Source organism: Streptomyces sp. NPDC101227 (genome assembly GCF_044767545.1).
In the GTDB taxonomy this organism is placed as follows: domain Bacteria; phylum Actinomycetota; class Actinomycetes; order Streptomycetales; family Streptomycetaceae; genus Streptomyces.
This window is the reverse complement of record NZ_JBIWOD010000020.1, coordinates 77,819-164,564: the sequence shown is the minus strand read 5'-3', so window position 1 is coordinate 164,564 and position 86,746 is coordinate 77,819. Positions and strand designations below refer to the sequence as shown.

Genomic DNA, 86,746 nt, shown 5'->3' with positions numbered 1-86,746 from the left:
GGGAGAGTAGGACGCCGCCGAACAATCTTTGTGGGAAGCCCCGCACCTTATGGTGCGGGGCTTTTCCGCGTTTACGGGGTCGGTACGCTCGAGGCGTCGAAAAGGGACTCCTGAAGTTGGGCTCAAGGGTTTAGAAGGCACCTGGTGGGGCGCGATCAATAGGGCTCTGATGAGGGTGACGAAGGCCCGCGTTTGCCTTCAGGGGTTCCCACCAGTCGCGGTGTGCGCGGTACCAGGCCACGGTGTCCGCCAGCCCGTCCTCCAGACGTACCTCGGCCGTGTAGCCCAGTTCTTCCGCGGCTTTGCGGCAGTCGAGGGAGTAGCGCAGATCATGGCCCTTGCGGTCGGGTACGTGCCGGACCATGTCCCATCCTGTGCCGGTCGCCTCGAGCAGCAGGCCGGTCAGTTGCTCGTTGGTCAGCTCGGTGCCGCCGCCGAGGTGGTAGACGTGGCCGGGCCGTCCCTTGCGCAGTGCCAGATCGAGGCCGCGGCAGTGGTCGGAGACGTGCAGCCAGTCCCGCACGTTGCGTCCGTCGCCGTAGACGGGGACCTGCTTGCCGTCCAGCAGGTTGGTGACGAAGAGCGGGATCACCTTTTCCGGGAACTGGTAGCGGCCGTAGTTGTTGGAACAGCGGGTCACCACGACGTCCATGCCGTGGGTGCGGTGAAAGGCCAGGGCGAGCAGGTCGGAGCCGGCCTTGGAGGCGGCGTAGGGCGAGTTGGGGGCGAGCGGGCTGTCCTCGGTCCAGGAGCCGGCGGGGATCGAGCCGTAGACCTCGTCGGTCGAGACGTGGACGAAGCGGCCGATGCGGTGGCGGTGGGCCGCGTCCAGCAGCGTCTGCGTGCCGAGCACATTGGTCTGGATGAACGGGCGCGCTCCCGCGATGGATCTGTCGACATGGGATTCGGCCGCGAAATGCACCACGGCGTCATGGCCGGGCATGACCTCGTCGACCTGGTCCGCGTCGCAGATGTCGCCGTGGACGAAGGTGAATTGGGGGTGCTCGGATACCGGGGAGAGGTTGGCCAGGACCCCGGCGTAAGTGAGGCTGTCCAGGACGGTGATTCGGATGCCGTGGTGCACCGGGTGCCGGGACAGCAGGAGAGATCTGACGAATTCCGAGCCGATGAACCCGGCGCCGCCGGTCACGAGGAGCCGCATGCTCTCGGACTCTAGCCCGACGCGCCCCGACGCGCCCCGGTGCGTAGTCGTCAAACGGAGGCGGAGGCGAGCAAAAGACAGCGCAGAGCGCTACTGGCAGGAAGCCTCACGCAGGGCCGGGTCGGCGCTCCAGACGCCGGCGAGTTCGGACAGTGAGATGCCGAGTACCTCGCTGAGCCGGACGATGGTCCCGAATGCGGGCGTCGGCAGCCGGCCGGTTTCGATCTTGCGGAGGGTTTCCGGTGACATGCCCGCCGCCAGGGAGACCTCTACGGGGCTGCGCCCGGCTCGGGCGTTGCGTAGTGCGGCCCCGAGGCGTCGGCCCGCCTCGATCTGTTCGGGGGCGAGCGGCTGGCGGACCATGCGGCCATGGTATGGCCACAGTTTTCCGGCGGCAACCACTTCAGCTCTGGTATAAATATACCAATTACCGTGCCTGGGGAATCGAGGATCGCAGTGATCGAGCTCAAGTCTCAGCGTGAAATCGAGCGCATGAGCGTGACCGGACAGTTCGTCGGCCAGGTGCTGGCGGAGCTCGGAGACCTCGCTGCGGTCGGGGTCGACCTGATGGACCTGGAGCATCACGCCCGCCGCCGGATCAAGGAGCGCGGTGCGGAGTCCTGCTACTGGGACTACACGCCCTCGTTCGGCAACGGCCCCTTCCGTAACGTGGTGTGCCTCTCGGTCAATGACGCCGTGCTGCACGGCCTGCCGCACAGCTACAAGCTGCGCGACGGGGACCTGCTGAGCATGGATATGGCGGTGGGCATCGACGGCTGGGTCGCGGACTCGGCCTACTCCGTCATCGTCGGCACCCCGGCCGAGGAGGACCGGCGGCTGATCGAGTCCACCGAGGTCGCGCTGGAGGCCGCGATCAAGGTCGCGCAGCCGGGCAACCGGCTCGGGGACGTCTCCGCGGCCATCGGCGCGGTCGCCGCCGACTACGGCTACCCGGTCAACCTGGAGTTCGGCGGTCACGGTCTCGGCCGCACCATGCACGAGGACCCGCACGTCCCCAACGACGGCCGGGGCGGCCGTGGCCTGAAGCTGCGTCCCGGCCTGACGATCGCGATCGAGCCGTGGTTCGCCCGTAGCACCGACAAGATCGTCTTCGACCCGGACGGCTGGACCATCCGCTCGGCCGACGGCTCGCGTACCGCCCACTCCGAGCACACGGTCGCCATCACCGAGGACGGCCCCCTCGTGCTCACCCGGCGTCCCGGACACGAAGAAGAACCGGAAGACCGGGAGAAGGCGCCCACGGCTGCACACTGACGAGGTCGTACGGCCCGCCGGGCGGCGGGGTGCGGCCGGGAGGCCGGGTCTGCTTCCGATGAGCTGAGGGCGTACGGCACGGACGGGTACCGGCCGCACGCTGCGCTCCCCTTGAGTACAGTCTCCCGGAGGAGGTGGCAGCAGCGGTGACGACGAGACGGCAGGTACGAGCGGGCGGGGCCATGGCGCACCTCCTGCTGGTCGTCCTGCTCGCGCTCGGTGTCTTCGTCATGCACACCGTCGGTCACCCCGATGGGACCGCCGGCTCCGGAGGGCACGCCGCCGCGCACCACGCAGCCGGTACGGTCGCGATGTCTCCGTCCTCTGAAGTCGGCAAGGGCCAGGCGCCGCTCGCCCACTCCGGGGATTCCGCCGACTCCTCGTCGCATTACGGACCGGGGCCCGGCAGCGGCACGAACATGGCCTCGCTGTGTATGGCCGTGCTCGGCACCTGGGCCCTCGCGATGCTGTTGCGGGCGGCGCTGGCCCGGCACACCGGATCGCCGGCGGACCTCCTGGCGAAGGCCGTCGTCATGCTGCGGCCCGACCCTCCGCCACGCGGACCCGATCTCACCCGGTTGTCAGTCCTGCGGATATAGGCCGAACCGTCCTCGCGGCCGCGCACTGCGCGCTGCCCGCGAAGCCGCGTACGCGCAACACATCCGCACCACCGACAACACGAGGTATATCGACATGAGTTCCATCAAGCGTGCCGTCCGACGTCCCCTGAACCGCCGCAGGGTGGCCGTGGGCATCATCGCTTCGGGCGCCCTGCTGCTTGCCGGGTGCGGCAGCAACGACGACATGGACGGGAAGCACCACCAGGGCAAGGCCTCGCCGACCGCGTCCAAGGAGGCCGGCGCGCGGCCCGCTCCGGGGGCGTTCAACGCCTCGGACGTCACCTTCGCGCAGAGCATGATCCCGCACCACCAGCAGGCCGTGGAGATGGCCGAACTGGCCGACGGCCGCGCCTCGGACGCGCGGATCAAGACGCTGGCGGCCGCGATCGAGAAGGCCCAGGACCCCGAGATCAAGACCATGCGGTCGTGGCTCAAGGCGTGGGGCAAGCCGGAGTCGCCCTCGCACAGCATGCCCGGTATGCACCACGGATCGGGCGGCACGGACAAGACGGACGGCATGGCCGGGATGATGACCGAGAAGGACATGACGGAGCTCAAGGCGGCCAAGGGCAAGGCCTTCGACAAGAAGTTCGCGCAGATGATGATCGGCCACCACAACGGCGCGATCACCATGGCCAAGGACGAGCGGAAGAACGGCCGCAACGCGACCGCGAAAAAGCTCGCCGGCAACGTCATCACGCATCAGGCCGCCGAGGTCGACGAGATGAACAAGATCCTCGACCGGTTCTGATCCCCGGTCTCCCGCGCGCGGCTTCAGCTGCGCGCACCGTTGCGGGCCTGTTCCCCACAGGCCCGCAACGGCCCGCCGCCGCGCCGCCGCGAGACCTACCCGTCAGCGGTCCACGGCACGGACCCGCCCGCGGGCCCGTGCCGTGGAAGCCGTGTGTTGCCAGGCGGCGTACAGGGCCGACAGGCCGAGCGCCACGGGGGAGAGGGCGGCAGGTTGGACGCCGGCGCTGATGAGCACGATGCCCGTCGCCAGGACGGCCAGGAATGCGGCGAGATCGATTCGCCGGGGAGCGCTGTTCACTACGATGCCTCTCTTGTCATGCCTCATGTGAGGGTGACTCCAGACTCGGACGGAGCGGGCCCGTTGCGGGAGTGGGCACAGTTGCCGCCTCCCCGCAACACCCGGGGGGTGTGAGACATGGGAAGCCTTGAGCCGCTCGGCAGCGATCTTCCGTACGAGGCCGGTGAGCTGGCGGCGGCGCTACGGAGCCTGTTCGGCGCGCTGGAGGTCAGCGTGCGGCGGTACGGGGCGCGCCGGCACCGGGATGCGGGTTCCATCTCCCGCTTCCTGAACGGAACCCGCATCCCCGTCTGGGAGTTCGTCGCGGACCTGCTGACCGATGTGGCCGAGCAGCGGGGGACCGCCGCCACCCCCGACATGGTGGAACATCTGCGGGGGCTGCACCGCCGCGCGCTGGCCGCCGGCGGCTTCCCGGCGCATCGTGTGCAGCTGCTGGAGGCGCAACTGGCGGACGCCGACCGCAGCGCGCGGCGCTCCGTGGTCCGCGAACGGGCCATCGAGGACGCGTTGCTCGACACGCAACACCGCGTCGCCGGCCTCGAACTGCAGCTGCGCCAGCTGGAGTCGGCGGAGGTACGGGACCCGTTCGGTGCCTCGCTGGTGCCGGGGATCCACGAGGACCCGCTGGATTCCCTCGACGCGCTGCGCAAGGAGCGCGACGAGCTGCGTTACCAGGTGGCGGACCTCAGCGAGGAACTGAAGGACGCACACGCGCGCCGGATCCGCGCCGAGCGGCGGTGCAACGAGCTGGAGCGGCAGCTCGTGATGGCGGAACAAGGGGCCCGCGCCGACGTCGAATCGCAGGACCGGCAGGAGGAACGGCGGGAGGCCGGGCGGGAAGAGCGCGTGCGGACGGCCCGGATGGAGGCGCTGGAGGAGGAGCTGCGGCGGTTACGTTCGCGCGTGGCGAGCCTGGATCACAAGGACGTGCCGGCCGAGCCCGTCACCACCGGCCTGCCGGGGCCCGCCGGGCCGCCCGCGGATGCCGCCGGCGGCCGTACCGGAGGCGCCCCCCGGATCTCCGCCCGCCCCCGTCGGCCCGGTCCGGTGGCGAAGACCGCGCCCGACCACGCCTACCGGTTCGAGAACTTCGCCGCGGAGGCGTCCAACCGCTTCGCCCACGATGTCGCCGTAGCCGTCGCCGAAGCGCCCGCTCAGGACTACAACCCGCTCCTCATCCACGGCGCCCCGGGGCTCGGCAAGACGCATCTGCTCCACGCGATCGGCCACTACGCCTGCACGCTCTACCCGGAGACCAGGTCCCAGTACGTGGGCTGCCGGCAGCTCGTCGCGTTCCTGCGCTCGGAACGGCCGGGCTCGGCGTTCGGCGCGTTCCACCGGCGGTTCGGGACCGTCGACATCCTGCTGGTCGACGACGTCCGGTGGCCGGCGGAGAGCGGTGCCTCCCAGGACCTCCTCGCGGAAGTACTGGCGGAGCTGCTGACCGCCGACAAGCAGATCGTCCTCGCTTCGGGCCCTTCCCTCGCACGGATGCCGCACCTGGAAGGGGGGCTGCGTGACTGCCTGGAGCGTGGCCTGGACATCGGTGTGGAAGTTCCCAGCGCCCGGGCCCGCCTTGCGATTCTCCGGAAGAAGACGGAGAAGGAGCGGCTCGATGTCCCCATGGACGTACTGGAGATGATCGCCGCGCGCGTGGGCCGGAACATCCGGGAGCTCGAAGGCGCCCTCGTCAGGGTGACCGCCTTCGCGAACCTCAACCGGAGCCCGGTCGACACCGGCCTCACCAAAATCGTCCTCGACTCCCTGCAGCCGGGCGGGGGATCGGACATCACCGGGGAGGCCGTCATACGGAAGACCGGAGACTACTTCGGGCTGTCCGTCGAGGATCTGCGGAGCACCGAGCGTTCGCGGGTGCTGGTCACCGCCAGACAGATCGCCATGTACTTGTGCCGCGAGCTGACGGGCTACTCCGTACCCACCATCGCCGCGCTGCTCGGTGGCAGGGATCCCGGCGCGGTGCTCCACGCGGACCGGAAGATCCGGGCCCTGATGAGCGAGCGCCGCTCCATTTACAACCAGGTCACCGAACTGACCAACGGCATTCTCTTTCCCTGATGCCGGCCCCGTGGCCGCCCGCCGCCCCCGCCGCCGGGCGGGCGGCCACGGCACCGCCCTATGCCGTACGGCGGATGAGGTCGGCCGCCTTCTCCGCGATCACCATCGCCGCGGGGTTCGTGTTGACGGAGACGATCGTGGGCATGACCGATGCGTCCGCCACCCGCAGGCCTTCCAGGCCGTGCACGGTCAGGTCCGGGGCGACCACGGCGTCGGGGCCGGTCCCCATCGCGCAGCTGCCCACGGGATGGAAGTACGAGCCGGTGGCGGCCGCCAGGAAGCGGCGCAGTCCCGCTTCGTCGGTGACGTCGGCCCCGGGGAGCACCTCGCGCGCACGCCACCGTGCGAAGGGGCCCGTCGCGGCGATGTCCCGCGCCACCTCGATGCCGTGGAGCATGCGCCGGACATCCGACTCCACACCGAGGTAGTTCGGGTCGATCAGCGGCGGCGTGTCGGGGTCGGCGTCCGCGAGGCGCACCGTGCCCCGGCTCTGTGGCACGGTCGCCACGCCGAAGGTGAAGCCGTGCGGCGGGCCCTGCACCGTCGGCGGGAGGTAGGGGATGTGAATGAACATCAGCTGCATGTCGGGACCGGACAGGGCGGCGTCGCTGCGCCAGAGCAACGACGTCTCCGCGTGGTTGGTACGCCCCGGTGGGACCGGACGGCTCGCCTCGTAGACGACCGGACACAGCGGGTGGTCGTGCAGATTGCGGCCGACGCCGGGCAGGTCGTGGTGGACCTCCACACCGGCCCGACGCAGCTCGTCCGCGGGGCCGACGCCCGAGAGCAGCAGCAGCCGCGGCGAATCCACGGCACCGGAGCTGACGATCACTTCGGCGTGCGCTCGGGCGGTGACGGTCTGCCCGGCCCGCCGGAACTCCACCCCCGTGCACCGGTTGCCGTCGAAGAGCAGGCGGCGGGCGCGGGAGTCGGTCGAGACGGTGAGGTTCGGACGTCCGGCGCGGACGGGGTGCAGATACGCCCTCGCGGTGCTCTGCCGGCTGCCGTCGGCGATGCTCAGGTCGTGCCAGCCGGCGCCCTCCTGGGTGGCGCCGTTGAAATCGTCGGTCAACGGATGGCCCGCCGCCACGGCCGCATCGAGGAAGACCCCCGACAGCGGGTTGGCGTCCTCGGCCCGCACCGGCGCCGGCCGCATCGGGCCGCCGTCGCCGCGGAACTTCGGGTCCCGGCCCGTGACGGTCTCCAGCCGCCGGAAGTAGGGCAGGAGCGCGTCGTACCCCCACCCGGCGCACCCGGACGCCGCCCAGCGGTCGTAGTCGTTGCGGTGCCCGCGCAGGAACACCATCGCGTTGGTCGCGCTGCACCCGCCCAGCGTCCGCCCGCGCGGGAACGGAAGCGCCGGCGCGTCGATACCGGACTGCGGCACCGCGGTGTAGCCGTGGTCGGCCTCGGTGCCCCGTATCGTGGGCCATGCGGGCGGCGCGGCGAGCTCCGGCCGGGTGTCCTCCGGGCCCGCCTCGAGCAGCAGCACCGTCGTCCCGGCGTCCTCCGACAGCCGCGCGGCCAGTACGCAGCCGGCCGATCCTGCCCCGACGACGATGTAGTCGAATTCCTGCGCAGGCATGGTGTCCTTCCCCTGCCGGTGCCCCCGTCGACGGCCTTGCGGCGCCGGCGATCACCGGATGCTGACGCCGGTCGGATCCGTCCGGCGGCGGTGGTCACTCCGCTGTGATCGATTCTGACGGGGTGTGGCGGGGCCGGAGGCGTAACGCGGAATACGGTGCGAGGGGAGGGGCGGTCCGACGGCCGTGACCGCGTTCCGCAAACGGCCCGGCCGGTGCCCGTCCGCCCCTCCCGCCCGTCAGTGCAGACCCTGCGTCAGCGCGACCGAGTCGGGCACCGCGACCTCCTCGGGTGCGCTCAGCGGCATGATGCCCAGGATCTGCTGGACGACGTACTGCGCCGACATCATGGCGCCCTCCTGCCAGCCGGGCAGCGGGGAGATCTGGTCACCGGTGACGTAGAACGCGTCCGAGCCCTCGGGCTGGAGCAGTTGCTTGTAGGCCTTCATGTGCTCCTTGTCCTTCGGCTTCCAGGCAGCCCAGCCACCCAGCTGGTAGGGCACCTTGTGCCAGGCGATGGAGACGCCCTTGTCGTCGGGGACGACATCGTTGTTCTTGAACTCGGGGTGCAGCTCGATGGCGCCTTCGCGGGCCAGCTTCAGGCGCTTCTTCGGAGTCAGGTCCCCCAGGACACCGGCCTCCTTCTGGAAGTTGTAGGCGCCGGTCAGGGTTCCCTTGTCGGAGAAGTAGTCGTTGGACGGGTACCACAACTGGGTGATGTTGTGGCCGGTCCAGCTGATGCCGCCGTAGATCCCCTCGGTCTCGTAGGTGCGGTCGAGGTCGCCTTCCCAGAAGCGCTGGTTCGCCTGCCAGCCGACCTTGCAGGTCTTCTCGAATTTCACGGTGTCAATCGCCTGGCAGAAGGCGTCCGAGAAGTTGGTGCGCTGGACGCCGAGGAGCACCGGGAAGGGGATGTTGCTGACGCAGTACCGGGCCTCCGCGGAGTAGTCGTTGCCACCTTTGCGGTAGCTGACCTCGACTCCGGCACCGTCGCCCTCGGCGATCTCGATGCCGGTGACCTCGGCGCCCAGCACGAAGGTCGCGCCGGCCCGCTTGGCCTCGCGGGCCAGCGCCTTGACGATGTGGTCCATGCCGCCGACCGGCTGGAACATCGTGTCCTGCCAGAGGTAGTCGACCGGCTGGTAGAAGCGGGCCTTCCAGAAGCCCGAGTTCACCAGGTCCTCGAAGGACAGCGGCGGGGCCGGTACGGGGAACTCCCCGATCTCGGGCGTGTTCAGATAGCCCGAGCGGGTGGAGCCGCGGTATTTGCCGTTCGTGTCCAGGGCGCCGAACACCCGGAGCAGATCGCGCAGTTCACCGGTGAAGGTGTCCTGGCTGACCAGGGTCTCGGCGAGCTTCTCCGCCAGATAGCCGCGGGTGTCGTTCGCCACCCGGCGCTTGGGCCAGGTCACCGGGGCATGGGGCGGCCGGACGAGGTTCGCCGTGGTCTCCATGACGTACGGCTCCAGCTCCACGCCGAAGTCCCGGCAGTACTTGAGCACCCGCCGGTGGTGGTACGGGATCCGGCCGGGCCCGAGGTTGAGGTACAGCCCGTCGTCGAAGGCGCAGGTGTGCGTGAGCTCGGGCTTGCCGTCCTTGTCGAGCTCGTAGAGCTCGTCGCCCCGGCGAGCGGTGCGGTTGCGGCCGCCGACGCGGTGCTGCGCCTCCAGGACGGTGACCTGGTAGCCGAGGCTGCTGAGCTCGTACGCGGCGGTCAGGCCCGCGACGCCGGCGCCCAGGACCAGTACCTTCGCGCCCTCGCACGGGATTCCGCCGGAGGCCATGGCGCCGGTCCATCCGGTGGCCTGGGGCCCGGCCAGACCGCTCATGGCGTGCCGGAGCGCCTTCGCCGAGTCGCCGACGGGAGCGCTCACCGGCGCTGACTTCTTTCCGTTCGGGGTCATCCCGCTGTTCCTTCCGATGAGGCGCCGGCGAGCGGCGGGCAGTTCTCGTCGATCTTGTACTGGAGCGCCTGGGGATAGTCGTGCCGCTCCAGCCGCACCCGTACGACGACGGGCCCCTGATTGATCGCGTCGGTGGGTTCGGCGATCCGCTTCAGCAGGGTGGCGAGGTCGTCGTGCTTGCGGACGGCGGTCCCGTACATCGGGTGCTTCTCGGAGCCGAAGACCGCCGCGAGCTTGTCGTACTGCCAGGGGTGCAGCTCGTTGTAGAAGTCGGCGCCGTCGGAGTCGGGGACGTCGTCCTTGTAGTAGCAGGGGTGGACGAGCATCTGCTCGATGCCGTAGAAGCCCGCGTTGTCCAGGACGAACACCACAGGGCGCAGCCCGTGCCGGACGTGCGTGGACATCTCCTGGCAGGTCTCCTGGAACGAGCCGTCGCCGACGAAGACCATGGGGCGCTTGCGGGCGTTGTCACGGCCCAGCGCCACCCCGGTGGCCGCGCCCACCGAGTAGCCGATGGACAGCCAGCTGTTCTGCGCCACGTACGAGGCGCGCTCCGGCATCCGCAGATTCATCGAGCCGATCAGTGCGAACGCGGCGTCGCTGATCACCGTGAACGGGGTGCTGCGCGCCCCGGGCCCGCCGGTGGCCTGCGTCTCCAGGAAGGCGCTGATGTGCCGGAAGAAGCTGTCGTACGTCACGTTCTCCGGGTAGGGGCCGCCGGTCAGGGACGTCAGGTAGGCGGCGGTGCTGTCGGGGACGTCGAGGCCCGCCTTGTGCGCGTCGGCGAAGTAGTCGGCGGCGAAGGCGCCTGACCCGAAGTCCGTGAGCAGGGCCTTGCGCAGCGCGGGGATGAATTCGGCGAGCCGTACGTCAGGGAAGTACGAGGCGCCGACATGCACCCCCTCATGGGCGGCGACCGCCCAGTCGGCGCCGATCGACCGCTTGCCGCCGAGGTTCTTCGACGTCGCCCACGAGCCCAGACCGATGCGGCAGCCGGCGTTGTGGAAGACCTTGGCCACGTCCGGATGGCTGGCCTTGCCGTTGTAGACGCCGGAGAAGCCGCGAATGTCCTCGGAGACGACGGACTTGGCCCCGACGGTGGTGCAGAACGGGATGCCGGTGTCGCGGACCAGCTGCTCGAACTCCGCGGCGAGGTTGAACCGGTCGATCTCCTCACCGGCCCACAGGATCGGGTTGTTGTCGTGGTCCCGCACCAGCTTCACGCACGCCGCGACCGCCGCCTCCAGCATGCGCTCGCTCTGCGGGGTGAGCGGCCGCTCCCGTCGTGTCAGCCGCCCGCGCGGCGCGGGGCAGCGGGCCTCCCAGACGTCCTCCATCACCTCCAGATAGACCGGCCGGCGGTGGGAGAGGCACGCGGTGAGGGCGGCGTCGATCTGGCCGGGGGCCAGGCCCGGGTTGGAGAGGGCCTGGGCGTCCACCGTCACCTGGCGGTAGACGTCCAGGTTGCTCTCGGGGCGCTGGGACATATGCGAGGTGAGCAGGCCGATCGCCCGCTGGTTCAGCCACTGCTCGTACGTGGGGGCGGCGTTGATCGCGATCAGCGGTACGTACTCGGTGAAGGCGCCGCCGATCGCGTTGAGCAGATTGAACGCGCCCACGCCGTAGGTGACCGCGACCGCGCCGATGCCCTGCTCCCCGAGCGCGATCTCGGCATCGGCGACCTTCACCCGGGCGTAGCCGTCCGCGGCCTGTCCGGCGCCGCCCTCGGTCGGGGTGCCCACCCAGCGGACCTTGGTCTTCTCGTGCAGTGTCGACAGGAACGGGCCGAGGTGGTTGCCCGGGACGCCGAACAGATGGGTGATGCCGAGCTGTTCCAGCCGGATGGCCAGGTACTCGGCCACCGTGCAGGTCTGTGTGGTGGTCATGACGTCAGTGCTCCCTCTCGCGATTCGTCGGACGGTGCGCCCCGGCGCGTACGCGGCGCCCCGGCCATCGCCTCGGCGGCGTTCTCGGCCGCGGCGGGGGCCTCATGGACGGCGATGGCGGCGCGTACGGCCGTCTCCACCGCGCCCTCGATCCAGGCGTGTTTCAGCGACACATGCTCACCGGCGAAGTGAACCGGCCCCTCGGCCCGGACCACGTCGAGGTGGAAGCTGGTCATCTGGTGCGGGGTGTAGACCGCCGCCTCGCCGCAGGCGTACGGGTCGCGCAGCCAGCTCTGGGTCTGGCCCGCACCGGTGTAGAAGACCTCGATGCGGCGGCCGTGCACCGACTGGAGATTGATCAGCGCATAGCCGTAGCGCTCGTGGTCCTCGAAGGAGTCCCAGCGCGCGGCGTCGTCCGACCAGGAGTAGCCGGCCAGCACGACGCCTCCCTTGCTCCCGGGGACGGGGTGCGAGGGGAAGTACATGAAGCGGTTGGCGTTGTCGGTGGTGGAGCCGCCGCCGTAGGCGTGGGTGGCCGGGCGGACGCCGCCGCACAGCGAGGAGTTGCGGAGGTAGTCCACCTGCTTCTGGTTGATCCGCTTCTCGTCGACGCTCGGGTGGGCGCCGAGCAGCCCGGTGGGCAGGTCCCGCACGCCCTGCGGGACGGCGATCGCGGCTTCGGCCTGGTCCTCGCCCCACTGCTGGTAGTACTCGTACAGACCCGGTTCGATGGCGTCGAGCTCCCGCTTCCAGTCCGCCTCGGTGAATTCCCACCAGCGGCGCGAGAACTCCAGCAGCACCTTGGTGGCCTGGTCGTAGTGCGTCTCGATGACGGCGCGGCGCTTCTTGTACGAGAACGGCGGCGTCACGGCGGTGAAGCGCAGGCTGGAGAACGGGATGGTGATGATCGCCAGGTCACCGGTCCACGTCTCCGGTTCGCTGTACGGGGCGTCCTCGGGCACGGTCTGGATCGCGACCGCGGGCCCGCCCGGCCCGGCGAGCCCGCCGTGCGAGCCGTCGCGGCCCGGGTCGTAGTACTCCAGCCGGACCATGCGCTGACCCATGACGATCTGGTCGCGCAGGTCCTTGGCGAGCGCCTCCGGAAGCTTGCGGCTGCCGCCCTCGATCTCCCAGTACGTGGCGGACGGGTCGATGTCGCTGCGGCCCAGGAAGCTGTGGAAGAACGCGAGGTGCAGCCGCGAGGTCATGTTCTCGATCGTGCCGATGGCCTCGATGGCCTCATCGCTGAATCCGGCGTACTCGCGCAGGAAGCGGCCCATCGAGTAGCCGTCGAAGTCGCGGATGACGTCGGCCCAGCCGTTCACCCACTCCTTGAAGGGCTTGGGGACCCGGGTCCCGTCGCTCTGGAGCACGGAGTAGTAGTCGCGCACCGGTTCCAGCGCCTGGTTGACCATCTCGGAGACGGTCAGCCGCGATTCGCAGCCGGTCAGATGGAAGCCCTCGTTGATCCCGGACGGGTCCTTGGCGTACTGGGCGCGCCGGACCTGCTTCCGGTTGGTGCGGATCCAGGTCTGGTTGCGCTTGGCCGGCTCCTTGAAGTCGGGGCTGGGCTCGCCGTTCGTCCATACCGCGCCGTCCTTGAACGACCGGTAGACCACGGGTGGCACCCGCGCCTCCTGGTTGCCCGTGTCCGGGTCGATGTCGACGTTGAAGAACAGCCGTCGCTTCAGGCCGAGTTGGTCGATCAGTGCCAGCGTCAGCGGATGGAAACTGGGCAGCCGCATGGCACCGGCCTCCGCGTACTGCGCGGGATCGGTGAACGGCGGCTGCTGGCCCTTCTTGGCGTGGAAGGTCTTGATCCGGCCGCCGACCCGGTTGGCGTTGGCCTCCAGGATCGTCACATCGTGCCCGGCGCGGGTCAGCAGCGAGCCGGCGACCAGGCCCGCGATGCCCGCCCCGACGATCAGTACGCGCTTGGGTGCGGCGGGCGGCTGCAGCCCGTTGTCGATCAGTACGTCGAGATAGCGCAGCTTGAGGTCCTCATTGTCCGGCTCGGGGCCGATCAACAGGAGCTCGCGGGCGAGTTGCTGATAGGCCCTTGTATGGGCGCGCTCGACGCCGTTGGTCCGTGTGCGGTTGCTGTCGTTGTCCACGGCGCCTCAGCCCTTCCCGTGCAGCGAGGTGTGCGCGGCGAGCCGCCGCAGAGTGGTGAGGGAGGGCGTGAAGGCGTAGACCGCACCGGTGGTCCGGATGAAGCTGTCCATCGACACCGTGCCCTCGCCCTGGTTGTTGGCCAGCACGATGCGGGCGTCGGGGCTGCCGTCGCTGGTGGTGCCCGACACTTTGTCGATGCCGTTGGGGGCCTTCTTGTCCCCGGGGACGAAGCCGGGGTTGTTCGACCAGAGCTTCTGCACGAACTCGAACTGGTCCTCGAGAGAGGTGCCGTAGCACACGAACATCAGGCCGCGGTCCTTGTCGGGGGTCCCCGGTGTGTACGCGGGACCGTAGGGAATGCCGCGGCGCATGATGCGGTGCTTCTGGGTCGGCTCGAAGGCGCGCGGGTGCGTTCTGCGGATGTGCGCGGCGCAGGGGGTGTGGTGTCCCAGCGGGTCCTTCGTGTAGGTGAAGTCGTTGGCGCCGGAGCCGACGCCGGTCACCGGGTTGTCGCCCGGGTCGAGCGGCGTGCCGTCCTTCTTGCGGCCGACCAGACACGCGCCCAGCACGGCGGGGCCGATGCCCTTCGGCACGAACTTCTCCGCCTCGCGCGCCACCGCCTCGTTCCAGCCCCCGACGTCCTGCCGCAGCCGCCGCACCACCTGGAGCGAGCCGTTGTCCAGCCACCCGGGCCGGTCCGCCGGCGGGTCCCCGCTCTCGCTCCTGTGGCCGAAGACGAATTCGCCGGGCTCGACCAGACGGGATCCCGGGCGGTTCTCGCGAAAACCGGGATTGTCGCGGTCACCGCGGTGGAATTCCTTCACACCGGGCTGCGAGATGCCGTCCTTGTACCCGAAGTGCTCATGCCCTTTCAGTTCTCCCTGCAGAGTGCGGCCATCGTCCTGGTGAACCACCGTGATGCCATGCGCCGAATCCGCCGCGGCGATGTTGTCGAGCTTCTCGCGCAGCGCGTCCCGGGTGTCCGCGGCCACGATCAATACCGCGTGTACGGCGTTCTTGTCCGAACCGAAAATCCAGTGGGCGGGGGCGCTGTCACCCTCGTCGCCGAGCTCCGCCGCCATGCCCGCCGCGCCCTTGACGAACGAGGTGAACGGTGCCAGGTCCTGCCTGACCCGGTCGGGTTCGCGGGCGACCTGGAGCAGGCCGTCATAGGTGAGGGACACCGCGACCCAGGTGGCGGTGAGGGACGGATCCTGGCCGTAGGCCCGGCGGGAAAGGGAGAACTCCTCGTTGAAGTCCTCGACCGTGGCGGTCACCGAGACCGTGTTGAGCATGACGGACAGCCAGCCGCGGCCACCGGCGCCCTTGTCGTCGGGAAAACGCACATAGCGAAATGCCATGTGGTCCTTGTTGAAAGCGGCCAGGATATTGCCCTGGATTTCCCGGGATCTGCGCAATGGCGGTACGGGCATCTGCTCGATGTCCGGCACGGCAGCAGGCCGTACGGAAGTAGTGGTCACTGTTCTCCCTGTCTGGGGGCTGCGCGCAGGCGAATTCCGCTGCGCCGCACGCCGACTGATGAGGAAAAAGACACAAGGGCACACCAAAGGCAGCCGGTGTGCGGCTTGCGCTGTCAGCCGAACAGGGAATCGGGCCGCCCGCATATGCACCGGCGCCAACTGGAGCACGCGGCCTACTCGAAGCGGTGAGCCCCCGCCGGGTGTGCCGCGTGGCGTTCACGCGGGGCCGGGCGGTGCGGGGCCGGTGGGGTGGGGCGGGGCCCGAGGGAGAAGTGTCAGGAGGTGGCGCGGCGCCGGTTTCCGGCCCCGCCGCCCCGCCTCACGGAATCAGCTGCTCCGTCCACAGCGTCTTGCTCCCGGAGCTGGTGTAGCGGGTACCCCAGCGGTGCGTCATGGCGCCGACGAGCTGGAGCCCGCGGCCGCCCTCGTCCATCAGGGCCGCGTGGCGCACACGCGGAGCGGACTGGCTGCCGTCGTAGACCTCGCAGGTCAGGGTGGTGCCGCGGATCAGGCGGAGGCCGACGGGGCCGGTGGCGTGACGGACGGTGTTGCCGACCAGTTCGCTGACGATGAGCTCGGTGGTCATGATGAGGTCCGCCAGGCCCCACTCGGTCAGCTGACCGCGGATCAGTTTGCGGGCGGTGCCCGCCGAGGACGGCTCGAAGGGCAGATCCCAGGAGGCGACGTCGCCGGGCGGCAGGCGGCGCGCCCGCGCGGCCAGGACGGCGGCGTCGTCCGCGGGGCACCCGGCATGACCGGGCAGCGCCTGTGTAACGGTGTCACAGAGGCGTTCCAGCCATGCGACCTCGTCACCGCGCCCCGGCGCGGGCGCACCGGCCCGCTCCCGGACGGCCGCCCCGAGGACGCCGGAGAGCGTGTCCGGTCCCGAGACCGGGGCCGCGCCGTCCGCGCCCATCGGTCCACCGGTGTAGAACACCAGCAAGCTGCCCTCCGGCAGCGTGATCCGGGTGCTCCGGTACGGCATCTGGGCCGTGCCCAGCGGCGGGCCCACCGGGACGTCGGCGAAGCAGGGCCGCCCGCCGGGGTGGACGACGGCCGGCGGCGGGTGCCCCGCGCTGGCGAGCGTGCATACGCCCGTGGTGGGGTCGTAGACCGCGTACAGACAGGTCACGTACTGGTCGTCGCCGAGCCCGCCCGCGACGTCGTTGAGGTGGGCGAGCATCTCCTCCGGCGGATGGTCCAGCGTGGAGAGCGTCGATACGGCGGTGCGCAGCCGGCTCATGGTGATGGCCTCGCGCAGTCCGTGCCCCCGCACCTCACCGATCACCAGGGCGACCCGCTCCGCGGATAGCGGGATGGTGTCGTACCAGTCGCCGCCGACCTCGCTGTGGTCACCGGCCGGGCGGTAGCGGGCCGCGGCACTCAGCGCCGGGAGGTCCGGGAGCACGGAGGGCAGCAGATGCTGCTGCAGCCGGCGGGCCCGGTTGTGCTCGCTGTCGTACAGCCGCGCCCGTTCCAGCGCCTGGGCCACCAGCCCGCTCAGCGCGATCAGCAGGCCGCCGTTGTCGCCGCTGAACGGGTGCGGACGGTCGAAAGACAGGAGGCAGCTGCCGACCTGGTGGCCGCTGGCGGTCAGCGGCAGCACCGCCCAGGCGAGGGCACCGCCGCACCGGGCGAGCTCGGCCAGGCCCGGGTAGCGCAGGGCGAACTCCTGCGCGGAGTGGAGGAAGCGGGGTGAGCGGTCGGCGAGCAGCTCGCTGGTTTCCTGCCGGCGCAGCCGGTCCAGGAGGTCGTCCGGATAGCCCACCGCACCCACCAGACGCAGCCGGTCGTCGGTCATGGCGTGCACCAGGACGCCGCCGGCACCGAACGGCGCCAGGATCTGCGCCGCCACCGCATCGACCACGTCCTGGGTCGTCAGCGCCTGGGCCAGCGCCTCGGTCAACGCGCCGATCCGGCGGGCCCGTTCGGCGGCGGCCCGCTCGGCGTCCACCTCCGCGGTCACGTCCGCCACATAGACCACGAGGTACGGCTCCACGACCACCAGCCGCAGCCGCTGCCAGCTCTCTCCGACCTGAATGACGGCCGTCACCGGACGGTCGCCGCGTACCGCTTCCTCGAAGTGTTCCTCGAGCCCGCTCTCCTTCAGGGACGGCACCGCCTCCCACGGCGCCCGCCCGACCAGCTCCACCGGCGCCGACCCCAGCAGTTCGGCCTGGGCATTGGCGTACAGCACCCGCCAGTCCGCGGGGTCCACGATCAAGAAGGCGTCCGGCATATGGCCCAGGACGCGGGTGACCACCTGCTCGGTCATCCGGGTGGCGGTGGTGTCCCACCCGGTGCCGGTCATTCGCAGCGGCGTGCCGTCCGGAGCGTAGGTGGTGTGCCCGCGCAGCTCGACCCAGCCGATCCGGCCGTCGAGCGAGCGCACCCGGTACTCCACCGAGTACACCTCGTGCTCGGCGATCGCGTGCTCGATCGCCGAGAGCACCCCGGGCAGGTCGTCGGGGTGCACCCGCTGCATCCAGGTCTCGATCCGGCTGTCCCACTCGTACAGTCCGGCGACACCGGCAACGGTCTCCAACGCGGCCTCGTCCAGCAGCAGTTCACCGCTGATCAGGTCCCATTCCCAGGTGGCGACCCGCACCCCCGCCATGGCCTCCCGCAGCCGCGAGCCGGAACCGGACCACCAGGGGAGCAGCCGGGTGCTGGGCGCCCCCGTCCGGGCGAGCGCTTCCCCGGTCGTCCCCGCCAGCCGCGACAGCAGCGGCAGCCGGTCCGCCGCGGGGGCCTCGACGCCGAACAGCGACAGCACCCCGACCGGGCCGTCCGCCCCGGGCAGCGGCAGCGCCAGTACGCCCGCCGCCCCGATCCCCGGCAGTACCTCGGGCACGTCCCCCGTGGCGGGGCCGTCATCCGGTTCCGCCGCGACCCATACGGCGGACCTCTCGCGGACCGCACGGGCCGGCGCACCCCGCCCGTCCACCCTGAGGGATTCCCAGGGCCGCGCCACGTCCAGCGGCAGCCCGCCCAGCGCCGCCAGTTTCAGCTCCCCGGTCGCGGGCCCGCCCAGATGCGCCACGCCCGCCAGTCCGCCCGCCGCGGAAAGCGCTTGCTGGAGCGCGAGCCGCAGCAGTTCCACCTCGTCCAGGTTGCCCGTCGTAATGGCCGCTTCGAGAAGTGCGAGCCGGGCGCCGTCCGCTCCGACAAAACGCGGTTCATCATGGCGGCACCCATCCATTGCTTCGCCTCTCGGAGGACGGTTTGGAACGGCACGAATCAGTCCGTCGGCCCATCGGTCCATACGTCCGCAGGCCCGCGGGTCCGCCGCTGATCCCTTCGGACCTACAGGGGAGTTCGAGCAGGATAAACGCGAGGCGGGCGCACTGGCCAACGCCTGGTGAAACGTTTCGGGAGGCCGAGCCCCGGAGCCGGTGCGCCGACCCCGCAGCAGGCCGGGGAGACCGCCGAGCCGGCGAAAGAAATCGGCCGGAAATCGGCCGGAAGAAAAGGAATCAGACGAGGGTCCGATCGCCGGGTCAGGGAATGCGCTTCGGGAAATCCGCACGAATTCGCGTATTCCTGGGAATCCGCGGACCCGGTCGCCATGCACGGCCGGCGCCACCTGTACGGCGCCGTGGTGCCCGGCTGCTGTACCCGACGGCCGCGACCACCAGGGCGCAGCCGCCGACCTGGCTGAGCGTCGGGCGTTCGCCGATGGCGACGCCGAGCCCGAACGCCATCACCGGCTGAAGCAGCAACAGCGCGGCGCCGACGTTCGGCGCCAGCCGGGGCAGCGCGCTGGTGATCAGCAGCCAGGCCAGCACCTGCCCCACGAACGCCAAAGTGATCAGCCACCCCCAGGCGGGCGGGCTCAGGGTGAGGTCGATGCCGGTCCACAGGCCGCCCATCACCGCGGCGGTGGCGGCGGCCGCGGCGGTCGAGACACACACCGGTGAGGCCGTGTGCCCCCGTCCGCCGCCGAGCCGCATCAGGAACAGGTAGCCCGCGTACGTCACGCCCGCCGCGGTCCCGAACACGACACCGGCGACCGGATGACTGCCCGGCTGCGGGTGCCCGATCGCGCCGCTCGCCAGCGCGACACCGGTCACCATGAGCGGGGCCATCAGCGCAAAGCGCCGGGACGGCCTGGTCCCCGACACCAGCCACGCCAGCAGTGGGAAGCACACCACCTGGATGTTCAGCAGCACCGTGGAGACCGACGCGCCGACATTGACGACGGCGGCGCCCCAGAACACCATGTCCACGCCGAGCAGCACCCCGGCGCCGATGTCCATCAGCTGATGGCGCAGCGGCCGGACGCCCGCCCGGCGTGCTTCCCGCAGCGCGAGCGGTACGAGCGCGAACAGGGCCAGGGCGCAGCGCAGAAACGCCGCCGTGCCCGCGTTCGTACCGGACAGCTTCATGAGTACGGCGGACGCCGAGATGCAGGCGGATCCGGTGATGGCCCACACCACCGGACCGCCCGCTCCGCGATCCCGCCGGCCGGTGTGCGTCACGTCCGGTGCGGAGCGCGGCTTCCCCTCCGGCGACTTCTCCTCCCACGTCATGAGATCCACTGTGCCGGGCCGAACCCGGAATAAAAAGCGACGATTCAACGGCGGTACCCGGTAGCGTTCTTCACGTGTTCAGTGTCGACAGGCTCCGCGCCCTCGCCGCCGTAGCCGCCCACGGTTCGATCGCACAGGCCGCGCGAGGCCTGCACATGACCCCCTCCGGTGTCTCGCAGCAACTGGCCAAACTCGAGCGGGAAGCGGGGCATCCGCTCCTGGAACCGCACGGTCGCAGCGTCCGCCTCACCCATGCCGGCCGGATCCTGGCCGCCCATGCCGACCGGCTCCTCGCCCAGCTCGCCGCCGCCCGGGCCGACCTGGCCGACCTGGATGACGAGGTGCTGGGCCCGCTCCGCATCGGCGGCGTGGGCAGCGCGGTGCGCAGCCTGCTGCCCGACGCCCTGGCCGCCCTCACCGCCGAACACCCCCGGCTCACCCCGACCGTCGTCGACGGAGAGGCCGTCGACCTGCTGCCCCGGCTGCTGAACGGCGAACTCGACCTGCTGCTCATCGAGAGCTGGGCCAACCGCCCGCTCGCCGTCCCCGAGGGCGTCACCCTGCGCACCCTGGTGAGCGAGGAAGTCCATGTCGCCGTGTCCGAGCACCATCCGCTCGGCGACCGCGAGAGCGTTGACCTCGCCGACCTCAACGACACGGTCTGGGCCTGCTGCCCGCCGGGCACCGAGCCCTATGAGGCCCTGGTCCAGGCCCTGCGCGCCCGCGGTGTCGAACCCGACATCCGCTACTCCGTGGCGGAACACCTCACCCAACTCGCCCTGGTTGCCGGCAATCTCGCCGCATCCCTCATCCCCGCGATGTCCCGCCGTCCCGCCCCGCCCGGCGTACGCTTCCTGTCCGCCCGCCCACCCCTGCGCCGCGACATCCGCGCCGCCTGGCTCACCCTCAGCCAGAGCCGGCCGGTACGGGCGTGTCTGGCGGCCATCGAGGCTTGAGCCGAGCCAACGGGGCGTTGCAGACTACGAGTTCAGTTGTCGATACGGGGGTGGAGCGATGGAGCCGATGCTGGACAGTGCGGGAACGGCGCTGGTCGGCCTGATGGTGACCGAGGCCTGGACGCAGGCCCGGAACGGCGTGGTCGCCTTGTGGCGACGGCTGCGGCCCGCGGACGCCGACGCCGTCGAACGCGACCTGGACGAGGCCCGCGGTGAACTGGTCGAGGCACGGGAAGAGGGCGAGGCCGGGGCGCAGACGGAGCGGGAACTGGCCGGTGAGTGGCAGCGGCGCCTGCTGCGGGTGCTGCGCGACGACCCGGCCGCGGCCGAAGAGCTCCAGCAGCTCTTGGACGCGGCGCGCGGCACGCTGCCGCCGGAAAGCGCGCCGGGCGGCGTGCAGTTGCAGGCCCGCGCCGAGGGCAGCGCCCGGATCTACCAGGCGGGGCGGGACATGCGGGTGCAGGGTTGACGGACGAGGAGGAGCCCCGGGCCTCCTTCCGGGCCGATGCGCAGGACACGGCCCGCGTCTACCAGGCCGCCCGCGATCTGCACATCACCTATCTGCCGGATTCCGGCGCGCCGGGCCCGGCGGCGCGGCTGTCCCTGCTCCATCTGCTGGCGTGCTGCGCCGACGCCCCGTTCCCGGTGTCCGTCCTGTCCCCCGAGGCCGTCGCCGCCGTCCGGATGCCGGAACTCCCCGAGGAGCGGGTGACCGCCGAGCTGCGCGCACTGCCGCACGTCCCGGGCGAGGTCCCTTGCGTACGGGCCGGCCCGGAGGCGCTCGCCGCGGCCGCCCGGGAACTGACCGACGACCGGCGCACCCGGCTGTCCGCGTACGCCGCGGCCCTGCTGGACCACGCCCTGCTGCGGACGACGGACGGGCCGGTGCCGGACCTGCTCGCCCCGCATGTGATGACGCTGCTCTGGCGCTCCGCCGAAGATCCGGTGCGGGCCGCCGCCCGCCGGGTGCGGGACGGGTACGAAAGCCGTGGGCGGTACGCGGATGCGCTGCCGTTCGCCGTACGGATCGCGGAGCCGGCCACCGGGGCGGCGATCGCCGACGGCCTGGCGCTGGGCCGGATCCGGATCGGCTGCGGCGACTTCGGCGAGGCGGCGGCCGTGCTGCGCCCGGTGCTCGCGCGGGCGGAGCGGGAGGCGGAGGGGTGCAAGGTGCCGCTGACCGGGCGCACCGGCCCGTCCCTCGCCCAGCTCCTCCGCGACGACCCCGCGGGCCCGTTCACCGCGGGACTCTCCTCGGCGGACTGTCAGGCGCTCGCGGACGTCGCCGACGTCCAGCACGCCCTGGCGGAGGCCCTGTACGGACTGCACCGTTACGCGGAGTGCGAGCGGCTGCTGTTCTCGGCCGGGGGGCTGCGCTGGCGGGTGCTGGGGGCGCTGCACCCGGCGTATCTGCTGGCTCAGCTGCACCGGGGCCGCGCGCTGGGGCGGCAGCGGCTGTGGCACGAGGCGATCGGCCTGGTCCAGGACGTCCGCAGCTACCAGGACCGGGCAGACTGCGGACCGGCCCGACCGCGGGACGACGCCCTGCTCCGCCTCGCGCATGCGCAGGTGATGACCGCGGCCGTCCGCTCGCTGCGCGAGGAGGGCGCGGGCCGGTCGCGGCGCGTCGGGGTGTTCCCGGCGCCGGTGGTGCGCTTCCTGGACCGTACGGTGGGTACGAACCCCCGCCCGGAGAAGGTGACGGCGGACGAGGCGCTGGCACTGGCCCAGGAAGCGGTACGCGCCTGCGAAGGCGCCTTCGGTCCCGGACATCCGCACACCCGCGCCGCGCGAGAACTCCTCGAGGGGCCGCGGCCCTGAGGCGGGGCCGTACGAGGGCGGGCGCCGAGGCGGGGCCGTGCGAGGCGGCACGCAGTAGGGGGTGGCGCCGGCGCTCAGGCGGCGGGCATCCGCTGCCGTGACCCCGCGCGGCCGTCGTCGCGCGCCCGCCTCAGCTCGCCGTTGGGCGGGTGGGTGGGCTCCGGCACCCGGTCGCGGATGTCGAAGCTGTCACCGAGGCCGACCGTCCCCAGGATCCGCAGGAAGCGGGGGTCGGTGATCACCAGGGAGAGCCGGCCGCCGGCTTCGCGGACCCGGCGCCGGGCGTGGCACAGGACGCCGATGCCGCTGCAGTCCAGGAAACTCAGCCGTCCCAGGTCGAGCACCAGGTCCGGGCTCGGGCCCGCGGTCAGCGGATCGAGGTACTTGATGGTCGGCGCGGCGCTGAGAAAGTCCAGTTCACCGCGGAGCTGTACGAGGACGGGCGAGCCCGTCCGGCGCCGCCCCGCGCCGTCCACCGGCTGCCTCGGCATCGCCCTCACCTCGATCTCGTCCTCACCGCGTCCTCGCCCCGTCCGTACGTCCGGGGCTCCGAGGCCGTTGTCTCGTCTGTCTCATCCAAGGCACGGGCCGCGTCACGGAAGGAGTGCCGGTAGGGCCAGGGCGGCAGGGGTCGTTCGGCCCCACCTGGGGGGCCGAACGGACGGGAGCGCGGCGCTCGGGCTCCTGCCGGTACGCCCGGGTCGCCGAGGACGGCGCGGGCGCGCGGCGCGCAGGGCGGCGAACGGCGCCGGCGACCGGTCGCGGCGGGTGCTCCGTTCGACCGTTCACAAGCCCGTCTCCCGGCGCCCCCACTGCGCATCGCCCTCCGCCCACTCCCGCTCCCACAGCGCGTAGCGGCGGCGAGTGAGCAGCGCCCCGCCGGCCCGCTCGGCGGCGAGCAGCAGCAGGCAGGTGCCGCCCGCCGCCACGGTGCCGACCGCGACGCTCTCGACCATGGCCTCCCCGCCCGTGACCGGGTCCCGTAGCAGCGCGCCACGCCCGTCGAGCCAGGCCGTGGTCCGGTCGCCGGCCCGCAGGCCCGCGGGCACCGTGGTCTCTCCCGTGCGGGAGGTGCCGTCGGCGGCGGTCCAGCGCACCGTCGCATGCACCCGGCCGCCGACACCGCCCGTGGGATCCGCCCCGATGACGACTGGCGGACTCTCGGTCACCACGGCCGCCACCCCGTGCCGGTCCTGGCTCTGCCGTTCCGCGGCACCGGCCACCGCGTTCGCCGCGGCCACCCCTGCGGCCGGGGCCGCGACCGCCATCAGCAGCGCGGTGGCGATCACCAGCCAGGCCTCCGCCACATCACAGCCGCGCCGCAGCGGGCCGCGCCTCAGCCGCGACAGCATCGCCGTCGTCCGCAGCGGCATCGTGCACCACCGCCTTCCGCCTGTGTACCGACGGTCGCACGTCTCACGGGCCGGGCTAAGGGGCCGAACGGCCCTGCCGGGAGTGCGGCGGGCGTCCACCGCGCGAGGGCGTCCGCCGTACGCGGGCGACTGCCCGTTCGGCCCTGGTGTGCCCGACGGGTGCGGGCGACGATGGGAGTGACGCCGTACGCGGCCGGGAGCGCTGCCGACGGCGGTGTGGAGGGAACGATGAGCGAGGCACCCGAATTCTCACCGCAGCGGCCGATCCGCGCCTTTCTGCTCGACGATCATGAAGTGGTACGGCGCGGGGTGCGCGACCTGCTCGACGCGGAACCCGACATCGAGGTGGTCGGTGACGCCGGTACCGCCGGTCATGCGCTGGCCCGGGGCCCGGCGCTCCGCCCGGATGTCGCGGTGCTCGATGTGCGGCTGCCGGACGGGGACGGGATCACGGTGTGCCGGGAGCTGCGCTCGCGGATGCCGGACCTGGCGTGTCTGATGCTGACCTCGTTCGACGACGACGATGCCCTGCTGGACGCGATCATGGCCGGGGCCTCGGGGTACGTCCTGAAGGAGATCAAGGGCGCGGACCTGGTGGCGGCCGTACGGATCGTCGCGTCCGGCCGTTCGATGCTGGACCCGGCGACCACCGCGCGGCTGATGAACAACCTGCGCGGCGCGGACGCCGATGCCGAGCCCGGAGAAGATGCGCTGTCCGCGCTCTCGCCCCGCGAGCGGCAGATCCTCGGCCTGGTCGGTGAAGGGCTGACGAATCGACAAATCGGCCGGCGGCTCTACCTGTCGGAGAAGACGGTGAAGAACCACATCTCCCGGCTGCTGGCCAAGCTCGGCGTCGAACGCCGGATCCAGGCGGCCATGATCGCCACCCGGGCGGCGCCGCCGCACGACTGAGCCCGGCGCGGCTTTCCAGGAGTCCCCGGGCGGGCCCTCGGGGCCCTCACCCCGACGGCAGCGGCACCCGCCACACCAGCCAGGTGCCGCCCCGCTCCGCCGCCTCGACCGTCAGCGTCCCGCCCAGGCTCTCGGCCCGGCAGGCGAGATTGCTCAGCCCGCCGCGGTGGCCGACGTCCCGGGCGATGCCCGCCCCGTCATCGGCAACGGTCAGGGTCAGCTGGGCGCCGCGCACGATCAGCGAGACATCCGCCGAGCGGGCGTGCGCATGCCGGGCGACATTGCTCAGCGCCTCCGCGAGCACCGCCACCACATGCTCCGCGACGGGCGCGGGCACATCCGTGTCGATCAGCCCCGCCATATGGAGGGAGGGGGTGAAGCCCAGTGCACGGGCCGCCTGTTCCACGGTCGTGACGGCCCGCACCCGCAGCCCGTGCCCGGCCCGCCCCAGATCGTGGGCGCGCAGACCGAAAATGGTGGACCGGATGATCTTGATCGTCTCGTCGAGGTCGTCCACCGCGCGCAGCAGCCGCTCCGTCGCCTCCGGGCTGTCCACGAACCGCACCGCGCTCTGCAGCGTCATCCCGGTGGCGAACAGCCGCTGGATGGCCAGATCGTGCAGATCGCGGGCGATGCGGTCGCGGTCCTCGAAGAGGGCGAGCTGTTCGGCGGTCGCGCGTTGCCCGGCCAGCTCCATCGCCAGCGCCGCCTGTCCGGCGAAGGCCAGCAACGGCGAGGTCTCCGCCTCCGTGAACGTCTCGCGCCGGTGGACCCTGGCCAGCAGCAGCACCCCGCGCACCCGCTCCCCGGCGATCATTGGGACCGCGACGGCCGGGCCCAGCCCCGCCCAGCGCGGCGGACCCGTCGTGATCCTCGGGTCGTGCTCGACATCGAGGCTGATCAGCGGCCTGCCGGCGTCGAGGGCCGCGCCGACGAACGATCCCTTACGAGGCAGCACCAGCCCCTGATGCGCCTCGGCGTCGACGCCGGTCGCCAGCACCACCCGCAGCGAGCCCTCCTCGCCGGGCAGCGCGAGCACGCCGAGATCCGCGGCGAGGATGTCCCGCGCATGACCGACGATCAGCCGCAGCACCTGAGCCTCGTCCGCCCCGGACAGCAGGCTCGCGACGATCTCGCCGTGGACCTCCAGCCACCGCTGCCGGGAGCGGGCCTCCCCGTACAGCCGGGCGTTCTCGATGGCCACCCCCGCCGCCACCGCGAACGTCGACAGCATCGTCTCGTCCTCGGCGTCGAACCCGCCGCCGCCCCGCTTCTCGGTCAGATAGAGATTGCCGAACACCTTGTCGCCCACCCTGATGGGGACGCCGAGGAACGAGTGCATCGGCGGGTGGTGGGGCGGGAATCCGTACGACGACGGGTGGTCGGACAGCTCCGCGAGCCGCAGCGGCCGGGGGTGCCGGATCAGCTCACCCAGGATGCCGTGCCCGGCCGGCAGCGCCCCGATGGCCCGCTGCTGCTCCACGGTGACCCCCACGGGCAGGAACTGAGCGAACCGGGTGTCCTCGCCGACCACGCCCAGGGCGCCGTACTCGGCGTCCACGACGACGACGGCGGCCTCGACGATGCGGTGCAGCACCTGCGGCAGATCCAGCCCGCGCGCCACCGACAGCACGGCCTCGAGCAGCAGATTGGCCGAGGCCCCGGGCCCGCTGAGCACGGCGTCCAGGCGTTCCCGCAGCCCCGCCGACAGCCCGTCCAGCCGTCGCCGACGGCTGCCGCCGCCCTTCGCTCCGTGGTCGCCGCCCACGTACCGCACCTTCCCCGCGGCCCGCGCCGCCCGCCCCCGGTGGCGGTCGCCCCGCGGCCGCCGCGCTCCGCCCCGCGACCGCCACCGCCGCACGCCCTCGCGTTCGTCAGGCCCTCGCGCCCGTCACGCCCACGCGTTCCGCGCCTCTCCTCGTCGGCCCTCAGGCCATCTCGTTCATCCAGCCGTACGCGGCCCGCGGCGCGCGCTCGGGGGGCCCCGCGCCGGCGCTCGCCATGTCGTTGTCGGCCACCCGCATCAGCTTCGAGCCCAGGTCGTGCATCGCCCGCCCGGCCGCCAGCTCGTCCCCGATCACCGGTACGTCCACGTCCTGGGGGTTGCAGCGGGCCAGGCCGTACCCGGAGAGCGCGATGGTGCCGGTGTCCAGCTCCACCCGCGCCTTGGTCGTCCCGTCCTCCTCGGAGAGGTACAGATGAATGTCCCACTCCGCAGTCGTAGCCATGCTCTGCCTCCGCTTCCTCCGCCCGGCCCGGTCGGGCCCGTCGGCCGTCACTCGTGCGGCACCACCGCCACCGCACACGGCGCGTGATGCACGGCCGCCTGCACGACATGGCCGATGCGCGTCGCCAGCATCCGGCGCTTGTGCCGGCGCCCGACGATCAGCAGCCCGGCTTCCGTGGCGGCGTGCAGGAGCGCCGGCGCCGGACTCTCCAGCTCCACCCGGGCGTCCACCCGCACGTCCGGGAACTTCTCCCGCCAGGGCCGCAGCGCCTCGGCCAGCTCCTGCCGCGCATCCGCGGCCGTCTGCTCCGCGGCATACGGCTCCACACCACCGCCACGGTTGTACGCGTGCGCCGGCAGATGCTGACCGTGTACGGCGCGCAGCGTCACGCCCCGGGCCGCGGCGCTGTGGAAGGCGAACGTGAGCAGCGCCTCGCAGGGCTCGTGCAGACTCAGCCCGACCACCACATCGCCGTCGCGCCCGGTCGCCGACCCGTGGAGGGCCCGTACGAGGACCACCGGGGTCTCGGTGTGCGCCACCATCTGGAGCCCGACCTCGCCCAGCACATAGCGGGAGAGGGGGCCCAGGTCGCGCGAGCCGAGAACCACCACGTCCGACTCCCCGGCGGCCTCCTTCAGCGCCGCCAACGGGTCCCCGGTCATCAGGACCTCGTCCACCGCCAGATCCGGCTCCTGCGCCCGTACGGCCTCCCGCGCCTCGTTCATGATCCGGTGCGGCCAGTAGTTCTGATCCCGCTCGTCAGGGGGTGGGGAGGTCTTCTCCGGCGCCAGCAGCACCCACGCGTGCAGCAGCCGCAGCCGGGCGTTCCGCAGCCGCGCCTCGTGCGCCGCCCACCGCGCGGCGGCCAGCGATTCGGGCGTACCGTCCAGGCCGACGGTCACGACGTCCTTCATGGCTTCGCTCCGTTCCACACCCTCTACCTTCCTCCGCGCCCCGGACCTGGGCCACTCATCGCCCCGGCCGGGGCGGGGGCGGGGGCGCGGTCACCGGTGGAGCACCGACGAAAGTGACCGCGGCGCGGGGCCGCGGTCACTTTGGCGAGAGGGAGTGCGAGAGGGCGGGATACGGGGAGGGTCAGGCGCCCGGCGGCACCCGCGACGGGCGGCCGGAGCCGCGGGTCAGGGTGTAGCCCCCGATTCCGGCCAGGGCCGCGAGCAGCCCGCCGACGGCCGTCCAGACCCAGCGGTCGGACCACCAGCCGGAGGACCAGCCGCCGTCCGGCCCGGCCGCTGCCGTCGGCTGGTCCGGCGACGCGCTCGCCTCATCCGTGGCCGTCTCCTCGTCCTGCGGCGTCGCGTCGTCCTGCGCTGTCGCGTCCGCTTGCGGTGTCGCGGCGCCCGCTCCCGGTACGAGCGGCGCGGCGAGGGAGCCGTCAACGGCCTGTGCGCCGCCGGCCTCGGCCGTATCGGTGCGGACCTCTGCGTGCACCGGCAGCCCGAGGTCCGCCTGCGGCAGATCCACGACCGTCAGCCGCACGTAGTAGCTCCCCGGCAGCGGGTCGTTCGCCCAGGGCTCCGCCCAGCCGCGGACCGTACGCAGCGCGCAGGACAGCTCGACGGAGTCCGCGTCCTGCGCCGCCGCCTTGGTCTGCGCCCCGTACCGGCACGCCTGGCGGCGCCGCAGCCCGTCGTACACATCGAGCTGCCAGGTGGCGGAGCCGTGCCGGGCGGCGGCCTTGGGCAGCGTCACCTTGGCCGTGACCGTGGCGCGCTGCCCCTGGTCCACCGGGACCACCCAGTACAGGTAGTCACCGGTGGACGCGCTCGCCGTCGCCCGCTGGCCGGGCTTGATCGCGGTCGCGGTACGGAACGACGTACCGGCCTCGGTCGGCCCCTCGGCACCGGACCTCGCGTCGGAACCCGTGCTGGAACTGGGCGAAGGGCTGTCCGCCGCGGCCCAGCCCGCCGCACCGAACAGCGCGGCGCCCGCCACCACACACGACGTCAGCGCGCGCCGGGTCAGCACACCTACTCCTATGGCACGCATCAGTTGGTCCTCCAGACGGAAATGCGCCAGCGCGAGATCCAGCCCCACAGCAGCCCGGCGACCAGACCGGTCAGCACCAGCGCGCCCAGCAGCCACCACCCGCGTCCCAGGCCGAAGGCGGCCGGGTCCGCGGCGTCATGCGGCGCGTCCACCAGGTCGACGGTCAGCTCGACGGGCAGGCCGGGCGTCGTCTTGACCGAGGCCGGTGCCGAGAAGGAGTTGCTGACCTGCAGACACACCGTCTCCGCCGCCGGCTCGTCCGCCCCGTCGGAGGCGTCGGCCGACGCCTTCGGATACCGCAGCCCGGACGAGATCACATCGGTCCGCCCGCTGCCGGCTTCCGACCCGCGCACGATTTCCCGGCCATGGACCGTCGAGGCCCGCAGCAGGACCCCGTAGTCGTTGTTGACCGCGCGGTCCGCGGCGACGCTCACCGACGCCCGCAGCTCCTGACCCGGCCGGACATCCACCCGGTACCAGCGGTGCTCGGCGAACTTCTCCCGGTCGCTGTAGAGACCGGGGGTCAGCTTCGGCGCACCCTCGCACTGCTGCGCGCCTTTGGTGGCCACCGGAGTGACGACCGGATGGGCCGCTCTGTCCACCAACTGATGGACGCGGTTGCGCAGTTCACTGGTGTGCTGCACCGAGGTGTAGGTCCCGCCGGTGGCCTCGGCGATGCACGTGAGCTGCTTACGGGTCTTGGCGTCCGGCAGCAGGCCGAGCGTGTCGACGGTGAGGTGGATGCCCTGCGAGGCGATGTCACGCGCCACTTCGCAGGGGTCGAGCGGGGCGCAGGTGTCCTCGCCGTCCGTGATCAGGACGATCCTGCGGGTCGCGTCGCCGCCCTTGAGGTCAGCGGCCGCACCCTGCAGAGCCGGCCCGATCGGCGTCCAGCCGGTGGGGGCGAGCGTCGCCACCGCCGTCTTGGCCTCGGTCCGGTCGAGCGGGCCGACCGGGTAGAGCTGCGTGGTGTCCTTGCAGCCGCGCTTGCGGTCCTCCCCGGGGTAGTTGGCGCCGAGGGTACGGATGCCGAGCTGCACCTCGTGCGGCACCGCGTCCAGCACCTCGTTGAACGCCTGCTTCGCCGCGGACATCCGCGACTGTCCGTCGATATCGCGGGCCCGCATCGAGCCGCTGACGTCGAGTACCAACTCGACCTTGGGGGAGGGCTTCGCATCGGGCTCGTCCGCAATTGCGGATCCGGGAAGAAGCCCGACGGCCAAGGCGGCGAGCAGCCCGCACATCCCGGCCGCCAGCCGTTTTCTTATGATCATCGCCGGATCGTATTGAGGATTCGCCCCGGCGCCAAAACGGCCTGTTTGCGGGCTTCTCGAAGGCGCGGGCCTGCACTGCCCGCACCGCCCTCACTCCCTCTGATGGGCGGCACGGGCCGCGTCCACAAAGTCTTCCAACGCTTTCCAGAAAGGACTGAAAGCGGCATCGAAGGCATCGGGGCTGTCACGGTCCCCGTCAAGCCCGGCCTTGACGGCCGCAAAGAAAGGACCTGTCGTTTTTTGCAGAGCGAGCGCTGCGTCGGCGGCCCTGGGCGGGCCTTCCAGTTCGACGACGCGTGCGCAGCGGCGGATCTTCACGTACTCGGCGACCTCGCGATCGTGCAGCGCCGCAAGGGCGGCGGCACGGTCACCGGAGTCCGCGAGGCGGAGGGTGGTGGATATTTCCCAGTACAACTCGCCCATGAGGTGGGTCTGTTCGATCAGGTCCAGGTAGGCCGCGCGCCGGCTCTCGCGGAGCCGTTCGGCGCGCTGTGCGCCCGCGGCGATCTCCGCCTGTATCCGGGCGGCCTGGGTACTGCCGCGGCTGGCGACCCAACTGGCGAGCACCGCGGTGCCGCCGGTCAGCGCCGCGATCGCCAGAGTCCATACCGTGCTGTCGCCCACGCGGCGTCACAATACCCAGGCCCCGACGAGGCACCTTGCGGAGGTGCCGCTATGAGGGGAACTGGCCCGGCGGCACCTCGCTCGTAGTCGCATTGCCGCCGATCACCTTGTTCAGCGTGAAACTCAGCACGGTGTACTGCGTGCCGCCGGCGACCCGGACCGTCCGGAAGTCCGCCGTGTCGTCGAACTTCTGGAAACTGCACTCGCGGGTAAAGGACCGCTTCCCGCCGTCCCAGTCCTCGCCGGTAGTGAAATACACCGTGTAAGACCCGCTGTTGACGCTCTGTACGGTCGCATTGTCGCCACCGCGGACATACACCGAGAACGCCGTCCGCTCGCCCCGGGTCAGCGTCACCACGGCGTCGGTACCGGTGCCGTTGTTGATGGTCAGCCGCCCCAGGCCGCCGCGGCTGCCGTCGCGGACGAAGGCGCCGTTGCCGAGCCGGCGGTGCTTGGCCTTCTCGGTACGCGGCAGCCGCACCGTGGCGTCGTAGCCGAGAGCGGTGAGCGCGCGCCCGGCCTCCTTGACGTCCCCGGGGCTCGCGGCCGTACCCAGTTGGACACGCGGCGAGGTGGCGCACCGCCCGCCGTCACCGTGAGCGCTCCGCAGATCCCGCCCCAGCCCCCTTAGCGCGGAGGCCAGTTGACTGTTCCCCGCGCCGGCGTTGTCCGGCGTCCGTGCGCCCTCCAACGCCTCGGCGGACGCATCCGCCTTGTCGGCCGCCTCCTCCAGCGCCTTGTTCAGCGCGCCGCCTTCCCGCGCCCGGTCGACCGCGCGCAGGGCGCCGGTGAGCGGGCCGAGGGCGGCGGTCAGCGTACGGCGGTAGGCGGCGGGATCGACGCTCGGCGTGGGGCTCGCGGACGGCGGCGTCCCGGCTGACGGGCTCGCCGACCCACCCGCCGCATCATCCGTTCCCCCGCCCGCCGAACACCCCGCCAACGGCAGCGCCAGCACCAACCCGACAGCGAGCCCGACGGCCCGCCGCGCCAACCGCCGCCCGATGACGCCACCTGAGCCCGCACCCGCGCCCGCATCCGTGGACCTGGACGTGGATGCGGACGTGCACGTGGACCTGGACCTGGACATGGACCTGGAACCCACCATGCTTCCCCCGTTCCCCCGGCTCGCGCATTCCCCCGTATCCCGGCGATCACCGGGACAAGCCGACCACCAGGCTTCTCCGCCCGCTGAGGGCTGTCAAGGGAGCGCAAGCCGAACGCTTCCGCTCACGCCCCCCGACCGCGTACCTCACACCACATCCGCAAGTTCTTGCTGCAATCGCCGCTTCGGCCGCGCACCCACCAGCGACCTCACCGGCTCGCCCGCACGGAAGACCATCAGCGTCGGCATCGACAGCACGCCGTAGGCGCTCTGCGTCACCGGATTGCTGTCCACATCGAGCTCAACGATCCTGAGCCGCCCCGCTTCCTCCCGGGCAAGCTCCGCCAGCACCGGCGAGATCATCCGGCAGGGCGCGCACCAACTCGCCGTGAAGTCGACCAGGACGGGCAGTTCGGAGCGCAGCACCTCCTCCTCGAACGTCTCGTCCGTTACGGAGAGCACGGCGGCGTCATGCGTCTGCGACATCAGTTCTCCTCGTGTGTGGGTGTGGCTGTGGTGGTAGGCGTGGACGCGGCTGTGGACGCGGCCGGCCGGCCGAAGGACGACAGCTCACACAGCGGTTCCGGCGCAGGCCCGGGCCCGGACCTCGGGTTGCCCCGCGCCTCCGCCTCCGCGTGCCCCAGCTGCCGCCGCACCGATTCCCGTACGTCCTGAAGTTCCTCGATGCAGCGGTCGAGTTCGGCGAGCTTGCGGCGATAGACATCGATCGAGGCGGGACACGCATCGCCCGTCGGGTGCCCGGCCTGGAGGCACTCCACGAACGGGCGGGTCTCCTCCAGCTCGAATCCCAGGTCCTGCAACACCTTGATCTGCCGCAGCACGCGCAGATCGTCCTCGCCGTAGTCGCGATAGCCGTTGCCGTCACGCCCGGCGGTGAGCAGGCCACGCGACTCGTAGTAGCGCAATGCGCGCGCCGTGGTCCCCGCGCGCTGCGCCAGATCACCGATCCGCATCTGCGAGCCCCTTCTGCATCAGTCGGTCCTTGACCGGTCTCGATGGACGGTAGACCTTGACCTTGACGTCAAGGCCAGCGCCTCGGCAGGTCGCCATGGCGGTACCGCACGGCTCCGCGTTGACAGACCACGGCCCGGTGGCTGTAATGCCTGCGTGGCACGTCACGCCGACCAAAGAGAACTGGGCCGGTCGGTAGTGGGGCGACCACCATTCATCGAGGGGCCAAGCCATGAGTTCATACTCCGCACCCCGCATCTGAGCACCCGCTGCTGAGCATCTGCACCTGACGCGAGCGCGTCCGCGCGTCGCCCCTCCCCCTTGGCGTCACCGCGTCATGCCGTGCCGTGCCGTGCCATGCCCTGACGAGCGATGGTTCGCTCCGTCCCCCGGCAACGCCCGGTTCCGGGCGGGGCCGTACGCGCCACTGCGCGCCGCGCACCACGCCGCAATCTTCCTGTCTGGAGAACCGATCCCGTATGACCAACTCCCAGCCCTTCAACCAGTGGGTAATCGACGAGTTCCGCGCCAATGCGGGACGGGTCGGTGGCCCCTTCGAGGGCGGTGACCTGCTCCTGCTGACCACCACCGGCGCGAAGTCGGGAAGGGAACACACCGTCCCTCTCGCCTACTTCCGCGAGGGCGATCTGCTGCTGCTCATCGCCTCCGCCGCCGGAGCGCCCCAACACCCCGCCTGGTACCACAACTTGCTTGCCCAGCCCATGGTGCGGGTGGAGGTCGGCACCGAGGCGTTCGAGGCGATCGCGGCCCCCGCCGAGGGCACCCGGCGGGACCGGCTCTTCGGACAGGTGGTGCAAGCGGCCCCCGGGTACGCCGACTACCAGAGCCGTACGACCCGAACCCTGCCGGTCGTGACGCTCCAGCGCGCGGCAGCGCCGTCGCCGACCCCGCCTGCGGCCGCACCGAACCGCACCGGATGATGCAGGGGTTGCGGGAACTCCTCGACCACGAGAAGGAACCGCAGTCATATCCACATCCACATCCACACCCACATCCAAAGAAGCAGACGCAGAAGCAGACGCGGATGCCACTACACAGCTACACCCCACGGAAAGGTTGCACTGTCTTATGCAAGGCCTTATGCGAGTCAAGGACTTCGACCACCTGGTGCTCAATGTTCACGACGTCGAGCGATCGCTGGCGTTCTACTGCGGCCCCCTCGGACTGGAGCCGGTCCGGGTGGACGAGTGGCGGGCCGGTGATGTGTCGTTCCCGTCGGTGCGGGTGAGACCGGAGACGATCATCGATCTGGTCGAACGGCCTCGCGGCGAGTCCAATGTGGACCACATCTGTCTGGTCGTTGATCCGCTGGATTGGCAGGAGGTCATCGACTCGGGCGCGTTCACCGTGCTGGAAGGACCGGTCACCCGGTACGGCGCGCGCGGCGATGCGCAGTCCATCTACGTAGCGGATCCGGACGGCAACACGGTGGAGCTGCGCTGGTACCCGGAGGACGCCGGGCAGTAGCACGGCGGAGGAAGCCGGTGGGGTGGGGCCGGACCCGCCCCACCGGAACCCGTTCCATCACAAGAGCGGATGAACAGGCACACAGAAACTCGACCCCCGATCTGCCAAGGCTGTCCGCGCGGGCCGGGAGCCATGGTGCAGGATGGAGCCGGGATGTGACGCCCCGTGTGTCGCGCCCACCGAGCTTTGTATGTTTATCGGTAGAATTCGCGCGATGCAGATACCTTTTCAGATGCCGTCCCAGATGCCGATTCAGATTCCGTCTCAGATGGCGATGCGGATCCCGCAGAGAGCCAGCGACCCTGTGAGTGAGGTGATTCGGTGAACGGTCCCGATGCCACCGACGAGCAGTGGGAGGGGCTCGCCGAGGTCGTCCCGCTCCGAGGCAGCGGTGAATGGCCGTCCTGGCCCGATCACCGCGCCCTCCCCGAGGACGATCCGGCGGAGGAGAAGCGACGGTTCATGGTCATCCGCGTCCAGACCTTCGCGGACGCACGCGAGGTGGCCGAGTACCTCATGGCGCAGATCCCCGTTCTGCTGGACCTCAGCGGCGCCGACACCGATGTCGCCAAGCGCATCCTGGACTTCTCCAGCGGGGTCGTTTTCGGCCTCGGCAGTGGGATGCACCGCGTCGACACCAATGTCTTCCTCCTCGCGCCGATCGGTACCGAGGTTGCCGAACCGGCCGCCGGTGCTGTCCCCCGTTCGTAGGAAGAGCTGTTGGGCGTAACGGTTCTCCGTGCGGGCCGCTGCATAGCGTCCCCATATGAATACTGACAGTGCGCGGCCGACGGTCACCGAATTGCGGCTTTCCGCCTTCAAGAACCATCGTGGCGTCACCCTTCCGATCGGCCCGGTGACCCTGCTGAGCGGCGAGAGCGGCAGCGGCAAGTCCAGCGCGCTGCAGGCGTACGAGATCCTCTCCCGGCTCGGCAGCGGAGAGCCGCTGGCGCGCGCGGTGGGGACGGTGGCGGGCGGTGCGGCGGCGTGCATTCCGGCGGGCGCGCGCCCCGACGAACAGGGGCGGCGCGGCTTCCGCATCGGCTGCACGGTCGACGGTCCGGCCGGCCCGGTCAATCTCGATCTCGCCGTACAGGCGGAGCCCGAACTCCGCATCGTCGGCGAACGGCTGACCGGCGGCGGCGAGACGCTGCTCACCACGGCGCTCATCGACCCGGCCCGCCACGCCGTGCAGGCGGCCTGGCACACGGCGGGCTCGACACCGGTGACCCGCGCGCCGCTGCCCGATGACCGGCTGGGGACCTCTCTCCTCCCGCTGCGCGTGGCCGGCAAGACCGCGGGCCAGCAGCTCGTCCTGGCCGCGGCGGAGCAGGTCGTGGTCGCGTTGCGGTCGGCCTTCGCGTGCGATCCCCGGCCGGAGGCCATGCGGGAGACGGGGCGAGGCGCGGCACCCGTGGCCGATGTGGCCACGACGGCGGTGGGTGCGGGGAGCGGGAGCGCGCGTGCCCGGGGGCGGGCGGGGGGCCGGGGCGTCGCGGCAGGCAGCTGGGGCCGGGACGGGGACGGGGGGCCGGACGAGGGGCGGCTGCGGTCGTCGTGCGAGAACCTCCCGGCGGTGCTGGAACGGACCAGCCGCGAGTGCAGGCGACGGCATGCGCTCCTGGTGGCGGCGGTACGGGATGCCTGCGCGGGTCCGGTGGACGGGCTCCACGCGGTCCCGCGAGAGGCGATCGCGGGCGGTGCGGACGGCGGGGTGAGAGCGGCGGCCGGGGCCGGGGGTGCCGGGGACCGGTCGGCCGTGGGTGGGGCGGCAGCGGGTTCGTGGGGCGGCGGACGGCCGGAGCGGGGCGCGGCCGGCGCAGTGGCGACACGGCCGGCTCCGGATCCGGGTGCGTCGCGGCCGGCACCCGCGCCTGCGGGGGTGCGGGCCCTGGTCGACCGGGGTGCGCTGGGAATGATGCCGGTCGAGCAGCTCGGCGATGGGGAGCTGAGATTTCTCGCGCTGGCGCTGGTCCTGCTCACCGGGCCCGGGGTGCTGGCGATGGATCCGGTGGGGGAGATCCCGTCGGCCCAGCAGCAGCTGACCGTGATGGCGGACGGGCTGGACCGCTGCATGGACCACCGGCAGGCGCGCGAGCTGATGTCGCTGGCCGTGCGGATGGCCGAGCGCGGGCACGTACGGCTGCTGGGGACGGTAGGGGACCCGTCGGTCGCCGAGGGGCTGCCCGGTGTGCGGGTGCTACACCTAGGGGTATGAGTGACGATCTTCATGCCCTGCAGCGACGGCTGGCCGAATTCGCGGCCGCCCGGGACTGGCAGCAGTACCACACGCCCAAGAACCTGGCGGCGGCGCTCAGCGTCGAGGCCGCCGAACTCGTCGAGATCTTCCAGTGGTTGACGCCGGAGGAGTCGACTGCGGTGATGTCCGACCCCAAGGCGGCCGGCCGGGTCGAGGACGAGGTCGCGGATGTGCTGGCGTATTTGTTGCAGTTCTGTGAGGCGCTGGGGATCGATGCGCTGACGGCGCTCGCCGCGAAGATCGAACGCAATGAGTCGCGCTTCCCGCCGGTCCGCCCGGCGGGGCCGGACGGGCCACGGGGGAGCGAGGGCCGGGTGGGAGAGGAGTAGGGGGCGCGAGCGGAGCGAGGGGGAGTAAGGGGGCGAGGGGGAGCGAGGGGGTCATCCTTTTGCCCTTCTTGCTCCCCCTCTTGCTTCCCGCCCGCTTCCCTTCTGCTTCCGTCTGCGTGCCGGGGCGCGATCGACGAGAATCGCGTTGATCCGTGTGACAGGAGTGTCGTCGAAGATTCAAGTGCCTTGTGATGGCAGGGTTGTTGGCGATGGCAGGGTGGCCTGAGGGGGAGGAGCGGGGCCGGGCGCGCATTTCGTCACTCTTTGGAGTCATCGATCTTTCCACAGCGCCTTGCTTGTCCACAGATTTGCGAAATCCTCTGGCTTTTTTGGGTGTTCACCCTCACTCTGGGTAGTGGAAACAGTGCGGGGTGAAGGCGAGTGATGGGTGATGAGGAAGGGAGGGGGCGCGGATGGACGCGGTGCGGATCATCGCGGCCAGCCGGCGCGGGCTGGCGCGGGCGAGCACGGTCCAGGACGTGGTGGTCGAGGCGTGGCAATCGCAGGCATTGGCGGAAGCGATAGGCAGCCATCTCGCGATAGTGGGGCCTTATGAAGTGCGCTCCAGAGCCCAGGGGTTGGGTGACGCGGGCGGGCAGTTCAGCGGGGGACTGCTGTGCCAGGCGCCGGCCACCGACGGGCTGCGGGCAGCCCAGCTGTCCGAAGTACGCGATGTCAAGGCCGCTTTGACGGGCCTGTGCCAACTACTGCAAGAGGTCTGCGAGGCACTGGTGAGCGTGGTGTGCTCGGCGGACGAGGAGGGGATGTACTGGACCTGTGTCGAGGCCATGGACACGGCCGATGAGTCGAGAGACCACGTAGCCGGAATACTGGAAAAACTAGAGGCGCGCGAACGCAACCTCGCCTGACGGGCGACGGGCCCGCCCCGGATCGCGACGGCGCGGTATGCCACCCGGCAGCGGCATGCCGATTGTTGCCGACCCGTCCCGCCCGTACCTGACTTCTACGCCCCTGCCCACGCCCTGCCCACGCCCAAGCCCATGCGCACGCCCAAGCCCATGCGCACGCCCTTGCCCGAGGTGGCCTCCGCCCGCCTCCGCTGCCGTCACCCCGGCCGCCACGGCCACCGCCCGGCCGATCCGGCCTTCTGCGGCCAACGCCCCGCGACCACGCACGGCTCCGTCACCACCGCCGCCGACGGCCCCGTGCCGGCCGGAGGTGACCCGACCTGGTGCATCGACCCGCCCTGACGGTTGGCCCGCCGTCGAGCGTGCAGGATGGAGGTATGGACCTACGAATCTTCACGGAACCCCAGCAGGGCGCTTCCTACGACACTCTTCTTACGGTCGCCAAAGCCACCGAAGACCTCGGCTTTGATGCGTTCTTCCGGTCCGATCACTATCTGCGGATGGGCAACGCCGACGGGCTGCCCGGCCCGACGGACGCCTGGATCACGCTGGCCGGCCTGGCCCGCGAGACCCGGCGCATCCGCCTCGGGACCCTGATGACGGCGGGCACCTTCCGGCTCCCCGGTGTGCTGGCCATTCAGGTGGCGCAGGTCGACCAGATGTCCGGCGGCCGGGTCGAGCTCGGCCTCGGTGCGGGGTGGTTCGAGGAGGAGCACAGGGCGTACGGAATCCCCTTCCCCAAGGAGAAGTTCGCGCGCCTGGAAGAGCAGTTGGCGATCATCACCGGCCTGTGGGCCACCGAGGAAGGAAAGGAGTTCACCTACCGCGGCAAGCATTTCCAGCTCGAGAAGTCGCCCGCGCTGCCCAAGCCCGCCCAGGGCAAGGTGCCGGTGCTGGTCGGCGGGCACGGCGCGACGCGTACGCCGCGGCTGGCGGCGCAGTACGCCGACGAGTTCAACATTCCCTTCGCCTCGCTCGAAGACAGTGAGCGCCAGTTCGGACGGGTGCGGGCGGCCGCCGAAGCCGCCGGGCGGAGGGGCGATGACCTGGTGTACTCCAACGCCCTTGTGGCCTGCGTCGGCAAGGACGACGCCGAGGTGGCGCGGCGAGCCGCGGCCATCGGACGGGAGGTGGATGAACTGAAGGCCAACGGCCTCGCGGGCTCGCCCGCCGAGGTCGTCGACAAGATCGGTCGGTACGCCGCCCTCGGCGCCTCCCGGATCTATCTGCAGATGCTGGACCTCGACGATCTGGATCACCTGGAGTTGATCTCCGCCAAGGTGCAGTCGCAGCTGAGCTGACACCGGACTCCGGGCGCGGTCGTCGCGGGCGGGCACTGCCGGAAAACGGGTGGGAGATCGCGGCCCGTGAAGCGATACTCGGATATGTGTTCCTGACGATAACGACCACCGGCAGCGCCGACCGTCCCGCGACCGACCTCGGATACCTGCTGCACAAGCATCCCGACAACGCCCAGCAGTTCTCGACGGCGTACGGAGTCGCACATGTCCTCTACCCCGAGGCCGACGAGCATCGGTGCACGGCAGCCCTGCTGCTGGAGGTCGATCCCGTCGCCCTGGTCCGCCGGGGACAGGGGAAGGGCCGTGGTGGCGCTCCGGATTCGGCGCTCGGGCAGTACGTCAACGACCGTCCGTACGCGGCATCCTCGCTGCTGGCAGTGGCGCTGCGCAGCGTCTTCGCCAGCGCGATGAAGGGGCAGTGCAAGGCGCGGCCGGAGCTGCCGGGGCGGGCGATGCCGCTGCGGATAGAGGTGCCGGTGCTGCCGGCGCGGGGCGGGGCGGAGCTGGTGGGCAAGCTCTTCGAACCGCTGGGCTGGTCGGTGGTTGCGGAACCGCTGCCGTTGGACGAGACGTTCCCGGAGTGGGGCGACTCGCGCTATGTACGGCTCGTCCTGGAGGGGGAGCGCAGGCTCGACGAGGCGCTGCGGCATCTGTATGTACTGCTTCCGGTCCTGGACGACGCCAAGCATTACTGGGTCGCGCCCGATGAGGTCGACAAGCTGCTGAGGGCCGGCGAGGGCTGGCTGGAGGACCATCCGGAGCAGCGGGTGATCGTCGGCCGCTATCTCGCGCGGCGCTGGGCGTTGACGCGCCAGGCCATCGAGCGGCTGGCGCTGGAGCGGCTCGCCGAGGCGGATGACGTCGACGGCGAGGAGATCGACAACGCCGTGGACGAGGAGGTGGACACCGAGCAGAAGCCGGTACCGCTCGCCGTGCAGCGACGGGAGGCGATCCTGGCGGAGCTGCGTGCGGCCAAGGCGGCGCGGGTGCTCGATCTGGGCTGCGGACAGGGGCAGTTGGTCGGTGCGCTGCTCAAGGAGCGACAGTTCACCGAGATCGTCGGGGTGGATGTGTCGATGCGGGCGCTGCACGAGGCACGGCGCCGGCTGCGGCTGGACCGGATGTCCGAGCGGCAGTCGGAACGCGTACGGCTCGTACAGGGTTCGCTGGCGTACACCGACAGCAGGCTCCAGGGATATGACGCGGCGGTGCTGAGCGAGGTCGTCGAGCATGTGGATCCGGCGAGGCTGCCGGCGCTGGAGTACGCGGTGTTCGGGTCGGCCAGGCCGCGGACGGTCGTGGTGACGACGCCGAACGTCGAGTACAACGTGCGTTGGGAGTCGCTGCCGGCCGGGCACGTGCGCCATGCGGACCACCGTTTCGAATGGACGCGGGAGGAGTTCCGGCGGTGGGCCCAGGAGGTCGGCGCGCGGCACGGCTATGCGGTGACCTTCGGCCCGGTGGGCCCGGAGGACCCCGAGGTCGGGCCGCCCACCCAGCTCGCCCGCTTCCGCCTGGCCGGGGACGACAGCGCTGGTCAGGGGAGCGATGCTGGTCGCGGGAGCGACGGTGGCGGCGCCCACAGTGGCGGCAGCAAGGAAACCGGCAGCAAGGAAACCGGCAGCAAGGAAACCGGTGGCAAGGAAACCGGCAGCAGGGAAAGCGGTAGCAGGTCGATGAGGGGAAAGGAGGCCGCGGCATGACGGACGCCGACCGTACGGAGTACGAGGACGAGAAGCAGCACCAGCACCAGCGCGAGGACCAGCAGGGGAGCGGGGGCGAGCGGGAGAGCGCGCGCCGGCCGCGGCCGTCGGCCGAGCGGCCGCGGCGCACGCTCGCCGTGCCCGACCTCTCGCTCGTGGTGCTGATCGGTGCCACCGGCTCCGGTAAGTCGACCTTCGCCGCCCGGCACTTCAAGCCGACCGAGGTCATCTCCTCCGACTTCTGCCGCGGCCTGGTCAGCGACGACGAGAATGACCAGAGCGCCAGCCGCGACGCCTTCGACGTGCTGCACTTCATCGCGGGCAAGCGGCTGGCGGCCGGCCGGCTGACCGTCGTCGATGCCACCAATGTGCAGTCCGAGGCCCGCGCCCAGCTGGTACGGCTGGCGCGCGAGCACGACGTACTGCCGGTGGCGATCGTGCTCGACGTACCCGAGCAGGTCTGCGCCGCACGCAATGCGGAGCGCGCCGACCGGGCCGGGCTGCCGCGCCGGGTCATCCAGCGTCACCAGCGAGAACTGCGGCGCTCGCTGCGGCACTTGGAGCGCGAAGGCTTCCGCAAGGTGCACATCCTGCGCGGCCAGGAGGAGGTCGAGGCCGCGGAGATCGTCACCGAGCGGCGGTTCAACGACCTGCGCCATCTCACCGGACCGTTCGACATCATCGGCGACATCCACGGCTGCCGCTCCGAGCTGGAGAGCCTGCTCGGCCGGCTGGGCTACGTCCTGGAGCGCGACGCACTCGGCCGGGCCGTGGACGCCGTGCACCCGGAGGGCCGTACGGCCGTCTTCGTCGGTGACCTCGTCGACCGCGGGCCGGACAGCCCCGGTGTGCTGCGCCTGGTGATGGGCATGACCGGGGCCGGCCACGCCCTGTGCGTGCCCGGGAACCACGAGAACAAGCTCGGCCGTTACCTCAAGGGGCGCAACGTCCAGCACACCCATGGGCTCGCCGAGACGATCGAGCAGCTGGAGAAGGAGGACGACACCTTCCGCGCCGAGGTGGCGGACTTCATCCAGGGGCTGGTCAGCCACTACGTCCTGGACGGCGGCGGGCTGGTGGTGTGCCACGCCGGGCTGCCGGAGAAGTACCACGGCCGGACATCGGGCCGGGTGCGGTCGTTCGCGCTGTACGGCGACACGACCGGCGAGACCGACGAGTTCGGCCTGCCCGTGCGCTACCCGTGGGCCGAGGAGTACCGGGGCCGCGCCGCCGTCGTCTACGGCCACACGCCCACCCCGCGTGCCAATTGGCTCAACAACACCATCTGCCTCGACACCGGCTGCGTCTTCGGCGGCACCATGACCGCGCTGCGCTGGCCGGAGCGCGAGCTGGTGGACGTACCGGCGGAGAAGGTCTGGTACGAGCCGGCCAAGCCGCTGGCCACGGAAGCCCCCGGCGGCACGGACGGCCGTCCGCTGGACCTCAACGACGTGGCCGGACGGCGCATCGTCGAGACCCGCTACATGGGACGGCTCGCGGTCAAGGAGGAGAACGCCGCGGCCGCGCTGGAGGTGATGAGCCGCTTCGCGATCGATCCCCGGCTGCTGCCGTACCTGCCGCCGACGATGGCGCCCTGCGCCACGTCCAAGGCCGAGACCGGCGGCGAAACCGCAGGTGAGGGCTATTTGGAGCATCCGGCCGAGGCGTTTGCCGCCTACCGCGCGGACGGTGTGCGCGAGGTCGTGTGCGAGGAGAAGCACATGGGCTCCCGCGCGATGGTCCTGGTCTGCCGCGACGAGGCAGCGGCGCGCGAGTTCCCCCCTGGCCTCAAAGGCATGGGAGGTACCCCCATCGGCGTGCCGGAGGGCGTCTCGGGCGCGCTCTACACCCGTACGGGACGGCCGTTCTTCGACGACCCGGAGACGACCGAACGCATTCTGCGGCGGGTCCGCGAGTGCGCGGAGCGGGCCGGGCTGTGGGGTGAGCTGGAGACGGACTGGCTGCTGCTGGACGCCGAGTTGATGCCGTGGTCCCTCAAGGCGACCGGTCTGCTGCGCAAGCAGTACGCGGCCGTCGGCGCGGCGTCCGGCGCGGTGTTCCCGGGCGCGCTCGGGGCGCTGGAGGCGGCGGCCGCGCGGGGCGTCGATGTGGCGACGCTGCTCGGCAGGCAGCGGGACCGGGCCTCGGACGCCGCCGCGTTCACGGAGGCCTACCGGCGCTACTGCTGGCGCGTCGGCGCGGAACGGCCCACCGGGACCGACGAGCTGGCGGGCATCCGGCTCGCCCCGTTCCAGATCCTCGCCGTACAGGGCCGCAGCCTGGCCGGGCTCGCGCACACCGACCAGCTCGCGATGATCGACCGGCTCATCGAGGCGGAGGCGGACGTGGTGGCGGGGCCGCGAACGGCGGCCGCGCCCGCGGAGCGGGACGGCGGTGCCACGGCACTGCTCGCCCCGACCCGCCGGCTCGTCGTCGACACCGAGGACGAGGCATCGGTTGCGGCCGGTATCGCCTGGTGGCTGGATCTCACCGCGGACGGCGGCGAGGGCATGGTGGTCAAGCCGCTGCAGGCGCTGATACGCGGCGCGGACGGCCGGCTCATCCAGCCGGGCATCAAGTGCCGCGGCCGCGAGTACCTGCGGATCATCTACGGGCCGGAGTACACCCGCCCGGAGAATCTGCGGCGCCTGCGGGTCCGCCATCTCGGCCACAAGCGCTCGCTCGCCCTGCGCGAGTATGCGCTCGGCCTGGAGGCGCTCGACCGGATGGCGGACGGCGAACCGCTGTGGCGCGTACACGAGGCGGTGTTCGCGGTGCTCGCGCTGGAGTCCGAGCCGGTGGACCCCCGGCTGTAGCGAGGGAGCCCCGGGGGCCCGTCCGCCTCGCGCCCCCGGGGCCACCCGGGCACCCGCCGCGCCCCGGTACCACCCGGTCCACGGCGAGCTCGGCGGTCTCGAGCAACCCTCGTACACGGGCGAGGTGTTGGGAACGAGGCCGCCGCTCGGGGTCGCCGCCCCGCCGCTCGGGGCCGCCGCCCCGCCGGCCGGTGCGACCCCACAACATCGGCCGAGATGTCCCGACAAGGTTCGTACTCGCCTCCGAGCGGCCAAGATGGGGAGATGGGATTCCATGTCGACTCCGAGGCCGGGCGACTGCGCCGGGTCATTCTGCATCGCCCCGATCTGGAGCTGAAGCGGCTCACGCCCTCGAACAAGGACGCCTTGCTCTTCGACGACGTGCTCTGGGTGCGCCGGGCGCGGGCCGAGCACGACGGGTTCGCGGATGTGCTCCGCGACCGGGGCGTGGACGTGCACCTCTTCGGGGATCTGCTGGCCGACAGCCTGCGCATCCCCGAGGCGCGGAAGCTGGTCCTGGACCGGGTCTTCGACGAGAAGGAGTACGGGCCGCTGGCCACCGATCACCTCCGGGCGGCGTTCGAGGAGCTGCCGGTGTCCGAGCTCGTCGAGGCGCTGGTGGGCGGCATGACCAAGCGGGAGTTCCTGGAACGGCACCCCGAGCCGATCTCCGTCCGCTTCCACGTCATGGAGATGGACGACTTCCTGCTCGACCCGCTGCCCAACCACCTCTTCACCCGCGACACGTCCGCCTGGATCTACGACGGCGTCTCGATCAACTCCATGCGCTGGCCCGCCCGGCAGCGCGAGACCGTGCACTACGAGGCGATCTACCGTCACCATCCGCTCTTCCGCGGCGAGGACTTCCACGTCTGGTCCGAGGGCCAGGCCGACTACCCCTCGACGATCGAGGGCGGCGACGTCCTGGTGCTGGGCAGCGGGGCGGTGCTCATCGGGATGAGCGAGCGGACCACGCCGCAGGCCGTGGAGCTGCTGGCGCGCGGGCTGTTCGCGGCGGGTTCGGCGCGCACGATCGTGGCGCTGGACATGCCCAAGCGCCGGGCCTTCATGCATCTGGACACCGTCATGACCATGATCGACGGGGACACCTTCACGCAGTACGCGGGGCTGGGGATGCTCCGCTCGTACACCATCGAGGCCGGTTCGGGCGAGCGGGACCTCAAGGTCACCGACCATCCGCCGGAGCATATGCACCGCGCGATAGCGGCCGCCCTGGGCCTGGACGACATTCGTGTGCTGACGCCGACCCAGGACGTGCACTCCGCGCAGCGCGAGCAGTGGGACGACGGATGCAATGTGCTGGCGGTGGAGCCGGGCGTGGTCGTGGCGTACGAGCGGAACGTCACCACGAACACCTTCCTGCGCAAGCGCGGCATCGAGGTGATCACGATCCCCGGGAGTGAGCTGGGCAGGGGACGGGGCGGGCCGCGGTGCATGAGCTGCCCCGTGACGCGGGACGCTGTACCGGGAATGGCCTGACGCGCCGGCCTGACGCGGCCGGTGACCGGTCCCGGAGCGGCGCGAGGGCAACGTATAGGGATACGTAGGCTCGTATACACTTCCAGGGTCTGAGTCCGTACCCCCGATTGCCGCGAACCAGGAGTCCACCATGGCGATAGACCTCACGGGCCGCCACTTCCTCAAGGAGCTGGACTTCAGCGCCGAGGAATTCCGCCGTCTCATCGACCTCGCGGCCGAACTCAAGGCGGCCAAGCGCGCCGGGACCGAGATCGCCCGTCTGAAGGGCCGCAACATCGCCCTGATCTTCGAGAAGACCTCGACCAGGACCCGCTGCTCCTTCGAGGTCGCGGCCGCCGACCAGGGCGCCTCGACCACCTACCTCGACCCCTCGGGTTCGCAGATCGGGCACAAGGAGTCGGTCAAGGACACCGCGCGCGTGCTGGGCCGGATGTTCGACGGCATCGAGTTCCGTGGCAGCCGGCAGGCGGACGTCGAGGAGCTCGCCGCGCACGCCGGGGTGCCCGTCTTCAACGGGCTGACCGACGACTGGCACCCCACCCAGATGCTCGCCGACGTGCTGACCATGGTCGAGCACGGCGGGGGCCGCCCCCTGGAGGAGACCGCCTTCGCCTACCTCGGCGACGCCCGCAACAACATGGGCAACTCCTACCTGGTCACCGGTGCCCTGCTCGGCATGGACGTACGGATCGTGGCGCCGAAGCGGCTGTGGCCCGAGGAGACGGTGATCGACCGGGCCCGCGCGCTGGCCGACGGGAGCGGCGCCCGCATCACCCTCACCGAGGACGTGGCGGAGGGCGTGCGCGGCGCGGACTTCGTCGCCACCGACGTCTGGGTCTCGATGGGGGAGCCCAAGGAGGTCTGGGACGAGCGGATCGCGCTGCTCGCCCCATACGCCGTCACCATGGACGTGCTGCGCGCCACCGGGAAGCCGGAGGTGAAGTTCCTGCACTGTCTGCCCGCCTACCACGACCTGGGCACGGCTCTCGGCCGGGACATCCACGAGCGGCACGGGCTGGACTCGCTGGAGGTCACCGACGAGGTCTTCGAGTCCGCGCACTCCGTCGTCTTCGACGAGGCCGAGAACCGGATGCACACGATCAAGGCGGTGCTGGTCGCGACGCTGGGGCGGTAGCCGGCGCCGGGTGCCGCGCGGCGGGCGACAGCGAACGGCACACCGCCCGCGTTGCATAGCCATACGCCGCAGAGGGCGATCATGCGGACGAAACGGCTACCATCGAGCGGCTCACGGGGTTCGGACCCACCGGTCCGGACCCCGAGCTGCGTGGCCCACCCCCGCCGCGCGCACCGCACCACCAGAGATGAGATCCACCCCCCATGAGCGGACTGCGCATCAAGTCCCCCGACCTCCTCGTCGCCGAATCCGGCGCGGACCTCGAAGGCAACGGCCTCAGGCGCAGCATGGGGCTCTTCCAGCTCGTGTGCTTCGGCATCGGCGCCATCGTCGGCACCGGCATCTTCGTCGGCCTCTCCGACACGGTCGCCGAGGCGGGGCCCGCCGTCATCGTCTCCTTCGTGCTCGCCGCCGTCACCTGCGTCTTCACCGCCTTCTCCTTCGCGGAGCTGGGCGGCGCGATACCGGTTTCGGGCAGCTCGTACTCCTACGCCTACGCCACCCTCGGCGAGCGCACCGCCTTCCTCGTCGGCTGGTGCCTGCTGCTGGAATACGGCATCTCGGTGTCGGCCGTCGCCGTCGGCTGGGGCCAGTATCTGAACGAACTGCTGGGCAGCCTGACCGGCTGGCAGCTGCCCGCCGCGCTCGCCGGCCCGCCCGGTGACGGCGGCATCGTCAACATCCCGGCCGTCGTCGTGATCCTGCTCGCCGCCCTCCTCCTCGTCCGCGGCATCCGGGAGAGCGCCCGCGCGACCGCCGCGATGGCCGTGCTCAAGCTCGCGGTCCTGGTGCTGTTCTGCGCCATCGGCTTCAGCGCCTTCCGGGCAGGTCACCTCGCGCCCTTCGCCCCGCAGAGCGTCGCCGGGATCACCTCCGGTGCCTCCCTCGCGTTCTTCTCGTACATCGGCTTCGACGCGATCACGACGGCCGGTGAAGAGGTCAAGAACCCGCGGCGCAACATCCCCGTCGCGATCCTCATCTGCATCGGCGTGGTCACCGTCCTGTACTGCCTGGTCGCGGTCGCCGCCATCGGCGCGCTCTCCTCCGACCAGGTGGCCGATCAGCCCGCCGCGCTGTCGTTGATCGTCAACCGCGTCACCCACTCCGCGCTCGGCGGCGGCGTGATCGCCTTCGGCGCGGTCGTCGCCATCGCCTCCGTCGTCCTCGCCGTGATGTACGGCCAGACCCGCATCCTGATGTCGATGTCGCGCGACGGCCTGATCCCGCGGATCTTCGAGCGGGTCTCGCCCCGGACCTCCACCCCGGTCGCCAACACCTGGATCGTCGCGATCGTCTTCGCGGTCCCGGCGGCGGTGGTCCCGCTGGACGTGGTGATGAACCTGACCACCATCGGGACGCTGGCCGTCATGGCGGTGGTCAACGTCAGCGTGATGGTGCTCCGCCGCACCCGCCGCGATCTGCCGCGCCGCTTCCGGGTGCCGCTCTTCCCGGTCAGCCCGCTGCTCGGGATCGGCTTCTGCCTCTATCTGATCTACGGGACCGGCCCGGCGACCTGGCTGCAGTTCGCCGCGTTCCTGGTCGTCGGCGCGCTGGTTTACGCCTGCTACGGGCGGCGGCGGTCGCGGCTGGCGTCGGCGGGGCCGGTGGCGGCCGGCGAGGGTGCGGCGGCCCCGGCTCCCGCCATGGCTACGCGAGAAGGGTGAACCAGACGGCCTTGCCGTGCGGCGTCGGGCGGCAGCCGGCGGCCGAGCTGAGCGACTGGACCAGCGTCAGGCCGCGGCCGCTCTCGCCCTCGCCGAGGGACCGGCCGAGGTCGTTGCCGCAGCCCGCGTCGTTGCCCGGGCCGTTGCCCGCGGCGCTCTCTTCGCGGACGGTTTCACCGCACCGGCCCGCGCACGACGCCGCTTCCCTGTCGTGCACCTCCACCTGGCAGCCGGTCGCCACTCGCTCCACCACCAGGTGAAGGGGGCCGGTGCACGGGGTGTGCCGGACGGCGTTGGTGACCAGCTCGGCGGCCAGCAGCTCGGCGGTGCCGCCGTCCGCGCCGGCCCGTAGATCCAGCAGAGCCGTACGGACCAGCGCGCGGGCCAGGGAGACGGCGGCCGGGGCGTGCGGCAGCGCGATCCGCCAGACAGGGGTGTGGGGCGGTTCCGGCATGTCCAGCATGGCGCTTCCGTTCGCAAGAGCCCGATGGGATGTCTTCACGGTAGAAAGCGCCCAGGGCGCGTGGGCAGGGCCGGGCGGCCGGGATCGATGGGACCTGAGTCCCATGGCGGACGGGACTTTGGTCCCTACGCGGCGATCACCTCGGGCACGGCGGCAACGCGGGTTCGCCCCGCCCGCGGTACACGATGCCCCCTCACCCCCGCCCACCGGCTACCGGCCAACGCCCGTCGCTCTATCGCGTTCTCGTGACGGCGGTAATGAACCGGTGATAGCTTCAAAGGGCAGCACCCCGGCGCATCCCGGCCCAGCCGACCGCGTTCCACCGCACTCCATCGCGCTCCACCGCACGCACCAGCCGTCCGGCCGAAGGGGGCAGGCAGTTCGATGAGTCCGTTCGCAGGATCCGCCCACCCAACCAGCGCCTGGGAACACATCCGTGTGACCAGGAACGACGGGGTCGCCACCGTCACCCTCGCGCGCCCCGAGAAGCTCAACGCCCTCACCTTCGAGGCCTATGCGGATCTGCGGGATCTGCTGGCGGAGCTGTCCCGGGAGCGTTCCGTACGTGCTCTCGTCCTCGGCGGGGAGGGGCGCGGGTTCTGCTCCGGCGGGGACGTCGACGAGATCATCGGCGCCACCCTGACGATGGACACCGGGCAGCTGCTGGACTTCAACCGGATGACCGGGCAGGTCGTACGGGCGCTGCGGGAAGCCCCGTTCCCGGTGATCGCGGCGGTGCACGGCGTCGCGGCGGGCGCCGGTGCGGTGCTCGCGCTGGCCGCCGACTTCCGCGTCGCCGACCCCTCCGCCCGCTTCGCGTTCCTCTTCACCAAGGTCGGGCTCTCCGGCGGTGACATGGGCGCGGCCTATCTGCTGCCCCGCGTCATCGGCCTCGGTCATGCCACCCGGCTGCTGATGCTCGGCGACGCCGTACGGGCACCGGAGGCCGAACGCCTCGGCCTGATCAGCGAGTTGGCCGACGAGGGGCAGGCCGATACGGCCGCCGCCGCGCTCGCCCGGCGGCTCGCCGAAGGACCCGCGCTCGCCCACGCCCAGACCAAGGCGCTGCTGACCGCCGAACTCGACATGCCGCTGGCCGCCGCCGTCGAAATGGACGCCGCCACCCAGGCGCTGCTGATGAACGGCGCCGACTACGCCGAATTCCACGCCGCCTTCACCGAGAAGCGGTCGCCCAAGTGGCAGGGGAAATAGCCATGCGGGTCGCCGTCATCGGCGGCGGGCCCGGCGGGCTCTACGCCGCCGCCCTCCTCAAGCGACTCGACCCCACCCGCGAGATCACCGTCTGGGAGCGCAACGCCCCCGACGACACCTTCGGCTTCGGCGTCGTCCTCTCCGACGAGACCCTCGGCGGCATCGAGCACGCCGACCCGGAGGTCTACCGCGCGCTCCAGGCGGAGTTCGTCCGCTGGGACGACATCGACATCGTGCACCGGGGCCGCACCCTGACCTCCGGCGGGCACGGCTTCGCGGCGCTCGGCCGTCGCCGGCTGCTGGCCGTACTGCACCGGCGCTGCCGCGACCTCGGCATCGACCTGCGCTTTTGCACCGAGGCGCCGCCCGCCGCCGAGCTCGCCCGCAGCCACGACCTGGTGATCGCCGCCGACGGTGTGCACAGCGCCACCCGCACCGCGGGCGCCGAGGCCTTCCGCCCGCAGCTGACCACCCACCGCTGCCGCTACATCTGGCTCGCCGCCGACTTCGCCCTCGACGCCTTCCGCTTCGAGATCGCCGAGACCGAGCACGGCGTCGCCCAGCTGCACGCCTACCCCTATGCGCGGCCCGACGGGCCGGGTGGCCCGTCCGGCGCGAGCACGGTCATCGTCGAGATGCGCGAAGAGGTCTGGCGGGCCGCCGGACTCGACCGGGCCGACGAGAACCAGTCCGCCGCATGGTGCGCCAAGGCCTTCGCCGACGCCCTGCGCGGTGGCACCCTGCGCTCCAACAACTCCAGTTGGATCGCCTTCCGTACGGTCGTCAACGACCGCTGGTACCACGGCAATACGGTCCTGCTCGGCGACGCCGCGCACACCGCGCACTTCTCCATCGGTTCCGGCACCAAGCTCGCCGTCGAGGATGCCCTCGCGCTGGCCGCCTGCCTGCGGGAGCAGCCGGACACCGCAAGCGCCCTGGCCGCGTACGAACAAGAGCGCCGCCCCGTCGTCGCCTCCACCCAGCGCGCCGCCCGCGCCAGCCTCGCCTGGTTCGAGGAGCTGGCCACCTACCTCGACCAGCCGCCGCACCAGTTCGCCTTCAACCTCCTCACCCGCAGCCGCCGCGTCACCCACGACAACCTGCGGCTGCGCGACCGGCGCTTCACCCGGGCCGTCGAGCGCGAAGCCGGCTGCCCGGACGACACCCCGCCGATGTTCACGCCCTTCCGGCTGCGCGGCCTCACCCTGCGCAACCGCGTGGTCGTCTCCCCGATGGACATGTATTCCTCGCACGACGGCGTCCCCGGCGACTTCCACCTCGTCCACCTGGGCGCCCGGGCCCTCGGCGGCGCGGGCCTGGTCATGACCGAGATGGTGTGCGTCAGCGAACAGGGCCGCATCACACCGGGCTGCGCCGGCCTCTACACCCCGCAGCAGGCCGCCGCCTGGCGCCGCATCACCGACTTCGTGCACGAGCAGTCGCCCGGCACCGCGGTCGGCGTCCAGCTCGGCCACGCCGGCCGCAAGGGCTCCACCAAGCTGATGTGGCACGGCATCGACGAACCGCTCGACGAGGGCAACTGGCCCCTCGTCGCCGCCTCCCCCCTCCCGTACAAGCCCGGCAGCCAGCGCCCCCAGGAGCTGACCCCACGCGAACTCGCCTCTCTTCGCGAACAGTTCGCCGCCGCCGCGCAGCGCGCCGCCCGCAGTGGCTTCGACCTCCTGGAGCTCCACTGCGCCCACGGATATCTGCTGTCCGGATTCCTCTCCCCGTTGACGAACGAACGGACGGACGCCTACGGAGGCTCCCTGGCCGGCCGCCTCCGCTTCCCCCTGGAAGTCTTCGACGCGGTCCGGGAGGCCTGGCCCGACGACAGGCCGATGACGGTCCGGATCTCCGCCACCGACTGGTCCGACGGCGGCACCACCGCCGAGGACGCGGTGGCGATGGCGGCGGCCTTCGCCGAGCACGGCGCCGACGCGATCGATGTCTCCACGGGGCAGGTCGTGTCCGATGAGCGCCCCGACTTCGGCCGCTCGTACCAGACGCCGTTCGCCGACCGCATCCGCAACGCCCTCGGCATACCGGTCATCGCGGTCGGCGCCATCTCCTCCTGGGACGACGTCAACTCCCTCGTACTGGCCGGACGCACGGACCTGTGCGCACTCGCCAGACCGCATCTGTACGACCCGCACTGGACCCTGCACGCCGCCGCGGAGCAGGGCTACGCGGGCCCCGGCGCCCCCTGGCCGCCGCCCTACCAGGCGGGCAGCCGCACCCCGCCCACCGGGCGCACCGACGCCCCCAAGCCCCGCCTCACCCTGCGTTAACGGGCGGACTCGGGGCTGCACAGCGGGGCGCCGCCGGACGACCGGACGGCGACCTGCACGCTGCGCCCGTGCGGATCCAGATGACTGAGCGCGCCGGGCGAGGCGAGCCCCGGCAACGTGTGCTTCCACAGGGCCGTGACGCGTTCCGGCAGATCGGCGCGGTCGGTCGCGGCCCGCGAGAACAGCTGCACGCCCATATAGGCGGCGACGAAGAACTCCGCCGCCCGGTCCGGCACCACGCTGTGCAGCAGCTCACCGTTGCCGCGTGCCTCGGTGAATATCGTCGCGATGATCTCCGTCCACGCCCGGTAGGGCATCAGCGGGTCCTCGCTGAAAGTCGTCTCGACCGCGATCCGTGTCCCGGCCTGCAACAGCGCATCGCTGCGCAGCGCGAGCGCCACCCGGTGGGTGAAGTCGATGGCGTCCTGCAGCCGGGACTCGCTCACCTGCGGGAGAAAGGGCCGGCTCTGCTCCGTGACGACCGCGCGGGCCAGCGCGTCCTTGGAGGTGAAGTGGAAGTAGAGGGCCCCTTTGGTGACCCCGGCCCGCTGGATGATCTCGGCCATGGTGGCCGCCTGGTACCCATGTGCGCCGATGACGTGGGCCGCCGCTTCGAGGACAGCGCGCCGGGTGCGCACCGCGCGTTCCTGCTTGGCCACTGATCATCCTCCGTATGCTCTCTTGGAGTTGTGGTGTCTGAGCAGGATCCGTCGCCCCGGGCCGCCCAGGCTCTTTCCGCATGATAAGGAAGCCAACCATGCGGTATCGGACCGCGACGCCGTCCGGCGGAGTGATCTGGCGCCGATCCCCCACGAGTGCTAGGAGCTGGCCGATGTCCCTGAACGCCGTACCCGCAACGCATCGGGAGGTGCGGCTCGCCGCCCATGTCCACGGCGAACTGACACCGGAACATTTCACCCTCGCCGAGGCGCCGGTGCCGCGGCCGACGGCCGGACAGGTCCTGGTACGCACCCGCCTGATGGCGGTGACCGCGGCGATGCGGACCCAGATGACCGGTGCCGAGCTGCCGATGCGCTCGTTCGAGCCCGGCCAGGCGCTGTGGGGGTCCGCGGTCGGCGAGATCGTGGCGGCACCCGACGGCGGTTTCACCCCCGGTGAACTGGTTCATCACCCATACGGATGGCGGGAGTTCGCGGTCGCCGACGAGTCCGTGGTACGGCGCATCGACCCGGACGCGCTGCCGACCCCCGCCGCGCATCTGTCACAGGGCGCCACCGCCTGGGGCGCGCTGCGCCGGGCCGCCGAGGTCCGCCCGGGGGACACCGTGTTCATCACCGGCGCGGCGGGCGGCGTCGGCAGCCTGGCCGGCCAGATCGCGCGACGGCTGGGGGCCGGCCGGATCGTCGGCAGCACCAGTTCCGAACGCAAGGCGCTGCGGCTGCGCGCCGAGCTCGGCTACGACGACACCGTCGTGCGCGGCGCCGGGCCGATCGAACCGCAGCTGCGCCGGGCCGCACCGGACGGCATCGACGTACTGCTGGACACCGTGGCCGGCGAACAGCTGACCGCGGCGCTCGCGGTGGCCCGCCCCGACGCCCGCTTCGCGCTGGTCGGCTCGCTCTCCACCCAGCTGGCCGGGGACGGCTCGCCGGCCTCCCCGGTCGCTCTGGACGCGGCGCAGATCATCATGCGCCGGGTGACCGTGCGCGGCTTCTCGCGGTACGCCCACCCGGACCTCGCGCAGGAGTGGACCCGGGAATTCGGCCGGGGCCTGCGGGACGGCTCGCTGGTCTTCCCGCATTCCCTGCTACGGGGCATCGAGCAGGCGCCGCGCGCGCTGTGTGAGCTCACCCAGGGGCGTCACACCGGATCCGTGCTGATTGAGCTGTGAGACCGGGCCGGGCCGTGACGCCTGAGCGAGGCGTCACCCCGGACGGCTGCGGCGGAGCCGGGGCGGCCGCGGGGCGCGGGGCCCCGGCCGCCCCGCCGCCGAACGGCGCGGCCGACAGCCGGTCCCACATGCCGACGATGGCCGCCTCGTCCCACCAGGCGCGGTCCTCCCCGCCCAGGTGCAGCAGGCCCGCCACGACCGTCGTCAACAGCCGGGCCGTGCGCTGCGGTTCGCCGTCGGCCTCCTCCGCGGTGTCCCCCTCGTCGCCCCGGTAGGCCGCCCCGTACGACCCGTTGGCCAACGCCTTGTCGAGGAAGAGCGTGTACCACCGGTGCTCCAGGGCGTGGATGTCGAGCCCCGGGACGGTGTCCGTCCGCAGCCGCAGCCCGGCGCGCAGCACGGGGTCGGACTGCACCCGCTCGAACAGCGCGAGGGCGAAGTCCCGTACGGCGGGGACGAGTGGCTGTGGGGAGCGGGCGAGGGCGCTCTCGACCTCCTGCAGGGCGGCGAGCGCGCTGTCATGGACCGCGAGCGTCAGATCGTCCTTGGACGTGAAGTGGAAGTAGAGCGCGCCCTTGCTCAGGCGGGCGCGCCGGCTGACTTCGACCATGCCCGCGGCGGGCACTCCCTTCTCCAGGAAAGTCTCTGCGGCCGAGCGGATGAGCGCCTGGCGGCTCTGGATGGCGCGATGCTGCGTGGGCACGGTGTCCGTCCCGTCTCTAGTGCGGCTGCGAGCTCCATGTAGTCTACAAAAAAACCGACCATGCGGTTCTATACCTTCGAGGGATTTGGCCGGAAGTACCTGCCGCGGCGTGAAGATGACGCCGGCCCTCCGACCCGGTCCGGGGCCGCCCGCCCGTTGCCGTATGGCTGACAGTCTGGGGGTTCGGGTGTGACGCTGTCGACCCCGAAGTCGTGACAGAGGCACATTGACAAACAGCGCGGACGGTTTTTAAATCTCCTGAGGCGATAAACGGGCGATCCGCTTCCGTTGAGCCGCCTCGACTGTCATGTACCGCCCTGGGACAGCGGTGCGTCATGGCGAGACCGCATCAGCCCATCCATCGTCGACCGCAGGCCGTCCGAACGACCGCGCCAGCACGTCACCGAGCCACTGCATCCACCGGAACCCGGAAAGGTCTCAGTCATGCGAGTATCAACGGAACTCCGCGAACGTCCCGTAAGAGGAATGCGGAGCACCGCCGGCGGCGAGACGATCAGGGCCGCGGTCTTCGATCTCGACGGGACGCTCGCCAACACGCTCCCCGCGATCAGCAAGCTGCTGGTCAAGGTGGCCGCGGAGCAGGGTTGTTCGGTCACCGCGCGGCAGGCGGCCACCGCCATCGGCAAGCCTCCGGGCCCCGCCTTCGGCCGGCTGCTGGGAAAGCCCGAGGACGACGGCCGGGTGCAGGCCGCCATCAACCGCTACCGCGAGCTGTTCTCGTACGAGGTCCTCTGCCAGGGCCCGCAGCTGCTCTTCCCCGGTGTGACGGCGGGGCTGTCCGCGCTGCGCGCACACGGCGTCGAACTCGCGGTCGCCACGTCCAAGACCACCCGCAGCGCCGAGGCGCTGCTCGACGTCATGGGCATCCGTGACCTGGTCGGCCCGGTGATCGGCCAGGACATGGTCCGCCGCGGCAAGCCGCACCCGGAGATGGTGCTGCGGGCGGCCGGCCGGCTGGGGGTCGCGGCCTGGGAGAGCGCGTATGTGGGGGACACCGTCGGGGACATGCGGATGGCGGTCACCGCGCGCATGGAGCCGGTCGCGGTGACGTACGGCGTCGGGAAGTTCGGCGAGCTGGCCGGGGTCGCCGGCACCCGGATGTGCAGCTCCTTCAAGGACGTGGTCTCCGTGATCGCCGCCGCCCGGCCGCGCTCGGCCGCCGCGATGGCGGGACCGCCGCGGCGCCGCTGACGCCCGCGCCTCAGGCAGTCACCTCCCGCGCGTAACGGGCCCCCGCCGACCGGAGTTTGGTGTGCAGCCGGCCGAACACCTCGGCCGCGCGCCCGCCCGGCCAGCCCTGCGGCAGGAGCGGCGAGGGCAGCCCGGGATCCGCGTACGGCAGCCGGCGCCAGGCGTCCAGCGCCAGCAGATAGTCGTGGTACGCCGCCTCCGGAGGCACCACACGCCGCCGCGACCACCGCCGTAGCACCGGCTCATGAACGTCCAGGAAGGCGCGGTGCTGCGCGGCGATGGCGTCCAGGTCCCACCACCGGGCCGCCGCCCGCGCGGTCGGCTCGAAGCCCGCGTGCGTACCCGTGAACAGATCGACGTACGAGGCGAGTTGCAGCCGCTCCAGAGTGTGCCGGGTCTCGTCATACAGGTGCGCGGGCGCGATCCAGACGCCGGGCGCCGCGGTCCCGAAGCCGAGCCGGGCCAGCCGGGAACGCAGCAGATGGCGCTTGTGCCGCTCTTCCTCGGGCACCGAGAACACGGCCAGCACCCAGCCGTCGGACAGCCGCGCCGCGGGCCGCCCGTAGATCCGCCGGTCGCCGTCCTCCAGCAACTGGTGGGCGGCGACCGACAGGCCGTACGCCGCCGCCCCGGAGGCCGTACGGTCCGCGACGAGCAGGCCGCGGCGCTTGAGCCGGGAGACGGCGGAGCGCACGGACGGCGGATCCACGCCGAGCACCCCCAGCAGCCGGATCAGTGCGGCGACCGGAACCGGTCCTGCGGTGCCGCCGGAGTCGCCGGGCCCGTCGCGCCCGTAGGCGCCGTAGAACGTGACGATCAAGGACCGTGGGGTGCGCTGCGCTTGCTGGTCGCTCACCGGATCACTCTAGATCGACTCCGCGCAGCCGGAAGCGCTGGAGCTTGCCCGTGGGGGTGCGCGGCAGCGCGCTGTGGAAGACGATCTCGCGCGGGCATTTGTACGGCGCTATACGGGACTTGGTGAAGGCGCGCAGCGCCGCGACGGTGTCCTTGCCCTCAGGCACGCCGGCCCGCAGCACCACATGCGCGACGACCACCGCCCCCCGGTCCCCGTCGGGCCGGCCGACCACGGCCGCCTCCGTCACGTCCGGGTGCCGCAGCAGCGCCTCCTCCACCTCCGGCCCCGCGATGTTGTACCCGGCCGAGATGATCATGTCGTCCGCGCGGGCGACATAGCGGAAGTAGCCGTCCGGCTCCCGGATGTAGGTGTCCCCGGTCAGGTTCCAGCCGTCGTGCACGTACTCGGTCTGCCGGGCGTCGGCGAGATAGCGGCACCCGGTCGGGCCGCGGACCGCCAGCAGCCCCGGTTCGCCGTCCGGCACCGGCGTGCCGTCCGCGCCCACCACCCGCGCCTCGAAGCCCGGCACCGGCAGCCCGGTGGTGCCCGGCCGGATCGCGTCATCGGCGGCGGAGATGAAGATGTGCAGCAGCTCCGTGGCCCCGATGCCGTTGATGATCCGCAGGCCCGTCGCCTCGTACCAGGACTGCCAGGTCGCGGCGGGCAGATTCTCGCCGGCCGCCACACAGCGGCGCAGGGCCGAGACGTCGTACGCGGCGAGCTTGGGCAGCATCGCCCGATAGGCGGTGGGCGCGGTGAACAGCACCGAGATCCGGTGTTCCGCGATATCGGCGAGCAGCCGCTCCGGCCCGCCCCAGTCCGCCAGGTACGCCGACGCGCCGGCCCGCAGCGGGAAGACGACCAGGCCGCCCAGGCCGAAGGTGAAGCCGAGCGGCGGGCTGCCGGCGAAGATGTCCTCCGGGTCCGGCCGCAGCACCTGCGCGGAGAAGGTGTCGGCGATCGCCAGCACATCCCGGTGGAAGTGCATACAGCCCTTGGGGCGGCCGGTGGTGCCCGAGGTGAAGGCGATCAGCGCGACATCGTCGGCGGCGGTCGCGACGGCCTCGTACGGTCCGGATCCGGGCTTGGCGCGTCGCTGCAGGTCATCGGTGCCCTCCCCGCCGTACGTCGTGATCACCAGCTCCGGGACCTCCGCCCTGACCAGGTCGTCCACGGAGCGGATATCGCACAGGGCATACCGCACCTGCGCCAGCCGGCAGATCGTGGCGAGCTCGTCGGGACGCTGGGCGGCCAGTACGGTCACCGCCACCGCGCCCGCCTTCATCACCGCCAGCCAGCAGGCGGCCAGCCACGGCGTGGTCGGGCCGCGCAGCAGGATGCGATTGCCCGGCACCACGCCCAACTGTCCGGTCAGGACATGCGCGATCGCATCGACCTGCTCCCGCAGCTGACCGTAGGTCCACACCACCCCGCCCGCATCGCGCACCGCGGGCCGGTCGGGGCCCAGCCGCTCGACGGTGGCGTCCAGCAGCTCGGCGCCGCAGTTCAGCCGGTCGGGATAGCCCAGGTCGGTGAGGCGCGGCCACTGCTCGCGGGGCGGCAGCCGGTCGCGCGCGAAGGTGTCGGCGTGGGCCGAGGACCGTAGCTCCATGGCGGATGCGCCCCCTGGCGACATGGCGGCCGGCGAGCGACCGGGGAGGAATGGGGGACTGTGGAGGCTGTGGTGCGGAACCGGGCGGAGCCCCGGTCATGGACGGCTGAGACAGCGCTCGGGATTGCTCGGAGCGCTTGGGGTGCTCGGAGTGCTCAGGCGGTACTCAGGCGGTATTCAGGACTGTTCGCGCTGGTCGGGAACTGATCGCGGTGCGCAGGAGCGTTCGGGCGGTGCTCGGAAGGTGCGGTGAGCGGCGTTCGGGGCCTGCCGTACGGACCCTTCGTCAGCGTAACGTGTTCGTGACGGCAGTCAACAGATCGCGATACGCGGGGCGAGGGGAAGGCGCCGCGGCATCGAGGGGCCGCCGCAGGACCGCTACCGCTACCAGGGAGCCGCCGCGTGACCGCATTCGCGCTGGGACCGGACGAACAGCAATGGTGCGCCGAGTTGCGGGCGATGACGGCCGAAAGGCTGCGCCCGCTGGCGGAGAAGGGCGAACAGGGCCGGATCAACCGCCCGTTGGTCTCCGCTCTCGGCGAACTCGGCCTGCTGCGCCGCCTGTTCCCCGGCGACGGCGCCCTGCGCGCCCTGGACCTGTGCCTGCTGCGGGAGTCCCTCGCCCAGGAGTGCACGGAGGCCGAGACGGCGCTCGCGCTCCAGGGGCTGGGCACCTACCCCGTCGTGCAGTCCGGGAGCGAGGCCCAGCGCGCCCGGTGGCTGCCCGAGGTGACCGCGGGGCGGGCGGTCGCGGCCTTCGCGCTGAGCGAGCCGGGCGCGGGCTCGGACGCCGCCGCGCTGTCCCTGGCCGCCGAACCGGACGGGCCGGACGGCTGGCGGCTGACCGGCGAGAAGTGCTGGATCTCCAACGCCCCCGAGGCCGACTTCGCCACCGTCTTCGCCCGCACCGGCGGCGCCGCGGGCGCCCGCGGCATCACCGCCTTCCTCGTCCCCGCCGGCCGGCCGGGGCTGACCGGCGAGCCCCTGGACATGCTCAGCCCGCACCCCATCGGCACGCTGGTCTTCGACGGTGTGCCCGTGACCGGGGCGGATGTGCTGGGCGAGGTCGGCGGCGGATTCGGCGTCGCGATGGCCACCCTGAACCTCTTCCGGCCGAGCGTGGGCGCCTTCGCGGTCGGCATGGCACAGGCCGCACTGGACGCGGCGCTGACGCACGCGGGCGCGCGGACGGCGTTCGGCGGCCCGCTGCGGGATCTCCAGTCCGTCGGCCACCAGCTCGCCGAGATGGCCACCCGCGTCGAGTCCGCGCGGCTCCTCGTGTACGCGGCGGCCTCGGCGTACGACACCGCGGCCCCCGACATCGCCCGCCGCTCGGCCATGGCCAAACTCCTGGCGACCGAGACCGCCCAGTACGTCGTCGACGCGGCCGTCCAGATCCACGGTGCGCGCGCCCTGCGCCGCGGCCATCTCCTCGAGCACCTCTACCGTGAGGTCCGTGCCCCGCGCATCTACGAGGGTGCCACCGAGGTACAACGCTCCATCATCGCCAAGGAGCTGTACCGCACCAGGGCCTGAACACCGGCCGACGGGCGATTGTCAGTGCCAGATGTCAGGCTGGATATCAGGCCGGGTTTCAGGCTGGGCAGCACGTGACGGCACAGCCTGGAACACCGCGGCACGCGCATCGCGGACGGCACGCGGTGGAATGGGATTGCGAAGGGAAGGCCCGCCATGATCACCACTGACTTCGTCCCCGGCTCCCCGTGCTGGCTCGATCTGGGCGCCCCCGCCGTCGACGCCGCGGCGGCCTTCTACGGCGCCGTATTCGACTGGCAGGCCGCGCCCTACGGCGAGGACGCGGGCGGGTACACCCTCTTCCGCCTCGACGGCAAGGTCGTCGGCGCGGTGGGCCCCCTGACCGAGGCAGGCGCCCGCTCCTCATGGACCATTTATTTCAACACCCCGGACGCGGAAGCCACGATCGCGTCCGCCGAGCGGGCCGGCGGCGCGGTCCGTACGCCACCGGCCGAGGTCGGCGACACCGAGGGCCGCTTCGCCCAGCTCACCGACCCGCAGGGCGCGTACTTCGCCATCTGGCAGCCCGGCAGATATCCGGGCCTCGAGCTGACGGACGAACCGGGCAGCCTCGGCTGGATCGAGCTCTACACCTCCGACTCGGCCGCCGCGCAGGCCTTTTACCAGGAGATATTCGGCTGGACCACCCAGGACATACCGCTCCCCGGTGGCGGCGGCACCTACACGCTGATCGCCCCGGAGGGCGGCGGCGAGGAGCGGATGCACGGCGGCATCATGGGCGTCCCCGCGGATCTCCTCAAGGGTGGCGGAAGGCCTTACTGGCACCCGGTGTTCGGCTCCTCGGACTGCGATGCCACCGTCGCCCTGGTGACGAGCAACGGCGGCGCCGTCTCCATGGGCCCGGAAACCGCCGAGGGCGTCGGCCGGCTGGCCGTGTGCACCGACCCGGCGGGTGCGGAGTTCGTGGTCCTGACCCCCGAGGCGGCCGCGGCCTGAGGATCCCGGACGAGATCGTCCGGCGCGGTCACCGCGCTCTCCGTCAGCCCTTCTCCGGCTCGTAGGCGTCCCGTTCACCGGGTGGAGTCCGGCCCGGATACGCCCGCTCGTACGGCTCCGCCCCCGGAGGTGGTCTGGACCTCCGTGGGGGGATTCCCGGGCGGCGGCGTGACATTTCCGGATGTCTGTTGATCATCCGGTAAGTGTTTGTTGATTGGCTTCAACGACTCTGCGGCAGTCAGTGAACGGGGGCGAGACGAGGAACTCGAGTGCTCGAAAAACGCGTCACGGTGACCGTGCACGCCTCTGACCCGCTCAGCCGGGCCGGAGTCGTCAGCCATTTACAACACCAGCCTTCCGTCGAGATCGTCCAGGACCAGGGCGGTGCGACGGCCACGGAGCGGGCTGCAGGAGGAAGGGGGCAGGACGGAGGGGAGACGGTCGGGGCGGTGGCCGTCACGCTCGTCGACCGGTTCGACGAGCTCGCCGCGGCCGAGCTGCGGCGCCTCATACGCGGGGGCGATCAGCGGGTGGTGCTGATCGCCCGGGATCTGCGCGAGCCGGAGCTGATGACCGTCGTGGAGTACGGCGTACGGGCCATACTCTGGCGCCATCAGGCCACCCCGCAGCGGCTGTTGCGGGCGGTGCAGAGCGCGGCGCGCGGCGAGGGCCATCTGCCGCCTGACCTGATCAGCAGGCTGCTCACACAGGTGGGGCAGCTCCGGAGGTCCGCGATGGCCTCCACCTCGGTCGCGCCGGCGCCGACGATCGGCATGGCGCCGCGCGAGGTCGATGTGCTGCGGCTCATCGCCGAGGGGCTGGACACCAGGCAGATATCCGAGAAGCTCGCCTACTCCGAACGCACCGTCAAGAACGTTCTGCACGCCCTGATGACGCGGCTGCAACTGCACAATCGGGCGCACGCCGTCGCTTACGCACTGCGCGAGGGATACATCTGATGCGTTCCGGAGCAGATGCGGCAACAGGGAAGACAACGGGCGTCGCGGGCCGGCGCACCAGGGGTGGGGAGCGGTCATGATTCATGAGGTCGACGAGGCATTGCGGCGTGTGCTGCGCGGCGGGGCCCTGCCGGAGGGCGCGGGGGAGGTCGCCTTCGACGCACCGAACCGCGACTGGGCGGCGCGGCGCAACACCCCCACGCTCAACGCCTATCTCTACGACATACGCGAGAACGTGGCCCGCCGCGAGCGCGGGGCGATCGCGGAGCGGGACGCGACCGGCGTGGTGGTGCGCAGACGTCAGCCGCCGCGCTGGTTCCGGCTGTCCTACCTGGTCACGGCGTGGACCAGCCGCCCGGAGGACGAGCACCGGCTGCTGTCGGCCGCGCTGGGCGTGCTGCTCGCGCGCGAGACCCTGCCGCCGTCCGCGCTGACGGACGCACTCCGGGCGCTGGAGGCGAGCATCCCGCTCACGGTCGCGGTGCCACCGGCCGAGTCGCGCTCGATCGCCGACATCTGGTCCGCGCTCGGCGGCGAACTCAAACCGTCCCTGGACGTGGTGATCACCGTGCCCTTCCCGGTCACGCCCTCGTACGAGGTGGCGCCACCGGTCACCAAGGGCGCCGCGGTGCTCGTCCGGGACGCCGACGGCCCGCCGGACGACTCCCGGCTCCGCATGCTCCGGTCCGCTCCGGACGCTCCGTCGTCCGCGACGGACCCTCGTGAGGAGGAGCGGTGAGCGGCACGACGGTGAGTGGGGGTACGGCGGTGGCCGAGGACGCGAACGGTGCGCTGCTCGGGCGGTTGGCGGGGCTGCGCGAGCGGGTGGCGGAACTCGTCGAGCGGCGCAGCGCCGGCGATCCCACGGCCTCGGACCCGTTGCGCGGGCTGTATGTGACCCCGGAAACGGCCCGACGGCTGGCCGCGCAGCCGCCGGCGGTCGGCACGGATGAGGTGCGGGAGGACGAGGAGTGTGCGGGGGAGGGGGTGGTGGACGGGGGGCCGGTTGACCGGTCCCGGGCGCTCGCCCGGCGGTTCGGGCTGTCCGCCTTGGACCTGGGGATCCTGCTGGCCGCGCTCGCGCCCGATGTGGACCGGCGCTTCGAGCCGCTCTACGGCTACCTCAACGACGATGTCGGACGCCGTCGCGCCACCGTCACCCTGGCGCTGGACCTCGCGGGCACCGGCCCGTACGAGCCCGCGGCGCGCGCCCGGTTCCATCCCGCCGCGCCGCTGCTGTCCGGTGGGCTGCTCGTCGTCGAGGACGAGGACCGGCCGCTGCCCGGCCGCGCGCTCCGGGTGCCGGAGCGGGTGGTGGCCCATCTGCTGGGGGACGACGGTCTTGATCCGGAACTGTGGGACGGCGGAGTCGAATTGCTGCCGCCGGGGGAGAGGGCCGGGGAGCGCACGGGCGGCGACAGCGAAGAACGGGCGTTCTTCGGGCGGCTGGCCGCCCTCGCGGGGGAGCGGCCGGTCGCCGTGCATCTGCGGGAGCGCCGGCCCGGTGCCGCCGCCGGGCCGGTGACCGACGTGCTGCGGGGCGCCGGCCTGCCCGTCCTGCGGTACCGGCCGGACGGTCGCCAGGACGACGGAGCGGGCCCGGCGGGCGCGCTGTTGCGGGAGGCGCGGCTGCGGGGGGCGGCGATCGTCGTGGGGCCGCTGCCGGAGCGGCCCGAAGGGCTCGTACGGGAGCTGGCGGGCCGGGACGTGCCGGTGGTGTTCTTCGGGGGTGAGCCGTACGACCCGGGGTGGGCGCCGGACGCGGGGCTGCTCGCGCTGGACGCGCCGGACGGCGGGGTGGCGGCGGCCGAGGTGTGGGGTACCGAACTCGGCGCCCTGGACGGTGACTTCGATCTCGGCGCTGCCGTGGCGCCGTACCGCCTGGCTGCCGGGCAGATCCGCCGGGCGGCCCGTGCGGCCACCGCCCTCGCCGCCTTCGACGGGACGCCGCTGACCGCCGCCCATGTCCAGCGCAGCGCGCGCCAGCAGTCCGCCCCGCTGCTGGACCGGCACGCCCGGCGCGTCCGGCCCGCCGTCGGCTTCGACGGCCTCGTTCTGCCACCCGAACCGCTGACCCTGCTGCACGAGCTGGTGCAGCGTGCCCGGCACCGGGAGAAGGTGCTCGGCGAGTGGCGGCTGCGTACCGGCGGCGGGCGCGGCAGGGGCGTGGTCGCCCTGTTCGCCGGGGAGTCCGGCACCGGAAAGACGCTCTCCGCCGAGGTCGTGGCCGGTGAACTGGGCCTGGATCTCTCTGTGGTGGAACTGTCCGCCGTGGTCGACAAATACATCGGGGAGACGGAGAAGAACCTGGAACGGATCTTCTCCGAGGCGGACCGCACGGACGCCCTGCTGCTCTTCGACGAGGCCGACGCCGTCTTCGGCAAGCGCTCGGAGGTCAAGAGCTCACACGACCGCTACGCGAACCTGGAGAGCGCGTATCTCCTGCAGCGGCTGGAGTCGTTCGACGGCATCGCCGTCCTCACCACCAATCTGCGGGCCAACATCGACGACGCGTTCACCCGGCGGCTGGACCTGGTGGTCGACTTCCCGTTCCCGGACGCCGAGCAGCGGATCGCGCTGTGGCGTTCCTGTCTGACGGCCACGCCCTGTGCGGACGATCTCGGACTGGACGTCTGCGCCAAGGAGTTCGAGCTGTCCGGCGGGGCGATCCGGTCGGCCGCGGTGACCGCCGGCTATCTCGCCGCGGGCCGTGGCGAGCCGGTGTCGGCCGAGGACGTACGGGCCGGAGCCCGGCGCGAGTACCGCAAGATGGGGCGGCTGGTGCCGGACGCGTCGCCCTTGTGGGACTGAAACTCCTGGTGCGGCCCGGGGCCGGCCGATTCTCTTCGACCGGCCCCGGTCGGCCTCACGGCCCTTCGGCGATCTTCCAGTCCTGCGCGTCGTTGGGCCCGTCGGAGCACTGCCAGGACAGCGCGCCCTTGTCGTTCTGCGTGTCGGTCAGGCATTCCTGATTGCGCATGTTGACGATGCGGGTGCGGCCGTCCTCCGCGTCCACCAGCCGCCACTTCTGCTGAGGCGGCAGCCGGCCCGACTTGAGCTGTTCAGGGTCGGCCTTCCAGAGCTCGACCTCGTTGGTGTTCTCCTTCAGCTGGACAACGCTGCCCGGGGCACTGCCCGACTCCAGGGCGACCGTGTTGTCCTCGGGGTAGTGGTGGATGATCCACCACTGGTTGCGGCCGAACTGGTCATCCGTCCACTGGGCGCTCTGGCCGATCTGCGTACCGTCCACCTGGCTGCCCCCGTTGGCCTGGAGGTACCAGCCACCGTTGGCGTTGGACCGGATGGTCTGCTCCTTCGGGCCCTCGTCCTTGGAGGGATCCGGTGCGGGCTCCTCGGGCTTCTCCTCCGGGGCCTTGGACGGCGGTGGCGGCGGTGGCGAGGGCGGCTTCGGCTGGTTCTCCGGGAGTTTGCGGGGCACGCCGGCCTTCTCCCGTGCGCTGGTGGCCACCGTGGGCTGGGCCGTGAACCACAGCGCCACGAAGGCCAGCGCCGCGGCGACCAGCAGCGAGCACACCGCCATCGCCCACCGCGGCAGCACGGACGGCTGGATGTACGTGCCCCGCAGCTCGGTCGGGTCCGGCACTCCGGCGCGCAGCGCGGAGACGGTGAAGGGGTGCTTGTTGGTGCCCCCCACCCAACTGATCGCGGCAGGACGGATCTGGAGTCGCGCGAAGGCGGCGCGGCCCGGGGCGACCTGGACCGAACCCGGCTCGGCCTCGACGGTGAGGGCGTCGCCGTTCTCCCGGCCGGAGAGCGAGACCGTCAGCGGCTGGTTGCCGAGGTTGTCGACGGCGACCGCCGCCTTGGCCCGCCATCTGCCGCGTACGGCCAGCGGGACCAGCTCACACCGGAGTTCGGTGAACGGCCCGACCGTGACCTGCCCCTCGACCACATCGCGGATCTCGGGGTGCTCGGCCGGCTCGACGCGGATGCCGAAGGGCGTCGGCCCGGCCACGGCGTCCGGTGTCCGCGGGGGCGCGAAGGTGACCTGCGCGGTGCCCTCGGCCCCGGGGTACAGCCGCAGTACGTCCGGCTCCACCCGCGTCCAACCCGCGGCGTCGCCGGCCGGCCGCAGCCGGTACTCCTCAACGGTGTCGCCCGTGTTGCGGATGCGCAGCCGTAAGGTCGCGGCGGCACCCGGGTCGACGGTGACGGCGGCCGGTTCCAGTGAAGTCCACATACTCACCCGGGCAGTCAACCTTTCCGGGGGCCGCGGGACAGTGTCCGCAAGGGCAGAGCGGGGGCAGACCCGGGTGTACCGACGGCCCCGGGTGAGCGGACGGGTGTCCACGGCACGGCGGGGGCATCGGTGCCGTCGTCGTGGCGGGCCGTGCGGGGGCCTCGCCGCCGTTGCCGAAGCAGTCGTTGCGCGAGCGGGTCCGTACGGGGACCGGCCCGGGGTCCCGCACGGGGTTCCGTACCGGGGCCGCTGCCGGGACGACGGGCCCCGCCGGGCGGCCGGGGCGGGCCGGTGCCCGCCGGGCCCACCACGGCGCCGCCCGGGCCCCGTAGCTGCCGGACGACGTCCGTCGCTCCGGCCGGGCCGAGCCGTTCCGGTACCGCCTGCGCCAATCCCCGGCAGAAGGCGTCGTCCCCCTCCCGTTCGATGGCGAGGGCCCGCTCGGCGCACTCCGGCGCCGCCCGCTCCCGGTCGCCCACGGCCGGCTCGCGGTACGCGAGCCGGGACCGGGTCAGCGCCTCCCGACGCAGGACCCGCGCCAGGTGGTACTGCCGCTGCGCCTGCCGCAACCGCACCGCCGCCTGCCGCGGACGGCCGTCCCGCAGCGGGGCACCGCCGGTCCGATACCGGACCGGTGCGAGCGCGCCGTCACGCCCCGGCTCCCGCGCCCGGAACGGCGCCGCATCGATGAGCGCATCGGCCCCGGGGGACCGGTCCGGCGCGACGTACGCGCGTGCCGTGGGGGAGGGGAACCGGATCACCTCGGCCCGGTCGCCCCGGGCGCCGCATCCGTCCCGCGCCGCCTCCGGCAGGGGCAGCGCCGCCGCCTTCCGGCTCATGGCCACGAGCACCGCGCCCCGTTCATGGGCGGCCTCGGCGCTGACCAGCGGGTCACCGGACGACTCGGCCGGCCGCAGGCCCTCCCCGAGCGCGCACTCCGCCCGCCGCTGAACGCCGGTGCCGTAGTGCGGCGCTCCCAGCAGCCGCAGGGCGCGCGCCGTGGCCACGCCGTCGCCGTGCCTCCGGGCGGCGGTCAGCGCGCGCCGGACGAGCGGTTCGAGGTCGCGGTGGCGCGCCGTGCCGCTGAGCACATGGGACCAGGCGGTGAGGAGGTCCACGGCGGAACTCATCAGGCCGGGGGTGGTGTCCAACGACCGCTCCACGGCTGCGTACAGCCGCGTGTGCGCGAGGGTCAGCCACTCGTGCGCCGCGTCGGCGTCGGCGAGCGCGCGGCCGGGGGAGTCCGGTTGCCGCAGCAGCTCCGGCATGGTGCTGGACGGCCTGGTCAGCCGCACCGTCGTCAGGACCGTGGCCAGCACATAGTCGAGGAACCTGCGCTGTGCCGCGGCGCGCTCCCGCGGGCTGTCGTGCCGCTCGCCCAGCAGCCGCGCGAAGATCCCGACCAGATCGTGGAAGCGGTACCGGTCGTCGCCGTGCAGCTCCACGAGCCCCGCGTCGACCAGCTCCTCGACCGCGGCCTCCGCCTCGTCGTCGGTGGTGTCGAGCAGCGCCGCCGCGGCGCCCCGGCAGAACGTCGGCATACTGCACAGGGCAAAGGCCCGGAAGGCGTGCGCCAGGCCGGGCCCGAGCGCCTCGTACCCGACCCGGAAGGTCGCCTCCACGCCCAGGTCGCCCATGCGGAGTTCGTCCAGCCGCCGCCGCTCATCGCTCAGCCGGGCCACGAGATCGGCCATCGCCCGGCCCGGCCGGGCCGCCAGACGGGCCGCGACGATCCGCACGGCGAGCGGCAGCCCGCCGCAGGCGGAGACCAGCCGGCGCGCGGCATCCGGATCGCCGGCCACCCGTCGCGCCCCCACGATCGCCGAGAGCAGCGCCAGCGCCTCCGCTTCGTCCATCACCTCCACATCGACACGGCGGGCACCGGGCAGCGCGAGCGTGCGCGCCCGGCTGGTGACCAGCACCGCGCACCCGGGCGCCCCGGGCAGCAGCGGCCGCACCTGCGCGCCGTCGCGGGCGTTGTCGAGGACGACGAGCACCCGGCGGCCCGCGAGCAGCGAGCGGTACAGGGCCGCCTTCTGCTCCAGCCCGTCCGGTACGGCGCCCGCCGTCACGCCGAGGGCACGCAGGAAGTGCGTCAGCGCGGTGCCGCTGTCGGCCGGTGTCCGGTCCGTGCCCTGGAGGTCGACGTACAGCTGCCCGTCGGGGAAGTGGGGCCGGACGGCGTGCGCGACATGCACCGCAAGCGTCGTCTTGCCGGCCCCGCCGAGCCCGCTGAGGGTGGCCGCCACCGGGGCCTGTCCGCCCGCCGCCCCGCGCAGGGCGTCCTCCAGCTGGGCGACGGCCTGCGTACGCCCCACGAAATCCGCGATATCGGGCGGCAGTTGGGACGGTATGTGCGGGGGTGGGGCGGTGAGCGGGCGGCGACGGGCAGGGGGTGCGGCCTCGGAGACGGGGCCGGGGCCGCGGCCGGGTCGAGCGGCAGCGGAGCCCGCCGATCCGGCTGATTCTGTCGACCCGGCCGCACCTTCCCGTAATTCCTCGTACCGCGCGCGGAGTTCGGGGCCCGGCTCGGCGCCGAGCTCGGCGAGGAGGGTGCGGCGGGCGGCCGCGTACACCGCGCGGGCCTCCGCCTGCCGGCCCTCGCGGTGCAGGGCCAGCATCAGCAGGGCCTGGGCGCGTTCGCGCAGCGGATGCTCGGCGGCGAAGGCGCGCAGTCCGGCGATCGACCCGGCCGTCGAGGCGGGGCGCCGGCCCGACTCCACGACGCACGCGAAGAGCTCCTCCTGGGCGGTGACACACAGTTCGGTGAGCCGGTCGCGCTGCCGCTGCGCGTACGGTCCGGGAAGCCCGGCCAGCGCCATGCCCTCCGGGAGCGCCAGTGCGCTCCTCAGCTGCTCGTACGCCCCCGTGAGGTCGCCCGCCGACCGCAACCGGCGGGCGGTGACCAGGCGTTCCTCGAATCCGGCCGAATCCAGCGCCCCGCCGGCCACCCGCAGCGCGTACCCGTCGCCCGCCGACACCAACAGGCGCGCGGGCTGCCGGGGCCCCCGGTCGGGCTCCAACAGACCGCGCAACCGCGAGACGTACGTACGCAACGTGCCCACCGCCCGCGGCGGCGGCCGCTCGCCCCACAGCGCGTCCACCAACTGCGGTACCGGGACCGGCCGGCCTTCGTGCAGGAGCAGCACCGCCAGCATGGCGCGCTGCTGCGGCGGGCCGAGGTCCAGGGCCCGGTCCCCCCGCCAGGCCCGCACCGGGCCGAGCACCTGGAACCGCACATCCCTGCCCTCCGCGTCCGCTGCGTCCTGCGGATCGACCGCGTCGCCGCGCACTGTCTGCTCGCTCCCCTTGCCCGTAACGCCCTGCGAGACCGCCCTTTTGGACCCGCACACATGTGCTGGCTACCCCAAACGGTAACCGAGTGCACTGACACCGACTTCCCAGGACTAACGCGAAAACGTCCGATATTGACCCACTATTTGCTCCCGCTTTCGCCCCCGCAGCCGGGCCGCCCACCGGTGCATCACCGACGCCCACCGTTGTCCGGAAGGGCAACCGCCCTGCCCCTTCGGTTCCCCTTACGCCTCTGGGCGCGGCCCCGCTCCGGCCGAAAATCGGCAGCAGGCCCAGCACGAACGAACGGGCAACGGACCAACGGGCCGGCGGACCGAGGGCCCCTCGGGTCCCTGGGCCGACGCCCGCCAGAACGGAGCCAACGTGCACGCACACGAACGGCGGACCACGCGCGAGGAACCGGCGTCACGCGCCCCGGCCCGCGGACCCGAGCACACCCGCACCGCCGCGTCGGCACTCTCCGACCGGCGACCGGACGCGCTGCGCGCCCTCCAGCGGACAGCAGGCAACGCCGGGGTCGCCCGTGCGCTGGGCCGGGACCAGGGGAGCGCGCGGGACGTACAGCGGTACGCGGCGGGGGAAGCCGCCCTGGGCTTCGACAAGGTCTCCGCCAACGGCCGCATCGCGGTCCGGGGCCGCTACGAGGCGTACGCCGACGCCGACATGATCACGGCCGCCGCGCGCGCCCTCGACGCCCGGAGCCAGGTGGCGATCACCTTGGAGCGCGGGGCCGCGGTGCAGGCGGGGGAGCGCACCCTGCACCGGGTGCTGCCCGTCTACAAGGACGAGGCCAGGGCCGAGGCCGCGGTACGAGCCGCGGGCCGGGACCCCGAGGGCACCGGTCACGAGCCGGTACGCGGGGACAGCGCGGCGCGGCGCGAGGACAAGCGCGCCGCCTACCAGCGCTCGCTGACCGAACCCCGGGAAGTCCGGCGGCTCATCGCCCTCACCCGCCGCATCGTGACGGCCCGCCAGGCACGGGACGAGCCCGCGCGCGGCGTCGTCTCCGGGCTGCGGGCCGAGGCCATGACACTGGCGATGGCCACGATGGGCGGAGGCTGGGTCGCCGCGCGGTTCCCGTATCCCGAACGCGCCGGCCGGGACGGCCTGACGGACCTCGCCGTCCTCATGCCGGGCCTGACCGCCAACGTCCTCTCCGGGCTCCCCGCCGTCGAGTCCCAGGAGAGCCGGGTGCACGAACTGCTCATCACGCTCCCCAACGACTGCCAGGGGGCGGCGGCGCAGCTCATCGGCAGGCCGGCGGACGGCGGCCTCAGCGTGCGGCGCGAGGCGCCCGCGGTGGGCGAGAACCACTTCATCGACCTGACCGGAGCGGCCGCGGACGGCTGGGCGAACCACTTCGCCGCCGTCATCCTCCGGGACGGCGACGACACCCTGACGTACGAGACCGCCGCCGACCGCGCGAGCGCACTGCAGCACGGCAAGTCCCTCGGTTACTTCGCGCTGTACGGCCGGGCCGGGAGCGAGCAGTCCTTCGACAGCGTCATCCGCGCCCAGAACCTCGACTACGCGGCGCGTGCGACTGCTCCCGCATGACCGAAGGGGCAGCGCTCTCTGCCCCCGGCGGCGCCCGTTCGTCTCTACAGCCGGACCGGCCGGTCCGCCAGGGTCGAGAGCGTAGGAACGGCATGACTGACCAGCGGTGATCGGCACCGACCCGTAACGGTCAGCAGTGGTGAAGGGGATGGGGGACCGACATGCGGGCTCAGGACCGGCAGCCGGGCTCCGGACGCGAGCGCTCGGGGGCGGCGCCCGCCGCGCGTACGACGGCCTCGCCCGCACCCGAAGCGGCCCGCCGGACGGTGGCGACCGGGGAGGCGGGGCGCCTCACCCCGGAGGCCGCCGCCGCTCTTCAACGGACCGCGGGCAACACGGCCGTCTCGGCCGCCCTGGCCGCCCAGGAGCAGCACCGGCACGGCGCGGGCTGCGGACACACCGCGCCCCCCGCCGTGCAGCGCTCCCCCGTCCAGGACGTACTGCGCACACCCGGCCGCCCCCTGGACGACTCGGTACGGGCCGACATGGAATCCCGGCTCGGCGCCGACTTCTCCGACGTACGCGTCCATACCGATGCCACGGCCCATGAATCGGCCGAGTCGGTCAACGCCCATGCCTACACGTCCGGTTCGCACATCGTCTTCCAGCGCGGACGGTACGACGGCTCCTCGGCGGCCGGCCGCCACATGCTCGCCCATGAGCTGACCCATGTCATCCAGCAGCGCAACGGGCCGGTCGCGGGGACGGACCGGGGCGACGGGACGCGGGTGAGCGATCCGTCGGACCGGTTCGAGCGGGAGGCGGAGGCGACCGCGGCGCGGGTGCTCTCCGGCGGCGGCTCGCACGACGAGCTCACACCGCACCCCGAGGCGCACGACCACTCCGGCGCCGGCCCCGCGGTGCAGCGGAGCTCCGGTCCCGCGCCGATGGAGCTGGACGGCGCATCCGGCGCCACGGACATGGACATGGGCATGGACGTCGACACGAACACGCGCATGGACGTGGACGTGGACGTGAACACCGGCTCCCCGGCAAGGGCCGACAAGGCCGAGGTCGCGAAGATCAAGGCGTCGCTGCTGAAGCGCTTCGACGCCAAGGCGAACTCCCTGTCCGAGCTGGGACGGCACCTGAGCGCGAGAGTCCACAGCGCACGCCGGGAGCTGCGCCCGCGCAAGCTCTCCGAGACCGACTGGAACACCATCCGGGACCTCTACTTCGAAGACCCGCGGCCGCAGGAGGGCGACAGCTACCGATGGGCCGATGCCGACTGGCCGCAGGTCCGGGCCGAGGTCGAGGCCATTTATGAGCACCTGAGCACCAAGCCCGGATTCGCCGACGGCGGCGGTCTGATGGTCAAGCGCAGCGACCGGCAGTGGCTCCTGCACAAGCCCGAACTCGGACCCGGGCAACAGCAGGAGATCTCCGAGGAGTTGCGCACGGCCGGCCACTACGCCTCCCCGGAGGTCAAGCCCCTTCCCGGCTCGGCCACCCCCCGCGCGGTGGCGCTGGCCGACGGCACGGAACTCAAGAAGGGCACGACATACGCCTTTGACTCGCCCGGCGGCACCGGTCACCGCGTCATCACGTACGCGAAGGACATGCCGGAGATGGAAGAGCTGGTGCTTCCGCCCTCCGTGATGGACCGCGAGAGCAAGCCCGCGCAGGGCTCGCTGGGCCGGTTCCCGGGGACGGAGAAAAGCGTCGGCCCCATTACGGTCGACAAGAAGCTGCTCGACAAGTGGGGCGGCGGTGAACGGAGCGGCTGGAAGCCCGATCAGAACGCGGCGATGAGTGGTACCTCCGCAAAAAACGCCGCCATTGCCAGTGGCATGAGCGAAGGCGGCACCTGGCAGTGGCTGCACCTGCTGGCTTTCACGTTCGGCGGACACGACGGTAAGCAGCCCAATGTTCCCCGTAACCTCGCCGCGGGGCTGGCGGCCGCCAACGGTCATCACCTCGTCCTGGAAAACCTGGTCAAGAAGATGATTCTGGACGGCGGAATCGGCCAGGTGGTGATCAAGGCCAAGGCGCGCATGGTGCCGGACAGTTATCACGTCTGCTCTGCCATCGACTACGTCCTGGAATGGGAAAAGGACGGCAGACACCATGCCGACACCTTCCACATCGACGCCCTCAATCCGCAGAAGTCCATGGGCGGTCAGCTCGAACTGCTCTACAAGCTTTATGTGCTCCACCATCCGTGACCGGCCCGCGGCCCACCGCGCCGGGTGCCCCTCAGCGCATCTGGCGCAACGACACGCCCATGACACCCGGCGCAGTGGACGCCTGGTAATACCCCGTTCCACCTGAGGAGAGAAGACCGTGCCCACCTATTTGTCCCCCGGCGTCTACGTCGAGGAAGTCGCCAGCGGTTCACGCCCCATCGAAGGTGTCGGCACCTCCGTCGCGGCCTTTGTCGGCCTGGCGCCCACCGGCCCGCTCAACGAACCGACCCTGGTGACGAACTGGTCCCAGTACGTGGCGTCTTTCGGGGAGTTCACGGACGGGTATTACCTGGCGCATTCCGTGTACGGGTTCTTCAACAACGGCGGCACGGCGGCATACGTCGTACGCGTGGGCGGGGCCGCGGACGGTCCGCAGCCTTCGGCACCCTCGGAAGCGACGCCCAGGGAGCTGACCACCGGGGAGCCGGTGTCGTTGGGGACCTTCAAGGTCGCGGCGATCGCGGCCGGTTCCACCCACGGCGGTGCGCTCACCGTCGAGGTGCAGGACGCCGAGGGTGAGGGCGCCGCCGACCGCTTCAAGCTCGTGGTCAAGGACGGCGACAAGGTCGTCGAGAGCTTTGACGTCAGCGCGAAGAAGAGCGCGCGCAACTACGTCGTCGCGCAGGTCAAGCAGCGGTCCAAGGCGATCGTCGTCGAGGAGACCGTCGCGGCCGCACAGCTGGCGAAGCCGGACGCCCAGAGCGTCACCCTCTCCCCGCCCGCCCCGGCGCCCGCCGCCCCCGCCGGGAACGGCGCCGTCGAGCGGCTGGACCCCCGCCGGTTCATCGGCGACTCCGCCGACCGTACGGGCTTCGGCGGCCTGGAGGCGCTCGACGAGGTCAACATGGTCGCCGTACCGGACCTGATGGCCGCCTACCAGCAGGGCCTGATCGACCTGGAGCACGTCAAGGCCGTGCAGCTGGGGCTGGTCGCGCACTGCGAGCTGATGGGCGACCGGATGGCCGTCCTCGACCCGCCGCCCTCGCTGAACGCCCGTGACATCCGTAAGTGGCGCCAGGAGGTCGCCGGTTACGACTCCCGGTACGCCGCGCTCTACTACCCCTGGATCAAGGTCTTCGACCCGGCCTCCGGCCAGTCGCGCACCGTGCCGCCGTCCGGCCACATGGCCGGCATATGGGCGCGCAACGACTCCGAGCGGGGTGTCCACAAGGCCCCGGCCAATGAAATCGTGCGGGGCGCGGTCGATCTGGAACTGCAGATCACCCGCGGCGAGCAGGACCTGCTCAACCCGGTCGGTGTGAACTGCATCCGGGCATTCCCCGGACGCGGAATCCGGGTATGGGGCGCGCGGACCATGGCCTCTGACCCCGCGTGGCGCTACCTGAATGTCCGGCGCTACTTCAACTACCTGGAGGAGTCGATTCTCATCGGCACCCAGTGGGTGGTGTTCGAGCCGAACGACGAGGCGCTGTGGGCCCGTATCCGGCGCAATATCTCGGCTTTCCTGGTCAATGAATGGCGCTCGGGAGCGCTGTTCGGACAGCGGCCCGAGGACGCTTTCTATGTGAAGTGCGACGCGGAGACCAACCCCGTCGAGTCCGTCGACCTGGGACGCGTCGTATGCGAGATCGGCATCGCACCGGTCAAGCCCGCCGAGTTCGTGGTCTTCCGGCTGGCGCAGTTCTCGGGCGGTGGCGGAGAGCTGGAGGAGTAGCAGCCGTATACGGGTCGTAGCCCCGTCCCCTTCCTTTCTTTCTCCCGTCACCTTTTCTTCCCTCAACAGGAGTGAACCACCTTGTCCCTTCAGCCCGGTGATGCCCTCACCTCACACAATTTCGGCCTGCAGATCGACGGCGTGATGGTCGAATATCTGCAGGAGGTCAGTGGTCTGACCATGGAGCAGGACGTCATCGAATACCAGCAGGTCTCGGCGGACGGAAAGCCCGTCGTGAAGAAGATGCCCGGCACGAAGAAGGCCGGCGAGTGCACGGTGACCCGTGGTATGACGCAGAGCGGCGCGTTCAGCGAGTGGATCAACAAGTCCATTGCGGGCGATATGGGTTCGGCCCGTAAGAACGCCACCATCATGATGATGGACTACCAGAACAACCCGGTGAAGCGTTACAACATGCGCAATGCCTGGTGCAGCAAGGTGGAGACCAGCGGGGTCAAGGCGGGCGATGCGGCCGCGCTGACCGAACAGGTCACCATCGTCTTCGAAGAGCTGGTCATCGAATAATGCGGCGCGACGGCCCGGCGGGGACACAACAGCAACGCGAGCCTTTGCGCACGGAGTTCGAGTTCGAGCTGCCGCGCGGCTTTGTGGACGAGTCCGGGACCGTCCACCGCAATGGCGCCATGCGTCTGGCGACGGCACGGGACGAACTGATTCCGCTGCGGGATGTGCGCGTACGCGAGAACCCGGCCTATCTGTCGGTCGTGCTGCTCGGCCGGGTCATCACCCGGCTCGGCACGCTCGGGTCCGTGCACGACGGCACGGTGGAGAACATGTTCGCCTCCGACCTGGCCTTTCTGCAGGACTTCTACCGGCAGATCAACGCCGAGGGACACACCCGTGCCGCCGTGGCCTGCCCGCACTGCGAGGAGTCCTTCGAGGTGGAGCTGGCCGGGAGCCGCCTGGGGGAATCGTGACGTACGCGGCCGGTCGCATCGAGGAGGAAGTCGCCTATCTGGCCTACCACTTCCACTGGGGGATGGACGAGATTCTCGACCTCGAACACGCCGACCGGCGCGCGTACGTGGCGCAGAGTGCGGCCCTGGTGGAACGGGCCGAAGGGAAGCAGTGACGGGGGATGGGCTTGTTCAAGTGGCGGCGGGGGCCTCGGAGTGCGCGGGGCGCGCAGGGGCCTGAGGGCGGGGCGGCGGTGGACGCCCGTGCCGGGAGCGAGGGGAAAGGTGAGGGCGGCGGCTGGTCGGCGGTGCCGCCCGTCCAGAGGATTCTCGGGGCGCCCCGCACCGTCTCGGAGGCCGGTTTCGCCTCGTCGCTGAGCGCGCATCGCGATCCTTCCTTCGGGGGTGACCTGGGGCATGACGTACGTGCCTCGGCACCCGGCGGGATGCTGCGCGGCGTCCTCACCCCCATTCCGGCAACCGGCGCGGGCAGCCCGGCCCGCCTCGATCTGCCGCTGCTGCGACTGCCGGTCGCGGGGCGGGGGAACGACGAGGCTGAGGGCGACGAGCCTGGCGGGGCCGATGGGGTCGGCATGGCCGGTGGTGCGAGTGGGGCTAGTAGGGCCGGTGGGACCAGCCACGGGGCGGTGGGACCGGGACCGGTCCGGCCGTCGGCCGTGCAGCGGCTGGTGTCCGCGCCCACTGCCGTGCGGCGGGAGCCGCGACGCCCCGCGCTGATGTCGGCGCCACGGGTGGCCGCCGTACCGCCGCGCCGGCTGACGCCGCTCGGCCCGACGCCGACCGGCCCCGCGTCGGCGGGCGGGTCCGGGGCAGGCCGGTCCGGGGCAGGCGTCACTCCGGGCGTGACGGGCGATGCGGCCCGGACGCCGGGGTCGCCCATGTCTGGCGCGCCCGCACCTGGCTCGCCCCTGCCTGGTTTGCCCACGCCGGGCTTGCCCACGCCTGGCTTTTCGAGGCCGGGCTCCTCGGCGCCGGACTCCTCGGCGCCGAGCGTCGCCGAGCCGACGGCCCCGGCCGACGCTCGGCCCACAGCCGTCCCGGGCCCGACTCCCCTGCCGGGACCCGGGACACCCGCCGCGACTCCCATGAACGCGGCGGCGACGCCGGCCCCCGTCCCTGTACGTCCCGAAACCCCCGTGCGGGAAGTGCAGCGACGGGCGGCCGTGCGCCGGGTACGGCGGCCCGCCCCCGAACCGGCGGCGGAGGCGAGCACGCCCGCGCCGAAGCCGCCCGCGGCCACGCCTCCGCCGGCTGCCCCGGTGGCCCCTTCCGATCCGCCGAGTGCACCTGCCGCGGCAGCTGCACCGTCGACTCCCGCCATGCCGAACGGTGCCCCCACTGCGGCCCCCGGAGACGCACCCGGAGCCGGAGTCGACGCCGTCGCGAGCGGTCCTGGGCGCGGCACGGATCCCGTAGCCGCCCCGCCGAGCAAGCCGCGCGGTGGACCTTCGTCTACGTCGCCCGCCGCGCCGACGGCACCGTCCACGTCCACGCCCACGTCGTCCCGGTCCACGCCCCCGCCCCCGCCCACGCCTGCCCCCGCCGTCACGCCGAGCGCGCACGAGTCCCGACCGGACCGCCCCCGAGCGGACCACCCCGTGCAGCGATCGGCGTCAACCCGGCGCCACACCACGGGACTTGGTGCTCCGCTGCCCTCCTCCGGCAGTCCCGGAGAGCCGGAGGCCACCGCGTCGCGGACGGCGTCACGGCCAGGGGCAGCGCCCCTGGGCAACGTCACCACCCCCGCAGCCACCACCCCCGCAGCCGCAACCCCGACCGACTCCGGCAGCGGTCCGTCATCCGTGACGCCGGAGGAACGCCGTCGAGTGGCGCAGCGGTCGGCCGGGACCGATGCGTCCTCGTCCTCGTCCTCGTCCTCGTCCTCGGGCCCGGCGCGAGGTGCCGAAGCGAGCACCGCGGCGACGGCGCGAGCCGGCCGGCGACGCCCGTTGATCGGCGCACCGTTCGTTCCCGCTGAGCCGTCGGGAGGTGCGGCGGCGCCGACGCCCGTCCAGCGCGCGAGCACGCCGCCGGTTCCGCCGCTGCGCGACGACGCCTTCCCGCCCCGTCCCTCAGGAGCCGACGCCGCCCGCGAGCAGCCGGCGGCCATGCCCATGCCCCCGTCCATGCCCACGCCCGCTCCTGCTCCGGCGTCCCCGAGCGGAGCCCCTGCGCAGGCCGTGCCGGTACCCGTACCCGTACCTGCGGACAACACGACCGTCCAACGGGTCGCGCCCGCCCGCTACCAGCCGCCCCACCGCCAAGGTCAGCCGGATCCGGTCCCGACAGCCACCGCCCGTCCCCAGGCGCCTCGTCGGCCTACCGCGTCGGCAGCCGGTGAACCGCTCCGAGGATCCGCAAAGCCGCTCACCGTTACCCAGCCCCAGCCCCAGCCCTCTCCCCTTCAGGACTCTCCGCGCTCCACCACACCACCATCGGAAGCCCCCGGCCGCACCGCCGTCCAGCGCACCCCTACACGTACCGCCCCACGACCCGCATACGTAACGACGGGCACCCCACCGCAGCAGGCGCCGACCGGTGCCGAGGCGCCGCGAACCTCCCTACCGACGCGCGAAGCGGCGACCGGGAACGGCGCCGCGCCCGCTGCCCCAGCCCCCTCGCCGGGCGTACGACGTGCCCCTCTCGCAACGGCTCGGGCGCTCGCCGCGCGCGAGCCTGCTCACCGAAGTGCCGGGCACGCCGGATCGGGCGGGCATGCCGGATACGGCGCGGCACCGGCACCGGTGCCGGGACCGGGGCCGAGGCCCGGGCACGGAACCGGGCACGGAACCGGGCCTGGAGCTTGGCCTGGAGCTGGGCCTGGAACTGGGCCTCGGCCCACGCCCGTCGTGCCGCTGCGCGCGCCGAGCACGAGCGCGCCGGTTCGGCCCGGGGGACCGGCGCCGCAGCCGCCTGCTCACCGGCCAACGGTCCAGCGGACCTCGGCTGCCTCCCCTTCCCCGGCCCCGGTTCCGCCCAGGGTCCCGGCCCCCCACGGGCAGCCGCGCATCGCCGTCCCACCGGCGTCACCGGTCGTGCCCCTGGCCATGCCCGCGCCCGTACCCACCCTCACCCCGCCGGTGATGCGGCCGGTCGTCCCGTCTCCCACGTCCCGTCCCGTGCAACGCACCAGCGCCGCCCCGACAGGTGCCGCGGCAGGCACCCCCACAGGCATCTCGGCCCACACCCCGGCAAGCCCGTCGGCACCGGCCGCCACACCTGCCCAGCGCACCGCATCCCCAGCCCGCTCCACCACCCCCACCACCGCTCCCACGCCCCCCTCAACGCCGGCCACTGCCACGCCCACCCCATCCACCCGCCCCACTCCGTCCCGGACGTCCACCCCTGCATCACCCCCGTCATCACCCGCCGCCTCACCCCCCACTTCCGCCCCGCCGCCCGCACCTCCCTCCGCGCGATCCACCCCCGCCGAGCTCGACGAGCTCGCCCGGCGCCTCGTGGCACCGCTGTCGCGGCTGCTGCGGGCGGAGTTGCGCAGTGACCGCGAACGCGTCGGCCGACTGCGGGACCGCGGCCGCTGACCGAACACAACTGACCCAACAGAGCTGACCGAACACAGCGCACCCACCCACCCACCCGCCCGAACCACCACCGCACACCCCACCACCCCCTCAGCCCCCAAGAGAGAACGGCCATGCCCGCGCCCCAGGACCCCGGATCCACCGTCTTCTTCAAGTTGTCCATCGACGGCCAGGACCTCGGCCTGTTCAACGGCTGTGACGGGCTGGCCTCCGAGGTGGAGGTGGAGCAGCGGCAGGAGGGCGGCAACAACGGATTCGTCTGGCAGCTGCCCACCCGCGTGACGTACTCGACGATCCGTCTCACCCGGCCCCTCACCGCCGACACCTCCCGGGTGGCGGCCTGGATCTCCTCCATCGCCACCGGTATCCGCAGGCCCACCGCACAGATCGCCGCCCTGCGCGCGGACGGTTCGATCGTCGCGCAGTGGGGTCTGGTCGAGGTGCTGCCCGTGCGCTGGCAGGGGCCGAGTCTGGACCCGGCCAGCCCGGCCGTGGCGACCGAGACGCTGGAGATCGCGCACCACGGGTTCACCGACGCGGGAGGTGCCTGAGGTGGCCGCGCCGACGGGCGGGAAGGCGGGCGCGAGCCTCGTACGGGCCGCGCTCGCGATCCATCAGCCCCCCACCGACCTCGGCGGCTCCATCGGCGGCCGCATCGGTGAGGTGGAGTTCCAGTTCAATCCGACCCAGTTGCAGCTCGGGCGGGAGGCGGAGTGGCACACCCAGGCCGCGGTCGCCTATACGCGCGGCGCGCCGCCGAAGTTCACCGGTGCCCGGCCCGCCACGCTCCAGCTGGAGGTGTTCCTGGACGCCTCCGGCACCCCGAACGCCGGGAAGGTGCAAAAGCAGGTGGAACTCCTGCTCTCCTGCTGCGAGGTGACACCCCAGAGCGTCAACTCCAAGCGCCCTTCGCCGCCTTGGGTCCGCTTCTCCTGGGGGGCGTTCAACACCGTTCAGTTCGTCGCGTACGTGACGAGCGTCAGCGCCACGTACACCCTCTTCAACCCCACCGGGGAGCCGATCCGCGCCCTCTGCGCCCTGTCCCTCACCGAGGTGGCGATGCCCACCAAGGGGCAGAACCCCACCTCCGGCGCGCTCTCCGCCCGCCGCATCCACCGCACGGTCGCGGGTGACTCGCTCGCCTCGCTGGCCTGGCGGGAGTACGGGGACGCGACCCGCTGGCGGCTGATCGCGGAGGCGAACGAGATCGACGATCCGATGCGGCTGCGGCCGGGCACCGAGCTGTTGCTGCCCGCCGCCGACGAAGGCCCGCCCGAGGGCCGTCCCGAAGGCCCCTCCGCGCAGAGCCCCTCCGGTCATCCCACCATCCAGGAGGCCAACCGATGAGCGAGAAGACGTACACCAGCGTCCTGCATGTGGAGATCGGCGGCGCGGTGCTGCCCGACCGGCTGGCCGCCCTCCTCACCGAGGGCTGGGTGGACGCCAGCGTCAACGTCCCTTCCGCTTTTCAGCTCACCTTCGCCGACCGCGGCTCGGACATCCTCCAGACCTTCCCGCAGATGAAGATCGGTGCCAAGGCGGTGCTGTCACCGTTCACCGACGGGCAGCGCGGTACGCCCATGCTGACCGGCGAGATCACCGCTCTCGAAGTGGACGCGGACGCGAGCGGCAAGTCCCTGGTCGTCCGGGGCTACGACCCGGGGCACCGGCTGCTGCGCAACCGCCGGGTCGCGGGCTACCCCAATATGACCGCGAGCGACATCGTGCGCCGCCTCGCCGGCCTCAACAGGCTCACCCTCGGCACGGTGGAGGCCACCCGCACCGTCTACGAGCTGGCCACCCAGCCCAATATCACCGACTGGGACTTCCTGCTCCGCCTCGCCCAGGAGAACGACGTCCACCTCTCCTTCGACCCGCAGGGCAAGCTGCGGTTCGGCAGGCTCGCCCCGGCTTCCTCCGCGCCCGCGGACACCACGCCGGCCGCACAGAGCCCGTACGTCCTGGAGTTCGGCCACAACGCGCTGCACAGCCGGATCGCCGTCACCGCCGCCGGGCAGGTCGCCAAGGCGGGTGCGCGCGGCTGGAACATGCGCGCCAAGCGCGCCCTGTCCGCCGAGTCCCCGGCCACGACAAGCAAGGACATCGTCGCCGACATCGCGCCCGGCGCGCTCAGCAAGCCCTTCGGCGCCTCCGAACTGACCGCCACCGACACCCCGTTCACCACCCAGGCCCAGGTCACCCATGCCGCCCGCGCCCTCGCCGACGACGTGGCGGGCTCCTTCGCGGAGCTGGAGGTGGCGGTCACCGGGAATCCGCAGCTGACGCCGGGCCGGCCGGTCGCGCTCAAGGGCGCCGGCTTCCCCTTCGAGGGGAAGTACACCGCGACCGGCGTACGCCATGTCTTCGAGTCCGGACGGCAGTTCACCACCTGGCTGACCGTCTCGGGCCGGCAGTTCCGGTCGCTGTACGGGCTCGCGTCCGGCGGCGTGGGCGCGGCGCCGCCCATGCCGGGCGTCGCCATGGCGCTGGTCAGCAACGCCAAGGACCCGCTGAAGCTGGGCCGGGTCAGGCTGCGCTTCCCCTGGCTCTCGGACACCTACGAGAGCGACTGGTGCCGGGTCGCGCAGCTGGGCGGCGTACGGGGCGGCGGACTGATCCTGCCGGAGGTCGGCGACGAGGTGCTGTGCGCCTTCGACCGGGGCTCGCTGGAGCATCCCTACGTACTCGCCGGGCTCTACAACGGCATCGACAAGCCGACCCCGGAGCCGGACGGTCTGCCCGCGGTGGACCCGACCAGCGGCCGGATCAACTGGCGCTCCATCGCCTCGCGCAGCGGCCACACCGTCGAGCTCGTCGACGCCAAGTCCCGGATGAAGAGCGGCATCAGGCTGCAAACGGGCAACGGCAAGCTCACCGTCCACATGGACGAGACGCGCACCCAGGTCACCATCCGCAGCGACGGCTCCGTCTCCATCACCGGGACCCGGAACGTGAGCATCAAGGCGGGCGGCAACCTGTCGCTGACCGCGGGCGGCTCGCTGACGATGAGCGCCGGCGGGGCGGTCGACATCAAGGCGGGCGCGAAGTTCGGCGTCATGGCGGGCGCCGTCGCGGACATCAACGCGACCGGCGCCATCAGCCTCAAGTCGGCCGGCGCGGTGGCCGTCAACTCGGTCGGCGCGGTCTCCGTCAGCGCGGTCGGCGCGGTAGCCGTCAACGCGGGCGCCGCCGCGGCCATCAACTCGCCGGCCACGGTCACGCTTAACGCACCGGCCGTCCTGCGCAACGGCATTCCGTTCTAGGGGGCTTGAGGAAGTGGACAGACATGCACCTCAAGGGGGTCACCGGACATGAGTGAACAGTTCGTCGGCGCGGGCTGGACCTTTCCGCTGCGTACGGACGCGGGCGGCGGCATCGCGCTGGCCCGCCGCGAACGCGAGATCGAGGAGTCGATCAGGCTGGTGCTCGCCACCGCGCCCGGCGAGCGGCCGATGCGCCCGGAGTTCGGCTGCGCCGTGCACGACATGGTCTTCGCGCCGGTCAACGAGGCGACGGCCGGCCGCATCCGTTACGAGGTGCGGTCCTCGCTCGACCGCTGGGAGCCGCGCATCGAGGTCCAGGACGTCGAGGTGAGCCCGGCGCCCGACGACCCGTCCGTGCTGTTCATCGACGTGCGCTACAGCGTGCGCGGCACCAACAACCCGCGCAGCCTCGTCTTCCCCTTCTACGTGATCCCCTCCACGGAATCACCGTCCACCGAAAGCGAAGCCTGATGGCCCTGCCCGCACCCCACCTCGACGACCGCCGCTTCCAGCAGTTCGTCGACGACGCCAAGCGCTATATCCAGCAGCGCTGCCCCGAGTGGACCGACCACAACGTCTCGGACCCGGGCGTGACCCTCATCGAGGCCGTCGCGCACATGGCCGACCAGATCGTCTACCGCCTCAACCGGGTGCCGGAAAAGAACCATCTGGCCTTCCTCGACCTGCTCGGCGTCACCCTCTTCCCGCCCTCCGCCGCCCGTGCCGATGTCACCTTCTGGCTCTCCGCCCCGCAGCCCGAGCCCGTCGTGCTGCCCGCCGGGACGGAGGTGGCCACCGGCCGTACCGAGACCGAGGAGGCGGTGTCCTTCGCCACCGAGGAGGACCTGACGGTCGTGCCCTGCGAACTGACCGCCGTGCTGCGGCAGGAGGCCGGGACCGCCCCCGAGGACCGCAGTCAGGACGTCTTCGGCGGTCGCGACGTGGCCGTCTTCGCGGCCGCCCCGCAGCCGGGCGACACCCTGCTGTTCGGGCTGTCGGCGGCGGTGCCGCGGTGCGCGGCCGTACTGCGGCTGGACAGCCGGGTGGACGGGGTCGGCGTCGACCCGCGTCAGCCGCCGCTGCGCTGGGAGGCATGGACGGCCGACGGATGGGTGGAGTGCGACACTGAGGAGGACTCCACCGGTGGCCTCAACCGGCCCGGCGAGGTCGTGCTGCACGTCCCCACCGGGCACCTCGTCTCGCGCGTCGGCCGGATCGACGCAGCCTGGCTGCGCTGCCGGGTCGTCGAGGCCGCACCCGGCCAGCCGTTCTACAGCGCCTCACCGACGGTACGGTCCGCATCCGCGTTCACCATCGGCGGCACGACCACGGTCGCGCACGCCGAGGTGGTGCGGGACGAGCCGCTCGGCGAGTCCTCGGGCGTGCCCGCCCAGCGGCTGCGCCTGGCGCAGGCACCCGTCGTCGCGGACCGTCCGCCGCTGCTGCTGGAGGTCTCCGACGGCGACGGCTGGCAGGAGTGGGAGGTCGTTGCCGACTTCGCCGCCTCGGGCCCGTACGACCGGCACCTCACGCTCAACGCCGCCACCGGTGAAATCGCCTTCGGCCCGTCGGTGCGCCAACCGGACGGTGAGATACGGCAGTTCGGGGCCGTACCACCCAAGGGTGCGGTCATCCGGGCCGCGCACTACCGCACCGGCGGCGGGCGCTCCGGAAATGTGGCGCGCGGCGCGATCCAGGTGCTGCGCAGCTCCATCCCGTATGTGGCGCGGGTGGAGAACAGGGAGGCGGCGCGCGGCGGGGTCGACGGCGAGACGGTGCAGGAGGCGAAGGTGCGTGCGCCGATCGCGCTGCGCGCTCAGGAACGGGCCGTGACCGCCCGCGACTACGAGGAGCTGGCGCGACGCGCGGCGCCTGAGGTGTCGCGTATCTCCTGCCTCGCGGTCGATCCCGCCGAGCCCGCGCCCGGCGCCGGCACCGGCGGGACGGGCCAGGCCGGCGCGGCGGCCCGCACCGGTGAGAACGCCGTCCGTGTCCTGGTCGTCCCCCAGGCCGTCCCCGACCGCGGCGGGCGCCTGCGCTTCGAGCAGTTGGTGCCCGGCGACGAACTCCTGGGCCGGATCACCCGGTTCCTGGACGAGCGCCGCCCCCTGGGTACCCGCCTCGCGGTCGGTCCGCCCTTCTATCAGGGCGTCACGGTCGTCGCGACGCTGCACTCCTTCCGGGCGGCGCGGGCCGAGCGGGTACGGGCCGAGGCCCTGGACGCGCTCTACGCCTACCTCGACCCGCTGACCGGCGGCGCGCACGGGGACGGCTGGCCGTTCGGCCGCCCGCTGCGCTCCGGTGAGATCTTCGCGGCCCTGCAGCGCGTACCCGGCGTGGAACTCGTCGACGAGGTCCTGCTGCACCCCGCCGACCCGCTCACCGGCCGCCGCGGCGAGGCCACCGACCGCATCGAACTCGCCCCGTCCGCGCTGCTGTTCCCGTTCGACCACCGCGTCCGCGTGATCGAGGCACGATGAGGGGCACCCCCGTGGGGATGGTCTCCCCGCACCCCCTGGGCGCGGCGCTCCCCGCCGTTTACGCCGACGACGACTTCACCCAGCGCTTCGTGGAGGGCCTCGACGTCGTCCTCGCCCCGCTCTTCAACGTGCTGGACTGCCTGGAGAGCTACTTCACGCCCGCCCTCGCGCCGGAGGACTTCGTCGACTGGCTGACCACCTGGGTCGGCACCGAACTCGACGGTACGGAACCGCCGGCCACCCGCCGCCGCGCGGTGGCCACGGCCGTCGCTCTGCACCGCGTCCGCGGCACCCGGCGAGGCCTGTCCGAGGCGGTCCATCTGGCCTTCGGCGTACGCCCGGAGATCACCGAGAGCGGCGGCGCGACCCGGTCCACCCGCCCCCTCGGCCCGTTCCCCGGATCCCCGCACCCCGGCCTGCGGGTGACCCTGCGGGTCCACGACCCCGCATCCACCGACCCGCACCGTCTGCACGCCGTCGTCGCGGCGGCCCGTCCGGCGCACCTCCCCTTCACGGTCGAGGTGACCGCACCACTCGCCCCTGAAGCGACGCCTGAACCCAGCCCTGAAGCGACCTCTGAAGGAACCTGACCCATGGCCACCGATCACCCCACCTGCCCGGACTGCGGCGCTCCAGCACCCCCGACGGGGCAGTCGTTCTGCGACTCCTGCGGGGCCTTTCTGCGCTGGGACCGGCCTGCCGCCTCGACGTCCTCGCCGCCTGCCGCCGCCCCGCCGGTGCCGTCACCCGGGCCTCCGCGGCCCGCGTCCCCGCCGGACGCGGCGCCCACCCACCACGCGGCGAACGGGCCGGACGGCACTCACGCCCGCCCGGGCGGTCCGGCCGCCGCCGCGCCCGGGACGAGCCCCACCGCTCCCGCTGCCGGGGGCGCCACCAACGGGCCCGCCGCCCCGCGTCAGGGCAGCGGCGAGAACCCGACCACCCCGCTCCCGGCCGCCGCCGCCCACGGCGGAGGGGCGGACCCGTCCCGACCCGCCCCGAACGGCCCGGAGCATCCGCACGGCCAGAACGCCCCCACTCCTCGTCCGGCCGCCGGCGGGAACGTCTCCGAGACCGGCATCCGCGCCCTCCTGGTCCCCGTGCCGGACGCCTCGCCCACGCCGCCCCCGGAGGCACCCGGCGGAGTGCTGCCCGGCCGGCCCGACGCGGCCCGGCCCCGGGTCCGTACCCCGCAGGCGGCCCCCGAGCCCGAAAACGGAACTCCCTGCCCCAGCTGTGGCACGCCCAACGCGCCACGTCGCCACTTCTGCCGCAGCTGTGCCTCCCCCCTCACCCACACCGCCCGCCCGGAAGCCGAAGGCCCGTATGCCGGAGAGCGCCCGCGACTGCACCGCGACCGCACTCGGTGGATCACCCGTGCCGTGGTGGCGGCCGTGATCGCCGTCGTCGTGGTCGGCGGCATCATCGGGGGCCCGCCGGCCGCGCGGGCCGTCCAGGACCACTTCGCCAAGCGCGTCCCGGTGCCCACCGCCAAGTGGAAGGCCTCGCACTCCGGGCCCAAGAACGCCCCGAAGCTCGCCTTCGACGGCTACTCCAACACCTGGTGGGGAACGGGCTATTCGGGCGCCTCCGACGGCCAGTACCTGGAGGCCGGATTCGGCCAGCCCACCGACCTGCTGAACATCGTCATCACGCCCGGCGCCTCCGCCCGCACCCCCCAGGCCACCGACCCGGCCCGCCCGCAGGAGTTCGACCTGATCGTGACGGACTCCGCGGGCAAGCAGTACATCTCGCACCAGAGGATCAACGACGGCGGGGCACAGAAGATCGATGTGTCCGTACGGAACGCGATGACCGTACGACTGGTGCTGCACACCGCGTACGGCACCGCGGACAAGAAGCAAGTAGCCATCGCCGAGCTGGAGTTCTTCGGCCGCTCAGCGGGCTAGCGGGGCG

70 protein-coding genes and 1 pseudogene are annotated in these 86,746 nt (G+C 72.2%); 43 read left to right on the top strand and 28 right to left on the bottom strand.

All coding sequences use genetic code 11. From position 1 onward, the window contains the following. Positions 1 to 130 precede the first annotated feature (130 nt). Together rfbB and ACIRPT_RS34385 are read right to left on the bottom strand one after the other, a co-directional pair. Positions 131 to 1,162 carry a dTDP-glucose 4,6-dehydratase gene (rfbB, locus tag ACIRPT_RS34390; RefSeq protein ID WP_403834481.1) on the bottom strand — a complete coding sequence of 344 codons (1,032 nt, stop codon included), beginning with the start codon at positions 1,160 to 1,162 and terminating at the stop codon, positions 131 to 133. 90 nt (positions 1,163 to 1,252) lie between these two features. After that, positions 1,253 to 1,525: a helix-turn-helix domain-containing protein gene (locus tag ACIRPT_RS34385; protein ID WP_403834478.1), complete on the bottom strand. Its 273-nt coding sequence runs from the start codon at positions 1,523 to 1,525 to the stop codon at positions 1,253 to 1,255. A 93-nt stretch (positions 1,526 to 1,618) separates the two neighbouring features. Here ACIRPT_RS34385 and map point away from each other — a divergent pair, with 93 nt between their 5' ends. From map to ACIRPT_RS34370, 3 genes are all read left to right on the top strand, one after another. Continuing rightward, the gene (map, locus tag ACIRPT_RS34380) at positions 1,619 to 2,437 is read left to right on the top strand and encodes a type I methionyl aminopeptidase (RefSeq protein ID WP_403834475.1); all 819 of its coding nucleotides are present in this window, start codon (positions 1,619 to 1,621) and stop codon (positions 2,435 to 2,437) included. Between the two features lie 146 nt (positions 2,438 to 2,583). Beyond that, on the top strand, positions 2,584 to 3,036 hold the full coding sequence (locus ACIRPT_RS34375; RefSeq protein ID WP_403834472.1) for a DUF6153 family protein: 453 nt from the start codon (positions 2,584 to 2,586) through the stop codon (positions 3,034 to 3,036). Between the two features lie 94 nt (positions 3,037 to 3,130). Then, positions 3,131 to 3,808, top strand: a complete 678-nt coding sequence (locus tag ACIRPT_RS34370; protein WP_403834470.1) for a DUF305 domain-containing protein — start codon at positions 3,131 to 3,133, stop codon at positions 3,806 to 3,808. A gap of 102 nt (positions 3,809 to 3,910) precedes the next feature. On the opposite strand, the gene ACIRPT_RS34365 is transcribed toward ACIRPT_RS34370, so the two are convergent. Then, positions 3,911 to 4,108: a hypothetical protein gene (locus ACIRPT_RS34365; RefSeq protein WP_403834468.1), complete on the bottom strand. Its 198-nt coding sequence runs from the start codon at positions 4,106 to 4,108 to the stop codon at positions 3,911 to 3,913. A 117-nt stretch (positions 4,109 to 4,225) separates the two neighbouring features. Here ACIRPT_RS34365 and ACIRPT_RS34360 point away from each other — a divergent pair, with 117 nt between their 5' ends. Next, the gene (locus ACIRPT_RS34360; RefSeq protein ID WP_403834466.1) at positions 4,226 to 6,184 is read left to right on the top strand and encodes a DnaA ATPase domain-containing protein; all 1,959 of its coding nucleotides are present in this window, start codon (positions 4,226 to 4,228) and stop codon (positions 6,182 to 6,184) included. A gap of 58 nt (positions 6,185 to 6,242) precedes the next feature. Here ACIRPT_RS34360 and ACIRPT_RS34355 read toward each other — a convergent pair whose 3' ends face one another. From ACIRPT_RS34355 to ACIRPT_RS34325, 7 genes are all read right to left on the bottom strand, one after another. Next, entirely contained in the window at positions 6,243 to 7,769 is a 1,527-nt protein-coding gene (locus ACIRPT_RS34355) for a GMC family oxidoreductase (protein WP_403834463.1), read from the bottom strand. A 237-nt stretch (positions 7,770 to 8,006) separates the two neighbouring features. Then, complete coding sequence (locus ACIRPT_RS34350) at positions 8,007 to 9,671, bottom strand: flavin monoamine oxidase family protein (RefSeq protein WP_403834461.1); 1,665 nt, start codon at positions 9,669 to 9,671, stop codon at positions 8,007 to 8,009. Next, positions 9,668 to 11,557 carry an alpha-keto acid decarboxylase family protein gene (locus tag ACIRPT_RS34345; RefSeq protein WP_403834458.1) on the bottom strand — a complete coding sequence of 630 codons (1,890 nt, stop codon included), beginning with the start codon at positions 11,555 to 11,557 and terminating at the stop codon, positions 9,668 to 9,670. Before ACIRPT_RS34345 ends, ACIRPT_RS34350 begins: the two co-directional genes overlap by 4 nt. Beyond that, the gene (locus tag ACIRPT_RS34340) at positions 11,554 to 13,671 is read right to left on the bottom strand and encodes a flavin monoamine oxidase family protein (RefSeq protein ID WP_403834455.1); all 2,118 of its coding nucleotides are present in this window, start codon (positions 13,669 to 13,671) and stop codon (positions 11,554 to 11,556) included. Before ACIRPT_RS34340 ends, ACIRPT_RS34345 begins: the two co-directional genes overlap by 4 nt. Positions 13,672 to 13,677: 6 nt before the next feature. Further along, positions 13,678 to 15,153, bottom strand: a complete 1,476-nt coding sequence (locus tag ACIRPT_RS34335) for a Dyp-type peroxidase (protein ID WP_403834453.1) — start codon at positions 15,151 to 15,153, stop codon at positions 13,678 to 13,680. A 319-nt stretch (positions 15,154 to 15,472) separates the two neighbouring features. Further along, positions 15,473 to 18,355, bottom strand: a complete 2,883-nt coding sequence (locus ACIRPT_RS34330) for a SpoIIE family protein phosphatase (protein ID WP_403834451.1) — start codon at positions 18,353 to 18,355, stop codon at positions 15,473 to 15,475. Between the two features lie 298 nt (positions 18,356 to 18,653). Next, on the bottom strand, positions 18,654 to 19,685 hold the full coding sequence (locus ACIRPT_RS34325) for a DMT family transporter (RefSeq protein ID WP_403834450.1): 1,032 nt from the start codon (positions 19,683 to 19,685) through the stop codon (positions 18,654 to 18,656). Positions 19,686 to 19,759: 74 nt separating this feature from the next. Here ACIRPT_RS34325 and ACIRPT_RS34320 point away from each other — a divergent pair, with 74 nt between their 5' ends. From ACIRPT_RS34320 to ACIRPT_RS34310, 3 genes are read left to right on the top strand one after another with little or no spacing between them, the layout of a single operon-like run. Beyond that, the gene (locus ACIRPT_RS34320) at positions 19,760 to 20,641 is read left to right on the top strand and encodes a LysR family transcriptional regulator (RefSeq protein WP_403834448.1); all 882 of its coding nucleotides are present in this window, start codon (positions 19,760 to 19,762) and stop codon (positions 20,639 to 20,641) included. A 58-nt stretch (positions 20,642 to 20,699) separates the two neighbouring features. Continuing rightward, positions 20,700 to 21,110 (top strand): hypothetical protein, encoded by a 411-nt coding sequence (locus ACIRPT_RS34315; RefSeq protein ID WP_403834445.1) that lies wholly within the window; start codon positions 20,700 to 20,702, stop codon positions 21,108 to 21,110. Next, positions 21,107 to 22,462, top strand: a complete 1,356-nt coding sequence (locus ACIRPT_RS34310; protein WP_403834442.1) for a hypothetical protein — start codon at positions 21,107 to 21,109, stop codon at positions 22,460 to 22,462. Before ACIRPT_RS34315 ends, ACIRPT_RS34310 begins: the two co-directional genes overlap by 4 nt. A 74-nt stretch (positions 22,463 to 22,536) precedes the next feature. Here the strand turns inward: ACIRPT_RS34310 and ACIRPT_RS34305 are convergent, their stop codons facing one another. Together ACIRPT_RS34305 and ACIRPT_RS34300 are read right to left on the bottom strand one after the other, a co-directional pair. Next, complete coding sequence (locus ACIRPT_RS34305) at positions 22,537 to 22,953, bottom strand: STAS domain-containing protein (protein ID WP_403834440.1); 417 nt, start codon at positions 22,951 to 22,953, stop codon at positions 22,537 to 22,539. Between the two features lie 294 nt (positions 22,954 to 23,247). Then, positions 23,248 to 23,835 (bottom strand): hypothetical protein, encoded by a 588-nt coding sequence (locus ACIRPT_RS34300; protein WP_403834438.1) that lies wholly within the window; start codon positions 23,833 to 23,835, stop codon positions 23,248 to 23,250. 228 nt (positions 23,836 to 24,063) lie between these two features. Between ACIRPT_RS34300 and ACIRPT_RS34295 the strand changes: the two genes are divergently transcribed. After that, positions 24,064 to 24,747 carry a response regulator gene (locus tag ACIRPT_RS34295; protein ID WP_403834436.1) on the top strand — a complete coding sequence of 228 codons (684 nt, stop codon included), beginning with the start codon at positions 24,064 to 24,066 and terminating at the stop codon, positions 24,745 to 24,747. Positions 24,748 to 24,793: 46 nt separating this feature from the next. Here the strand turns inward: ACIRPT_RS34295 and ACIRPT_RS34290 are convergent, their stop codons facing one another. From ACIRPT_RS34290 to ACIRPT_RS34250, 9 genes are all read right to left on the bottom strand, one after another. Beyond that, on the bottom strand, positions 24,794 to 26,515 hold the full coding sequence (locus ACIRPT_RS34290) for a GAF domain-containing sensor histidine kinase (RefSeq protein ID WP_403834434.1): 1,722 nt from the start codon (positions 26,513 to 26,515) through the stop codon (positions 24,794 to 24,796). Positions 26,516 to 26,675: 160 nt separating this feature from the next. Further along, positions 26,676 to 26,975 carry a dsRBD fold-containing protein gene (locus ACIRPT_RS34285; RefSeq protein ID WP_403513748.1) on the bottom strand — a complete coding sequence of 100 codons (300 nt, stop codon included), beginning with the start codon at positions 26,973 to 26,975 and terminating at the stop codon, positions 26,676 to 26,678. Positions 26,976 to 27,022: 47 nt separating this feature from the next. Beyond that, the gene (locus tag ACIRPT_RS34280) at positions 27,023 to 27,889 is read right to left on the bottom strand and encodes a universal stress protein (RefSeq protein WP_403834431.1); all 867 of its coding nucleotides are present in this window, start codon (positions 27,887 to 27,889) and stop codon (positions 27,023 to 27,025) included. 181 nt (positions 27,890 to 28,070) lie between these two features. After that, positions 28,071 to 28,982, bottom strand: a complete 912-nt coding sequence (locus ACIRPT_RS34275) for a hypothetical protein (protein WP_403834428.1) — start codon at positions 28,980 to 28,982, stop codon at positions 28,071 to 28,073. Continuing rightward, positions 28,982 to 30,256, bottom strand: a complete 1,275-nt coding sequence (locus ACIRPT_RS34270; protein WP_403834425.1) for a VWA domain-containing protein — start codon at positions 30,254 to 30,256, stop codon at positions 28,982 to 28,984. The genes ACIRPT_RS34275 and ACIRPT_RS34270 overlap by 1 nt, the downstream gene beginning before the upstream one ends. Positions 30,257 to 30,346: 90 nt before the next feature. Beyond that, the gene (locus tag ACIRPT_RS34265; protein WP_403834422.1) at positions 30,347 to 30,880 is read right to left on the bottom strand and encodes a hypothetical protein; all 534 of its coding nucleotides are present in this window, start codon (positions 30,878 to 30,880) and stop codon (positions 30,347 to 30,349) included. 49 nt (positions 30,881 to 30,929) lie between these two features. Further along, complete coding sequence (locus tag ACIRPT_RS34260) at positions 30,930 to 31,835, bottom strand: hypothetical protein (RefSeq protein WP_403834489.1); 906 nt, start codon at positions 31,833 to 31,835, stop codon at positions 30,930 to 30,932. 294 nt (positions 31,836 to 32,129) lie between these two features. Then, a complete protein-coding gene (trxA, locus tag ACIRPT_RS34255; RefSeq protein WP_403834420.1) occupies positions 32,130 to 32,468 on the bottom strand; it encodes a thioredoxin in 339 nt (112 codons plus the stop codon). Then, entirely contained in the window at positions 32,468 to 32,956 is a 489-nt protein-coding gene (locus ACIRPT_RS34250; protein ID WP_403834417.1) for a MerR family transcriptional regulator, read from the bottom strand. Before ACIRPT_RS34250 ends, trxA begins: the two co-directional genes overlap by 1 nt. 477 nt (positions 32,957 to 33,433) lie before the next feature. Between ACIRPT_RS34250 and ACIRPT_RS34245 the strand changes: the two are divergent. The 13 genes and pseudogenes from ACIRPT_RS34245 to ACIRPT_RS34185 form a co-directional block, all read left to right on the top strand. Further along, positions 33,434 to 33,871 (top strand): annotated as a pseudogene (locus ACIRPT_RS34245) (nitroreductase family deazaflavin-dependent oxidoreductase); the annotation flags it as partial. A 184-nt stretch (positions 33,872 to 34,055) separates the two neighbouring features. Next, positions 34,056 to 34,442, top strand: a complete 387-nt coding sequence (locus ACIRPT_RS34240) for a VOC family protein (RefSeq protein WP_403834414.1) — start codon at positions 34,056 to 34,058, stop codon at positions 34,440 to 34,442. Positions 34,443 to 34,763: 321 nt separating this feature from the next. After that, positions 34,764 to 35,153: a cell division protein SepF gene (locus ACIRPT_RS34235; RefSeq protein ID WP_403834411.1), complete on the top strand. Its 390-nt coding sequence runs from the start codon at positions 34,764 to 34,766 to the stop codon at positions 35,151 to 35,153. A 55-nt stretch (positions 35,154 to 35,208) separates the two neighbouring features. Further along, positions 35,209 to 36,660, top strand: a complete 1,452-nt coding sequence (locus tag ACIRPT_RS34230; RefSeq protein WP_403834408.1) for a biotin transporter BioY — start codon at positions 35,209 to 35,211, stop codon at positions 36,658 to 36,660. Continuing rightward, on the top strand, positions 36,657 to 37,031 hold the full coding sequence (locus ACIRPT_RS34225; RefSeq protein ID WP_403834406.1) for a nucleotide pyrophosphohydrolase: 375 nt from the start codon (positions 36,657 to 36,659) through the stop codon (positions 37,029 to 37,031). Before ACIRPT_RS34230 ends, ACIRPT_RS34225 begins: the two co-directional genes overlap by 4 nt. 413 nt (positions 37,032 to 37,444) lie before the next feature. Continuing rightward, the gene (locus ACIRPT_RS34220) at positions 37,445 to 37,900 is read left to right on the top strand and encodes a DUF6099 family protein (protein ID WP_403513783.1); all 456 of its coding nucleotides are present in this window, start codon (positions 37,445 to 37,447) and stop codon (positions 37,898 to 37,900) included. 132 nt (positions 37,901 to 38,032) lie between these two features. Then, positions 38,033 to 38,242 (top strand): hypothetical protein, encoded by a 210-nt coding sequence (locus ACIRPT_RS34215; protein ID WP_403834403.1) that lies wholly within the window; start codon positions 38,033 to 38,035, stop codon positions 38,240 to 38,242. Positions 38,243 to 38,277: 35 nt separating this feature from the next. Further along, complete coding sequence (locus tag ACIRPT_RS34210) at positions 38,278 to 39,201, top strand: LLM class F420-dependent oxidoreductase (RefSeq protein WP_403834401.1); 924 nt, start codon at positions 38,278 to 38,280, stop codon at positions 39,199 to 39,201. An 86-nt stretch (positions 39,202 to 39,287) separates the two neighbouring features. Further along, positions 39,288 to 40,904: a 3' terminal RNA ribose 2'-O-methyltransferase Hen1 gene (locus tag ACIRPT_RS34205; RefSeq protein ID WP_403834399.1), complete on the top strand. Its 1,617-nt coding sequence runs from the start codon at positions 39,288 to 39,290 to the stop codon at positions 40,902 to 40,904. Then, complete coding sequence (locus ACIRPT_RS34200; protein WP_403834397.1) at positions 40,901 to 43,720, top strand: polynucleotide kinase-phosphatase; 2,820 nt, start codon at positions 40,901 to 40,903, stop codon at positions 43,718 to 43,720. Before ACIRPT_RS34205 ends, ACIRPT_RS34200 begins: the two co-directional genes overlap by 4 nt. 264 nt (positions 43,721 to 43,984) lie before the next feature. Then, positions 43,985 to 45,220, top strand: coding sequence for an arginine deiminase (locus ACIRPT_RS34195; RefSeq protein ID WP_403513795.1), 1,236 nt, complete (start codon positions 43,985 to 43,987; stop codon positions 45,218 to 45,220). A gap of 130 nt (positions 45,221 to 45,350) precedes the next feature. After that, on the top strand, positions 45,351 to 46,355 hold the full coding sequence (argF, locus tag ACIRPT_RS34190) for an ornithine carbamoyltransferase (RefSeq protein WP_403834394.1): 1,005 nt from the start codon (positions 45,351 to 45,353) through the stop codon (positions 46,353 to 46,355). A 203-nt stretch (positions 46,356 to 46,558) separates the two neighbouring features. Beyond that, positions 46,559 to 48,019, top strand: coding sequence for an amino acid permease (locus ACIRPT_RS34185; protein WP_403834392.1), 1,461 nt, complete (start codon positions 46,559 to 46,561; stop codon positions 48,017 to 48,019). Here the strand turns inward: ACIRPT_RS34185 and ACIRPT_RS34180 are convergent. After that, entirely contained in the window at positions 48,003 to 48,482 is a 480-nt protein-coding gene (locus ACIRPT_RS34180) for an ATP-binding protein (RefSeq protein WP_403834389.1), read from the bottom strand. The genes ACIRPT_RS34185 and ACIRPT_RS34180 overlap by 17 nt on opposite strands. A 384-nt stretch (positions 48,483 to 48,866) precedes the next feature. Between ACIRPT_RS34180 and ACIRPT_RS34175 the strand changes: the two genes are divergently transcribed. Beyond that, positions 48,867 to 49,694 carry an enoyl-CoA hydratase family protein gene (locus ACIRPT_RS34175; protein WP_403834386.1) on the top strand — a complete coding sequence of 276 codons (828 nt, stop codon included), beginning with the start codon at positions 48,867 to 48,869 and terminating at the stop codon, positions 49,692 to 49,694. A gap of 2 nt (positions 49,695 to 49,696) precedes the next feature. Continuing rightward, the gene (locus tag ACIRPT_RS34170; RefSeq protein ID WP_403834487.1) at positions 49,697 to 51,985 is read left to right on the top strand and encodes a bifunctional salicylyl-CoA 5-hydroxylase/oxidoreductase; all 2,289 of its coding nucleotides are present in this window, start codon (positions 49,697 to 49,699) and stop codon (positions 51,983 to 51,985) included. Here the strand turns inward: ACIRPT_RS34170 and ACIRPT_RS34165 are convergent. Continuing rightward, complete coding sequence (locus tag ACIRPT_RS34165) at positions 51,982 to 52,644, bottom strand: ScbR family autoregulator-binding transcription factor (RefSeq protein ID WP_403834384.1); 663 nt, start codon at positions 52,642 to 52,644, stop codon at positions 51,982 to 51,984. The two genes, ACIRPT_RS34170 and ACIRPT_RS34165, sit on opposite strands and share 4 nt — an antisense overlap. A 173-nt stretch (positions 52,645 to 52,817) precedes the next feature. Here ACIRPT_RS34165 and ACIRPT_RS34160 point away from each other — a divergent pair, with 173 nt between their 5' ends. Further along, a complete protein-coding gene (locus ACIRPT_RS34160; RefSeq protein WP_403834382.1) occupies positions 52,818 to 53,837 on the top strand; it encodes an MDR family NADP-dependent oxidoreductase in 1,020 nt (339 codons plus the stop codon). On the opposite strand, the gene ACIRPT_RS34155 is transcribed toward ACIRPT_RS34160, so the two are convergent. Next, positions 53,794 to 54,540 (bottom strand): TetR family transcriptional regulator, encoded by a 747-nt coding sequence (locus tag ACIRPT_RS34155; RefSeq protein ID WP_403834379.1) that lies wholly within the window; start codon positions 54,538 to 54,540, stop codon positions 53,794 to 53,796. The genes ACIRPT_RS34160 and ACIRPT_RS34155 overlap by 44 nt on opposite strands. A gap of 486 nt (positions 54,541 to 55,026) precedes the next feature. On the opposite strand from ACIRPT_RS34155, the gene ACIRPT_RS34150 reads away from it, so the two are divergent. Further along, on the top strand, positions 55,027 to 55,752 hold the full coding sequence (locus ACIRPT_RS34150) for an HAD family hydrolase (protein ID WP_403834377.1): 726 nt from the start codon (positions 55,027 to 55,029) through the stop codon (positions 55,750 to 55,752). A gap of 10 nt (positions 55,753 to 55,762) precedes the next feature. On the opposite strand, the gene ACIRPT_RS34145 is transcribed toward ACIRPT_RS34150, so the two are convergent. Then, entirely contained in the window at positions 55,763 to 56,608 is an 846-nt protein-coding gene (locus ACIRPT_RS34145) for a PaaX family transcriptional regulator C-terminal domain-containing protein (RefSeq protein ID WP_403834375.1), read from the bottom strand. A 4-nt stretch (positions 56,609 to 56,612) separates the two neighbouring features. Beyond that, positions 56,613 to 58,220, bottom strand: a complete 1,608-nt coding sequence (locus ACIRPT_RS34140) for an AMP-binding protein (protein WP_403834373.1) — start codon at positions 58,218 to 58,220, stop codon at positions 56,613 to 56,615. A 402-nt stretch (positions 58,221 to 58,622) separates the two neighbouring features. Here ACIRPT_RS34140 and ACIRPT_RS34135 point away from each other — a divergent pair, with 402 nt between their 5' ends. From ACIRPT_RS34135 to ACIRPT_RS34115, 5 genes are all read left to right on the top strand, one after another. Further along, positions 58,623 to 59,756, top strand: a complete 1,134-nt coding sequence (locus ACIRPT_RS34135; protein WP_403834370.1) for an acyl-CoA dehydrogenase family protein — start codon at positions 58,623 to 58,625, stop codon at positions 59,754 to 59,756. A 156-nt stretch (positions 59,757 to 59,912) separates the two neighbouring features. Continuing rightward, positions 59,913 to 60,713 (top strand): VOC family protein, encoded by an 801-nt coding sequence (locus tag ACIRPT_RS34130; protein WP_403834367.1) that lies wholly within the window; start codon positions 59,913 to 59,915, stop codon positions 60,711 to 60,713. 269 nt (positions 60,714 to 60,982) lie between these two features. Continuing rightward, positions 60,983 to 61,672 (top strand): response regulator transcription factor, encoded by a 690-nt coding sequence (locus ACIRPT_RS34125; protein ID WP_403513831.1) that lies wholly within the window; start codon positions 60,983 to 60,985, stop codon positions 61,670 to 61,672. Between the two features lie 76 nt (positions 61,673 to 61,748). Then, positions 61,749 to 62,411, top strand: a complete 663-nt coding sequence (locus ACIRPT_RS34120) for a DUF4255 domain-containing protein (protein ID WP_403834363.1) — start codon at positions 61,749 to 61,751, stop codon at positions 62,409 to 62,411. Beyond that, complete coding sequence (locus ACIRPT_RS34115; protein WP_403834360.1) at positions 62,408 to 64,483, top strand: AAA family ATPase; 2,076 nt, start codon at positions 62,408 to 62,410, stop codon at positions 64,481 to 64,483. The genes ACIRPT_RS34120 and ACIRPT_RS34115 overlap by 4 nt, the downstream gene beginning before the upstream one ends. Positions 64,484 to 64,538: 55 nt before the next feature. On the opposite strand, the gene ACIRPT_RS34110 is transcribed toward ACIRPT_RS34115, so the two are convergent. Together ACIRPT_RS34110 and ACIRPT_RS34105 are read right to left on the bottom strand one after the other, a co-directional pair. After that, entirely contained in the window at positions 64,539 to 65,879 is a 1,341-nt protein-coding gene (locus ACIRPT_RS34110; protein WP_403834357.1) for an RICIN domain-containing protein, read from the bottom strand. 8 nt (positions 65,880 to 65,887) lie between these two features. Continuing rightward, positions 65,888 to 69,166, bottom strand: a complete 3,279-nt coding sequence (locus ACIRPT_RS34105) for an AfsR/SARP family transcriptional regulator (RefSeq protein ID WP_403834355.1) — start codon at positions 69,164 to 69,166, stop codon at positions 65,888 to 65,890. A 385-nt stretch (positions 69,167 to 69,551) separates the two neighbouring features. On the opposite strand from ACIRPT_RS34105, the gene ACIRPT_RS34100 reads away from it, so the two are divergent. From ACIRPT_RS34100 to ACIRPT_RS34040, 13 genes are all read left to right on the top strand, one after another. Next, on the top strand, positions 69,552 to 70,745 hold the full coding sequence (locus tag ACIRPT_RS34100) for a hypothetical protein (RefSeq protein WP_403834353.1): 1,194 nt from the start codon (positions 69,552 to 69,554) through the stop codon (positions 70,743 to 70,745). 161 nt (positions 70,746 to 70,906) lie between these two features. Beyond that, positions 70,907 to 72,910: a DUF4157 domain-containing protein gene (locus ACIRPT_RS34095; RefSeq protein WP_403834350.1), complete on the top strand. Its 2,004-nt coding sequence runs from the start codon at positions 70,907 to 70,909 to the stop codon at positions 72,908 to 72,910. Between the two features lie 118 nt (positions 72,911 to 73,028). Further along, the gene (locus tag ACIRPT_RS34090; protein WP_403834347.1) at positions 73,029 to 74,606 is read left to right on the top strand and encodes a phage tail sheath subtilisin-like domain-containing protein; all 1,578 of its coding nucleotides are present in this window, start codon (positions 73,029 to 73,031) and stop codon (positions 74,604 to 74,606) included. An 81-nt stretch (positions 74,607 to 74,687) separates the two neighbouring features. Next, entirely contained in the window at positions 74,688 to 75,131 is a 444-nt protein-coding gene (locus tag ACIRPT_RS34085; protein WP_018087540.1) for a phage tail protein, read from the top strand. Continuing rightward, positions 75,131 to 75,544 carry a hypothetical protein gene (locus ACIRPT_RS34080; protein WP_403513852.1) on the top strand — a complete coding sequence of 138 codons (414 nt, stop codon included), beginning with the start codon at positions 75,131 to 75,133 and terminating at the stop codon, positions 75,542 to 75,544. Before ACIRPT_RS34085 ends, ACIRPT_RS34080 begins: the two co-directional genes overlap by 1 nt. Then, positions 75,541 to 75,699 (top strand): DUF6760 family protein, encoded by a 159-nt coding sequence (locus ACIRPT_RS34075; protein ID WP_403513855.1) that lies wholly within the window; start codon positions 75,541 to 75,543, stop codon positions 75,697 to 75,699. The genes ACIRPT_RS34080 and ACIRPT_RS34075 overlap by 4 nt, the downstream gene beginning before the upstream one ends. Before the next feature lie 3,500 nt (positions 75,700 to 79,199). Then, a complete protein-coding gene (locus ACIRPT_RS34070) occupies positions 79,200 to 79,637 on the top strand; it encodes a phage tail protein (protein WP_238575831.1) in 438 nt (145 codons plus the stop codon). A gap of 1 nt (position 79,638) precedes the next feature. Continuing rightward, positions 79,639 to 80,433 carry a LysM peptidoglycan-binding domain-containing protein gene (locus tag ACIRPT_RS34065; protein WP_403834342.1) on the top strand — a complete coding sequence of 265 codons (795 nt, stop codon included), beginning with the start codon at positions 79,639 to 79,641 and terminating at the stop codon, positions 80,431 to 80,433. Next, positions 80,430 to 82,349, top strand: a complete 1,920-nt coding sequence (locus tag ACIRPT_RS34060; RefSeq protein WP_403834339.1) for a VgrG-related protein — start codon at positions 80,430 to 80,432, stop codon at positions 82,347 to 82,349. The genes ACIRPT_RS34065 and ACIRPT_RS34060 overlap by 4 nt, the downstream gene beginning before the upstream one ends. Positions 82,350 to 82,397: 48 nt before the next feature. After that, a complete protein-coding gene (locus tag ACIRPT_RS34055) occupies positions 82,398 to 82,820 on the top strand; it encodes a GPW/gp25 family protein (protein WP_403513864.1) in 423 nt (140 codons plus the stop codon). Continuing rightward, positions 82,820 to 84,829, top strand: coding sequence for a putative baseplate assembly protein (locus ACIRPT_RS34050; RefSeq protein ID WP_403834336.1), 2,010 nt, complete (start codon positions 82,820 to 82,822; stop codon positions 84,827 to 84,829). Before ACIRPT_RS34055 ends, ACIRPT_RS34050 begins: the two co-directional genes overlap by 1 nt. Beyond that, complete coding sequence (locus tag ACIRPT_RS34045) at positions 84,826 to 85,419, top strand: phage tail protein (RefSeq protein WP_403834333.1); 594 nt, start codon at positions 84,826 to 84,828, stop codon at positions 85,417 to 85,419. Before ACIRPT_RS34050 ends, ACIRPT_RS34045 begins: the two co-directional genes overlap by 4 nt. Before the next feature lie 3 nt (positions 85,420 to 85,422). Further along, on the top strand, positions 85,423 to 86,739 hold the full coding sequence (locus tag ACIRPT_RS34040) for an NADase-type glycan-binding domain-containing protein (RefSeq protein WP_403834331.1): 1,317 nt from the start codon (positions 85,423 to 85,425) through the stop codon (positions 86,737 to 86,739). Positions 86,740 to 86,746 lie beyond the last annotated feature (7 nt).

Excerpts from the sequence above, each read along its gene's own strand:
- rfbB (WP_403834481.1), bottom strand. The coding sequence starts at position 1,162 with ATGCGGCTCCTCGTGACCGGCGGCGCCGGGTTCATCGGCTCGGAATTC.
- ACIRPT_RS34385 (WP_403834478.1), bottom strand. The coding sequence starts at position 1,525 with ATGGTCCGCCAGCCGCTCGCCCCCGAACAGATCGAGGCGGGCCGACGC.
- ACIRPT_RS34370 (WP_403834470.1), top strand. The coding sequence starts at position 3,131 with ATGAGTTCCATCAAGCGTGCCGTCCGACGTCCCCTGAACCGCCGCAGG.
- ACIRPT_RS34360 (WP_403834466.1), top strand. The coding sequence starts at position 4,226 with ATGGGAAGCCTTGAGCCGCTCGGCAGCGATCTTCCGTACGAGGCCGGT.
- ACIRPT_RS34355 (WP_403834463.1), bottom strand. The coding sequence starts at position 7,769 with ATGCCTGCGCAGGAATTCGACTACATCGTCGTCGGGGCAGGATCGGCC.
- ACIRPT_RS34350 (WP_403834461.1), bottom strand. The coding sequence starts at position 9,671 with ATGACCCCGAACGGAAAGAAGTCAGCGCCGGTGAGCGCTCCCGTCGGC.
- ACIRPT_RS34345 (WP_403834458.1), bottom strand. The coding sequence starts at position 11,557 with ATGACCACCACACAGACCTGCACGGTGGCCGAGTACCTGGCCATCCGG.
- ACIRPT_RS34330 (WP_403834451.1), bottom strand. The coding sequence starts at position 18,355 with ATGGATGGGTGCCGCCATGATGAACCGCGTTTTGTCGGAGCGGACGGC.
- ACIRPT_RS34325 (WP_403834450.1), bottom strand. The coding sequence starts at position 19,685 with ATGACGTGGGAGGAGAAGTCGCCGGAGGGGAAGCCGCGCTCCGCACCG.
- ACIRPT_RS34315 (WP_403834445.1), top strand. The coding sequence starts at position 20,700 with ATGGAGCCGATGCTGGACAGTGCGGGAACGGCGCTGGTCGGCCTGATG.
- ACIRPT_RS34305 (WP_403834440.1), bottom strand. The coding sequence starts at position 22,953 with ATGCCGAGGCAGCCGGTGGACGGCGCGGGGCGGCGCCGGACGGGCTCG.
- ACIRPT_RS34300 (WP_403834438.1), bottom strand. The coding sequence starts at position 23,835 with ATGCCGCTGCGGACGACGGCGATGCTGTCGCGGCTGAGGCGCGGCCCG.
- ACIRPT_RS34295 (WP_403834436.1), top strand. The coding sequence starts at position 24,064 with ATGAGCGAGGCACCCGAATTCTCACCGCAGCGGCCGATCCGCGCCTTT.
- ACIRPT_RS34285 (WP_403513748.1), bottom strand. The coding sequence starts at position 26,975 with ATGGCTACGACTGCGGAGTGGGACATTCATCTGTACCTCTCCGAGGAG.
- ACIRPT_RS34280 (WP_403834431.1), bottom strand. The coding sequence starts at position 27,889 with ATGAAGGACGTCGTGACCGTCGGCCTGGACGGTACGCCCGAATCGCTG.
- ACIRPT_RS34275 (WP_403834428.1), bottom strand. The coding sequence starts at position 28,982 with ATGCGTGCCATAGGAGTAGGTGTGCTGACCCGGCGCGCGCTGACGTCG.
- ACIRPT_RS34270 (WP_403834425.1), bottom strand. The coding sequence starts at position 30,256 with ATGATCATAAGAAAACGGCTGGCGGCCGGGATGTGCGGGCTGCTCGCC.
- trxA (WP_403834420.1), bottom strand. The coding sequence starts at position 32,468 with ATGTCGCAGACGCATGACGCCGCCGTGCTCTCCGTAACGGACGAGACG.
- ACIRPT_RS34250 (WP_403834417.1), bottom strand. The coding sequence starts at position 32,956 with ATGCGGATCGGTGATCTGGCGCAGCGCGCGGGGACCACGGCGCGCGCA.
- ACIRPT_RS34240 (WP_403834414.1), top strand. The coding sequence starts at position 34,056 with ATGCGAGTCAAGGACTTCGACCACCTGGTGCTCAATGTTCACGACGTC.
- ACIRPT_RS34230 (WP_403834408.1), top strand. The coding sequence starts at position 35,209 with ATGAATACTGACAGTGCGCGGCCGACGGTCACCGAATTGCGGCTTTCC.
- ACIRPT_RS34225 (WP_403834406.1), top strand. The coding sequence starts at position 36,657 with ATGAGTGACGATCTTCATGCCCTGCAGCGACGGCTGGCCGAATTCGCG.
- ACIRPT_RS34220 (WP_403513783.1), top strand. The coding sequence starts at position 37,445 with ATGGACGCGGTGCGGATCATCGCGGCCAGCCGGCGCGGGCTGGCGCGG.
- ACIRPT_RS34215 (WP_403834403.1), top strand. The coding sequence starts at position 38,033 with ATGCGCACGCCCAAGCCCATGCGCACGCCCTTGCCCGAGGTGGCCTCC.
- ACIRPT_RS34210 (WP_403834401.1), top strand. The coding sequence starts at position 38,278 with ATGGACCTACGAATCTTCACGGAACCCCAGCAGGGCGCTTCCTACGAC.
- ACIRPT_RS34200 (WP_403834397.1), top strand. The coding sequence starts at position 40,901 with ATGACGGACGCCGACCGTACGGAGTACGAGGACGAGAAGCAGCACCAG.
- ACIRPT_RS34195 (WP_403513795.1), top strand. The coding sequence starts at position 43,985 with ATGGGATTCCATGTCGACTCCGAGGCCGGGCGACTGCGCCGGGTCATT.
- argF (WP_403834394.1), top strand. The coding sequence starts at position 45,351 with ATGGCGATAGACCTCACGGGCCGCCACTTCCTCAAGGAGCTGGACTTC.
- ACIRPT_RS34185 (WP_403834392.1), top strand. The coding sequence starts at position 46,559 with ATGAGCGGACTGCGCATCAAGTCCCCCGACCTCCTCGTCGCCGAATCC.
- ACIRPT_RS34180 (WP_403834389.1), bottom strand. The coding sequence starts at position 48,482 with ATGCTGGACATGCCGGAACCGCCCCACACCCCTGTCTGGCGGATCGCG.
- ACIRPT_RS34175 (WP_403834386.1), top strand. The coding sequence starts at position 48,867 with ATGAGTCCGTTCGCAGGATCCGCCCACCCAACCAGCGCCTGGGAACAC.
- ACIRPT_RS34170 (WP_403834487.1), top strand. The coding sequence starts at position 49,697 with ATGCGGGTCGCCGTCATCGGCGGCGGGCCCGGCGGGCTCTACGCCGCC.
- ACIRPT_RS34160 (WP_403834382.1), top strand. The coding sequence starts at position 52,818 with ATGTCCCTGAACGCCGTACCCGCAACGCATCGGGAGGTGCGGCTCGCC.
- ACIRPT_RS34150 (WP_403834377.1), top strand. The coding sequence starts at position 55,027 with ATGCGGAGCACCGCCGGCGGCGAGACGATCAGGGCCGCGGTCTTCGAT.
- ACIRPT_RS34140 (WP_403834373.1), bottom strand. The coding sequence starts at position 58,220 with ATGGAGCTACGGTCCTCGGCCCACGCCGACACCTTCGCGCGCGACCGG.
- ACIRPT_RS34130 (WP_403834367.1), top strand. The coding sequence starts at position 59,913 with ATGATCACCACTGACTTCGTCCCCGGCTCCCCGTGCTGGCTCGATCTG.
- ACIRPT_RS34120 (WP_403834363.1), top strand. The coding sequence starts at position 61,749 with ATGATTCATGAGGTCGACGAGGCATTGCGGCGTGTGCTGCGCGGCGGG.
- ACIRPT_RS34095 (WP_403834350.1), top strand. The coding sequence starts at position 70,907 with ATGCGGGCTCAGGACCGGCAGCCGGGCTCCGGACGCGAGCGCTCGGGG.
- ACIRPT_RS34080 (WP_403513852.1), top strand. The coding sequence starts at position 75,131 with ATGCGGCGCGACGGCCCGGCGGGGACACAACAGCAACGCGAGCCTTTG.
- ACIRPT_RS34070 (WP_238575831.1), top strand. The coding sequence starts at position 79,200 with ATGCCCGCGCCCCAGGACCCCGGATCCACCGTCTTCTTCAAGTTGTCC.
- ACIRPT_RS34060 (WP_403834339.1), top strand. The coding sequence starts at position 80,430 with ATGAGCGAGAAGACGTACACCAGCGTCCTGCATGTGGAGATCGGCGGC.
- ACIRPT_RS34055 (WP_403513864.1), top strand. The coding sequence starts at position 82,398 with ATGAGTGAACAGTTCGTCGGCGCGGGCTGGACCTTTCCGCTGCGTACG.
- ACIRPT_RS34050 (WP_403834336.1), top strand. The coding sequence starts at position 82,820 with ATGGCCCTGCCCGCACCCCACCTCGACGACCGCCGCTTCCAGCAGTTC.
- ACIRPT_RS34045 (WP_403834333.1), top strand. The coding sequence starts at position 84,826 with ATGAGGGGCACCCCCGTGGGGATGGTCTCCCCGCACCCCCTGGGCGCG.
- ACIRPT_RS34040 (WP_403834331.1), top strand. The coding sequence starts at position 85,423 with ATGGCCACCGATCACCCCACCTGCCCGGACTGCGGCGCTCCAGCACCC.